The 114425-nt window shown below is 69.9% G+C and carries 103 protein-coding genes, 1 pseudogene and 1 riboswitch (2 of these 105 only partly in view); of the genes and pseudogenes, 62 read left to right on the top strand and 42 right to left on the bottom strand.

Annotated elements, in window-relative coordinates:
• Both ABXJ52_RS22280 and ABXJ52_RS22285 read left to right on the top strand, forming a co-directional pair.
• On the top strand, window positions 1-3060 hold the 3' portion of the coding sequence (locus ABXJ52_RS22280) for a type I restriction endonuclease (protein ID WP_367044382.1). 609 nt of this gene lie to the left of the window's left edge; only the last 3060 of its 3669 coding nucleotides appear in the window; the start codon falls outside the window, past its left edge; the stop codon is at window positions 3058-3060.
• A gap of 76 nt (window positions 3061-3136) precedes the next feature.
• On the top strand, window positions 3137-3871 hold the full coding sequence (locus ABXJ52_RS22285) for a SprT family zinc-dependent metalloprotease (protein ID WP_367044383.1): 735 nt from the start codon (window positions 3137-3139) through the stop codon (window positions 3869-3871).
• Window positions 3872-3886: 15 nt separating this feature from the next.
• On the opposite strand, the gene ABXJ52_RS22290 is transcribed toward ABXJ52_RS22285, so the two are convergent.
• Together ABXJ52_RS22290 and ABXJ52_RS22295 are read right to left on the bottom strand one after the other, a co-directional pair.
• Complete coding sequence (locus ABXJ52_RS22290) at window positions 3887-4525, bottom strand: hypothetical protein (RefSeq protein ID WP_367044384.1); 639 nt, start codon at window positions 4523-4525, stop codon at window positions 3887-3889.
• Between the two features lie 65 nt (window positions 4526-4590).
• Window positions 4591-5643, bottom strand: a complete 1053-nt coding sequence (locus tag ABXJ52_RS22295; RefSeq protein ID WP_367044385.1) for an NlpC/P60 family protein — start codon at window positions 5641-5643, stop codon at window positions 4591-4593.
• A 319-nt stretch (window positions 5644-5962) separates the two neighbouring features.
• On the opposite strand from ABXJ52_RS22295, the gene ABXJ52_RS22300 reads away from it, so the two are divergent.
• A complete protein-coding gene (locus tag ABXJ52_RS22300) occupies window positions 5963-6316 on the top strand; it encodes a hypothetical protein (RefSeq protein ID WP_367044386.1) in 354 nt (117 codons plus the stop codon).
• Window positions 6317-6409: 93 nt separating this feature from the next.
• Here the strand turns inward: ABXJ52_RS22300 and ABXJ52_RS22305 are convergent, their stop codons facing one another.
• Complete coding sequence (locus ABXJ52_RS22305) at window positions 6410-7624, bottom strand: NlpC/P60 family protein (protein WP_367044387.1); 1215 nt, start codon at window positions 7622-7624, stop codon at window positions 6410-6412.
• 7 nt (window positions 7625-7631) lie between these two features.
• A riboswitch (cyclic di-AMP (ydaO/yuaA leader) is annotated at window positions 7632-7789 on the bottom strand.
• A gap of 243 nt (window positions 7790-8032) precedes the next feature.
• On the opposite strand from ABXJ52_RS22305, the gene pcrA reads away from it, so the two are divergent.
• The gene (gene pcrA / locus ABXJ52_RS22310; protein ID WP_367044388.1) at window positions 8033-10543 is read left to right on the top strand and encodes a DNA helicase PcrA; all 2511 of its coding nucleotides are present in this window, start codon (window positions 8033-8035) and stop codon (window positions 10541-10543) included.
• A gap of 45 nt (window positions 10544-10588) precedes the next feature.
• On the opposite strand, the gene ABXJ52_RS22315 is transcribed toward pcrA, so the two are convergent.
• A complete protein-coding gene (locus tag ABXJ52_RS22315) occupies window positions 10589-12196 on the bottom strand; it encodes a peptidoglycan DD-metalloendopeptidase family protein (RefSeq protein ID WP_367044389.1) in 1608 nt (535 codons plus the stop codon).
• A 207-nt stretch (window positions 12197-12403) separates the two neighbouring features.
• On the bottom strand, window positions 12404-13258 hold the full coding sequence (locus ABXJ52_RS22320; RefSeq protein WP_367044390.1) for an alpha/beta fold hydrolase: 855 nt from the start codon (window positions 13256-13258) through the stop codon (window positions 12404-12406).
• Between the two features lie 402 nt (window positions 13259-13660).
• On the opposite strand from ABXJ52_RS22320, the gene ABXJ52_RS22325 reads away from it, so the two are divergent.
• Window positions 13661-14077 (top strand): cobalamin B12-binding domain-containing protein, encoded by a 417-nt coding sequence (locus tag ABXJ52_RS22325; RefSeq protein ID WP_160506729.1) that lies wholly within the window; start codon window positions 13661-13663, stop codon window positions 14075-14077.
• A gap of 301 nt (window positions 14078-14378) precedes the next feature.
• Here ABXJ52_RS22325 and ABXJ52_RS22330 read toward each other — a convergent pair whose 3' ends face one another.
• Both ABXJ52_RS22330 and ABXJ52_RS22335 read right to left on the bottom strand, forming a co-directional pair.
• The gene (locus tag ABXJ52_RS22330) at window positions 14379-16100 is read right to left on the bottom strand and encodes a DUF5691 domain-containing protein (RefSeq protein ID WP_367044391.1); all 1722 of its coding nucleotides are present in this window, start codon (window positions 16098-16100) and stop codon (window positions 14379-14381) included.
• Window positions 16101-16550: 450 nt separating this feature from the next.
• Window positions 16551-17933, bottom strand: a complete 1383-nt coding sequence (locus ABXJ52_RS22335) for an SWIM zinc finger family protein (protein WP_367044392.1) — start codon at window positions 17931-17933, stop codon at window positions 16551-16553.
• 155 nt (window positions 17934-18088) lie between these two features.
• On the opposite strand from ABXJ52_RS22335, the gene ABXJ52_RS22340 reads away from it, so the two are divergent.
• The 6 genes from ABXJ52_RS22340 (at window position 18089) to sucD (ending at window position 26179) form a co-directional block, all read left to right on the top strand.
• Window positions 18089-19264 carry an AAA family ATPase gene (locus ABXJ52_RS22340; protein WP_367044393.1) on the top strand — a complete coding sequence of 392 codons (1176 nt, stop codon included), beginning with the start codon at window positions 18089-18091 and terminating at the stop codon, window positions 19262-19264.
• A 96-nt stretch (window positions 19265-19360) separates the two neighbouring features.
• Window positions 19361-22120, top strand: a complete 2760-nt coding sequence (locus ABXJ52_RS22345) for a DUF5682 family protein (protein ID WP_367044394.1) — start codon at window positions 19361-19363, stop codon at window positions 22118-22120.
• 58 nt (window positions 22121-22178) lie between these two features.
• Entirely contained in the window at window positions 22179-23321 is a 1143-nt protein-coding gene (locus ABXJ52_RS22350; protein ID WP_367049183.1) for a VWA domain-containing protein, read from the top strand.
• A 212-nt stretch (window positions 23322-23533) separates the two neighbouring features.
• Window positions 23534-23758 (top strand): hypothetical protein, encoded by a 225-nt coding sequence (locus ABXJ52_RS22355; protein WP_367044395.1) that lies wholly within the window; start codon window positions 23534-23536, stop codon window positions 23756-23758.
• Window positions 23759-24093: 335 nt separating this feature from the next.
• Window positions 24094-25272 carry an ADP-forming succinate--CoA ligase subunit beta gene (sucC, locus tag ABXJ52_RS22360; RefSeq protein ID WP_367044396.1) on the top strand — a complete coding sequence of 393 codons (1179 nt, stop codon included), beginning with the start codon at window positions 24094-24096 and terminating at the stop codon, window positions 25270-25272.
• A gap of 22 nt (window positions 25273-25294) precedes the next feature.
• Window positions 25295-26179, top strand: a complete 885-nt coding sequence (gene sucD / locus ABXJ52_RS22365; RefSeq protein WP_367044397.1) for a succinate--CoA ligase subunit alpha — start codon at window positions 25295-25297, stop codon at window positions 26177-26179.
• 320 nt (window positions 26180-26499) lie between these two features.
• Here sucD and ABXJ52_RS22370 read toward each other — a convergent pair whose 3' ends face one another.
• A complete protein-coding gene (locus ABXJ52_RS22370; RefSeq protein WP_367044398.1) occupies window positions 26500-27852 on the bottom strand; it encodes a helix-turn-helix domain-containing protein in 1353 nt (450 codons plus the stop codon).
• Between the two features lie 150 nt (window positions 27853-28002).
• On the opposite strand from ABXJ52_RS22370, the gene ABXJ52_RS22375 reads away from it, so the two are divergent.
• The gene (locus tag ABXJ52_RS22375) at window positions 28003-29703 is read left to right on the top strand and encodes a DUF6350 family protein (protein ID WP_367044400.1); all 1701 of its coding nucleotides are present in this window, start codon (window positions 28003-28005) and stop codon (window positions 29701-29703) included.
• Window positions 29704-30227: 524 nt separating this feature from the next.
• Here the strand turns inward: ABXJ52_RS22375 and ABXJ52_RS22380 are convergent.
• The gene (locus tag ABXJ52_RS22380) at window positions 30228-31082 is read right to left on the bottom strand and encodes a hypothetical protein (protein WP_367044402.1); all 855 of its coding nucleotides are present in this window, start codon (window positions 31080-31082) and stop codon (window positions 30228-30230) included.
• Between the two features lie 320 nt (window positions 31083-31402).
• Between ABXJ52_RS22380 and purN the strand changes: the two genes are divergently transcribed.
• Together purN and purH are read left to right on the top strand one after the other, a co-directional pair.
• Window positions 31403-32032 carry a phosphoribosylglycinamide formyltransferase gene (gene purN / locus ABXJ52_RS22385; protein WP_367044403.1) on the top strand — a complete coding sequence of 210 codons (630 nt, stop codon included), beginning with the start codon at window positions 31403-31405 and terminating at the stop codon, window positions 32030-32032.
• Window positions 32029-33597 (top strand): bifunctional phosphoribosylaminoimidazolecarboxamide formyltransferase/IMP cyclohydrolase, encoded by a 1569-nt coding sequence (purH, locus tag ABXJ52_RS22390; RefSeq protein WP_367044405.1) that lies wholly within the window; start codon window positions 32029-32031, stop codon window positions 33595-33597. The genes purN and purH overlap by 4 nt, the downstream gene beginning before the upstream one ends.
• Window positions 33598-33669: 72 nt before the next feature.
• Here purH and ABXJ52_RS22395 read toward each other — a convergent pair whose 3' ends face one another.
• A complete protein-coding gene (locus ABXJ52_RS22395) occupies window positions 33670-34296 on the bottom strand; it encodes a hypothetical protein (protein ID WP_367044406.1) in 627 nt (208 codons plus the stop codon).
• A 266-nt stretch (window positions 34297-34562) separates the two neighbouring features.
• On the opposite strand from ABXJ52_RS22395, the gene ABXJ52_RS22400 reads away from it, so the two are divergent.
• From ABXJ52_RS22400 to ABXJ52_RS22425, 6 genes are all read left to right on the top strand, one after another.
• Window positions 34563-35429, top strand: a complete 867-nt coding sequence (locus tag ABXJ52_RS22400) for a bifunctional methylenetetrahydrofolate dehydrogenase/methenyltetrahydrofolate cyclohydrolase (RefSeq protein ID WP_367044407.1) — start codon at window positions 34563-34565, stop codon at window positions 35427-35429.
• A 19-nt stretch (window positions 35430-35448) separates the two neighbouring features.
• Entirely contained in the window at window positions 35449-35976 is a 528-nt protein-coding gene (locus ABXJ52_RS22405; protein WP_367044408.1) for a DUF3017 domain-containing protein, read from the top strand.
• A 445-nt stretch (window positions 35977-36421) separates the two neighbouring features.
• Entirely contained in the window at window positions 36422-37639 is a 1218-nt protein-coding gene (locus ABXJ52_RS22410; protein WP_367044409.1) for an XRE family transcriptional regulator, read from the top strand.
• A 488-nt stretch (window positions 37640-38127) separates the two neighbouring features.
• A complete protein-coding gene (locus ABXJ52_RS22415) occupies window positions 38128-39117 on the top strand; it encodes a malate dehydrogenase (RefSeq protein WP_367044410.1) in 990 nt (329 codons plus the stop codon).
• Window positions 39118-39269: 152 nt separating this feature from the next.
• Window positions 39270-39518 (top strand): helix-turn-helix transcriptional regulator, encoded by a 249-nt coding sequence (locus ABXJ52_RS22420; protein ID WP_367044411.1) that lies wholly within the window; start codon window positions 39270-39272, stop codon window positions 39516-39518.
• On the top strand, window positions 39515-40060 hold the full coding sequence (locus tag ABXJ52_RS22425) for a hypothetical protein (protein WP_367044412.1): 546 nt from the start codon (window positions 39515-39517) through the stop codon (window positions 40058-40060). Before ABXJ52_RS22420 ends, ABXJ52_RS22425 begins: the two co-directional genes overlap by 4 nt.
• A 51-nt stretch (window positions 40061-40111) precedes the next feature.
• Here ABXJ52_RS22425 and ABXJ52_RS22430 read toward each other — a convergent pair whose 3' ends face one another.
• The gene (locus tag ABXJ52_RS22430; RefSeq protein WP_367044413.1) at window positions 40112-40894 is read right to left on the bottom strand and encodes a hypothetical protein; all 783 of its coding nucleotides are present in this window, start codon (window positions 40892-40894) and stop codon (window positions 40112-40114) included.
• Between the two features lie 174 nt (window positions 40895-41068).
• Here ABXJ52_RS22430 and ABXJ52_RS22435 point away from each other — a divergent pair, with 174 nt between their 5' ends.
• The 5 genes from ABXJ52_RS22435 to ABXJ52_RS22455 all read left to right on the top strand — a co-directional run bounded on the left by ABXJ52_RS22435 (window position 41069) and on the right by ABXJ52_RS22455 (window position 48360).
• The gene (locus ABXJ52_RS22435; RefSeq protein ID WP_367049184.1) at window positions 41069-42589 is read left to right on the top strand and encodes an aldehyde dehydrogenase family protein; all 1521 of its coding nucleotides are present in this window, start codon (window positions 41069-41071) and stop codon (window positions 42587-42589) included.
• A 138-nt stretch (window positions 42590-42727) separates the two neighbouring features.
• Entirely contained in the window at window positions 42728-44272 is a 1545-nt protein-coding gene (locus ABXJ52_RS22440; RefSeq protein ID WP_367044414.1) for a GMC oxidoreductase, read from the top strand.
• Entirely contained in the window at window positions 44269-45402 is a 1134-nt protein-coding gene (locus ABXJ52_RS22445) for a glycine betaine/L-proline ABC transporter ATP-binding protein (protein WP_367044415.1), read from the top strand. Before ABXJ52_RS22440 ends, ABXJ52_RS22445 begins: the two co-directional genes overlap by 4 nt.
• Window positions 45402-47378: an ABC transporter permease subunit gene (locus ABXJ52_RS22450; protein ID WP_367044416.1), complete on the top strand. Its 1977-nt coding sequence runs from the start codon at window positions 45402-45404 to the stop codon at window positions 47376-47378. The genes ABXJ52_RS22445 and ABXJ52_RS22450 overlap by 1 nt, the downstream gene beginning before the upstream one ends.
• A 31-nt stretch (window positions 47379-47409) precedes the next feature.
• Window positions 47410-48360, top strand: coding sequence for an ABC transporter substrate-binding protein (locus ABXJ52_RS22455; protein ID WP_367044417.1), 951 nt, complete (start codon window positions 47410-47412; stop codon window positions 48358-48360).
• A 55-nt stretch (window positions 48361-48415) separates the two neighbouring features.
• Here the strand turns inward: ABXJ52_RS22455 and ABXJ52_RS22460 are convergent, their stop codons facing one another.
• The 5 genes from ABXJ52_RS22460 to ABXJ52_RS22480 all read right to left on the bottom strand — a co-directional run bounded on the left by ABXJ52_RS22460 (window position 48416) and on the right by ABXJ52_RS22480 (window position 50759).
• Window positions 48416-48733, bottom strand: a complete 318-nt coding sequence (locus tag ABXJ52_RS22460; RefSeq protein WP_367044418.1) for a type II toxin-antitoxin system PemK/MazF family toxin — start codon at window positions 48731-48733, stop codon at window positions 48416-48418.
• On the bottom strand, window positions 48730-48930 hold the full coding sequence (locus tag ABXJ52_RS22465; protein WP_367044420.1) for a RuvA C-terminal domain-containing protein: 201 nt from the start codon (window positions 48928-48930) through the stop codon (window positions 48730-48732). Before ABXJ52_RS22465 ends, ABXJ52_RS22460 begins: the two co-directional genes overlap by 4 nt.
• Before the next feature lie 106 nt (window positions 48931-49036).
• Window positions 49037-49786 carry an isocitrate lyase/phosphoenolpyruvate mutase family protein gene (locus tag ABXJ52_RS22470; protein WP_367044421.1) on the bottom strand — a complete coding sequence of 250 codons (750 nt, stop codon included), beginning with the start codon at window positions 49784-49786 and terminating at the stop codon, window positions 49037-49039.
• Entirely contained in the window at window positions 49783-50229 is a 447-nt protein-coding gene (locus ABXJ52_RS22475; protein ID WP_367044422.1) for a carboxymuconolactone decarboxylase family protein, read from the bottom strand. The genes ABXJ52_RS22470 and ABXJ52_RS22475 overlap by 4 nt, the downstream gene beginning before the upstream one ends.
• Window positions 50226-50759: a carboxymuconolactone decarboxylase family protein gene (locus tag ABXJ52_RS22480; protein ID WP_367044423.1), complete on the bottom strand. Its 534-nt coding sequence runs from the start codon at window positions 50757-50759 to the stop codon at window positions 50226-50228. The genes ABXJ52_RS22475 and ABXJ52_RS22480 overlap by 4 nt, the downstream gene beginning before the upstream one ends.
• A 47-nt stretch (window positions 50760-50806) precedes the next feature.
• On the opposite strand from ABXJ52_RS22480, the gene ABXJ52_RS22485 reads away from it, so the two are divergent.
• A complete protein-coding gene (locus ABXJ52_RS22485) occupies window positions 50807-52213 on the top strand; it encodes a PLP-dependent aminotransferase family protein (RefSeq protein ID WP_367044424.1) in 1407 nt (468 codons plus the stop codon).
• A gap of 480 nt (window positions 52214-52693) precedes the next feature.
• On the opposite strand, the gene ABXJ52_RS22490 is transcribed toward ABXJ52_RS22485, so the two are convergent.
• Complete coding sequence (locus ABXJ52_RS22490; protein ID WP_367049186.1) at window positions 52694-53614, bottom strand: hypothetical protein; 921 nt, start codon at window positions 53612-53614, stop codon at window positions 52694-52696.
• A gap of 142 nt (window positions 53615-53756) precedes the next feature.
• Here ABXJ52_RS22490 and ABXJ52_RS22495 point away from each other — a divergent pair, with 142 nt between their 5' ends.
• The 3 genes from ABXJ52_RS22495 (at window position 53757) to ABXJ52_RS22505 (ending at window position 56271) form a co-directional block, all read left to right on the top strand.
• Window positions 53757-54200, top strand: a complete 444-nt coding sequence (locus ABXJ52_RS22495) for a hypothetical protein (RefSeq protein WP_367044425.1) — start codon at window positions 53757-53759, stop codon at window positions 54198-54200.
• An 8-nt stretch (window positions 54201-54208) separates the two neighbouring features.
• On the top strand, window positions 54209-55396 hold the full coding sequence (locus tag ABXJ52_RS22500) for a glutathionylspermidine synthase family protein (protein ID WP_367044426.1): 1188 nt from the start codon (window positions 54209-54211) through the stop codon (window positions 55394-55396).
• 86 nt (window positions 55397-55482) lie between these two features.
• Complete coding sequence (locus ABXJ52_RS22505) at window positions 55483-56271, top strand: SAM-dependent methyltransferase (protein ID WP_367044427.1); 789 nt, start codon at window positions 55483-55485, stop codon at window positions 56269-56271.
• Between the two features lie 95 nt (window positions 56272-56366).
• On the opposite strand, the gene rocD is transcribed toward ABXJ52_RS22505, so the two are convergent.
• The 4 genes and pseudogenes from rocD to ABXJ52_RS22525 form a co-directional block, all read right to left on the bottom strand.
• Window positions 56367-57569: an ornithine--oxo-acid transaminase gene (rocD, locus tag ABXJ52_RS22510; protein ID WP_367044428.1), complete on the bottom strand. Its 1203-nt coding sequence runs from the start codon at window positions 57567-57569 to the stop codon at window positions 56367-56369.
• Window positions 57570-57793: 224 nt separating this feature from the next.
• Window positions 57794-58561, bottom strand: coding sequence for a hypothetical protein (locus ABXJ52_RS22515; RefSeq protein WP_367044429.1), 768 nt, complete (start codon window positions 58559-58561; stop codon window positions 57794-57796).
• 78 nt (window positions 58562-58639) lie between these two features.
• Window positions 58640-58924, bottom strand: a pseudogene (locus tag ABXJ52_RS22520) (hypothetical protein); the annotation flags it as partial.
• Window positions 58891-59388, bottom strand: a complete 498-nt coding sequence (locus tag ABXJ52_RS22525; RefSeq protein ID WP_367049188.1) for a sigma-70 family RNA polymerase sigma factor — start codon at window positions 59386-59388, stop codon at window positions 58891-58893. The pseudogene ABXJ52_RS22520 and the gene ABXJ52_RS22525, both read right to left, overlap by 34 nt.
• Window positions 59389-59612: 224 nt before the next feature.
• Between ABXJ52_RS22525 and trpS the strand changes: the two genes are divergently transcribed.
• On the top strand, window positions 59613-60626 hold the full coding sequence (gene trpS, locus ABXJ52_RS22530; protein WP_367044430.1) for a tryptophan--tRNA ligase: 1014 nt from the start codon (window positions 59613-59615) through the stop codon (window positions 60624-60626).
• 73 nt (window positions 60627-60699) lie between these two features.
• Window positions 60700-61287, top strand: a complete 588-nt coding sequence (locus ABXJ52_RS22535) for a 2'-5' RNA ligase family protein (RefSeq protein WP_367044431.1) — start codon at window positions 60700-60702, stop codon at window positions 61285-61287.
• An 87-nt stretch (window positions 61288-61374) separates the two neighbouring features.
• On the opposite strand, the gene ABXJ52_RS22540 is transcribed toward ABXJ52_RS22535, so the two are convergent.
• Together ABXJ52_RS22540 and ABXJ52_RS22545 are read right to left on the bottom strand one after the other, a co-directional pair.
• On the bottom strand, window positions 61375-62130 hold the full coding sequence (locus tag ABXJ52_RS22540; protein ID WP_367044432.1) for a decaprenylphospho-beta-D-erythro-pentofuranosid-2-ulose 2-reductase: 756 nt from the start codon (window positions 62128-62130) through the stop codon (window positions 61375-61377).
• Window positions 62131-62150: 20 nt separating this feature from the next.
• Window positions 62151-63536, bottom strand: coding sequence for an FAD-binding oxidoreductase (locus tag ABXJ52_RS22545; RefSeq protein WP_367044433.1), 1386 nt, complete (start codon window positions 63534-63536; stop codon window positions 62151-62153).
• 166 nt (window positions 63537-63702) lie between these two features.
• On the opposite strand from ABXJ52_RS22545, the gene ABXJ52_RS22550 reads away from it, so the two are divergent.
• From ABXJ52_RS22550 to ABXJ52_RS22565, 4 genes are read left to right on the top strand one after another with little or no spacing between them, the layout of a single operon-like run.
• Window positions 63703-64224 carry a phosphatase PAP2 family protein gene (locus ABXJ52_RS22550; protein WP_367044434.1) on the top strand — a complete coding sequence of 174 codons (522 nt, stop codon included), beginning with the start codon at window positions 63703-63705 and terminating at the stop codon, window positions 64222-64224.
• A complete protein-coding gene (locus tag ABXJ52_RS22555; protein WP_367044435.1) occupies window positions 64217-65167 on the top strand; it encodes a decaprenyl-phosphate phosphoribosyltransferase in 951 nt (316 codons plus the stop codon). Before ABXJ52_RS22550 ends, ABXJ52_RS22555 begins: the two co-directional genes overlap by 8 nt.
• A gap of 26 nt (window positions 65168-65193) precedes the next feature.
• Window positions 65194-65628, top strand: coding sequence for a GtrA family protein (locus tag ABXJ52_RS22560; protein WP_367044436.1), 435 nt, complete (start codon window positions 65194-65196; stop codon window positions 65626-65628).
• Window positions 65616-66560: a YihY/virulence factor BrkB family protein gene (locus ABXJ52_RS22565; RefSeq protein ID WP_367044437.1), complete on the top strand. Its 945-nt coding sequence runs from the start codon at window positions 65616-65618 to the stop codon at window positions 66558-66560. Before ABXJ52_RS22560 ends, ABXJ52_RS22565 begins: the two co-directional genes overlap by 13 nt.
• Here ABXJ52_RS22565 and ABXJ52_RS22570 read toward each other — a convergent pair.
• A complete protein-coding gene (locus tag ABXJ52_RS22570) occupies window positions 66511-67773 on the bottom strand; it encodes a D-alanyl-D-alanine carboxypeptidase (RefSeq protein ID WP_367044438.1) in 1263 nt (420 codons plus the stop codon). The two genes, ABXJ52_RS22565 and ABXJ52_RS22570, sit on opposite strands and share 50 nt — an antisense overlap.
• A gap of 118 nt (window positions 67774-67891) precedes the next feature.
• On the opposite strand from ABXJ52_RS22570, the gene ABXJ52_RS22575 reads away from it, so the two are divergent.
• The 3 genes from ABXJ52_RS22575 (at window position 67892) to ABXJ52_RS22585 (ending at window position 70016) form a co-directional block, all read left to right on the top strand.
• Window positions 67892-68134 carry a hypothetical protein gene (locus ABXJ52_RS22575; protein ID WP_367044439.1) on the top strand — a complete coding sequence of 81 codons (243 nt, stop codon included), beginning with the start codon at window positions 67892-67894 and terminating at the stop codon, window positions 68132-68134.
• Window positions 68135-68188: 54 nt separating this feature from the next.
• Entirely contained in the window at window positions 68189-69460 is a 1272-nt protein-coding gene (locus tag ABXJ52_RS22580; protein ID WP_367044441.1) for a metallophosphoesterase, read from the top strand.
• Between the two features lie 160 nt (window positions 69461-69620).
• Window positions 69621-70016: an ATP-binding protein gene (locus ABXJ52_RS22585; RefSeq protein WP_367044442.1), complete on the top strand. Its 396-nt coding sequence runs from the start codon at window positions 69621-69623 to the stop codon at window positions 70014-70016.
• Between the two features lie 78 nt (window positions 70017-70094).
• On the opposite strand, the gene ABXJ52_RS22590 is transcribed toward ABXJ52_RS22585, so the two are convergent.
• Both ABXJ52_RS22590 and ABXJ52_RS22595 read right to left on the bottom strand, forming a co-directional pair.
• Entirely contained in the window at window positions 70095-71528 is a 1434-nt protein-coding gene (locus ABXJ52_RS22590) for a HAMP domain-containing sensor histidine kinase (protein WP_367044443.1), read from the bottom strand.
• Window positions 71529-71545: 17 nt separating this feature from the next.
• Window positions 71546-72211 (bottom strand): response regulator transcription factor, encoded by a 666-nt coding sequence (locus ABXJ52_RS22595; protein WP_367049190.1) that lies wholly within the window; start codon window positions 72209-72211, stop codon window positions 71546-71548.
• A 261-nt stretch (window positions 72212-72472) separates the two neighbouring features.
• On the opposite strand from ABXJ52_RS22595, the gene ABXJ52_RS22600 reads away from it, so the two are divergent.
• Window positions 72473-74938 (top strand): MMPL family transporter, encoded by a 2466-nt coding sequence (locus tag ABXJ52_RS22600; RefSeq protein WP_367049192.1) that lies wholly within the window; start codon window positions 72473-72475, stop codon window positions 74936-74938.
• A 15-nt stretch (window positions 74939-74953) separates the two neighbouring features.
• Here the strand turns inward: ABXJ52_RS22600 and ABXJ52_RS22605 are convergent, their stop codons facing one another.
• A complete protein-coding gene (locus ABXJ52_RS22605) occupies window positions 74954-75877 on the bottom strand; it encodes an SMP-30/gluconolactonase/LRE family protein (RefSeq protein WP_367044444.1) in 924 nt (307 codons plus the stop codon).
• Window positions 75878-75997: 120 nt separating this feature from the next.
• Between ABXJ52_RS22605 and ABXJ52_RS22610 the strand changes: the two genes are divergently transcribed.
• On the top strand, window positions 75998-76441 hold the full coding sequence (locus ABXJ52_RS22610) for an Lrp/AsnC family transcriptional regulator (RefSeq protein WP_367044445.1): 444 nt from the start codon (window positions 75998-76000) through the stop codon (window positions 76439-76441).
• A 46-nt stretch (window positions 76442-76487) separates the two neighbouring features.
• Here ABXJ52_RS22610 and ABXJ52_RS22615 read toward each other — a convergent pair whose 3' ends face one another.
• The 6 genes from ABXJ52_RS22615 to ABXJ52_RS22640 form a co-directional block, all read right to left on the bottom strand.
• A complete protein-coding gene (locus tag ABXJ52_RS22615; protein WP_367044446.1) occupies window positions 76488-76937 on the bottom strand; it encodes a VOC family protein in 450 nt (149 codons plus the stop codon).
• Between the two features lie 392 nt (window positions 76938-77329).
• On the bottom strand, window positions 77330-78100 hold the full coding sequence (locus ABXJ52_RS22620) for a succinate dehydrogenase iron-sulfur subunit (RefSeq protein ID WP_367044447.1): 771 nt from the start codon (window positions 78098-78100) through the stop codon (window positions 77330-77332).
• Entirely contained in the window at window positions 78100-79854 is a 1755-nt protein-coding gene (gene sdhA / locus ABXJ52_RS22625; RefSeq protein WP_367044448.1) for a succinate dehydrogenase flavoprotein subunit, read from the bottom strand. Before sdhA ends, ABXJ52_RS22620 begins: the two co-directional genes overlap by 1 nt.
• A gap of 16 nt (window positions 79855-79870) precedes the next feature.
• Entirely contained in the window at window positions 79871-80362 is a 492-nt protein-coding gene (locus ABXJ52_RS22630; RefSeq protein WP_367044449.1) for a succinate dehydrogenase hydrophobic membrane anchor subunit, read from the bottom strand.
• A gap of 8 nt (window positions 80363-80370) precedes the next feature.
• A complete protein-coding gene (gene sdhC, locus ABXJ52_RS22635) occupies window positions 80371-80751 on the bottom strand; it encodes a succinate dehydrogenase, cytochrome b556 subunit (protein ID WP_367044451.1) in 381 nt (126 codons plus the stop codon).
• 149 nt (window positions 80752-80900) lie between these two features.
• Window positions 80901-81452 carry a 2-oxo-4-hydroxy-4-carboxy-5-ureidoimidazoline decarboxylase gene (locus tag ABXJ52_RS22640; protein ID WP_367044452.1) on the bottom strand — a complete coding sequence of 184 codons (552 nt, stop codon included), beginning with the start codon at window positions 81450-81452 and terminating at the stop codon, window positions 80901-80903.
• Between the two features lie 145 nt (window positions 81453-81597).
• Here ABXJ52_RS22640 and ABXJ52_RS22645 point away from each other — a divergent pair, with 145 nt between their 5' ends.
• From ABXJ52_RS22645 to ABXJ52_RS22655, 3 genes are all read left to right on the top strand, one after another.
• Window positions 81598-83178, top strand: a complete 1581-nt coding sequence (locus tag ABXJ52_RS22645; RefSeq protein ID WP_367044453.1) for a glycoside hydrolase family 20 protein — start codon at window positions 81598-81600, stop codon at window positions 83176-83178.
• 183 nt (window positions 83179-83361) lie between these two features.
• Window positions 83362-83868 carry a hypothetical protein gene (locus ABXJ52_RS22650; RefSeq protein WP_367044455.1) on the top strand — a complete coding sequence of 169 codons (507 nt, stop codon included), beginning with the start codon at window positions 83362-83364 and terminating at the stop codon, window positions 83866-83868.
• 102 nt (window positions 83869-83970) lie between these two features.
• Window positions 83971-84558 carry a hypothetical protein gene (locus ABXJ52_RS22655; RefSeq protein WP_367044456.1) on the top strand — a complete coding sequence of 196 codons (588 nt, stop codon included), beginning with the start codon at window positions 83971-83973 and terminating at the stop codon, window positions 84556-84558.
• A gap of 40 nt (window positions 84559-84598) precedes the next feature.
• Here the strand turns inward: ABXJ52_RS22655 and ABXJ52_RS22660 are convergent, their stop codons facing one another.
• On the bottom strand, window positions 84599-85177 hold the full coding sequence (locus ABXJ52_RS22660) for a hypothetical protein (RefSeq protein WP_367044457.1): 579 nt from the start codon (window positions 85175-85177) through the stop codon (window positions 84599-84601).
• Between the two features lie 323 nt (window positions 85178-85500).
• Between ABXJ52_RS22660 and ABXJ52_RS22665 the strand changes: the two genes are divergently transcribed.
• From ABXJ52_RS22665 to ABXJ52_RS22705, 9 genes are all read left to right on the top strand, one after another.
• On the top strand, window positions 85501-92331 hold the full coding sequence (locus ABXJ52_RS22665) for a DNRLRE domain-containing protein (RefSeq protein ID WP_367044458.1): 6831 nt from the start codon (window positions 85501-85503) through the stop codon (window positions 92329-92331).
• Between the two features lie 82 nt (window positions 92332-92413).
• Entirely contained in the window at window positions 92414-92857 is a 444-nt protein-coding gene (locus tag ABXJ52_RS22670) for a hypothetical protein (RefSeq protein WP_367044459.1), read from the top strand.
• 416 nt (window positions 92858-93273) lie between these two features.
• Window positions 93274-93549, top strand: coding sequence for a hypothetical protein (locus ABXJ52_RS22675; RefSeq protein WP_367044461.1), 276 nt, complete (start codon window positions 93274-93276; stop codon window positions 93547-93549).
• A 50-nt stretch (window positions 93550-93599) separates the two neighbouring features.
• Window positions 93600-93794: a hypothetical protein gene (locus tag ABXJ52_RS22680; protein ID WP_367044463.1), complete on the top strand. Its 195-nt coding sequence runs from the start codon at window positions 93600-93602 to the stop codon at window positions 93792-93794.
• Window positions 93795-94051: 257 nt separating this feature from the next.
• Complete coding sequence (locus tag ABXJ52_RS22685; protein WP_367044465.1) at window positions 94052-94570, top strand: SMI1/KNR4 family protein; 519 nt, start codon at window positions 94052-94054, stop codon at window positions 94568-94570.
• A 180-nt stretch (window positions 94571-94750) separates the two neighbouring features.
• Window positions 94751-95116: a hypothetical protein gene (locus ABXJ52_RS22690; RefSeq protein ID WP_367044466.1), complete on the top strand. Its 366-nt coding sequence runs from the start codon at window positions 94751-94753 to the stop codon at window positions 95114-95116.
• A gap of 260 nt (window positions 95117-95376) precedes the next feature.
• On the top strand, window positions 95377-95811 hold the full coding sequence (locus ABXJ52_RS22695; protein WP_367044468.1) for a hypothetical protein: 435 nt from the start codon (window positions 95377-95379) through the stop codon (window positions 95809-95811).
• 80 nt (window positions 95812-95891) lie between these two features.
• Window positions 95892-96548 (top strand): RNA polymerase sigma factor, encoded by a 657-nt coding sequence (locus ABXJ52_RS22700; RefSeq protein WP_367044469.1) that lies wholly within the window; start codon window positions 95892-95894, stop codon window positions 96546-96548.
• 128 nt (window positions 96549-96676) lie between these two features.
• A complete protein-coding gene (locus ABXJ52_RS22705) occupies window positions 96677-97171 on the top strand; it encodes a hypothetical protein (protein ID WP_367044470.1) in 495 nt (164 codons plus the stop codon).
• 73 nt (window positions 97172-97244) lie between these two features.
• Here ABXJ52_RS22705 and ABXJ52_RS22710 read toward each other — a convergent pair whose 3' ends face one another.
• From ABXJ52_RS22710 to ABXJ52_RS22720, 3 genes are all read right to left on the bottom strand, one after another.
• Window positions 97245-97835, bottom strand: coding sequence for a DUF4253 domain-containing protein (locus tag ABXJ52_RS22710; protein ID WP_367044472.1), 591 nt, complete (start codon window positions 97833-97835; stop codon window positions 97245-97247).
• Between the two features lie 236 nt (window positions 97836-98071).
• A complete protein-coding gene (locus ABXJ52_RS22715) occupies window positions 98072-98398 on the bottom strand; it encodes a DUF397 domain-containing protein (protein WP_367044473.1) in 327 nt (108 codons plus the stop codon).
• Window positions 98385-99209, bottom strand: coding sequence for a helix-turn-helix transcriptional regulator (locus ABXJ52_RS22720; RefSeq protein WP_367044474.1), 825 nt, complete (start codon window positions 99207-99209; stop codon window positions 98385-98387). The genes ABXJ52_RS22715 and ABXJ52_RS22720 overlap by 14 nt, the downstream gene beginning before the upstream one ends.
• A gap of 432 nt (window positions 99210-99641) precedes the next feature.
• Here ABXJ52_RS22720 and ABXJ52_RS22725 point away from each other — a divergent pair, with 432 nt between their 5' ends.
• Both ABXJ52_RS22725 and ABXJ52_RS22730 read left to right on the top strand, forming a co-directional pair.
• Entirely contained in the window at window positions 99642-100556 is a 915-nt protein-coding gene (locus ABXJ52_RS22725) for a hypothetical protein (RefSeq protein ID WP_367044475.1), read from the top strand.
• The gene (locus tag ABXJ52_RS22730; RefSeq protein WP_367044476.1) at window positions 100556-100768 is read left to right on the top strand and encodes a hypothetical protein; all 213 of its coding nucleotides are present in this window, start codon (window positions 100556-100558) and stop codon (window positions 100766-100768) included. The genes ABXJ52_RS22725 and ABXJ52_RS22730 overlap by 1 nt, the downstream gene beginning before the upstream one ends.
• Window positions 100769-100868: 100 nt before the next feature.
• Here the strand turns inward: ABXJ52_RS22730 and ABXJ52_RS22735 are convergent, their stop codons facing one another.
• On the bottom strand, window positions 100869-103640 hold the full coding sequence (locus ABXJ52_RS22735; RefSeq protein WP_367044477.1) for an FG-GAP-like repeat-containing protein: 2772 nt from the start codon (window positions 103638-103640) through the stop codon (window positions 100869-100871).
• A gap of 230 nt (window positions 103641-103870) precedes the next feature.
• Between ABXJ52_RS22735 and ABXJ52_RS22740 the strand changes: the two genes are divergently transcribed.
• From ABXJ52_RS22740 to ABXJ52_RS22755, 4 genes are all read left to right on the top strand, one after another.
• Window positions 103871-104728: a hypothetical protein gene (locus tag ABXJ52_RS22740; protein ID WP_367044478.1), complete on the top strand. Its 858-nt coding sequence runs from the start codon at window positions 103871-103873 to the stop codon at window positions 104726-104728.
• Between the two features lie 123 nt (window positions 104729-104851).
• Window positions 104852-105439 carry an RNA polymerase sigma factor gene (locus ABXJ52_RS22745; protein WP_367044479.1) on the top strand — a complete coding sequence of 196 codons (588 nt, stop codon included), beginning with the start codon at window positions 104852-104854 and terminating at the stop codon, window positions 105437-105439.
• A 574-nt stretch (window positions 105440-106013) separates the two neighbouring features.
• On the top strand, window positions 106014-106679 hold the full coding sequence (locus tag ABXJ52_RS22750; protein ID WP_367044480.1) for an RNA polymerase sigma factor: 666 nt from the start codon (window positions 106014-106016) through the stop codon (window positions 106677-106679).
• A complete protein-coding gene (locus ABXJ52_RS22755) occupies window positions 106679-107809 on the top strand; it encodes a hypothetical protein (RefSeq protein WP_367044481.1) in 1131 nt (376 codons plus the stop codon). The genes ABXJ52_RS22750 and ABXJ52_RS22755 overlap by 1 nt, the downstream gene beginning before the upstream one ends.
• Window positions 107810-108006: 197 nt before the next feature.
• On the opposite strand, the gene ABXJ52_RS22760 is transcribed toward ABXJ52_RS22755, so the two are convergent.
• A complete protein-coding gene (locus ABXJ52_RS22760; protein ID WP_367044482.1) occupies window positions 108007-108867 on the bottom strand; it encodes a L,D-transpeptidase family protein in 861 nt (286 codons plus the stop codon).
• A gap of 140 nt (window positions 108868-109007) precedes the next feature.
• Here ABXJ52_RS22760 and ABXJ52_RS22765 point away from each other — a divergent pair, with 140 nt between their 5' ends.
• Window positions 109008-110588, top strand: a complete 1581-nt coding sequence (locus ABXJ52_RS22765) for a methylmalonyl-CoA mutase family protein (protein ID WP_367044483.1) — start codon at window positions 109008-109010, stop codon at window positions 110586-110588.
• Window positions 110589-110666: 78 nt separating this feature from the next.
• Window positions 110667-111320 carry a leucine efflux protein LeuE gene (gene leuE / locus ABXJ52_RS22770; protein ID WP_367044484.1) on the top strand — a complete coding sequence of 218 codons (654 nt, stop codon included), beginning with the start codon at window positions 110667-110669 and terminating at the stop codon, window positions 111318-111320.
• Between the two features lie 16 nt (window positions 111321-111336).
• Here the strand turns inward: leuE and ABXJ52_RS22775 are convergent, their stop codons facing one another.
• Both ABXJ52_RS22775 and ABXJ52_RS22780 read right to left on the bottom strand, forming a co-directional pair.
• Entirely contained in the window at window positions 111337-111801 is a 465-nt protein-coding gene (locus ABXJ52_RS22775; protein WP_367044485.1) for a MarR family winged helix-turn-helix transcriptional regulator, read from the bottom strand.
• Between the two features lie 56 nt (window positions 111802-111857).
• Window positions 111858-113357 (bottom strand): FAD-dependent oxidoreductase, encoded by a 1500-nt coding sequence (locus ABXJ52_RS22780; protein ID WP_367044486.1) that lies wholly within the window; start codon window positions 113355-113357, stop codon window positions 111858-111860.
• A 38-nt stretch (window positions 113358-113395) separates the two neighbouring features.
• Here ABXJ52_RS22780 and ABXJ52_RS22785 point away from each other — a divergent pair, with 38 nt between their 5' ends.
• Together ABXJ52_RS22785 and ABXJ52_RS22790 are read left to right on the top strand one after the other, a co-directional pair.
• The gene (locus ABXJ52_RS22785) at window positions 113396-114043 is read left to right on the top strand and encodes a TetR/AcrR family transcriptional regulator C-terminal domain-containing protein (protein WP_367044487.1); all 648 of its coding nucleotides are present in this window, start codon (window positions 113396-113398) and stop codon (window positions 114041-114043) included.
• A 9-nt stretch (window positions 114044-114052) separates the two neighbouring features.
• On the top strand, window positions 114053-114238 hold the full coding sequence (locus tag ABXJ52_RS22790; protein WP_367044489.1) for a hypothetical protein: 186 nt from the start codon (window positions 114053-114055) through the stop codon (window positions 114236-114238).
• Here ABXJ52_RS22790 and ABXJ52_RS22795 read toward each other — a convergent pair.
• A protein-coding gene (locus ABXJ52_RS22795; RefSeq protein WP_367044490.1) for an acyltransferase crosses the window boundary here: on the bottom strand, window positions 114222-114425 show its 3' end. The gene runs 852 nt beyond the window's last position; the window shows 204 of its 1056 coding nt (coding positions 853-1056); its start codon lies beyond the right edge, outside the window — the gene reads right to left on this strand; its stop codon occupies window positions 114222-114224. The two genes, ABXJ52_RS22790 and ABXJ52_RS22795, sit on opposite strands and share 17 nt — an antisense overlap.

The raw sequence follows: 114425 nt of genomic DNA on the forward strand, positions 1-114425 counted from the left end.
TACGCCGGGGTCCCGCTCGACGACGACACCCGCGAGCCCGGTGAAGGGCCCGGCGGGGTGCCCGAGTTCTTCGCGCCCGTGCAGCTTCTCGTCGCCGCCAGCGGGGACGAAGCGGCGCTCGGGACCATCACGTCGACCGAGGAGCACTTCGCCGCCTGGCGCAGCGTGACTCCGGACTACGAGGACGACAAGGCGCTCGCCCGTGTACTCCAGGGTGTGAGGGGGGAGACGGGCCGGCGACTCATCGAGCCGGGGCAGGACGAAACGACCGATCAGCACAAGCTCGTCGCGATTGTCCTCAAGCCGCGCAATTTGCTGAACATCATCCGGCACTATGTCTTCGAGCTGCCGGTGAAGACGAAGGAGGGTGAGCCTCCGGTCACCGTGAAGGCGATCTGCCGGCATCAGCAGTACCGGGCCGTCGAGAAGATCGTGCTGAAGCTGCGGACCGGGCGGACCGTGGACGACCCGGCTGCCGAGGTCGACGAGCGCGGTGGTGTCATCTGGCATACACAGGGCTCCGGCAAGAGCCTGACCATGGCCTTTCTCGCCCGCAGGCTCCAGACCAGCCGTGACCCGGAGCTGAACCGCTTCACCGTCCTCGTCATCACCGACCGCAAGCAGCTGGAGCAGCAGTTGTCGGCGGCCGTGCGGGTCAGCGGGTGTGTCGTGCGGACCGCAAAGTCTCAGTCGGACGTGGAGGGCATGCTGCGGCGTGCGGGGAAGCCGGGTGGGCGTGCCGTCATCTTCGCCATGATCCAGAAGTACTTGGGGCGGATTCCCGGAGTGGTCGGGGAGACCGCGAGCAGTGACGATCGCGACCCCAGCGCCGAGTTCGCGGACGCGCAAGCCCGCATCGCGGAGGGGGTGGACGCCGAGGACGCCGCCGATCCCACGCCGGATGACGCGGCCATCGAGGCGGTCCGGCGTCGGTTCACCGAGTGCAGTACGTCGTCGCACGTCCTGGTGCTTGTGGACGAGGCGCACCGGTCGCACACCTCTGTCCTGCACGCGTGCCTGCGGGACGCGGTACCGAACGCCGCCCGGATCGGCTTCACCGGTACGCCGATCATGAAGGGCAAGCTCACCGACACGGGGCGGATCTTCGGGCTTGAGCCCGACGACAAGTTCCTCGACTCGTACCTGATGGACGAGGCCGAGCGGGACAAGGTCGTCGTGCCCGTCCGCTACGAAGGGCGTACCGGGTCGGCCGAGGTGCACGAGAAGGATGGGCTCAACCGCAAGTTCGAGGATCTGATCGCGCGGCTGAGGGAAGAGCAGAAGGATCGCGTCCGCAGCAAGCTGAAGCCCACGAGCCGTGCTGTCGCCGAGTCCGTACCGATGATCCGGGCCAAGGCCGTCGACATGCTGGAGCACTACGTCACCGGGCCTCTGACCGGCGGGTTCAAGGCGCAGGTTGCGGCTGTCAGCCGACGTGCGGTCGTGCTCTATCGGCACATGCTGAACGACGCTCGCGCCGAGCTCCTCGCCCGTGTCAGGGAATTCGACCCCGCGACACTTCGGCACAAGGATCTGAAGGACTACACGTGGGACGACCTGGTGCTGCTGCGTGCGTGGCAGTACCAGGAGGTGCTGCGGCGCATCGACTTCGTGCCGGTGATCTCCGCCGGTAGCGAGCAGAAGCAGGGGCTGTGGCGTGAATGGACTGATCCGCTGCGCCAGCAGGAGCACGTCGACCGCTTCCTGGAGCCGTTCCCGGAACTTCCGCCGGACAACCCCTGGGTGATCACGCATGAGCCGGAGCCCGACCCTGTGCCGGGCGGGTCGATCGCCTTGAACCCGTGGAGCACCGCGGTCGCGCCCGTCGTCGAGGAGAAGCGACCGATTGCCTTCCTGATCGTCAAGTCCATGCTTCTCACGGGGTTCGACGCCCCCATCGAGCAGGCCCTGTATCTGGACCGGCCCATTCAGGACGCCGAGTTGCTCCAGGCCATCGCCCGGGTGAACCGGCCCCGGCAGGGCAAGCACGAGGGTCGGGTCGTGGACTACTACGGCGTGTTGAGCGATCTCGCCGTCACGCTGCCCGCGTACAAGGGCGACGGTCCCACCCTGCGTACGGTGCGCAGCCTCGCCAGTGAGGTCCCGGACCTGAAGGCGGCCGCTGTGCAGATGGAGCTGTTCCTCGCCGGGATGGGAATCACCGGCCTCGACACGGTCGGCGGTATCTCGCGGGGCACGAAGGCGCTGGGCGACGAGTCCGCGCGATCCGACTTCGACGCGAACCTCGCGACGTTCCTGGGTGCTCTTGAGCGCGTACTGCCGCACGAGGGAGCGCTGGAACACGTTCCGAACGCCCGGCAGTGGGCGCTCCTGCAGAAGCGTGTGCGTACGCACTACCGAGACGCCGAGCGTGGCGACTTCTCCATGCGGGCGTACGGACGCAAGGTGCGGGCCATGGTCGCCGACCATCTCGTACTGCCTGAGATCACACAGATCATCGCGCCCGTGTCCATCCTGGCGCCGGACTTCGACGAGGTCGTGGACCGTATCCCCGACATGGAACTGGCGGCTGCTGAGCAGGTGCAGGCACTGCGCTATCACCTGGAGGAGCGGCGGGAGCGGGACGACCGGCCTGTCTACCGGGCTCTCGCGGAAGACCTGGAGTCGATTCTGGAGGAACTCGACGGGCGCTGGGACGAGATCAAGGTCCGGATGGGTCCCCTCCTCGACCGGGCGCGGAAGGCGGAGGAGGCCGACCCGGCCGTCGCCGATCTCACACCCGTCGAGCAGCAGCTGTACATGAAGCTTGCGGATCTGTTGACGGAGGCCCCGGCCTTCGACGTGTTGGACGTCGACCCCCTGCGGGTGTTGACGGTCGAGCTCGGCTCACTCATCGCAGGGCATGTCAGTAGCGCTTCGTGGTCGGGGAACGAATCCAGCGCGGATGAGCTGCAGGTCGCCATCTGGCATCTCCTGCGTCGGGCGGGCCTGAAGCCCAAGGAGCGCGACAGGCGGGCGCTCCGCGCCCTGTCCGCGTCGCTCACGGGGCATGCGCAGAGTCATGCCGCCGCCTTCCGCGCCAAGGGGAGGCGACAATAGAGGCGTGTCATCCGCTTCCCCACTCTCCGACCAGCTGCATCCGAGCCCATCCGCGTTGGCGGACGGGCAGACAGTCGTGATCGACGGCAGGAGGCTGGTGGTCGCGGTGAGCGGGCGGCGCAAGAGGCTCGGCCTGACCGTCGAGCGAGACGGTTCGGTCACTCTCCGTGTACCGCCTGAGTGTGAGGTCGACCGGGCGGAGAACTTCGTCAGACAGAGCGAAGGCTGGATCGGCGCCAAGCTCCGGCTGCGCGAGGAGCACCGTCCGGCTCACCCGGTGCGGGCCTTCAGAGACGGAGAGAGCTTCTTCTACCTGGGGCGCGAGTACCGGCTGCTCGTGGTGGAGAGGCAGGGGGGCGATGGGGGCGCGCCGGTGCGGCTTCTGAGGGGGCGGCTGGTCCTGGATGCCGCGGGGGCCGTGGATCGACGCCGGGCGCGACGCGATGTCATTGCCTGGTATCGGAAAGCTGGGCTCCGCTGGTCGCGGAGTCGCCTGCAGCCGTGGGGCGCTCGTATGGAGGTCCCGGAACCGGATGTGGTGGTCCGGGACGTGGGAAATCGCTGGGGAACGTACCGGCGAGGCGAGGGAGAGAAGGGGCAGGTGGCACTGCACTGGGCCGTCTTTCAGCTCCCCTCACATCTTGTCGACTACGTGATCGCTCATGAGCTGGCGCATGCCAGGGTCTCCGGCCATGGACCGGACTATTGGGCCCTGCTCAGGCGGGCGCTTCCTGATTGTGAGGAGCGGAAGCTTGAGTTGGATGACCTGGGGCGAAGGCTTTGGCTTGGGGAGACGTCGGGGCTTGGTTGACGCCCACGCCATACGTCACTGGTGCGGCGCGTCAGCGGCCGGGGACGACCTCAACTTCCGTATCGCCCAGCGGTAGTGGCCCGTCGCCTTGGTGATGCCGATGAGGCCCGTCAGCCACAGGATGAGGCCTGCGCCCATGCCGAGCGCGACGTCGCTGTAGGAGTCCCGGCCGGGCTCGGCGTAGGCCGGTGACGCGAAGGACGCCCACAGGCCGAGCGCGCTCACGAGGAGGGACGAGAGGAGCCAGCAGAGGCTGAGGCCGGGGGAGCGCAGCGCGGAGTCCGATGGCGGGTCGCTGTCGAGCGCCAGCCAACTGTCGGTGAGTTCGCGGGTCTTCCGGTCGTTGCGGATGCCGACGACGACGCCGATCACCGACGGTACGAGAGCGCCGAGGCCAAGGACCGCGCAGATCGGGCCCAGGACGAAGGCCATCACATCGTGGTCCTCGATCATTCCGAGGGGCACCGTCAGAAGCGCCCAGCCGATGACGCAGCCGAGCGCGAACAGCCACAGCAGCAGGAGGCGGTGCAGGCCCAGGCTCCGTGTGCGCAGGGCCTCCAGGGCCATGCCACGGTCGTACAGCAGCGCGTTCCGGTCCGGCCAGGTGCGCAGATGGACGGGCGGCGGAGGCGGCGGCAGCGTGCGGCGGGGCATGGCCCTGACAGTACCCGCAGGCCCGCAGCCCCCTCATGCCACCCGAGTTGCCCCCGCGACCCCCCTCATGCCACCCGCGTCGCCCCCGCGAACGGCATCTGGCTGATCGGTGCGAGGCGCACCGGCGCGCTCGGGTTCGGGGCGTGGATCATCTGGCCGTTGCCCACGTACAGACCCACATGGCTGATGCCCTGGTAGAAGAAGACCAGGTCGCCCGGCTGGAGTTGGGAGCGCGGGACGCGTTCGCCCGCGGCGATCTGTGCGTAGGTCGTGCGCGGCAGACCTACCCCCGCCGAGCGGTAGGCGGCCTGGGTGAGCCCCGAGCAGTCGAAGGCGTTGGGTCCGGTGGCTCCCCACACGTAGGGGCTGCCGAGGGCCTTGTAGGCGTACGATACGGCCGCTGAGGCACGGGAGTTGGGGGCCTTGGCCGGGGCGCCCGGAGTGCCCGCAGTGCCGTCACGGTCCGCGGTGCGCGATGCCCGGTCCCCGCCCGCGAACTCCGCCCGCTGGTCGTCGGTGAGCTGCGCCAGGAGCCGTTTGGCCTTGTCGAACTTTCCGTTGACCGTCTTCTTGTGCTTGCTCAGCTCCGCCTGGCGGGACTTGAGACGCGCGAGGGTGCCGTCGGCCTCGGTGCGCAGCTGGTCGATCTCCTGGAGCTGCTTCTGTACGTCGGCGACGGTCGCGGCCTGGCGGCTGTCGGCCCGGTCGGCGAGCGCGCTGCGTTCGAGGTACTGGTCGGGGTCGGAGGAGAGCGCGAGCTGGACGGCCGGGTCGATGCCGCCGCTGCGGTACTGCGCGGTGGCGATCGAACCGATCCCCTTCCGCGCCGAGTTGAGCTTCTCCGTCTTGCGGGCCGCCTCGTCACGCAGCTCGCCCAGGGACTTCTCGGCGTTCTCGGCCTTCTCCTTGGCGCCGTTGTACTTCTCGGTGGCGATCTCGGCCTCGCGGTAGAGCGCGTCGACCTTGGCTTTCACCTCGGCCGGGCCGAGCCGCGGGTCCGCGTGTCCCGTGCCGTCGAAGGCGGTGGCCGTGGCGGCCCCGGCGAGGGCGATGGTGGCGGCGGTGCGGGCCGTATGGCCACTGAGCGAGCGCTGTCTCGGCTTGCGGTGCGCTGCCACGAAAGAGGGCTCCTTACGGTTCCGGCGGCGGCCCGCACAGGAGAGCGGGCCGCCGCCGGATTCTCGGCGGTGGTGGCCGACTGCCGCCCCTGGTCCGGACGGCGGTGGGGAGCCGGTCACCTGACGAAGGACGCTAAACCTGACCGTCACGGGTTGGTGACGGATTGTGCGCAACTGACGGAAGTGCTCTGCCCAGTGGCCATGCGTGACCGCGCGGACCACCGGGCCGGCACCCTTCGCGTCGGCGTGTGACCGATGCGGTGCTCGGGACCCACCTGGCTACGAGGCGGTGGTAAGGCCCCGGCTAGGCTCCGCAACCATGGACGTTCTCACCCATCTCTTCGTCGGCCTGCACATCATCGGCATCGCCTCCCTCCTGGGCGGCTTCCTCACCCAGATGAAGCAGATGGGCCAAGGCACGGCCCGCTTCAGCCCCGCGATGCTGCACGGCGCGCTCACGATGCTCGTCACGGGCGTGATCCTGGTGGGCCTGAACCAGGCGGACGGCAACCCCGTCAACAACGTCAAGATCGGCATCAAGATGGCCGTCCTGATCGTGATCCTCGCGCTGGTCTACGTGAAGCGCGACGAGGAGAAGGTGGACAAGGGGATGTTCGGCGCCGTCGGGCTGCTGACCGTCGTGAACATCTTCATCGCGGTCCTGTGGACCTGACGCCACCCTCACGAGAAACGGCCCTCCACGCGCGCGTGGAGGGCCGTTTCTCGTGAGGGTGTGACGGTTACGCGGGGAGCGAGGGTGTGAGGGTTACGCGGGGCGGACCACGCTGTGGATCGGCATGTAGTAGATCGACTCGACGCGGACGTTCGCGCCCGGCTTCGGGGCGTGGATCATCTTGCCGTCGCCGATGTAGATCCCTACGTGGCTGATGTCGTCGTAGAAGAAGACCAGGTCGCCCGGCTTGGCGTCGGCGGTCTTCACGGTCGTGCCGACCTTCACCTGGTCCCACGTCGTACGCGGCAGGGAGATCCCCGCGGCCTTCCACGCGTCCTGGGTGAGCCCGGAGCAGTCGTAGGAGTCGGGGCCTGTGGCGCCCCACACGTACGGCTTGCCGATCTGGGCCTCGGCGAAGTTGATCACCTTCGCGGCCTTCGTCGCGTAACCGCTGTCCGTGTCGCCGGAGCCGGCACCGGCGCCGGAGCCCGATCCGGCGCCCGAGCCCGTGTCCGAACCGGAGCCCGAGTCGGGGGTCTCCTTGTTCTTCTCGCGCTCCTTGGCCGCGGCCTCTTCCGCCGCCTTGCGCTTGGCCTCCGCCTCGGCCTCCTGCTTGCGCGCGAGCTCGGCGGCCTTGCGCTTGGCCTCTTCTTCCTTCTTCTTCTCGATCGCCGCGAGCCGCGCCTTCTCCTCGGCCGTCAGCTCCGAGAGCAGCGTGCGCGCCTGGCCCAGCTTCTTCTGGACGGTCTTCTTGCTCGTCCTGAGCTCGTCCCGCGAGTCGCTCAGCGTTTCCAGGCTCTTGGTGGCCTTCGTGCGCTGCTTCGTCGCCGAGGCCTGCTGCGTCTGGTAGTCGTCGACCGCCTTCTTCTGGCGCGCGGTCAGCCGGTCCGACAGGTGGTTCTGGGCGAAGTAGTCCTGCGGGTCGTCGGCGAGCATCATCGTGGCGGTCTCGGAGACCCCGCCGGTGCGGTACTGGGCCGCGGCGAACGTGCCCAGCTCCTGGCGGGCCTCGTTCAGCTTGTCGGTGCGCTGGGCCACATCGTCGAGAAGGGTGTCGACCTTCTTGCGCTGCTTGTCGGTGCGCTCCTTGACCGAGTTGTACTTCTGGGTGGCCACGCCCGCCTGCTGGTAGAGGTCGTCGACCTTCTTCTGGACCTCTTCGAGACTGGGCTTCCCGGGCGCGGACGGTGCCGCCTGCGCGCTCTGCGACAGGAGGGCCACGGAGGTGAGGGCCGCCGTCGTTATGCCGAGGGCGGGGGCGGTGCGTAGGCCGGCAATGCGGGTCCGCGGCTTGCGGTGCGACGCCAAGGGAGGCGACTCCTTCCGTAGACCGCCTACCGGGTTAGCTGTCGGGTTCGGGCGGGTGGTTCCGGAAGGTTGCCCTACAGTCCCGTACTTCGTACGGGACCGATTCACCCCAAGTTCATCGTGGGTCCCCGGCTCCGAGGAGATCGAACTCGGCGGAGGCCGCCCGTTCCCGGCGGGGTTCGCCGGTGGGAGTACGAGCAGCCCGCGGAGCACGCTAGCCAACTCGTGTGGCCCGTGTGAAGGTTGATGTTCGATATGCCCGATACGTTTTCGTTACTTTACGAAGCTCTTGACGCGGGCACGTCGCGCCGAAGCGGAGAGTTACCGTCCGCGAGCGGGGCGTAAGCGGAGCGACGTGACCGGAACCCGGGGCGGGTTGTCAGTGGGGCCGCCTAGACTCGGGAGGCGATGAGCAGCCTCTTTGATGACAGCTTCCTGGCGGACCTCCAGCCCTCGCGGGCCTCGGAGGGGGAGCCCCCGCCGCCGCCCGAGGACAGTGCGCCGGAATCCGTTCCGCATGATCTGTTCGACGGGAAGTTCGACGCGCCCGTGCCCCGGGACGCGCACTACCGCGGCGGCGCCCCCCGCCCCGTGATCGACCCGGCTGCCCTGCTCGACGGGCTGAACGAGAACCAGCGCGCGGCCGTCGTGCACGCGGACTCCCCGCTGCTCATCGTCGCGGGCGCCGGCTCCGGCAAGACCCGGGTCCTGACGCACCGCATCGCGTATCTCCTGGCCGAGCGGCACGTGCACCCGGGGCAGATCCTGGCGATCACGTTCACGAACAAGGCCGCGGGCGAGATGAAGGAGCGCGTCGAGCAGCTCGTCGGGCCGCGGGCCAACGCGATGTGGGTGTCGACGTTCCACAGCGCGTGCGTCCGCATCCTGCGCCGCGAGTCGAAGAAGCTCGGCTTCACCTCGTCCTTCTCGATCTACGACGCCGCGGACTCCAAGCGGCTGATGGCGCTGGTCTGCCGCGACCTGGACATCGACCCGAAGAAGTTCCCGCCGAAGTCCTTCAGCGCCAAGATCTCGAACCTGAAGAACGAGCTGATCGACGAGGAGTCCTTCGCCGGCCAGGCCACCGACGGCTTCGAGAAGACGCTCGCCCAGGCGTACGCGATGTACCAGTCGCGGCTGCGCGAGGCCAACGCCCTCGACTTCGACGACCTGATCATGACGACGGTCCACATGTTCCGCGCGTTCCCGGACGTCGCCGAGCACTACCGCCGCCGCTTCCGCCACGTGATGGTCGACGAGTACCAGGACACCAACCACGCCCAGTACGCCCTGGTGCGCGAGCTGGTCGGCCCCTCCGGAGGCGAGGGAGACGACCCCGCCGAGCTGTGTGTCGTGGGTGACGCGGACCAGTCGATCTACGCCTTCCGCGGCGCGACGATCCGCAACATCCTCCAGTTCGAGGAGGACTACCCGAACGCGACGACGATCCTCCTGGAGCAGAACTACCGCTCCACACAGACGATCCTGACCGCGGCCAACGCCGTCATCGAGCGCAACGAAAGCCGCCGCCCCAAGAACCTGTGGACCAACGCGGGCGCGGGCGCGGGCATCACGGGCTACGTCGCCGACACCGAGCACGACGAGGCGCAGTTCGTCGCCGACGAGATCGACCGGCTCACCGACGCGGGCGACGCGAAGGCGGGCGACGTCGCGATCTTCTACCGGACGAACGCGCAGTCCCGTGTCTTCGAAGAGATCTTCATCCGCGTCGGCCTGCCCTACAAGGTCGTCGGCGGCGTGCGCTTCTACGAGCGCAAGGAGGTCCGGGACGTCCTCGCGTATCTGCGGGTGCTCGCCAACCCGGAGGACTCCGTCCCGCTGCGCCGCATTCTGAACGTGCCCAAGAGGGGCATCGGCGACCGCGCGGAGGCGATGATCGACGCGCTCTCGCAGCGCGAGAAGATCTCCTTCCCGCAGGCGCTGAAGCGCGTCGACGAGGCGTACGGGATGGCGGCCCGCTCGGCCAACGCCGTCAAGCGGTTCAACGTGCTGATGGAGGAGCTGCGGACCATCGTCGAGTCCGGCGCGGGCCCCGCCGTGGTCTTGGAGGCCGTGCTCGAACGCACCGGGTATCTCGCCGAGTTGCAGGCCTCGACCGACCCGCAGGACGAGACGCGCATCGAGAACCTCCAGGAACTGGCCGCCGTGGCGCTGGAGTTCGAGCAGGACAGCGGCGAAGCAACTGCAGGAGGCGAAGGCGAAGGGGAGGCCGAGGGCGAAGAGGCCGCGGCCACAGGCGTGTCGGGCACGCTCTCCGAGTTCCTGGAGCGGGTCGCGCTCGTCGCCGACTCGGACCAGATCCCGGACGAGGAGGACGACGGCTCCGGAGTCATCACGCTGATGACGCTGCACACCGCCAAGGGCCTCGAGTTCCCGGTGGTCTTCCTGACCGGCATGGAGGACGGCGTCTTCCCGCACATGCGTGCCCTCGGCCAGGTCAAGGAGCTGGAGGAGGAGCGCCGCCTCGCGTATGTGGGCATCACGCGCGCGCGTGAGCGGCTCTATCTGACGCGGTCCTCGATGCGCAGCGCCTGGGGACAGCCCTCGTACAACCCGCCCTCGCGCTTCCTGGAGGAGATCCCGGAGGTGCACCTGGACTGGAAGCGGAAGGGTTCCGTCGGCGCACCGGCGTCCTCCGGGCCCGCGGCCTCGATTGCCTCCTCCTTGTCGTCGTCGCGCTCGCGCACCGGGGGCGCGCAGGGCTTCGCCACGCGCCGTACCTCGGAGAAGCCGGTGGTCGCGCTGGCGGTGGGGGACCGGGTCACGCACGACCAGTTCGGCCTCGGGACCGTGGTCGGGGTGAAGGGGACGGGCGCCAACGCCGAGGCGACGGTGGACTTCGGAGATCCGAAGCCGAAGCGTCTGCTGCTGCGGTACGCACCGGTGGAGAAGCTGTGACGCCTGACGCGCTGTAACGCCCAACCTCGCGGGCGGCGGCCGGAGTTACGTCGGGTCGAGGCCGTGGCTGCGGAGCCACGGCAGCGGGTCGATCGCCGAGCCGCCGCCGGGGCGCACCTCGAAGTGCAGGTGCGGTCCCGTGGAGTTGCCGGAGTTGCCGGAGAAGGCGATGGGGTCGCCCGCCTTGACGGGGCCGCTGGAGACCTTGTGCGTGGAGAGGTGGCAGTACCACGTCTCCGTGCCGTCCTTGGCGGTCACGATCGCCATGTTGCCGTAGGCGCTGTTCCACTTCGTGGAGACCGTGCCGTCGGTGGCGGCGAGCACCTCGGTGCCGTACGACACCGGGAAGTCGATGCCGGAGTGCGCGGACATCCAGTTGATGCCCGCCTGGCCGTAGTACGCGCTCAGGCCGTGCTGCTTCACCGGCAGCGAGAACTTGGGACGCAGGCGCTCCTTGCGCGCGGCTTCCTCGGCGGCCTTCTTCTCGGCGGCCGCCTTCTCCGCCTTGAGGTCGATGCGCTCCTGCGTGCGGCTCGCGCGGTCGGCGAAGTCACCGGCGTCCGCGGAGAGGTTCGCCAGCTGCGTGTCGAGCTTGTTGTTGGCGGCCGAGGGCTGAACCGACGCGGGGTCGGGGGCCGATGCCGCCTGCGCCTCCTTCTCGTCACCGCCGCCGAAGTCGCCCACGGAAGCGGCGGCGATACCCGCGACGCCCATCACGCAGGCGGAGGGCACGGCGACGGTGAAGAGCGCGGAGCGCTTGGCGGGGGAGCGGCGGCGGGCCCGCGAGCGGGAGCCGTGCGGACGGTCCATGACCGGCGGCTCGCCGTCACCTGCGGCGCCCCGGCGGATCGGCTCGACCGGGCCGAGCGAATCGGCGGGCGCCTCGTCGGGGGTGAACTCGTGTTCGGCGGCGGCCGGTTGGGCGTAGGCCTCGGGGGAGTGAGACTCGGAGAGGTACGGATCGACCGCATAAGCCCCGGTGTCGTAGGGCGAAAGTTCGTACGGGTCGGCCTCGTACGGGTCGGCTGCTCCGGGCGTGTCCTGATCTTCGTACGTCCCGAGGGGATCGTTCGTCACGAGCGTCTCGTGCGTCCCTGTGGACCCGTACGTCATGTCCTGGCCGCTGGAGTTCCACGCGGTCGCGTCGTACGCGCCGGTGTCGAAGGCCTGGGTCTCCCACTGGCCGGTCTGCTGCGGCTGGTTCCAGGCGGTGGCGTCCCACTGGCTCGTGGCTTCGGGGCCGCCGGGCTGTGCGGGGATGTCGGCGGAGACGTGCTGATAACCGCCGGTCGTCCACATGGCACCGGTGTCGTAGCTGCCGGTCTCGTAACCACTGGTTTCGTACGCGGCTTGGTGCTGCGCGGCGTACGGGTCGTAGTTCAGCGTTTGCTGCGTCCCTGTGGTGGACCACTGGCCGGTGTCATACGAACTGCCGGGCATGTCACCGAAGAGGGGGTCGGACGCGAAGCTTCCGGTGTCCGGACCGGCCGTCGCGTAGCTGCCTGTGGAGTCCAGGCTTCCTGTGGCGTAGCCGTCGTACCCGGCGTAGGCGCCGTGCTCGGTGCTCTGCAGGTCATACGCCGCGTAGGGCGCATAGTCGGCAGGTGCCGAGGCCGGGGGTGTCGAGCTCCCCGACGGGTGACGGTCGTTCACCAACTTCTCTTTCGCCTCGGCAGCAGGGGCGGAGCAGTGCGGCGACTGTACCCGGCGGTATGCGGGCGCGACAATCTTCGGCAGGTTTCGCGCTCTCAGGAAAGGGGCATTCGGCCGTCTTTCGGCGGACTGCGGGCACAGCTTTGGCCCTGCGTTCGAGCTCCGTTCGACGAATTGGCTTCGCTGCGGGGTGCGAAAACCTGCTCCTCAGGCCACGGTCAGTCCGCTTTCAGCGCCCGTCGCGAGAGTCCCCGGAGCGGGCGGATCGAGGGCTTGGCGGATGCCGGAGGCGACCGCGGGGTGCACGGGCAGGGCGAGATGACCGATACCGGAGACACGTACGTTCTGTGCGTTCAGGTCGGGGTGGTTGACGCAGGCTGTCTCGAGTGGGGCCATCAGCTGGTCCAGATCGCTCCAGAAGCTCACGAAACGGGTCCGGCAGTCCGGAGCGGGTTCGCGCAGTTCCTCGATCAGGTCCGAGCCGGGGCGCATCTGGCGCACGATCGGATGCGCGTCGGCCAGCGGCACCACCCGCGTGCCCCCGTGCGGAGTGCCGAGCGTGACTAGCGTGCGGACGCGCTCGTCGCCGCCGAGGCGCTGCGCGTAGTAACGGGCTATCAGGCCGCCGAGGCTGTGCCCGACGATGTCCACCCGGTCGTGGCCCGTGCGCTCGCAGATCTCCTCTATGTGGCGGCCGAGCAGCTCGGCGGCGGTGCGGATGTCGCAGGTGAGAGGGGAGTAGTTGAGGGACTCCACGTGCTGGCCGCCGTGCTGCGCCAGGGAGCGGCGCAGGAGGACGAAGACCGAACGGTTGTCGATGAAGCCGTGCAGGAGTACGACCGGTGGCCTGCTCTCCGCGGGGAGGCGAGGGGCGTCGGGAGACGCCGGTTCGGCGATGAGCCGGCGTTCCTGGGCGATGCCCGAGGGGTAGAGGAGGAGGTGTCCGGCAAGGATCGCCACCTCGAGTGCGGTCGCCTTCAGCAGAGCCATGGAGAGCCCCGCCAGTCTGGCGGGCAGCTGGAGGCGGGGCGGGCGAAAGGGCAGGACCCTCGTGATGGTCATGGTCGACCTCCCGGTCGGCACGCGGGAGGACGGCTCTGTCCCCCGTGTGCCCGTAGCGGGGAGGCGTGCCGGAGGTCGTACGACGGTGCTCCGTCGGCGCCGGTGGCGTCCCGCATGCCGGCGCGATCGCCGATGCGCCGCGTCACCACGGCGTGCGGCTGACGGCGTGGCGGCACGGCGACCTCGTTGCGGCTCCCCTTGCGCCCTCCCGGAGCGGTCCAAATGCCGCCGAATACGGGAGCGGCGCGCAGCGAACGTGTCCCATCGTGTGATTTCCCCCTCGCTCTCCACCGTGAAACTGCCCGGTGCGAGATGCTGGAGATAACGTTCGTTCACTTCCTCGGCCGGTGCGGCACGGGGTGCCAGTGCTCGGACGATGGATATCGGTACATGGAGGCAGTGATGGGTGTGGCAGCCGGTCCGATCCGCGTGGTGGTGGCCAAGCCGGGTCTCGACGGTCATGATCGCGGAGCCAAGGTGATCGCGCGGGCACTGCGTGACGCGGGTATGGAGGTCATCTACACCGGCCTGCATCAGACGCCCGAGCAGGTGGTCGACACCGCGATCCAGGAGGACGCCGACGCGATCGGTCTGTCCATCCTCTCCGGCGCGCACAACACGCTCTTCGCGCGCGTGATCGAGCTCCTCAAGGAGCGTGACGCGGAGGACATCAAGGTCTTTGGCGGCGGCATCATCCCCGAGGCGGACATCGCGCCGCTCAAGGAGAAGGGTGTCGCGGAGATCTTCACCCCCGGTGCGACGACGGCCTCGATCGTGGACTGGGTCCGGGCAAACGTCCGCCAGCCGGCGGGCGCCTGACGGCTACCGGGCGGTGGTTAATGTCTGCCGGGCTGTGGGTGGCGTCCGCCGGGGCGTGGTTGCCGCACGCCGGGGTGTGGCTGACGCCGGCAGGGGTGTCGTTGCCGCGGGGCGTGGCTGGCGTCCGCCGGGTTGTTTGACGCCCTCGGTGCTGTGGTTGTCGTTCGGTGGGCCGTGGCTGGCGCGGGCTGTGCTGCGGCCGGTTCGTCCGGCTTTCCTCGCTTGAGGGTGGGGGCGGGTTGTCGGCTTTGCGTTGTGGTGGGGGTGGTGGCCGGCTGCCTTCGCGTCTTTCTCGGGGGCTCTAGGATGGCGGCGCCTCGGACTCTGGGAGCGCGCCAAGTTCCGCTCGCATTGCCGCGCGTAGACGCAACGTACTGACCAGGCGCTGGAAAGCCTCCGACCAGTAGCCGCCGGCTCCGGGGGACGCGTCCTCCGGCTCGTCCGGTATCGCCGTCAGTGCGTCCAGACGGACCGCTTCCGCCGGGTCCAGGCAGCGCTCCGCGAGGCCCATCACTCCGCTGAAGCTCCAGGGGTAACTCCCGGCGTCCCGTGCGATGTTCAACGCGTCCACCACCGCCCGGCCCAGCGGCTCCGACCAGGGCAGCTCGCACACGCCGAGCAGTTGGAACGCCTCCGAGAGGCCGTGCGTCGCGATGAACCCCGCGACCCAGTCGGCCCGCTCCCCGCCAGGCAGCGCTGCGAGGAGCTTCGCGCGCTCGGCGAGCGATGCCGCGCCGGGCCCCGCAGCGTCGGGGGACGAGGGGACGCCGAGCAGCGCCTGGGACCAGACCGCGTCGCGCTGCCGCACGGCCGCGCGGCACCACGCGGCGTGCAGCTCGCTCCGCCAGTCGTCGGCCACGGGAAGCGCCACGATCTCGGCGGGGTTACGGCCGCCGAGCCGCTCCGACCAGGTGCCGAGCGGAGCGGCCTCCACCAACTGGCCCAACCACCAGGAGCGTTCGCCTCGCCCCGTCGGCGGCTTCGGGGTGACGCCGTCGCGCTCCATGCCCGCGTCGCACTCGTGCGGCGCCTCGACGGTGAGCGTCGGCATGCTCTTCGTGCCCTGCGCGTGATCGATGGCCACGCAGGACGCTGCACGGTCCGCCATCCGCGCGGCCAGGGCGGACGAGGGGAGCGCGGAAAGGAGCTCGGCCGCCGTGGCGCGGACGTTACGGCTGCGGTCGGCGAGGGCCTGCTCCAGGAACGGCTCGTCGGCGTCACGCAGGTGGGTGCGCAGGGAGTCGAGGAACATCAGGCGGTCCTCCGCTCGCTCCGTACTCCAGGTGGAAGCGAGCAACTCCCGGGCTGCGTCCGGGTCATGGGACCGCACCGCGCCGAGCAGGGCGACGCGCTCGGCGAAGAGACCCTCCTCCCAGAGCTGCTGGACCTGTGCGGTCTCTTCCGGGGCCGGCAAAGCCGCCCCGCCGCCCGGAGCGGAGCGGAGAGCGAACTTCCAGTCCGGGTTGAGCCGGGCCAGCCACAGTGCCCGCGGGCCTGCGAAGGTGAGGGCCTGCGGCCTGAGATCCGTGCGCCCGCGGGCCGCGTTCAGGAGAGCGGGGAGCAGCTCCGGTGGCGCCGCGAAGCCGCGGTCGTTGGCCAACGCCAGCCACTGGGGCAGCAGTTCCATAAGGTCGGGCACCGCGCCCCGGCGGCCACCGCTGCCCGCTCCGGGGTGATCGGTGAGCAGCGTGGCGAGCCTGCGCCGTGCCGCAGGCGGCACCACGGGCCTGGGATCGTCCGCCGCTGGCTCAGGAGGTGCGGCCGCTTGCGCGGGGGACAGCCCGGCTCTGCGCCGCACGGTCTGCACCGCGGCCGCGTCCAGGAGGGCGGTCGGTGCGTTCTTGCCTTGGGTGCGTACGGGGGGAGTGCGGCGGTCGGTGCCGAGGAGCGCGGCGGTGACCAGGTCCTCCCAGGGGGTGTCCAGGTCCTCCCAGGGGGCGGCGGTCGCTTCGGCGCGAGCGGTCGCCTTGGCGGGTGTCGTGTGTGGTGTTGTGTGTGGTGTGGGTGTGGTGTTGCCGGTCATGTGGGCTCCTCTCCCGGACGGGTAGCTCCGGCGGATGGGTGGCTCCGGCGGATGGGCAGCTCCGGTTCTCTCCGGTTTCTCCCTGGCACTACGGCCTTGCTGGCTTTTCAGATCCCGCAGGTCTTGCAGATCCCGCAGGTCTTGCAGATCCCGCAGGTCTTGCAGAGCCCGTAGACACCTCAGGCCCTCAGGCAATGCAGGTCTCGCAGGAACCGTAGACACCTGAGGCACCTCAGACCACTGCGGCCCCTCGGGCACAGCTGCACCTCTGGTCGTGCAGAGCCCGTAGACACCTCAGGCCCCTCAAGCACTTCAGGCCCCTTAGGCCTCCTCAGAACCCTCAGCACCTCAGGCACCTCAACCCCCAACCCCCACGGGTCTTCCAGGCCCCACGGCCCCTCAGGTCTCGGCGACCCCTGGCGCCGCGCCGGCCGGCGCGCCCCGTGGTGGTCAGCACAGGGTCACCGCCTCTCCCGCGCCGCGCGGCCAGGCCGTAAGAGGGGTGAAGCCCTCGTGGCCGCATTCGCCGAAGACCGTCACCGGAGCGCCTCCGGAGAGTGCCACCAGCCGCCACAGGCCCGCCCGGGACGCGGCGGAGGGGGTGATGGGCAGCGCCATGTCGCCTTCCACGTCCACCAGTTGCCAGCTGTCGGATGAGGGCCCCGGGAGCGGAGTCGGTATGACTTCGCTCAGCGTCACCGGCCAGGCGTCCAGCCATGGGTCGTCCCGAAGCGCCTCTCCGTAGCGGTGCGCGGCCTGTTCCGTTCGTGCGCCCGGCGGCCGGATGGCTGTCGGCGCGGGAGCTCCGAATTGCTCGCCCAGGTCGGCCCGCAACTGCCCTGCTCCTGGGTACGAGGTCAGTTCGGCGTCCAGCGCGAGGCCCACCGGCAGTGCGAGTGACGGTGCGCGGCCCGCGGCTCCGTAGGAGAGGAGAAGGGCCGTCCGCCCGGACTCCGCGCCGTACAGCCAGATCCGGCGGGTGGTGAGCTTGCTGTCCGCCGAGTCGTACTGCGCGAGGACCAGCCAGCGGTCCCGCACCGACGGGCCCTCCGTCGGCGCGGGCAGGCCTATGCGGGAGCGGACCGTGGCGGCCAGGGCCTCCGGCAGTCGCTCGCGGTGCAGCCAGCCCTGGCCGAGAAGATGAAGGAGCGCGCACTCCTCCAGCATCCGCACGGGCCAGCCGGGCCCGGAGGAGGGAATGGCACCCAACTCCCGTACGCGCGAGGCGAGGCCGGGCGCCTGGGCGTCGACCATGCGGGCCGCTGTCTCCTCCCACAGCCCGTACCCCGTCTGCTCGGCGGCCGCTATGCCTCCTCGCAGTAGATCGGAGAGGCGCTGCTCAAGCTCCCTCACCCCAGCCGTGACCCGCTCGGCCCGCCGCTCCGCCCTGCGCCGCGCGGCCTCGGGATCAGCGACCGGCGAACCCGGCGCCGCGTCCGAAGTCCGCTTCGTCTCTGCTCTCTTACGGCGCCCCGCCAGCCATTCCTCCGCCCACCCCGGAGGTTGCGCGTCCGTCGCGACGGCGACCGTCCCGTCCTCGCCCGCCCAGAGCAGCAGCAGCCCGAGCGCGTGCTTGCACGGGAATTTGCGGCTCGGACAACTGCACTTGTACGCCGGACCCGCGGCGCCGGCGATGTCCGCGATGTCGACGACCGTCTGATACGGCCTGCTCCCGCTCCCCTTGCACAGTCCCCACACCGTCCCCTCGCCCGAACTGCCCGCCTCCGACCATGGGCCGGCGACGCCGAGTTTGCTTCCCGCCTTGCGTGATGGCGCGTCAGGAGCCAAGGCCAGCACCTGATCCGCCGTCCAGCGCACCCCCTGCTGAGTCATGTCATCGAAGGTAGATCCCGCCACTGACAATCGACCCCGGGCGCCATGTCTGTGCAGGTCAGCGGCGTGCGAGGGTCGATTGTCAGTGGCGTGGTGCACGGTTGGAATCACATCCGGGCCAGATGCGTCCGGACGAGTTGGAGGGGGATCGCTCCATGACCGTGTCCGTCGGCTCGACGAACTCAACGACCTCGACAACCTCATCGACCGAGAACCCGCTCGCGTCCGTGTCCACCGCGCCCGCGGGGGAGACGGAGGCGCTTCGGCCGCACGCCGAGCATGCCTTCGCCGCCGAGCTGGCCGCGCTCGTCGCACAGGACGACCGGCCCCGGCCTGCCCGCTGGCGGCTCTCGCCATGGGCGGTCGCGACGTATCTGCTCGGCGGCACGCTGCCCGACGGAACGGTGATCTCGCCGAAGTACGTGGGGCCGCGCCGCATCGTCGAGGTGGCCGTCACCACCCTCGCCACCGACCGTGCCCTGCTTCTGCTCGGCGTGCCCGGCACCGCGAAGACGTGGGTGTCCGAGCATCTGGCGGCCGCGGTCAGCGGCGACTCGACACTGCTCGTGCAGGGCACGGCCGGAACGCCGGAGGAGGCGATCCGGTACGGATGGAACTACGCGCAGCTGCTCGCGCACGGCCCCAGCCGCGACGCGCTCGTGCCGAGCCCCGTCATGCGGGCCATGTCCGAAGGCATGACGGCGCGGGTCGAGGAGCTGACCCGCATTCCCGCGGACGTACAGGACACGCTGATCACGATCCTGTCGGAAAAGACCCTTCCCATACCGGAGTTGGGCCAGGAAGTGCAGGCCGTACGCGGCTTCAACCTCATCGCCACGGCCAACAACCGCGACCGCGGGGTCAACGACCTGTCGAGCGCGCTGCGCCGCCGCTTCAACACAGTGATCCTTCCGCTGCCGGAGAGCGCCGACGCCGAGGTCGACATCGTCTCGCGGCGCGTGGACCAGATCGGGCGCTCGCTCGATCTGCCGTCCGGGCCCGAGGGGATCGACGAGATACGCCGCGTCGTCACCGTCTTCCGCGAGCTGCGGGACGGAGTCACGGCCGACGGGCGTACGAAGGTGAAGTCGCCGAGCGGCACGCTCTCGACGGCCGAGGCGATATCCGTCGTGACCAACGGGCTCGCGCTGGCCGCGCACTTCGGGGACGGCGTGCTGCGGCCGGGCGATGTCGCGGCGGGGATCCTCGGCGCGGTCGTACGCGACCCGGCGGCGGACCGGGTGATCTGGCAGGAGTACCTGGAGGCGGTGGTTCGGGAGCGTGACGGTTGGAAGGACTTCTACCGCGCGTGCCGTGAGGTGAGTGCGTGACGGGTGTGGGCGCGGGTGTGGGTGTGGGTGTGGGTGCGGTTGTAGGTGTGGGTGATGTGACGGTGGTTTGTTCGCGGGAGACGGGGAGGGGCGGGCATGAACGGCGAGGCGCGGGGGACGACTCGGGCTGGCGAGGGGCCTTTGCTGCTCGGGGTGAGGCATCACGGACCGGGGTCGGCGCGTGCGGTGCGAGCGGCGCTTGAGCGGGGCGCGCCGCGTGTGTTGCTGATCGAGGGGCCGCCGGAGGCCGACGCGTTGGTGGGGCTCGCGGCGGAGGAGGGGATGCGGCCGCCGGTCGCGCTGTTGGCGCACGTGGTGGATGAGCCCGGGCGATCGGCGTTCTGGCCGATGGCCGAGTTCTCGCCGGAGTGGGTCGCGATCAAGTGGGCCGCGGAGGCGGGGGTCCCGGTGCGTTTCGTGGATCTTCCGGCGGCGCATTCGCTGGCGCGGGCGGAGGTGCCCGAGGGGCCTGAGGACTCCGCGGAGGGGGCGCCGGGCGAGTCCGGAACTCCGGACGACGCGGGTGCGGACGCGGACGCGGATGCGAATGCGGGGGTGGACGCGGACGTGGATGCGGTGCGGATCGACCCGCTCGCGGTGCTTGCCGAGACCGCCGGGTACGACGATCCGGAGCGGTGGTGGGAGGACGTGGTCGAACACCGGGGGGCGAGCGGGGACGCCTTCGCGCCGTTCGACGCGCTGGGCGAGGCGATGGGGGCGCTGCGCGAGGAGTACGGGACGGGCGGGCACGACCGTGACCTGGTGCGTGAGGCGTACATGCGCGTCCAGGTGCGGGCGGCGCAACGGGAGTTCGGCGCGGACGACGTCGCTGTCGTGTGCGGGGCATGGCATGTGCCCGCGCTGCGGCAGAAGGTGACGGTCGCGGCCGACCGCGCGCTGCTCAAAGGGCTGCCGAAGGTGAAGGTCGACATGACCTGGGTGCCCTGGACGCACCGCCGCCTCTCGCGGGCCAGTGGGTACGGCGCGGGGATCGCGTCGCCCGGTTGGTACGGGCATCTGTTCAGCGCGCCCGACCGGCCCGTCGAGCGATGGCTGACCAAGGTCGCTCGACTCCTTCGGGACGAGGACAGGCTTGTGTCGTCCGCGCATGTCATCGAGGCGGTGCGCCTCGCGGACACGCTCGCCGCGATGCGGGGGCGTCCGCTGCCGGGGCTCACCGAGACGGCGGATGCGATCCGGGCGGTGATGTGCGAGGGCTCGGACGTGCCGCTCTCCCTCGTGCACGACAAGCTCGTCGTCGGGGATGTCCTCGGGGAGGTGCCTGACTCCGCACCGGCGGTGCCGTTGCAGCGCGATCTCACACGCCTCCAGCGGAAGCTACGGCTCAAACCGGAGGCTCTGGAGCGGGAGTTGGAGCTGGATCTGCGCAAGGACACGGATGCGGCGCGCAGCAGGCTGTTGCACCGCCTCCGGCTGCTCGGGATCGGCTGGGGCGAGCCGGTCGAGTCGCGGGGGAGTACGGGTACGTTCCGGGAGACCTGGCGGCTGCGGTGGGAGCCGGAGCTTTCCGTGCGGGTGGCCGAGGCGGGGGTGTGGGGGACGACCGTCCTGGCGGCGGCCACCGCTCGGGCGGAGTCCGCCGCCGTCGGGGCCGGGGCGCTGGCCGATGTCACCGCGCTGGCCGAGCGGTGTCTGCTGGCCGAACTGCCGGATGCGCTGCCTGTGGTGATGCGGGTCCTCGCGGACCGGGCGGCGCTGGACGCGGACGTCGGGCATCTGGCGCAGGCGCTGCCCGCGTTGGTGCGGTCGCTCCGGTACGGGGATGTGCGGGGCACGGACACGGCCGCGCTCGGCGAGGTGGCCGTGGGGCTGGCCGAGCGGGTGTTCGTCGGGCTGCCGCCCGCGTGCGCGGGGCTCGACCAGGACGCGGCGCTCGAGATGCGGGGTCATGTGGACGCGGTTCACCAGGCGGTGGGCCTGCTGGGGGAGTTGGGCGCTGGGCCGGCGGATGCGGCGGCGTCCGGTCCGCGGCCGTCTCCACCGGGGGCCGGCGTGCGGGGGCGGTGGTACCGCGTGCTGAGGGTGTTGGGGGGGCGGGACAGCGTCGCGGGGGTGGTGCGGGGGCGGTGCGTGCGGATCTTGATGGACGGCGGGGAGTTGGCCGATGGCGAGGCCGCCCGGTTCATGGGGCTCGCCCTGTCACGGGGGACAGAACCCGCTGAAGCCGCCGCCTGGATCGAGGGGTTCGTGGGCGGCGGGTCAGGGGGCGGCATGCTGCTCGTCCACGACGAGCGGCTGCTCGGCCTGGTCGACGACTGGCTGACCGGCGTCCCCGACCGCGCCTTCACCGACGTCCTGCCTCTCCTGCGGCGCACCTTCTCGGCATACGAACCAGGAGTGCGGCGCACACTGGGCGAGCTGGTACGGCGCGGCCCGACGAAGGGCGACGCGTCCCCGACCAAGGCCACCGGGATACCTGGCTTCGGACCGACCTTGAACACCGTGCGCGCAGACGCGGTCCTGCCGGTGCTGAGTCTGCTGCTGGGGGCTGGGGCGGATCCCGGGGCCGTGGATCCCCGGGATGTGTCCGGCGACGGGGTGGTGGCTGGGGCCGGGGTTGTGCGTGGTTCTGGGGCGGAGGCTGGACCAGAGGCTGCACGTGGCTGCGGGACTGGGCCCCGCCCAGGGGCGGAGGCGGGGCCGGGAGCAGTGCGTGGCTCGGGGGTGGCGCCTGGCGCGGGGGTAGGGCCCGATTTCGGGGTGGCGCCTGGCGCGGGGGTAGGGCCCGGTTTCGGGGCGGTGCCTAGCTCGGGGGTGGCGTATGGGGCGGGGTCGGAGATGGGGGCGGGGTTGTGGGGGTGGGTTGATGGCGCAGGGCGTGGCAGTGGGGGTTGATCGGGGCGTGGGTTCGGGAGAGGGGAGTGGGCTGGTGACGGATCCTGTGCAGGAGCGGATGCGGCGGTGGCGGCTTGTGTTGGGCGGGGGTTCCGCCGATGGGACCGGGTGTGAGCTCGGGGGGCGGGATGCGGCGATGGATGGGGCGCTTGGTGCGCTCTATGGGGGCGGGGGTGCGGGGGAGAAGGACCGGGGGCGGGACCGTTCGGCGGGGCTCGGGGCGTCCGCGCCGTCCGTGGCGCGCTGGCTCGGGGACATTCGGACGTACTTCCCCTCCTCCGTTGTTCAGGTCATGCAGCGTGACGCCATCGACCGGCTGGGGCTGTCCACGCTGCTCCTGGAGCCCGAGATGCTGGAGGCCGTGGAGGCCGACGTCCATCTGGTGGGGGCCCTTCTCTCCCTCAACAAGGCCATGCCGGAGACCACGAAGGAGACCGCGCGGGCCGTCGTACGCAAGGTCGTCGAGGACCTGGAGAAGCGGCTCGCCACGCGTACCCGCGCCACCCTCACCGGCGCGCTCGACCGCAGCGCCCGCGTCAGCCGGCCGCGCCACCACGACATCGACTGGAACCGCACCGTCGCGGCCAACCTCAAGAACTACCTGCCGGAGTACAAGACGATCGTGCCCGAGCGCCTCATCGGGTACGGGCGGGCTTCGCAGTCCGTGAAGAAAGAGGTCATCCTCTGCATCGACCAGTCGGGCTCGATGGCCGCGTCCGTCGTCTACGCCTCGGTGTTCGGTGCCGTGCTCGGTTCGATGCGGTCGCTCAACACGCGGCTCGTCGTCTTCGACACGAATGTCGTCGACCTGACCGATCAGCTCGACGATCCGGTGGACGTCCTGTTCGGCACGCAGTTGGGGGGCGGGACCGACATCAACCGGGCGCTCGCGTACTGCCAGTCGCAGATCACCCGTCCCGCCGACACCATCGTCGTCCTCATCAGCGACCTCTACGAAGGAGGTATTCGCAACGAGATGCTGAAGCGGGTCGCGGCGATGAAGGCGTCCGGTGTGCAGTTCGTGACGCTGCTCGCGCTCTCCGACGAGGGGACACCCGCGTACGACCGCGAACACGCGGCGGCGCTCTCGGCCCTGGACGCGCCCGCCTTCGCCTGCACCCCGGATCTCTTCCCGGAGGTGATGGCAGCGGCGATCGAGAAGCGCCCACTGCCCATACCGGACATGAATACGCATCGGTAACAGGGGGCTTGCGCGAAGGTGGGCGGCCCGTGCGAGGATCGGCGGGCTTTATCTCCCGCATACCTCGCGCAAACCTGCCGCTCGCCCCCGCATACCTCCCGCTCGCCTCCCGGAGATTCGCGTCGCGCCCGTATATCGGTCAGCGTGCCGCTCATCGCTCCGGTCCCGCCCGGCCGCTCGTGCAGACCGTCGCCGACCAGGTGCGACCCGTCGTGCAGGGCGTAGGAGGCAGCGCGGGCGAGCTCGCGTACGGAGTCACGGGCGACGTCCAGCCGTTCGCCGGTGGTGTCGTCGGCCAGGTCTCGCCCTTCGCGCAGGACCTGACGGGCACCGTCGCTCCCGACGCCCAGTCGCTCGCCGGGAACGCCGTCACGGGCGTCCACGGCGTGGCCGACTCGGTCACCCCGAGCTACCTGCCCACGGCGCACGCCCTCTAAGAACGGGAGCCGGAGGGGGAGCCGGAGCGGGAGCGGCATCCGCGCGGCGGCGCGGATGCTGCTCCCTTCTCCCGCACCCCCTCTGCTCCGCTCCCAGCCAGCCCCCCCCCGCTTCCGCGATCTGTGACAGTCATCACCGCCCAAATGTGATCTGCGATTTAGGGACCCAAGGCCCACGGCGATAACCTGCGAGACGGACATGCCGCGTACCGGACTCCGTCCTACGCCTCCCTTGTGACAGCGCAGTCACGTTGCCCTCCGCGGCACGCCCACGCAGACAGCTGACCACAAAGCAGCGAGATCGCAGCGAGATCACGGAAAAGGGACGGACGCGCGTGGACCTGTTCGAGTACCAGGCGAGGGACCTCTTCGCCAAGCACGGTGTACCGGTGCTGGCCGGTGAAGTCATCGACACGCCTGAGGCGGCGCGCGAGGCCACCGAGAAGCTGGGCGGCAAGTCGGTCGTCAAGGCACAGGTGAAGGTCGGTGGCCGCGGCAAGGCCGGCGGCGTGAAGCTGGCCGACACCCCGGACGAGGCCGTCGCTCGCGCGACGGACATTCTCGGGATGGACATCAAGGGCCACACGGTCCACAAGGTGATGATCGCCGAGCTGTCCCCGGAGATCGAGGCGGAGTACTACGTCTCGTACCTCCTCGACCGCACCAACCGCACCTTCCTCGCCATGGCGTCGGTGCAGGGCGGCATGGACATCGAGGAGGTCGCGGAGAAGACCCCCGAGGCCCTCGCGAAGGTCCCGGTCAACGCCGTCGAGGGCGTGAACATCGAGAAGGCCCGCGAGATCGTGGCCCAGGCGAAGTTCCCGGCCGAGGTGGCCGAGGGTGTCGCCGAGGCCATGGTGACCCTGTGGGACACCTTCGTCGCCGAGGACGCGCTCCTCGTCGAGGTCAACCCCCTCGTCAAGACCAAGGACGGCCGCATCCTGGCCCTGGACGGCAAGGTCTCGCTCGACGAGAACGCCGACTTCCGCCAGGCCGACCACGAGGCGCTCGAGGACAAGGACGCAGCCAACCCGCTCGAGGCTGCCGCCAAGGCCAAGAACCTCAACTACGTGAAGCTCGACGGCGAGGTCGGCATCATCGGCAACGGCGCGGGTCTCGTCATGAGCACCCTGGACGTCGTCGCGTACGCCGGTGAGGCGCACGACAACGTCAAGCCGGCCAACTTCCTCGACATCGGCGGCGGCGCTTCGGCCGAGGTCATGGCGAACGGCCTGGAGATCATCCTCGGCGACCCGGACGTCAAGTCCGTCTTCGTCAACGTCTTCGGTGGCATCACCGCCTGTGACGAGGTCGCCAACGGCATCGTCCAGGCGCTCGAGCTGCTCAAGTCCAAGGGCGAGGAAGTTACCAAGCCCCTGGTCGTGCGCCTCGACGGCAACAACGCGGAGCTGGGTCGCAAGATCCTGAGCGACGCCAACCACCCGCTCGTGCAGCGCGTGGACACCATGGACGGCGCGGCCGACAAGGCCGCCGAGCTCGCGGCCGCGAAGTAAGGGAAGAGGTTAAGACACCACCATGGCTATCTTCCTCAACAAGGACAGCAAGGTCATCGTCCAGGGCATGACCGGTGCCACGGGCATGAAGCACACCAAGCTCATGCTGGGTGACGGCACGAACATCGTCGGCGGCGTGAACCCGCGCAAGGCGGGCACGAAGGTCGACTTCGACGGCACCGAGGTACCGGTCTTCGGCTCGGTCAAGGAGGCCATGGAGGCCACGGGCGCCGACGTGTCCGTCCTCTTCGTGCCGCCGGCCTTCTCCAAGGCCGCCGTCGTCGAGGCGATCGACGCCGAGATCCCCCTCGCGGTCGTCATCACCGAGGGCATCGCCGTCCACGACTCCGCCGCCTTCTGGGCGTACGCGAAGTCGAAGGGCAACAAGACCCGCATCATCGGCCCGAACTGCCCCGGTCTCATCACCCCGGGCCAGTCGAACGCCGGCATCATCCCGGGCGACATCACGAAGCCGGGCCGCATCGGCCTGGTCTCGAAGTCCGGCACGCTGACGTACCAGATGATGTACGAGCTGCGTGACATCGGCTTCTCGTCGGCCGTCGGCATCGGTGGCGACCCGGTCATCGGTACGACGCACATCGACGCCCTCGAGGCGTTCGAGGCCGACCCCGACACCGACCTGATCGTCATGATCGGCGAGATCGGCGGCGACGCCGAGGAGCGTGCGGCGGACTACATCAAGGCCAACGTGACGAAGCCGGTCGTCGGCTACGTCGCCGGCTTCACCGCGCCCGAGGGCAAGACCATGGGCCACGCCGGTGCCATCGTCTCCGGCTCCTCCGGTACGGCTGCCGCCAAGAAGGAGGCCCTTGAGGCCGCGGGCGTCAAGGTCGGCAAGACGCCGACCGAGACGGCCAAGCTGGCGCGCGCGATTCTGGCCGGCTGAAGCTTGGCCTGAGCTTTGCAGGTGGGCCCGCATCTCACTCACGTGAGGTGCGGGCCCACCTTTTTTGTCTGCGGGCCGTCCGGGGCTGGTCGCGCAGTTCCCCGCGCCCCTAAAAGACTGCGCAGTTCCCCGCGCCCCTGAAGACTGCGCAGTTCCCCGCGCCCCTGAAGACTGCGCCGTTCCCCGCGCCCCTAAAAGACTGCGCAGTTCCCCGCGCCCCTAAAGACTGCGCCGTTCCCCGCGCCCCTTAAAGACTGCGCCGTTCCCCGTGCCCCTAAAGGCTGCGCAGTTCCCCGCGCCCTAGAGACTGCGTGAAAGCCCTACCTCGCCTGCGGTGTCAGTCTCTCCGGGCCGCTCGACAAGTCCTCGCGCAGCTTCTTGTGGAGGATCTGGTCCGCGTACGTCAGGTGGCCTGGGCCCATCCGGGGCGGTACTCCGCTGATGGCCTTGCCGGGGGTCTGCGGCGGCTCGTAGTGCGAGGGTGCCGACCTCAGGGTGAGGGCCGTCGCGCCGACGATCAGGGCGGTGAAGGCGATCGCCGCGCGGGTCCAGAACCGGGCGCGGTGCTCGCTTCCTGTGCGGACCCGGCCCGCGTTGGGGGGCGCCAGCTTCTCCGCGTTGCACAGTTTGCCGAGGCGCTGGTGCAGGGCGTCGGGCGTCGCGGCGAGTTCGGGGAGCTTCTCGGTGATCGTCTCGCGCGCGTTGAGGAGGCGGTTGGCCGCCGCGGGCGTGCTCGCCTCCGTCTCGGCCGCGGTCTCGGGCAGGTCGAGCCCGACGCCGTCGTAGAGCAGGAGGGTGCGGCGCTGCGCGGGCGGCAGGCTCATCAGCACCTTGAGGAACGCGCGGTCGGCCGCCTCGGCGGGCGGGGCGTCCGGTTGCCGGTGGGTGGGGCGCAGGCGGTGCCAGGGGGACATCGCGTACTCGTACGCCGCCGCGCGGACCCAGCCCGCCGGGTCGCGGTCGACGGCGACCTCGGGCCAGCGCTGCCAGGCGAGCTGGAAGGCGCGCTCCACGGATTCCTGGGCGAGGGTGCGGCGGCCGGTGAGGAGGTAGGTCTGGCGTACGAGGCCGGGGGCGCAGGTCCCACACAGCGTGTCGAAGGCTTCGGCGGGGGTCGCCACCGCGGCGGCCCTCGACGGCTGGGCCGTCGGATCGGACTTCGCCGAGGACGTCGGCGCGGAACTTGGTTCGGACCCCCGTGCGGGCACGGGCTCCGGCTTCCCCGCGGCCTGAGCGGCGGGCGTCGCACGCGCGACCGGCTCCGGCAGGGTGTGGCCGTTCATCGCCGCGCCGATCGGGATGCGCTCGGGGGCCTTGCCGCCCTTCGTGTCGACGGCCGAATCCGGGTCCTTGGCCCAGCTGGGGCGCTGCCGGGGGCTCTGCGCGGTGTGCTGTGCCGAGCGTTGTGCGGAGTGCTGCGCGGTGTGCTGTGCGGAGGCCGCCGGGCTGCGCTTGCCCGCGACGGCGTGCTCGTTCGCGATCTCGGCGAGCAGCTTCGTATAGATGTCTCGCTTACGGCCGCGTGGCGTCGATCGGCCCGCCTCCCAGGAGCGGACCGTTTCGCGGGTGACGCCGACCTTCGCGGCGATCTCGGCCTGGCTCAGGCGCTTCGCCTCGCGCAGACGCCGGCGTTCCTTCGGGGACGGCAACGGTGTGGCAGGGCTCTGGGTCATGTCGGACTCTCCGCGCCGTGGGCCGTGGGCCTCCGTGCGGCGGGCAGCAGGGCGCGGCCGGTCCGCCGTACGAAAAAGTACATAAACGTATATTGAGCGACACATCCGGTATTCGCCTGTTACGGGGAGAAAGCGCGTGTCGTTGGCAGCATGGCCGGTGTGACTCAAATCACCGACCGCAGCTCACTGTTGCCGCCCCTCAAGCAGCTGACCGAAAGGGTCCGCGATCGCTCACCCGGACTGGGGACATGCCTGTTCGGAGGCGCCGTCGCGGCCGGGCTCGGCCTGGGCGCGTGTGCCGTCCTGGTGATGGTCCTCTGGATCAGTTCCCCCTACCCGGACAGCGGTCCCGACGGGGCGCTGCATGTCGCCGCCGCGGTCTGGCTGCTCGCCCACGGCACGGAGCTGATCAGGACGGACACGCTCTCCGGGGCCCCGGCGCCGGTCGGCGTCTCGCCGTTGCTCCTCATGGCGCTGCCGGGCTGGCTCGCGCACCGGGCGGCGCGGGACGCGGCGGATCCGGAGGGGCACGGGATGGCTCCGCGGACCGCGTGGTGCGGGGTGGTCGGCGGCTATCTGCTGGTCGGCGCCGCCGCGACGCTCTACGCGGCCGGGGGCGCTCTGCGGCCGTCGTGGCCGAGCGCGGTCGTGCACCTGCCGGTGGTCGTGGCGGGCGCGGCGGCGGTGGGGGTGTGGACGGCGCTGGGGCGGCCCCGGAAGCCGCTGCCCGGCGTGGTGCGGGGTGGTCTGCACGCGCTGCCCACGGGGGTACGTCGTTTCCTCGTACGCCGACACGTCCGCGCCGTCACGCGGGCGGGGGCGGCCGGGGCGGTGGTGCTCGTCGGCGGGGGAGCGCTTCTGGTCGCGGCGTCCCTCGCGCTGCACGGTGGCCTGGCGAGGGCGTCGTTCGCGCAGGTCACGGACGTGTGGTCGGGGCGCGTCGCGGTGCTGTTGCTCGCCATGGCGCTGGTGCCGAACGCGGCGGTGTGGGGCGCGGCGTACGGCCTCGGGCCCGGCTTCGCGCTCGGCACAGGGGGTGTGGCGGGGCCGCTGGGGGTGAGCGCGGGGCCGATGCTGCCGGCGTTCCCGTTGCTCGCGGCGGTGCCGGCGGAGGGAGCCGGAACGCCGTTGACGTGGGCGGTGGGTGCGGTGCCGTTGGCGGCGGGGGTCGCGGTCGGGTGGTTCACGGCGCGGGCGGCTGTGCCGGTGCGCGGGGAGCGGGGCGAGGCGTGGTCGGCGGGGCGGACGGCGCTGGTCGCCGTGGCGGCGGCGGGGCTGTGCGGGGTGGCGCTTGCGGGGCTCGCGGAGCTGGCGGGAGGCCCGATGGGGGTGGCCGCCCTGGCCGACTTCGGTCCTGTGTGGTGGCAGGCGGGGGCGGCGGCGCTGGGGTGGGCGGCGGTGGTGGGGGTGCCGGTCGCTGTGACGGTGCGGGTATGGCGCTTGCGGACGCGGAAGGCTGCGCCGCGGGAGGCTTCGCCGCAGGAGGCTCCGCCGCGGGGGGTTCCGCCGCAGGAGGCTCCGCCGGAGGGGGCCGCATCGCGGTGGGCCGTGCTGCGGTGGGCCGTGCTGCGCTGGGCGGTGCCGCGCTGGACGTGGCCGCGGTTGCCGAAGCCTCGGCTCCCTCAGCTGCAACTGAGGGCTCCTCGTCTGCGGCTCCCTCGGATTCCGCGCCGCCGCCAGAAGCCGGAGCCGTCGGGTGCGGGGCCGACGCCGGAGCCTTTCGTGCCGTACGACTTCCTGCCGCAGGGGCCTGCGGCCGGCGTGACGGACTGGCACAGCGACGCGTCCCGCGAGGCCCGCTGGGCGGCCCTCCGAGACGCCACCACGGAGGAGCGGCCGCCGGGGGCGTAGGGGGCGTACCCGCGGTCCAGCGGAACCCCTGCGGGGTGAGCAGCCCCGGGCTACATGGGCGCCCGGCAGCTCCGGGCCCCGCCCCAAAGCCCGTCGCTCCGCGACGGATCTTCCCCACCCGCCCACCCGTTACCCCGCGGTGGCGGGTAAGCCGCCGCTTCGCGGCGAATGCTCCCACCCACCCACCCGATTGCCCTGCGGCGCCGTCCGGGGCGAGGGGTGGGACGGATCTCCGTGCAGTGGATTGGGTGGCGGGGGAGTCGACACCGCGGGGCATTCGGGTGGGTGGGCGGGGAGTATCCGCCGCGAAGCGGCGGCCTACGGCCCCCGGCGCCCTCGGCCGAGGGGAGAACAGCAGTGCCAGCCCCGGCCACATGATCCCCCGGGCCGCCCCGCGGCCAGGTGAGCCCATGAAGGCCCGGCCAAGGTCACATCAGGCCCTCAGCCCAGCCCGGCACCCCGCCAGGCGCCACCCCCCGGGGGGTGGCAGGGTCCTCGCCCAGCCCAAGGCCCCCCGGCCAGAATCAGTCGCGCTCCCCCAGCAGGGGGCGCAACTGCTCGGGCAGGAGGTCGTTGCACTCCTGCTTCGACTGGCTCGTGAGCGCATCGCTCACGCACGTGTAGTAGTCGCGGTACACCAGCTGCGCCGCGAACGTCGCCGCCACCATCGCCAGCGCCAGCGACGCCGTCACCAGCCCGCTGATCGCCGCCGTCCGCTGCGGCTTCATGACCGCGGGGTCGGCCGCCGACTGCTTGGCGGTCAGCGCCGTCGGAGCCGCCGGAGCTGTCGGAGCCGTCGGGTCCGGCGTCTTCGGCTTCGACCGCAGCGAGCTGATGCCCCAGTTCAGCGCGAGCGCGCCCAGGAGCAGAGCCACGTACCGCCAGCCGAAGAGTGCGAAGAAGAAGGCCCACATCCCGGACAGCAGGGCGTACCGAGCGCGGCGCTGGGCCGGGTCGGTCGGGTCCCAGCGCATGCCGGAGCCGGGGCCGGAGGAGCCGTCGGGCCCCTGGCCGCCGCCCTCCTTGCCGGGGCGCTCGCCGAAGCCGCCGCCCTGGGAGCGGCCGGGCTGCCGGTCGCTCCACTGGCTGCCCCAGGGGGAATGCCCCTGGCCGTCGGATTCCGGGCTGTCGCCGCCACTCCCCGGACGGGGCCGCCACGGCTGGTCCGGGGTTCCCTCCGGCGGCGGCGCGAAGGGATTGTCGTCCTTCGAGGACCCGGAGTCACCCGAGCCGCCCGCGGAATCGGACCCTCCGGAGCCCTGGGAACCCTGCGGCGGGGACGACGGGCGGCCGTCGCGCAGCAGCGTCGAGCCGCGCTCCCCTGCGTGCGTCGATCCGAACGCCGAGGACAGCGGGAGGCGGAGGCTACGGTCCGGCATCAGGTGTGCGTCTTCCCCTTGGTCGAGCGAGCTACTGGAACGAGATGGAACGAGCTACTGGAACGAGATGGAGCGAGCTGAGTGAAACGAGATGGAGCGAGCTACTGCAACGTGATGGAGCGGGCTTCAGGACGGTGTGACGTCATGTGACGTCTTGGTGCAGACGCTACCTTCCGGCCGCGCCCCCGTCCCGTGAGGGGCCGCACCGTGTGCCGGTATCGTTGCTGACGGTCGGCCGCTTCGTAGAGTTCCCCGTATCGCGGGGCGTGAAGCTTTTGTACGACCCTACAAAGACGCACCTCCCGAGAAAGGGCCCCGCTGTGGCCAAGAGCCCTGTGGCCAAGCGCCTGGTCGTGCTGGTCTCCGGATCAGGCACGAATCTGCAGGCTCTGCTCGACAAGATCGCGACGGACGGGACGGCCGGCTACGGCGCCGAGATCGTCGCGGTCGGCGCCGACCGCGACGGCATCGCGGGGCTCGAGCGCGCCGAGCAGGCCGGGATTCCCACCTTCGTATGCCGGGTGAAGGACCACGCGACCCGCGACGAGTGGGACGCGGCGCTCGCCGAGGCGACCGCCTCGTACGCGCCCGATCTTGTCGTGTCGGCCGGGTTCATGAAGATCGTGGGGAAGGAATTCCTCGCTCGGTTCGGCGGCCGGTTCGTCAACACGCACCCCGCCCTGCTGCCCAGTTTCCCGGGGGCCCACGGTGTGCGCGACGCGCTCGCGTACGGCGCGAAGGTCACGGGATGCACCGTCCACTTCGTCGACGACGGCGTCGACACCGGCCCGATCATCGCCCAGGGCGTGGTCCCGGTCGGGGATGAGGACGACGAGAGCGCTCTGCACGAGCGCATCAAGGAAGTCGAGCGAAGGCTGCTCGTCGATGTCGTGGGGCGTCTGGCCCGTAACGGCTACCGCATTGAGGGACGAAAGGTACTTATCCCGTGACCGCCGAAGGTACGCACGGTTCGCAGCGCCCCATCAAGCGCGCGCTCATCAGCGTCTATGACAAGACCGGGCTCGAGGAGCTCGCGCGCGGGCTGCACGAGGCCGGCGTCGAGCTCGTCTCGACCGGTTCGACCGCCGCGAAGATCGCCGCCACCGGGGTGCCCGTCACCAAGGTCGAGGAGCTCACCGGCTTCCCCGAGTGCCTGGACGGCCGGGTCAAGACGCTGCACCCGCGCGTGCACGCCGGGATCCTCGCCGACCTGCGCCTGGAGGACCACCAGCGCCAGCTCGCCGACCTCGGCGTCGAACCGTTCCAGCTGGTCGTCGTGAACCTCTACCCCTTCAAGGCGACCGTCGCCTCGGGCGCGACGCCCGACGAGTGCGTCGAGCAGATCGACATCGGCGGCCCCTCGATGGTCCGCGCCGCCGCCAAGAACCACCCCTCGGTGTCGGTCATCACGAGCCCCGGCCGGTACGCCGACGTGCTCGCCGCCGTCCGTGACGGCGGTTTCGACCTGACCGCGCGGGGGCGCCTCGCTGCCGAAGCGTTCCGCCACACCGCCGAGTACGACCTCGCGGTCGCCTCGTGGTTCGCGGACGACTACGCGAGCGACGGCACGGCGTTCCCCGAGTTCATCGGCAGCGCGTACGCCCGCAAGAACGTCCTGCGTTACGGCGAGAACCCGCACCAGGGCGCGGCCCTCTACGTCGACGGCAATGGCGGCCTCGCCGAGGCCGAGCAGCTGCACGGCAAGGAGATGTCGTACAACAACTACACGGACACGGACGCCGCGCGACGTGCCGCGTACGACCACGACGACCCCTGCGTCGCGATCATCAAGCACGCCAACCCCTGTGGCATCGCGATCGGTTCGAACGTCGCCGAGGCGCACCGCAAGGCGCACGCCTGCGACCCGCTCTCCGCGTTCGGCGGCGTGATCGCCGTCAACCGCCCGGTCTCCAAGGAGATGGCGGAGCAGGTCGCCGACATCTTCACCGAGGTCATCGTGGCGCCCGAGTACGAGGACGGTGCGCTCGAAGTCCTCACCAAGAAGAAGAACATCCGCGTCCTGCGCGCTCACCAGGCCCCGGCCAACACGGTGGAGGTCAAGCAGATCGACGGCGGCGCGCTGCTCCAGGTCACCGACCGCCTCCAGGCCGACGGCGACAACCCCGCCAACTGGACGCTCGCCACGGGCGATGCCCTGAACGCCGGCGAACTCGCCGAACTGGCCTTCGCCTGGAAGGCGTCGCGCGCGGTGAAGTCCAACGCGATCCTGCTCGCCAAGGACGGCGCCTCGGTCGGCGTCGGCATGGGTCAGGTCAACCGCGTCGACTCCGCGAAGCTCGCCGTGGAGCGGGCCGGCGAGGAGCGCGCACACGGTGCGTACGCCGCATCGGACGCGTTCTTCCCGTTCCCCGACGGCCTGGAGATCCTGACCGCCGCGGGCGTCAAGGCCGTGGTGCAGCCGGGCGGTTCGGTCCGTGACGAGCTGGTCGTGGAGGCCGCGAAGAAGGCGGGCGTGACGATGTACTTCACGGGTACGCGGCACTTCTTCCACTGAGCGGGTCTCGCAAACGACGGTGGCCGCACCCCTCCGTGGGGGTGCGGCCACCGTCGTGTGAACCCAACTCGCTCAGTAGCGCGGGCGGTTGAACCAGGCGGCGCCGGACGGAGCGATCATCGCAGCGGCCATGATTCCGCCGAACCCGACCCACAGCAGCGCCCAGACCAGCCCCACTGTCGAGTCGGCGCCGGCTGAACCGAGCAGGATGAGTACCCCGAACAGCGCGCCGAGGATGCCGTACACCATCGTGGTGATTCGGACGCCCTGTCCGCCCTTGGAAAACTTCACGCCGAGCGTGATCGACAGTGCAGCCAACCCGACGAAGAGCAAGGCGACGACCAGGATGATCCCGGCAGAGGTTTGCCCGAGGTCGGAGAACTCGTTGTCCCCGAAGGTGTCGGATGCGGCGTTGGACGCGTCGTTGACCGTAGCTGCACCGAAGATCGCGAAGATGCCGATGAGGATCTGCACCGCAGAGACGATGAACAGCAGCACGCGCGCCGTCATCATCAGCCCCGGCATCGACTGCGGCATCATGTTGCCGCCCGGGTAGCCGGGGTAGGCCGGCTGCTGCGGGTAGCCGTAGCCCTGCTGCGGCGGGACGCCGGGAGGGGCCTGGGGGTAGCCGTATCCGGGAGCGGCCGGGGGCTGCTGGGGCGGCTGCCCGTAAGGGTTGTTCGGGTCGCCGTAACTCATGGCGGTCTTCCTCCGTCGGGTAGTGCGGGGACGACGCGGCACATCACGGAGGAAAGTTCTACAGATGCGGTCCGTCCCCCCGACACTGCCCGCGGCACTGTGTCGCATATCGTTCTTTAGGCCAGGCTTATTTGTCCAGCCGCATTCGGTATGTGTTGTGCAAGTGCAACAGAGCTGGTCAGGTCTCGGGACACAGCTGGGACACAGCCGGCCCGCAGCGGCGACCTGATTGGTACCGGGCGGGTCTCATCCGGGAAGATGGAGTCATGACCGCCCAGATTCTCGATGGCAAGGCCACCGCAGCCGCGATCAAGTCCGAACTGACCGCCCGCGTGGCGGCCCTGAAGGAGAGGGGCTACACGCCCGGTCTCGGGACTGTCCTGGTCGGTGACGACCCGGGCAGCCAGAAGTACGTCGCCGGGAAGCACCGCGACTGCGCGCAGGTCGGTATCGCCTCCATCCAGCGCGAGTTGCCCGCCACCGCGACGCAGGAGGAGATCGAGGCCGTCGTCCGCGAGCTCAACGACGACCCGGCCTGCACCGGTTACATCGTGCAGCTCCCGCTGCCCAAGGGCATCGACGAGAACCGCGTCCTCGAACTGATGGACCCGGACAAGGACGCCGACGGCCTGCACCCGATGAACCTCGGCCGCCTCGTCCTGAACGAGCCCGCGCCGCTGCCCTGCACGCCCTACGGCATCATCCAGCTGCTCCGTCAGTACGGCGTGGAGATCAACGGCGCCGAGGTCGTGGTCGTCGGCCGCGGTGTCACCATCGGCCGCTCCATGCCGCTGCTGCTCACCCGCCGCTCGGAGAACGCGACGGTGACGCAGTGCCACACCGGTACGCGCGATCTGTCCTTCCACCTGAAGAAGGCCGACATCATCGTGGCCGCGGCGGGCGTGCCGCACCTGATCAAGCCCGAGGACGTGCAGCAGGGTGCCGCGGTCCTGGACGTCGGCGTCTCGCGCGACGAGACCGGCAAGATCGTCGGGGACGTGCACCCGGGCGTCCGCGAGGTGGCCGGGTGGATCTCGCCGAACCCCGGTGGTGTCGGCCCGATGACGCGCGCCCAGCTGCTCGTCAACGTGGTCGAGGCGGCCGAGCGCGCCGCGTCCGCCGCCGCGAGCTGAACCGGGAAAGGGTGAGCCCATGAGCGCCGAACCTGATCGAGGGGCATCGCCGGCGGACGTCACGGATGCGGACGTGGCGGACGTCACGGAGGCCGAGGCCGTGGAGGACACCGAGGCCAAGGGTGCCGTCAGCGCCCCCGGCCCCGACGGGCCGAAGAAGACCACGCGGCGCTTTCCGCTCCTGACCCGGGACACCGCGCGCCCCGAGGGCGGCGGCCGGGCCGCGCCCGGCGACGCCCCCGCGCCCGCCCGGCAGTGGCCGCTGCTCACCGTGCTCTCCACGGTGGGCCTCGGGCTGCTCCTGACGGCCTTCGACGTGTTCCGCGTCGGCACGATACTGATCGGCCTCGCGCTGATCGCGGGCGCCGTCATGCGGTGGGCGCTGCCCGGCGTCGGCATGCTGGCCGTCCGCTCACGCTTCACGGACATGGTCACGTACGGGGTGCTCGGCGTCGTCATCGTGCTGCTCGCGATGATGGCGCAGCCCAATCCGTGGCTGCAGCTCCCGTTCCTGGGCGACACGCTGCACCGGACGATCACCACCTAGCGATCACCGCCTGGCGGAGACGGCGCCCGTCCTCTCCCCCGTGGGAGGACGGGCGCCGCCGGTTTGTGGGGGGCCGTTCCAACGGGATCCAGAGTCATGCCCCCGCCAATTCCGTTCAAGGGATGCCTTGCCCCTGTGGCATGGAGGTGACCATTCCGCAGCGGTGTTTCCGGCCCGCAACAGGATGTCCCAAACCGCAACCCGGGGTTCCGCATCGTGGAGGGGGACAGCGATGGGACACTGGACGCCGGACCGCACGGAGTGCGACGGTGCACGCCGTGGGCCCGAATGCTCCCGTGCGCCCCCGGGCCGGGAACTGACATCCCGAGTTTTGGCATCCCTCTGGGTAGCCCACGACAGGAGCAGCGGGGGCTGCCTCATGGGCAGAACGGGGGGAACCACGCGCGGGGGCACGTTGGCACGTACGGGGGAATGAGGGGGAGTAATGCCTCGTTGGAAGGCACTACCGGATGAGCTGGATCCGCAGGTCAGGGAGTTCGCCAGTCAGCTGCGCAGACTCGTCGACCGCAGTGGTCTGAGCATCGCCGCGGTGTCGGACCGCACCGGGTACAGCAAGACGTCGTGGGAGCGCTATCTGAACGGGCGGCTGCTCGCTCCGAAGGGTGCGATCGTCGCGCTTGCCGAGGTGACGGGCACCAACCCCGTCCACCTCATCACCATGTGGGAACTCGCCGAGCGCGCGTGGAGCCGCTCCGAGATGCGGCACGACATGACCATGCAGGCGATCCGGATCTCCCAGGCGCGGGCCGCGCTCGGCGAACTGGGGACGACTCCGCCGAAGGGCAAGGCCAAGGGCAAGGGCCAGGGGAGCGGCGGCACGGCGCGCAACGGCGCCGCGGGCCCCCTGGCCGGTCCTGGTGTCGGTGGAGGTGCCGGTGCGGGGGTCGACTCCGCGGACCGCCCGGACTATCCGGACCGCCGGGACCGTTCCGACCGAGCCGACCGTCCCGGCCACCCCGGCGGGAGCGTCACCGGCGTCGCGGGCCCCGCGGGTGTCTCGCCCACGATGCCGCCGCGGACATCGTCGTACGGCCCCAGTGGCCCAAGTGGCCCCGGCGGCCCCGGTGGCAGTGGCGGTGGCGACCAGGGGGTAGTCCTCGGACCGCCCGGTACGTACGAGCCGGGACCCGGCGGTAACTCGCCCGACCGGCAGCGGCGGCGCAGGAAGCTCACGATGTTCCTGGCGGGCGTCGTCGGCGCGCTTGTCGTCATAGCCGCGGCCGTCTTCCTGACCGACTTCGGCAAGGACGACAAGGGCAACGAAAGCGCCAAGCCTCCGGCATCGCCCAGCACGAGCGAGAAGGACCTGCCCGCGGGCGTCGAGTGCAGCGGCAAGAGCTGCACCGGCAAGGACCCGGAGACCATGGGCTGCGGCGGCGAGTTGGCCGCCACGACGACGCGCGCGACGGTGGGCGAGGCCCTGGTCGAGGTCCGCTACAGCAAGACGTGCGGGGCGGCGTGGGCGCGCATCACCCAGGCGGCGCCGGGCGACAAGGTCACGATCTCGGGGGACGGCGCCAAGCAGAACGGCACCGTGAACGCGGACCTCGACGCCTACACGCCGATGGTGGCCGTCAAGGACGGTGCGTCGGCGGAGGCGTGCGCGACCCTCAAGGCGGGCCAGACCGGCTGCACGAAGTAAGAACAGAGAAGCAAGAACAGAGAAGCAAGAACAAAGGAGAGCACCCGGCCGGGGGGTGGCCGGGTGCAAGGGGGGAACCGACGGGAGTGGGCGGCCACCACCTCAGGGGGGGGAGCGTGGCGGCCGCCTGGGGGTGTGACCACTCCCGTGGGGGTACAGGTGCGTGTGCCCTCACTCGCCCAAGACATGCCTGTCGATTTCGCGGAAATTTCGCGAGCGCCGAACGGAGTCCGTGGCGGGCGCCCAACGCGGCCCGAGCGGGCGCCGAACCCGGCCCGAGAATCGCGGTCCTGCGGCACGCGTGGATCTTTGTGGGGTGGGCCACACCCTCCCGGGGTTCGGGGCTCGGCGGGGCGCGATAGCCTGAGCGGCGGATCTCTCTTGATGCCAAGAGATCGATCATCGAGGGCGTCGGTGGGGATCCAGCACAAGGGGACCCCGCACAAGGGGCTGGGACCCTCACCGCCAGCTGTCTTACGGAGATCGCCATGACCCGCACTCCCGTGAATGTCACCGTCACCGGCGCGGCCGGCCAGATCGGCTACGCGCTGCTCTTCCGTATCGCGTCCGGCCACCTGCTCGGCGCGGACGTGCCGGTCAATCTGCGACTGCTCGAGATCACGCCGGCCCTGAAGGCCGCCGAGGGCACCGCCATGGAGCTCGACGACTGCGCCTTCCCGCTGCTGAACTCGATCGAGATCAGCGACGACCCGAACGTCGCCTTCAACGGCACCAACGTCGCCCTCCTCGTCGGCGCCCGCCCGCGCACCAAGGGCATGGAGCGCGGTGACCTCCTGGAGGCCAACGGCGGCATCTTCAAGCCGCAGGGCAAGGCGATCAACGACAACGCCGCGGACGACATCAAGGTCCTCGTCGTGGGCAACCCGGCCAACACCAACGCGCTCATCGCGCAGGCCGCCGCCCCGGACGTACCGGCCGAGCGCTTCACCGCGATGACCCGCCTCGACCACAACCGCGCGCTGTCGCAGCTGGCGAAGAAGACCGGCTCGTCGGTCTCCGACATCAAGCGTCTGACCATCTGGGGCAACCACTCGGCCACCCAGTACCCCGACATCTTCCACGCGGAGATCGCCGGCAAGAACGCCGCGGACGTCGTGAGCGACCAGGCCTGGCTCGCCGACGAGTTCATCCCGACCGTCGCCAAGCGCGGCGCCGCGATCATCGAGGCCCGTGGCGCGTCCTCGGCCGCCTCCGCCGCCAACGCCGCCATCGACCACGTCCACACGTGGGTGAACGGCACGGCCGCCGGTGACTGGACCTCGATGGGCATCCCGTCGGACGGTTCGTACGGCGTTCCGGAGGGCCTCATCTCCTCCTTCCCCGTCACCACCAAGGACGGCAAGTACGAGATCGTCCAGGGCCTGGAGATCAACGAGTTCTCGCGCACGCGCATCGACGCGTCCGTGCAGGAGCTCACCGAGGAGCGCGAGGCGGTCCGCGGCCTCGGCCTCATCTAGTACGCCACGTACGACACGTACGACACCCCACGTCACCCCCGGCAGCCGCCTACCGGCAGCCGGGGGTGACGTGCGTCCGGCCACGCCGCCGGATGAACGTCTCCGGAAGACCTCTGTTGCGTACCTGCTCACCGATGTAGTACTTCTTATACATGAGCGAGCAAGTGCACAACAGGTTGGCGATGGTGCGCGCGGAGCGGAAAGTGTCGCGTCAGAGCCTGGCCGAGGCGGTGGGGGTTCACTACCAGACCATCGGCTACATCGAGCGCGGGCAGTACAACCCGAGCCTCGACCTGGCGCTGAAGATCGCGGTGTTCTTCGGGCTGCCGGTGGAGGCGCTGTTCTCCCTCGAGCCGTTCCGCCCGCTCACGAACGAGGTCTACGGGAGGAGTCAGGGATGACGGACCAGCAGATGGCACAGACGGGGGCGCGACCGATGACCGGGTACGACCGGCGGATGTTCGCGCTCATGAACCGGCGCGAGGGAGCGCCGATGTACGCGACCGCCGCGCGCAGGCGACTCGTGGTCGGCGCCCACATCGCGCTGACCGCGGCGGGTATCGCGACCTGGCTGCTCTCGGCCGTCGGCGACCAGCGCTGGGCGACGTGGACGATGCTCGGGCTCCTACTGCCCTGGTGTGTCGCCACCGGCGCCATCAACGCGTCCACGCGCGGCCTCCTCGAACTGCGCGAACGCGCACTCGACGAGCGGCAGCGCGCGGAGCGGGTCCGGGTGGCGGCCCGTGCCCGTCAGTTGATGCTGTGGCTGCTCCTCGCGGCCACCGTCGCCGCGGGGTTCGCGGCGCACAAGGGTTGGGACACCGAGGACCTGCTCTTCCCCGCCCTCTTCACCGTGTTCGTCGTGCACTGGCTGATGCCGCTGTGGGTCGCGGGCCTCGCGGTGCAGGACGAGCCCGCGGACTTCGACGAAGCCGGCGAGTAGCGCTCAGTACGTGTAGCCGGCAGTACGTGTAGCCCGCAGTACGTGTAGCGCTCAGTGCGCGGCCGGCCTGGCCGTCGCCTGGCCCCGCAGCTGGGACACGTCCACGGAGTCCTCCTCGGACGGCGTCTTCGTCGGGACCGGCTCGTCGTAGTCGCTGAGCTTCAGCGTCGAGTCGGTCCCTCCGCCTTTCTCCGTGGCCCTGACCAGGTACGGAGCGCCTTCCGTCGCCACATACAGCGTGGTCGTCCTGCCGTCCTCCCTGCCGGTGACGGGAATGACGGACGTGCCGTCGACCTTCGTCGTCCCGCCCTTCCTCAGGGCCGTGTTGTCGTCGGACTTGTTCTTCACCTCGTCCTGGAGTGCGTTCAGGTCGCAGACCCCGGCCATGTCCCTGAGCAGGGCGTCGTCGGTCGTGCCGTAGAGATAGCGGTCCCCGATCACCTCGGCCGCCGCCTCGCCCCGGCCGCCGGGGAGCTGGGCCTTCCAGAAGGCGAGGTCGGGCTTCATCCAGACCTTCTTGCCTTGTTTGATCAGCTCGAGGCCGCCGCCGTCGTCGGCCATGCGCAGCGAGCCGACGCAGTTGTCGTCCTGGTCCAGGGTGAGGTCCATGGAGACCGGTTCGTCGCCGTCCGTGTTCGCGCCCCTCTGCTCCAGCTCCAGGTGGACGGACTTCGCGTCGAGCAGTTCACGCTCCGCCTGGTCGGAGATCTCCTGGGCGCTCAGATCCTCCGTGTCGGCGAGGGCGACAGCCGGTGCGACCAGCAACGCGGCCGCCGTACAGGTGGCCGTGAAGGTCGCGGCGCTCCAGGCTTGCCGCTTGGATGTTCCACGCATTGCGCCACCTCCACGGGCAAAACCCACAAACCACCCTTCGAGCGTACGTTTCACCCCAGGTGCCTGCACGCGCAGTGACACAGCGCACTTTCAGTTATGTAATGCGCATGGTTTCTCCGCCTCGGGGCATGTGCACCCGGCTACCGCGCGTGACAGGCGGGGCGTATGACAGGAATGGAAGGCAAACGGGACGTGTCCGCACAACAGACCATCCACGTGGGCGGAGAGTGGCGCGACGCCCTCTCCGGCGCCACACGCGAGATCCTCGACCCGGCTGATGCCAAGCCGTTCGCACTGATCGCCGAGGGCGGCACCGACGACACCGACGCGGCCATCGCCGCCGCCCGCGAGGCCTTCGACAACGGACCGTGGCCGGCCACGCCCGTCGCCGAACGGGCCGCGCTGCTGCGCCGCGTGGCCGACCTCCTCGTACGCGACCGCGAGAAGATCGGGCTCCTGGAGAGCCGCGACGCGGGCAAGACCGTCGAGGAGGGCCGCGTCGACGTCGACTGCGTCGCCGACGCCTTCCGCTACTTCGCCGACCTGGTGATCGGCGAGGGCGCGGGCCGCGTGGTCGACGCCGGCTCCGACGACATCCACAGCGTCGTCGTGCACGAGCCCGTCGGTGTCTGCACGATGATCACCCCGTGGAACTACCCGCTCCTCCAGGCCAGCTGGAAGATCGCCCCCGCGCTCGCCGCGGGCAACACCTTCGTCATCAAGCCGAGTGAGGTCACTCCGCTGACGACGGTCGCGCTGATCGAGCTGCTCGTCGAGGCGGGCCTCCCGGCCGGCGTCGCCAACATCGTGACCGGGCCCGGCCACACCGTCGGCGCGCGCCTGTCCGACCACCCCGACGTCGACCTGGTCTCCTTCACCGGCGGCCTCGTCTCCGGCACCAAGGTCGCCCAGGCCGCCGCCCTCGGCGTCAAGAAGGTCGCCCTCGAACTCGGCGGCAAGAACCCGAACGTCGTCTTCGCCGACGCCTGCGCCACCGAAGAAGGCTTCGACACCGCCGTCGACCAGGCGCTGAACGCCGCCTTCATCCACAGCGGGCAGGTCTGCTCCGCCGGCGGCCGCCTCATCATCGAGGAGTCGGTGCGCGAGCGCTTCGTCGCCGAACTCGCCCGCCGCGCGAGCCGCATCAAGCTCGGCCGCGGCACCGAGGACGGCGTCGAGTGCGGCCCGCTCGTCTCGCAGCAGCAGCGCGAGAAGACCGAGTCGTACGTCGCCTCCGCACTGGAGGAAGGCGCGGTCCTGCGCACCGGCGGCAAGCGCCCCGAGCCCAGCGAAGTACGCCCCGCGACCGGCTACTTCTACGAGCCGACCGTCCTCGACCAGTGCCACCGCGAGATGCGCGTCGTGCGCGAAGAGGTCTTCGGCCCGGTCCTGACCGTCGAGACCTTCCGCACCGAGGACGAGGCCGTCGCGCTCGCCAACGACACCGAGTACGGCCTCGCGGGCGCCGTGTGGACCAACGACGCGGGCCTCGGCCGCCGCATGGCCCGGCGCCTGCGCCACGGGACGGTCTGGATCAACGACTTCCACCCCTACCTTCCGCAGGCGGAGTGGGGCGGCTTCGGCAAGAGCGGCGTCGGGCGCGAGCTCGGACCCGCCGGGCTCGCCGAGTACCGCGAGTCCAAGCACATCTACCAGAACCTCGCTCCGCGGCCGGTCCGCTGGTTCGCGGGCTGAGGCCCGAAGCACTCAGGCGTGCGCGGGGGCGGCAGTCCCGCCCCCGCGCACGTATCTGTATCCGCACGTCCGAGCACCCCCCGCTCTATACGCGCAAGCACCTTGGCACCACACCTCGCAGGAAGAGGAGCAGCACGCATGGCTGAGACCACTGAGTACGACTACGTCATCGTCGGTGGCGGAACCGCAGGGTCGGTGATCGCGTCCCGGCTCACCGAGGACCCGGGCGTCACCGTCGCCGTCATCGAGGGCGGCCCCAGCGACATCGACCGCGAGGACGTCCTCACGCTGCGCCGCTGGCTCGGCCTGCTCGGCGGCGACCTCGACTACGGCTACACGACCACCGAGCAGCCGCGCGGCAACTCGCACATCCTGCACAGCCGCGCCAAGGTCCTCGGCGGCTGCTCGTCGCACAACACCCTGATCTCCTTCAAGCCGCTGCCCTCCGACTGGGACGAGTGGGAAGAGGCCGGCGCGACCGGCTGGGGCGCCAAGGCGATGGACCCCTTCTTCGGCAAGCTGCGCAACAACATCGTGCGCGTCGCCAAGAAGGACCAGAACCAGATCGCCACCGACTGGGTCGAGGCGACGAAGAGCGCGCTCGGCGTCCCCGAGGTCGTCGGCTTCAACGACAAGCCCTTCGACGAGGGCGTCGGCTTCTTCGACCTGTCGTACCACCCGGAGAACAACAAGCGCTCCTCCGCGTCCGTCGCCTACCTCCACCCCCACATGGAGGCCGGCGACCGCCCGAACCTCCATCTGTTCCTGGAGACCTGGGCCACCAGGCTGGAGCTGGCGGGCAAGACCGCGCGCGGCGTCCACATCCGTACGAAGGACGGCGCCGAACAGCTGCTCACCGCCCGCCGCGAGGTCCTGGTCTGCGCGGGCGCCGTCGACACGCCCCGGCTGCTCATGCACTCCGGCATCGGCCCGGCGAAGGACCTCGAAGCCCTCGGCATCCCGGTCGTGCACGACCTGCCGGGCGTCGGCGAGAACCTCCTGGACCACCCCGAGTCGGTCATCGTCTGGGAGACCAACGGGCCGCTGCCCGGCAACTCCGCGATGGACTCCGACGCGGGCCTCTTCGTGAAGCGGGACCCGGAGCACAAGGGCCCCGACCTGATGTTCCACTTCTACCAGATTCCGTTCACGGACAACCCGGAGCGCCTGGGCTACGAACGCCCGGAGCACGGCGTGTCGATGACGCCGAACATCCCCAAGTCCCGTGCGCGCGGCCGCGTCTACCTGACGTCGGCCGACCCCGAGGTGAAGCCCGCCCTCGACTTCAAGTACTTCGAGTACGACGAGAACGGCGTCGACTACGACGGTCAGACCCTCGTCGACGGCATCAAGCTGGCCCGTAAGGTCGCGCAGGCCGAGCCCTTCGCCAAGTGGCTCAAGCGCGAGGTCTTCCCCGGTCCCGATGTCACCGACGACGCCGAGATCAGCGAACTCGTGCGCAAGGCCGCGCACACCGTCTACCACCCGGCGGGAACCTGCCGCATGGGTGCCACCACCGACGAACTCGCCGTGGTGGACCCGGAGTTGAAGATCCGGGGACTCGAAGGAATCCGTATCGCGGACGCATCCGTCTTCCCGACGATGCCCGCCGTGAACCCGATGATCGGAGTGCTCATGGTCGGGGAGAAGTGTGCCGAGATGCTGGGTGGTGACGGCCGATGAGCGAGGCCTTGGTGAAAACAACGGAAGACACGACACCGCAGTCCGCGGACGGACCCGTCTTCGCCGTCGAGAACCTCTGGAAGGTCTTCGGCCCGAAGGCGGACCGAATACCGGGCGACACGTCCGTCCATGACCTCACCCCCGCCGAACTGCGCGAGCAGACCGGCTGCACCGCCGCCGTGCGCGATGTGTCCTTCGAGGTCAAGAAGGGCGAGGTCTTCGTCGTCATGGGCCTCTCGGGCTCCGGCAAGTCGACGCTCGTACGCTGCCTCACCCGGCTCATCGAGCCGACGTCGGGGTCCATCGCGATCGACGGCGAGGACGTACTCGGCATGGACAAGGCGCGCCTTCGCGAACTGCGCAGGCACCGCGCCGCCATGGTCTTCCAGCACTTCGGCCTCCTCCCGCACCGCACCGTCCTCGACAACGTCGCGTACGGCCTGGAGATCCAGGGCGTCGGCAAGGCCGAGCGCCGCGCCAAGGCACTCGAAGTCGTCGCCAAGGTCGGCCTCGAAGGCCTTGAGCAGCGCAAGCCCGGACAGCTCTCCGGCGGCCAGCAGCAGCGCGTCGGCCTGGCCCGCGCCCTCGCCGTCGACCCCGAGGTCCTGCTCTTCGACGAGCCGTTCAGCGCCCTCGACCCGCTCATCCGCCGCGACATGCAGGAAGAAGTCATCCGCCTGCACCGCGAGGAGGGCCGCACGATGGTCTTCATCACCCACGACCTCAGCGAGGCCCTGCGCCTGGGCGACCGCATCGCGCTGATGCGCGACGGCCGCATCGTGCAGCTCGGCACGCCCGAGGAGATCGTCGGCTCCCCGGCCGACGACTACGTACGCGACTTCGTACGGGACGTGGCGCGCGCCGACGTGATGAGCGTGCGCACCGCCATGCGTCCCGCCGACGCCGACGAGCAGGACCGCGGCCCGGCGCTCGCGCCGGACGCCAAGGTCGCCGACGCCATCGAGGCCGTCGCCAAGTCCGGCTTCCCGGTGCGTGTGATGGACGGCCCGCGCTGCCTGGGCGTCGTCGACCACGAGGCGCTGCTCGGCGTCGTCGCGGGCGTGGCTCCCGTGACGCCGGCGCAGAAGCCCGACAAGGGGCGCTCCGATACCGGCGAGGTGGTCGCCTGATGGCCACCGCCACCGCTTCGACTCCCGTACGCGACTCGGGAATCGGCGCGCTCCTGCGCCACCGTGCCGTCGGCAAGCTGCTGTTGCTCGCGGTCGCCGCGGCGATCCTCATCCCCATCGTCAACGCCAAGTGGGCGTCCGGCGCCTGGCCCGGCGCGCTCACCGTCGACCTGACGGAGCCGCTCGGCAAGACCACTGACTGGATCATCGACAACCGCGACAGCCACCCGCTGTTCGTCTACGTCCTCGGCAACATCTCCAACGGCATCGTGCTCTCCATCCGCGGCGTCTACCTGGTGCTGCTCGCGGCCGGCTGGGCCGGAGTGACCGTGGGCGCAGCCCTCGTCGCCTGGCGGGTCGCGGGCGTGCGGCTCGCGGTCCTCGCCGCTGCCTCGTTCGGCCTGTGCGGACTGCTCGGCATGTGGGTGCCGACGATGCAGACGCTGTCCCTGATGATCGTGGCCGTACTCGTCTCCGTCGTCCTCGGCATGCTGCTCGGCCTCGCCGGCGGTCTCAACGACCGGGTCTTCCGCATCCTGCGGCCGGTCCTCGACACCATGCAGGTGCTCCCGGCCTTCTCGTATCTGCTGCCCGTCGCCCTGGTCTTCGGCATCGGCGTGCCCGCCGCGGTCATCGCGACCGTCGTGTACGCGGCTCCGCCGATGGCCCGGCTCACCGCGCTCGGCCTGCGCGGCGCCGACGGCGGCGTGATGGAGGCGGTGACGTCGCTCGGCACCACCGCACGTCAGCGTCTGCTCTCCGCGCGCCTCCCGCTGGCCCGCAAGGAACTCCTTCTCGGCCTCAACCAGACGATCATGATGGCGCTCGGCATGGCCGTCATCGCGTCGATGATCGGCGGCGCCGGTCTCGGTGACCGCGTCTACCAGGCCCTCGGCTCGGTGGACGTCGGAGCCGCGCTCGCGGCCGGCATCCCGATCGTGCTGCTTGCCGTGGTCCTGGACCGCGTGACGGGCGCCGCGGGGGAGCGGCTCGGCGCCAACGCCCAGGACGACTCGCCGCTGCGGGGCGGAGGCGGCTGGGCCGTGGCGGCGGCGGCCACCGTCGTGGCCGCGCTCGCCGCGCGCTTCGCGGACCGCCTGGAGTGGCCCGAGAGCTGGATCGTGAACATCGCCGAGCCGGTGAACACCGCCAAGGAGTGGATGGTCGACCACATCTACACCGGTGTGCCCGTCGTCGGCGGCACAGCCGACTGGGCCGCGCGCTTCACCACCTGGGTCCTCGACCCGATCCGTGACGGTCTGCAGGGCATGCCCTGGTGGTCGGTGCTCCTCGTCATCGCGGCTCTCGCCTGGCTGATCGGCACCTGGCAGACCGCGCTGACCGCGGTCCTCGCCATGGCGGCGACCGGCGTACTGGGCGTGTGGAAGCCTTCGTTGGACACGCTCGCGCAGGTCCTTGCGGCCGTCGCCGTCACCGTGGTCCTGGGCTTCGCGATCGGCGTCGCCGCGGCGCGCAGTCCACGGCTGGAGAAGATCCTGCGGCCCGTGCTCGACGTCTTCCAGACGATGCCGCAGTTCGTGTACCTGATCCCGGTCGTGGCCCTCTTCGGCATCGGCCGCGCCCCCGCGGTCGCCGCGGCCATCGTGTACGCGCTGCCCGCCGTCATCCGCATCACCACGCAGGGGCTGCGCCAGGTCGACGCCGCCGCCATGGAGTCGTCCCACTCCCTCGGCGCCACCAGCTGGCAGCAACTGCGCCAGGTCCAGCTCCCGCTGGCCCGCCCGGCGCTCCTGCTCGCCGTCAACCAGGCGGTCGTCCTGATCCTCGCCGTCGTCGTCATCGGCGGTCTGGTGGGCGGTGGCGCACTCGGTTACGAAGCGGTGTTCGGCCTCGCGCAGGGCGACCTGGCCACGGGCCTCGTGGCCGGAACGGCGATCGTGTGCCTCGGGCTCATGCTCGACCGGGTCACGCAGCCGACGACACGCCGGGAACGCGGCACGAAGAAGGGTGCGTGACATGCGAGTACGTACGCGTGTGATGCGTGTGATGCGTGTGACGAGTGCGGCGACGGCGGGCTGTGCCCTCCTCGCCCTCTCGGGCTGCGCCTCCGACATGACCAAGCAGGCGTCCCCGTACGCCAACGCCGAGGGCGCCAAGACCGTGACGCTGTCCGTCCAGTCCTGGGTCGGCGCGCAGGCGGACGTGGCCGTCGCCGAGTACCTGCTCAAGCACGAGCTCGGCTACCGGGTCGACAAGGTCCAGATCGACGAGGTCCCCGCCTGGGACGCGCTCAGCCAGGGCCGTGTCGACGCGATCATGGAGGACTGGGGCCACCCGGACCAGGAGCAGCGCTACATCAAGGACAAGAAGACGATCGTCCCCGGCGGCGATGTGGGGGTCACCGGGCACATCGGGTGGTACGTCCCGACGTACTTCGCGAAGAAGCACCCGGACGTCACCGACTGGAAGAACCTCAACAAGTACGCGAAGGACTTCCGCACCTCCGAGAGCGGCAGCAAGGGCCAGCTCATGGACGGCTCCCCGTCGTACGTCACGAACGACAAGGCCCTGGTGAAGAACCTCGGTCTGGACTACGAGGTCGTCTTCGCGGGTTCCGAGGCGGCGCAGATCACGCAGATCGAGCAGTTCGCCAAGCAGAAGAAGCCGTTCCTGTCGTACTGGTACAAGCCGCAGTGGCTGTTCGAGAAGGTGCCGATGACGGAGGTGAAGCTGCCCGAGTACAAGGAGGGCTGCGACGCCGACCCCGCCAAGATCAAGTGCGCCTACCCGCACACGCCCCTGCAGAAGTACTTCAACGCCGACTTCGCCAAGAAGGGCGGCGACGCGGCGGAGTTCCTGAAGAACTTCAAGTGGTCGGAGGAGGACCAGAACGAGGTCTCGCTGATGATCGCGGACAAGAAGATGGCGCCGGAGGACGCGGCGAAGGCTTGGGTCGCCGACCATGAGTCGAAGTGGCGGGGCTGGCTGCCCGAGTAACCACCAGGCACCGGTGCCGGGACCCCGTGTCTGCCGGGGGCCCGGCACCGGTGCGTCACATGCCGAGGTAGTGGCTGAGCGCGTGCTCGACCTCAGCCATCTCATGCCGGTCGAGGTAGTGCACGGGGTCGCCGTGGATGTACGTGACGTCGACAGAGCGGATCTGGTCGACAAGCAGTCGTGTCAGGGTGCCGGCGATCTCCAGTTCCGGACGGAAGACCGCAGCCTGTGCGCTGGTGGATGTCGGGATGACCGTCGCGACGTTCCACGGCATGGAAGTGGGGCTGAGCACGAGCCCGTACCGTCGCCCACGCTGCTCGTGCCCGCGCTTGGCATCGCCGAGGTCGACCCGGTAGACGGCTCCCCGGATCACCAGGCGTCAGGTTCCGTGGAGAGGTCCTCGTCCGCCAGGCGTTCCGCCGCCGCTCGTGCCTCGGTCATCCACTCCTCGCGTTCGAGGAGACGCAGGGCGCGGCGGATGACGTCGCTCGTGCTGTCGCCGCCTCGCATGGCGGCTTTGATGATGCGCTCGTCCGCCTCTGTGGGCCTGAACCCTATGGTGCTCGCCATGTAAGCCAGCGTAGCCCCGTGTCGAGCATCTGTGCAACGTTTGTTAAACGCGCGAGGGAGCGGACGCGCGGGCTCTCGGGCGGCGCATTCAACGGCGCCTCCACGGCTACCCCAGCGCCGCGGCGATGGTCCGCAACGCCTTCGTCGCCCGGATCTGCAGGCCGGGGCCGAACGTGATCCGCGTGGCGCCGAGCTCGCCCAGCTCCCGGAGGGAGGGGCCGCCGGGCTTGGCCACCGCGTTGACCGGGCCCTCGACGCCCGCCCGCAGCGCCGGCAGCGCCTCCGGGGGCGCCATGATCGGGTAGACGCAGTCCGCGCCCGCCTCGACGTACAGCCGAGCCCGATCCACCGCCTGCCCGGGATCGACGGCGCCCCGGATGAACGTGTCCACGCGCGCGTTGAGGAACAGCCCCGGGCCCGCGACAGCACGTACTTCCGCCAAGAAGTCCGCCTGCTCGCGCGGGTCCTTGAGGGCGCCGCCCGCAGAATCCTCCAGGTTGCAGCCCACCGCGCCCGTCTCCAGGATCCGCTCCACCAGCTCCTTCGGCGGCAGCCCGTAGCCGTCCTCGATGTCCGCGGACACCGGCACGGCCCCGGCGACCGACCGCACGATCCGGGCCACCGCCGCGAACATCTCGTCCGGCGGCACCTCCCCGTCCGCGTACCCGAGCGACGCCGCGATCCCCGCGCTCGGCGTCGCGAGCGCCGGGAATCCGGCGTCCACGAAGACCCCCGCGCTGGCCGCGTCCCACGGCCCGGGCAGGACCAGCGGGTCGCCGGGCGCCCGCCCGAGATGCAGCGCGCGGAATTCGTCCGCGAGGCCAACGGCGGGTACCTGCACGGCTCGTGCCGTCACGGCGCGTACCCTCCCGGCTCGATCCGGCGGCTGACCATCACCCGGTTCCAGCTGTTGATGACGGTGATCACCCCGATGAGATGGGCGAGTTCGGCCTCGTCGAAGTGTTTCGCCGCCGCCTCGTACGCCGCGTCGGGGACGAACCCGTCCGTGAGGACCGTGACCGCGTCGGTCAGCGCGAGCGCGGCCCGCTCCCGCTCGCTGTAGAGCTCACCCGCCTCCGCCCAGGCGTTGAGGAGAGCGATCCGCTTCGCCGTCTCGCCGTTCTGCACGGCGATGTCCACATGCATGTCCAGACAGAACGCGCACGCGTTGATCTGCGAGGCCCGCACCATCACGAGCTCGGCGAGCACAGGGTCGCCGAGCCCCTTCTTCGCCGCGGCGCTCAGCGCGGACAGCGCGCTGGTGACGCCCTTGTCGAGGTAGGTGGTCCGAGGGCTCACTTGTGGCCTCCGGCCTTGGCTTCGGCCTTGTAGTGGCCCGGCACCTGACGCGTCGAGACGCCGAAGCGGTTCCACGCGTTGATCACCGTGATCGCGGCGATCAGCTGCGTCAGTTCCTGCTCGTCGAAGAGGGCCGCCGCCCTGTCGTACACCTCGTCCGGCACGAAGCCGTCCGTCAGGACGGTGATCGCCTCGGCCAGTTCGATCGCGGCGACCTCCTTGGCCGTGTAGAAGTGCTGCGACTCCTCCCACGCGCTGAGCTGGATGATCCGCTCCACGCTCTCGCCCGCGGCGAGCGCGTCCTTGCTGTGCATGTCGACGCAGAGCGCGCAGTGGTTGAGCTGCGAGGCGCGGATCTTCACGAGCTCCAGGATCACCGGGTCGACGCCCTTACGGGCCGCCGCGTCGAGCCGGATCATCGCCTTGAACACCTCGGGGGCCTGGGTGTGCCAGTCGAGGCGGGGCGTGTGCTCGTGGACGTACTCCTTGGTCTGCTGCGGCTGTCCGTGGGTGTTGTCGATCGTCGTCATGACGTCGACCGTACGGTCGCAGTAGCCCACGGGTATGGTCCATTCCCATGGAAGATTCCTGGGCCACTTTGGGCGTCGACCTCCACCTGGAGACCGGGGGCGACGCGACGCACTCCGGCGTGCGCAAGGGCCTCACGGACGCCCTGCGCGAAGCGGTGCGCGGCGGCAGACTCGCCCCCGGCACCCGCCTCCCCTCGTCCCGCTCCCTCGCCGTGGACCTGGGCGTCGCCCGCAACACCGTCGCCGACGCGTACGCCGACCTCGTCGCCGAGGGCTGGCTCACCGCGCGCCAGGGTTCGGGCACCCGCGTCGCCGAACGCGCCGTGCCGCGCCCCGCCGAACCCGCCCCCCACCGCAGGGCCGCGGGCAGCCCGACGTACGACCTGATGCCGGGCACCCCCGACCTCTCCTCGTTCCCGCGCGCCGCCTGGCTCAAGGCCGCGCGCCGGGCCATGGCGACTGCCCCGAACGACGCCCTCGGTTACGGCGATCCACGCGGCCGCGTCGAGCTGCGCACGGCCCTTGCCGGGTACCTCTCCCGGGCGCGCGGCGTGCACACGGATCCGGACCGCGTCGTCATCTGCGCAGGGTTCGCGCAGGGGCTGCGCGTGCTGGGCGGCGTGCTGCGGGCGCGCGGTCTGCGGGAGGTGACGGTCGAGTCGTACGGCCTCGACGTGCACTGGAATCTCCTGCACCGGGCGGGGCTGCGGACGAGGCCGCTGCCCTACGACGAACTGGGCACGTCCACTGCGGAGTTGGGGGCCGGATCGGCGAAGGTCGCCCTCCTGACGCCCGCCCACCAGTTCCCCACCGGGGTCCCGCTGCATCCCGACCGCCGCGCGGCGGCCGTCGACTGGGCTCGGCGTGAGGGGGGCCTGATCCTGGAGGACGACTACGACGGTGAGTTCCGTTACGACCGGCAGCCGGTGGGCGCGCTCCAGGGCCTGGACCCCGACCGCGTGGTCTATCTCGGCACGGCGAGCAAGTCCCTGGCCCCGGGCCTCAGGCTCGGCTGGATGGTCCTTCCGGCGCCGATCGCCGCCGAGGTCGTCGAGGCGAAGGGGGGCTCGGAATGGGCGTGCGGGGCGCTGGACCAGCTGACGCTCGCGGAGTTCATCACGTCGGGCGCGTACGACCGCCATGTGCGGGGTGCGCGCCTGCGCTATCGGCGCCGACGGGACCAGCTGGTCGCCGCCCTCGCCGCGCGGGCGCCGGAGGTGCGGGCCACGGGGATCGCCGCGGGGCTGCACGCGGTGCTCGAACTCCCGCCGGGCACGGAGCGCTCGGTGGTACAGGCGGCGAGCTGGCAACGGCTCGCGGTGCAGGGCCTGGCGAGCTTCCGCCATCCCGCCGCGAGCCTCCCTGAGCGGGACGCGCTGGTGGTGGGCTACGGAACCCCGGCGGACCATGGCTGGTCGGCAGCGCTGGATGCCCTGTGCAGGGCGTTGCCGTAGGCCTGAACCGAGCCCTCCGCGGCGGTTTCCCCCCGGGGGTAGATACCGCCCCCCGCAGCCGTGCGCTCGGAGATCACCGCTCGGGCAGCCGTGCTGCACCGGACTCACCGCCCCGCAGCCGTGCGCACCGATACGCCGGCTCCGTAGCCGTGCGCCGAGGTCATCGCTCGGGCAGCCGTGCGCACCGCAATCACCGCCCCCGCAGCCGTGCGCACCGGTACACCGCCCCCGCAGCCGTGCGCACCGGTACACCGCCCCCGCAGCCGTGCGCACCGCAATCACCGGCTCCGCCGAGTTCGTCCTCAAACGCCGGACGGGCTGATCAACCTGACCCCGTCGCCGCGATTCGCGCCAGGGGCAACGCCAAAGCCTTGCCGCCGAGTCCGAGTGTTCTCAGTTGCCCGACGGGCTGGTTGACCCGACCCCAACGCCTCGCGAGCCGCAGCAGGGGCAACCCCACAGCCCCGCCACCAAGTGTCCTCAGCCGCCGGACGGGCCGGACGGGCCGGACGGGCCGGACGGACCCGACGGACCCGACGGGCCGGACGGGCCGGGCGAACCGATCGGGTCCAGGCCCTCCGCAGGAGTCGGCGCCTCGCCGAAGCGGGCCAGCGTCAGTGCTCCCGCCACCGCCACCGCGAAGCCAAGCACCGCCACCCATTCCATGCCGTCCCGCGTCCGATCCCCGAGCCACACCACCCCCACCACCGCGGGCCCGATCGTCTCCCCGATCACCATCCCCGCGGTAGCGGTCGTCACCGAGCCCCGCTGCAACGCCGACGTGAGGAGCAGGAACGCCGCCCCTCCACCCACCAGGAGGGCGTAAGCAGCGGGGTTGGCCAGCAGTGCACCCGGCGACGCGTCGTCGATCAGCCGGACCGACACCTCCACCACCCCGAAACCGAACCCCGCCCCGAGCCCCAGCGCCAACGCCCGCCCCCGCCCCGGCAGCCGCCCGGCCGCCGCCCCCAGTACCAACACCCCCACCGCCACGCCCAGCATCACGTACCGCAGCGTCCTCGAACCGGCGTCATCGCCCTCGTCCCCGGACGCGAGCCCCAGCATCGCGAGCCCTGCGCACACCACCCCCACGGCCGCCCATTCCACCCCGCTGAGCCGCACCCGCAGCAACCGCGATGCCACCACCGCGGTGACGGCGAGGCTCGCGGCGAGCGCCGCGCCGACCGCGTAGATCGGGATGGAACGCAGGGCCACGATCTGGAGCAGGAATCCGAGCCCGTCGAGCCCGAGCCCCACGATGTACCGCCACTGCTTCACCGCGCGCAGCAGCAGTGCGGGGTCGACCCCGGACCCCGTCCCCGGCGCGGTGGCGCGGGCCGCGATGGCCTGGAAGACGGAGGCCGTGCCGAAGCAGACCGCTGAACCGAGTGCGCAAATCATCCCAAGAGACACGAAGTGACTGTAGAGGAAGGGGATTCGGCTGCGCCGGTTGGCGTGGCGCGGTGCCCCTTACCTACGCTGATCGCCGATCAAGTGATCACGTACGACAACGCACGTACGACAACGGGGGAACGGAAAGCAGATGGCAGAGCAGAAGGCCCCGCGGCGCAGGCTGCGGTCCAGCACGGTGATACTCGGCGGAATGGGCGTCCTCGCGGCGGCCCTGACCTCGTGCGGTTCGGAACCGGACAAGCGGTGCGTGGACCGCGACAGTTACGACTATCTCACCGGCTACAAAATCGTCGCCGACAAGAACTGCACGAGCAGTTCGTCCTCCGGCTCGTCCTCCGGCTCGTCCTCCGGCTCGTCGTCCTCGTACGGCAAGGGGCGCCAGAGCGGCGGCAGTTCGTACGGGACGAGCGCGGGCACCGGCACCGGTACAGGTACCGGCAGGACCGGCCGTATGGACGCCGACTGGTACTACGACGCCGACATCGACGGACGCCACGCCGACAACGGCACCTTCAGCCGCAGCGAGGCAGTCGACCGCGACGGCTTCGGCTGCTCGGGCAGCGGCGGCGGCTGAGCCGGACCATGGAGCGTCGCACCACCACCCCCCGCCCCGGCTGGCAGCAGACGGTCGAGGACCAGGGGCTCATCTACCCCCTCACCCGCTACCCCGACGACTCGCTGCGCCCGTACTGGGACGAGTCCGCCTACTACGTGTTCACGCTCCCCGAGGTGGAAGCCCTCGAAGAGGTCGTCGAGGAGCTGCACACGATGTGCCTCGCCGCGGCCGAGCACATCGTGACGCACGGCCGCCTCGCCGACCTCGGCATCACGGACCCCCGAGTCGCCGACGCGGTCACCGAGGCCTGGCACCGCCGAGCCGAACTCCCCTCCCTCTACGGACGGTTCGACCTCCACTACGACGGCACGAGTGGCCCGGCCAAGATGCTGGAGTACAACGCCGACACTCCGACCTCCCTGGTCGAGGCCGCGAGCCCGCAGTGGTTCTGGATGGAGGAGCGCTTCCCCGGCGCCGACCAGTGGAACTCCCTCCACGAACGCCTCGTCGACGCCTGGAAGAAGCAGGCACCGCTGCTCCCGCCCGGCGGCCCCCTGTACTTCGCGCACTCCGCGGGCGACGAGCTGGGCGAGGACCTGATGACGGTCGCGTATCTGCGCGAGACCGCGCAGCAGGCCGGGCTCGCCACCGAGGCGATCTCCATGGAGGACATCGGCTGGGACCGGCTCTCGCGGCGCTTCGTCGACAAGAAGCTCGGCTTCATCCGCAGCTGCTTCAAGCTCTACCCGTGGGAGTGGCTGACCACCGACCGCTTCGCCCCGCACGTCCTGGAGACCCTCGACAACGGCGGCGGCACCGGCTCCACCCTCTGGATCGAACCCGCCTGGAAGATGCTCCTCTCCAACAAGGCGCTGCTGGCGATCCTTTGGGAGCTGTACCCCGGCCACCCCAACCTCCTCCCCGCCTACCTGGACGGCCCCCGCGAGCTCGCCTCCGAGCGGGGTTATGTCGCCAAACCCCTCCTCGGCCGCGAAGGCGCCGGCGTCACGGTCCACCCACCGGACGCCGCACCCGTCGTACGCGAGGACGCCTGCTGCTACCAGGAGTTGGCGCCCCTGCCCGACTTCGACGGCAACCGTGTGGTGCTCGGCGCGTGGGTCGTCGAGAACGAGGCGGCGGGGCTAGGCATCCGGGAGTCGGCCGGTCTGATCACGGACGAGTACGCGAGATTCCTGCCGCACGTGATCCTCTGAGGCCGGTCAGGGCTGAGCGGCCGTCTCTCAAGTCACCCGAGTACGCTGCCGGTTGTTCGACCACGGACTCGGAGGCGACCGCGCACATGACCGACAGCAGGATCAACACCACGCAGCCTCACACGGCCCGGATCTGGAACTACTGGCTCGGCGGCAAGGACAACTACCCCGTCGACCAGGCCGCCGGGGACCAGATCCGCGCGCTGCACCCCGGCATCGGCGCGTACGCGTTGGCCGACCGGCAGTTCCTCGGGCGCGCCGTGAGCCACCTCGTGACCGAGTGCGGCATCCGGCAGTTCCTCGACATCGGCACCGGACTGCCGACCGCCGACAACACCCACGAGGTCGCCCAGCGGCTCGCACCCGAGTCGCGTGTCGTCTACGTGGACAACGACCCGCTGGTCCTCACCCACGCGCGCGCCCTGCTCACCAGCGCCCCCGAGGGCAGGACCGACTACCTCGACGAGGACCTGCGCAACGTCGAGAAGATCCTCGAACACGCGGCCAAGACACTGGACTTCGACCAGCCGGTCGGCCTCATCCTGCTCGGAGTCGTCATCTTCATCGACGACGACTCCGAGGCGTACGGCATCGTGCGCCGCCTGCTCGACGCGCTTCCGGCCGGCAGCCATCTGGTCCTCTCGCACACGATCACCAGCCCGGAGATGCCCGACGTGGACGAGGCGGTCGCGTTCTGGAACGAGAACGGCACGCCCAAGCTGACGCAACGCACCCCCGAGCAGGTCGCCGGTTTCTTCGAGGGACTGGAGCTGCTCGCTCCCGGGGTGGTGTCGTGCAACCGCTGGCGAGCGGAAGGCTCGGCAGCCGACGCCGAGGACGTGGCCATGTTCGGCGGAGTCGGCGCCAAACACTGAGCCCTGGGACCCCGCCCCGGCCCGACCCACCTCCTCCTCCCTCCTCCTCCCTCCCCACGGGGCCGAGCCCGAGCTGGGCGGGCCGGCCCAGTGATCTAAGCCAGCACAGCCCGAATCTGATCAAGGCCCCAGTCCAGGTCCTCCTTGCTGATCACCAGAGGCGGAGCGAGCCGGATCGTCGACCCGTGGGTGTCCTTGACCAGCACACCCCGCTCCATCAGCTTCTCGGAGATCTCGCGGCCGCTGCCGTGTGTGGGCTCGATGTCGACGCCCGCCCACAGCCCGCGCCCCCGCACCTGCGTCACCGCGCCCGTACCGGTAAGGAGCCCCAGCTCGGCGTGCAGATGCTCGCCCAGCTCGGTGGCCCGCTGCTGGAACTCACCCGAGCTCAGCATCGCGATCACCTCCAGCGCCACCGCGCACGCCAGCGGATTGCCGCCGAACGTCGACCCGTGCTCGCCCGGCTTGAACACCCCCAGCACATCCGCGTCCGCCACCACAGCGGACACCGGCACGATGCCCCCGCCGAGCGCCTTGCCCAGGATGTACACGTCCGGGACCACACCTTCGTGCTCGCACGCGAACGTCCTGCCCGTCCTGCCGAGCCCCGACTGGATCTCGTCCGCCATGAGGAGGACGTTCCGCTCCCGCGTCAACTCCCGCACGCCCGCCAGATATCCGGCCGGCGGCACCAGGACACCGGCCTCTCCCTGGATCGGCTCGAGGAGTACGGCCACGGTGTTCTCCGTGACCGCCGCCCGCAGCGCCGTCAGATCGCCGTACTGCACGATCTCGAAGCCCGGCGTGTACGGACCGAAGTCCGCCCGCGCCTCGTGGTCCGTCGAGAAGCTGACGATGGTCGTGGTCCGCCCGTGGAAGTTGTCGCGTGCCACGACGATCTTCGCCCGTCCGTCAGGCACGCCCTTGACCTGGTACCCCCACTTCCTGGCGGTCTTGACGGCCGTCTCCACCGCCTCCGCCCCGGTGTTCATCGGCAGCACCATCTCCTTGCCGCACAGCTCGGCGAGCCGCGTACAGAACTCGGCGAAACGGTCGTGGTGGAAGGCCCGCGAGGTGAGCGTCACCCGCTCCAGCTGAGCCTTGGCCGCGTCGATCAGGCGGCGGTTGCCGTGCCCGAAATTCAGCGCCGAGTACCCGGCCAGCATGTCGAGGTAGCGGCGCCCCTCGACATCGGTCATCCAGGCCCCCTCGGCGGACGCGACCACGAGGGGCAGCGGGTGGTAGTTGTGCGCGCTGTGCGCTTCGGCCGAGGTGATGAACTCTTCGGTAGTCGACACGGGGTCTCCGTTCGTCCTGCGGCGTGGGGCGGGTGTGGCGCCCAAGTTCTATCGTCGCTCGGATCGTGGACGAAGAAACCTGCCGTCCCGGCGTGCCCGGCAGGCTGGTTTCTGCAGCACGGCGACTGGCGCACGGGAAAAACCCTGAGGGAGGCATGTGAGGCGCGGAACCTTCGAGGTGCCGACCTCTCCAAGCTCTCAGCGGCGGGAGTCGGCCGCAGCCGTCACACATCCCTCAACTCCTGCCGCGGGCCGTCCTCATGAGCCCGCCGTCCGCGAGGCGAGGCAAGGAGGGAACGGCGCTCGGCGAGCGGCCCCCGCAGCAGCAGCACTCCCGCGGCCCCCGCCGCGCCGCCCGGTATCGCCCACCACCAGTCCGTGCCGTCGTCGCCCGGCGCGGCGTGGGTCCGGTCGCTCGCAGCCTGACCGGTCCCGGCCCGGGGCCCCGATGCGGCGGAGGACTCCGGCGGCGGGGTCGATTCCGGACTCGGTGGTATCGCGTGCCGTCCCTTGTCCGTGACTGCCCCCATGACACCGAGTTTCTCGAACAGCGCCGTCAGACGAGCCGGGTCCTTCGCCTTGTGCCAGGTGCCCGTCATGGACTCGACGTCCGTCGTCGTGTGGATCCAGACGGCTGCGGAGTCCTTACCCTCCTTGCCGGGTGCCACCGGATACGCCCGGTCCACCCGCCACGGCCGCACGTCGTGAAGCATCCACGTCACATTGATCTGACGGGTCGCGTCGTCCATGGAAAGCCCCGGCGGCTCCTCGCTCCGGCCCTCACCTATGTCGCCTATGACGCCGAGGCCGCGCTCAAGATCGCCGTACTCCTCGTCGCTCATATAGAGCGCCGTGCTCTGGCCGCTCTCGGGCGAGACCACGAGGACGCTCGTCGATCCGCCCGCCGCTGCCTGCGGCGCCCCCATGACCACCCACGCAAGGGCGGCCACGGCCCCCGCCGCCGATCCCCACATCGCCCGTGTCGTCCGCATCCGCATATCCGACCCCCCAGCCGCTCTCCGGCACGATCCGTCCGCACCGCGTCACTTTTGGTACACCGCCCGAGCCGTTCAGGTTCCCGATCCGCCCCGGCCGATCGGAACCGACTTCCCGATCTCCAGCGCCCGCTCCTTCGACGCCACGCCTTCGAGCCGCAGCGTGAGCTTCGGCCCGTGCGTCCACAGGAGCGTCGGCCCCGCCGTCCGCTCGGAGCGCGTCCACCGGCCGCCGTCGCTCTCCACCATCCAGAACGTGAGCCGATGCGGGCGCGGGAACCACAGCCCCGCCTCCCGGCCGACCGCCACCCAGTCGGGACGCTCCGTCACCGTCTTGCTGAAGCTCTGGTCGAGCCGGGCCGCGGCCAGCCGAGCGCCTCGGCCGTCTCCGTCTCGTCCATCTCCAGGAGATAGCGGTACGTGACGACCAGGCGGTGTTCCTCGCTCAGCCGGTCGAGCGCGGCGAGCAGAGCCGTGCGGCGCTCGTCACGCAGCGCCGCCACCGCCGGGTCCGCCGATTCCGGTATCAGCGGCTCCGCCTCCGCGAGCGCTGCCTCGCGTCCGACGAGTGACCGCTGCCGGACAGCCGAACGCACTGTGTTCCTCGTCTCATTGGCGACGATCGACAGCAGCCACGGCTTGAACGCCGAACCGTCCCTGAACCGCCCCAAGGAGCAGTACGCCTTGAAGAAGGCCTGCTGCACCACGTCTTCCGCGTCCGCTCCCGCCCCGAGTGCCACGGCCGCCCTGAGCGCGAGCCCGGTGAAGGCGCGCACCAACTCCGCGTACGCCTCCGCCTCCCCGGCGCGCACACGCGCGATCACCGCACCCTCGTCGACGACGCGGCCCCCCTCCAGGACCTCCCCCTGTGCCCTCACACTCTTGATACACCGGCCGACCGCGATCGGTTCCGTATTCGCGACGACCGGAGGCGACCGGATCGGAGCGGGGGAGAAGCGGGAGCAGCGGGGGGGGGCGGGACAAGATCGCGGCATACCCGTCACACGTCTGTTTCCGAGCAATGAGAGACACCTGAGAGAATGGCCCCATGGCCCTTGATCGTCCTCGCGTGCTCTCCGGAATCCAGCCCACCGCAGGCTCGTTCCACCTCGGCAACTACCTTGGCGCGGTCCGCCAGTGGGTGGCGCTGCAGGAGTCCCACGACGCGTTCTACATGGTGGTGGACCTGCACGCGATCACGGTGCCGCAGGACCCGGCCGAGCTCCGTGCCAACACCCGGCTCGCCGCCGCCCAGCTCCTCGCCGCCGGGCTCGACCCGGAGCGCTGCACGCTCTTCGTCCAGAGCCACGTCCCCGAGCACGCCCAGCTCGGCTGGATCATGAACTGCCTCACGGGGTTCGGCGAGGCGTCGCGCATGACGCAGTTCAAGGACAAGGCGGCCAAGCAGGGTGCGGACCGCGCCTCCGTGGGCCTCTTCACGTACCCGGTGCTCCAGGTCGCGGACATCCTGCTTTACCAGGCCAACCAGGTCCCGGTCGGTGAGGACCAGCGCCAGCACATCGAGCTGACCCGCGACCTCGCGGAGCGTTTCAACGGCCGGTTCGGCGAGACGTTCACCGTCCCGGCGGCGTACATCCTCAAGGAGACAGCGAAGATCTTCGACCTTCAGGACCCGTCGATCAAGATGAGCAAGTCGGCGTCCACCCCCAAGGGCCTGATCAACCTCCTCGACGAGCCCAAGGCCACCGCCAAGAAGGTCAAGAGCGCGGTCACCGACACCGACACCGTCGTGCGCTACGACACCGCGGAGAAGCCGGGTGTCAGCAACCTCCTCAGCATCTACTCGACGCTCACCGGCGCCGGTATCGCGGAACTGGAGCAGAAGTACGCCGGCAAGGGCTACGGTGCGCTGAAGACTGACCTCGCCGAGGTCATGGTCGACTTCGTGACCCCCTTCCGGGACCGCACCCAGGCCTATCTGGACGACCCGGAGACGCTCGACTCGATCCTGGCCAAGGGCGCGGAGAAGGCACGCGCCGTCGCCGCGGAGACCCTCGCCCAGGCGTACGACAAGGTGGGCCTCCTGCCCGCCAAGCACTGAGCCACACAGCCCCCTGCACCACGCCAGGTACAGCAGCGCCCTCTGCCCGCCACCCGACCGACAGGAGTACGACGTGGGGACCGTAACGATCGGTGTGTCGATCGCGGTCCCGGAGCCTCACGGCAGCCTGCTCCAGGAGCGGCGTGCGGGCTTCGGGGACCCCGCGGCGCACGGCATCCCCACGCACGTCACGCTGCTGCCGCCGACCGAGGTGGACGCCTCGGCGCTGCCCGCGGTCGAGGCGCACCTGGGGGCCGTCGCGGCCGCCGGGCGCCCCTTCCCGATGCGGCTCTCCGGTACGGGCACGTTCCGCCCGCTGTCACCGGTGGTCTTCGTCCAGGTGGTGTCGGGCGGCGCAGCTTGTGGCTGGCTGCAGGAGCGGGTGCGGGACGCCTCCGGGCCCATGGCGCGCGAGCTGCAGTTCCCGTACCACCCGCACGTCACCGTGGCGCACGGCATCTCCGAAGAGGCCATGGACCGGGCGTACGCGGAGCTCTCGGAGTACGAGGCCGAGTGGCCCTGCACCGGCTTCGCGCTCTATGAGCAGGGCGCCGACGGAGTGTGGCGCAAACTGCGCGAGTTCGCCTTCGGTGGCGGCGGCCCGCTCGTGCCACCGCAGGCCACCGCCCCGGCCGCGCACGGCACGCTGCCCGCGCGCTGATCGCCGCCCCGGAGAGCCCACACCGGAGAGCCCACACCGGAGAGCTCACTCCGTAGGGCTCACAGCAGCGGGCTCACACCAGCGGGATCACACCGGAAGCCGCCGGAACACCGCCCTGGGGGCGTGCCGCAGCGCCGACATGACCACCCGCAGCGCCCCGGGCACCCACACCGTCTCCGAGCGCCGCCGCAGGCCCGTCTCGATGGCCGCAGCGACCGCGTCCGGAGTGGTCGCCATGGGGGCCTCCTCCAGGCCGGCCGTCATCTTGGAGCGTACGAAGCCGGGGCGGACGACCATCACGTGCACCCCCGTGCCGTGCAGCGCGTCACCCAGGCCCTGGGCGAAGGCGTCGAGGCCCGCCTTGCTGGACCCGTAGATGAAGTTCGACCGGCGGGCACGCTCGCCCGCGACCGACGAGAGCACCACCAGGGAGCCGTGGCCCTGGGCCTGCAGAGACCGCGCGCACACCAGGCCGGCCGATACGGCGCCGGTGTAGTTCGTCTGCGCGACGCGCACCGCGGCCAGCGGCTCGTCCTCGTCGCGTGCCTGGTCGCCGAGGATGCCGAAGGCGAGAAGCACCATGTCGATGTCGCCCTCGGCGAAGATCTTGCCGAGCGTCGCCTCGTGGGACTCGGAGTCGAGCGCGTCGAAGGCGACGGTGCGGACGTCCGCACCCATGTCGCGCAGGCCCGCGGCGGCCTTCTCCAGGCCCGGGGACGGACGCCCGGCCAGCCATACGGTGCGGGTGCGCCGCGCGACCAGACGGCGGGCCGTGGCGAGGCCGATCTCGGAGGTGCCGCCGAGTACGAGCAGGGACTGGGGGGTGCCGAAGGCGTCCTTCATGGGGCCAACTCCTGGAGGTGCTAGAGGGCGAGGCGTCGCGAGAGGTCCGAGCGGAACAGGCCGCGTGGGTCGAGGTCGGCCCGCAGCGCGCGGAAGTCGTCGAGCCGCGGATACATCGCGGCGAGCATCTCCGGCCGCAGACGGGAGTCCTTGGCCAGGTAGACGCGGCCGTCGGCGGCGGCGACCTCCTCGTCGAGTTCGTCGAGGAAGGCGCCGAGACCGGGCAGGTTCGCCGGGATGTCCAGGGCGAGGGTCCAGCCGGGCATCGGGAAGGAGAGCCAGCCCGGATCGCCCTCTCCGAAGCGCTTCAGTACGGCGAGGAAGGACGGGCAGCCGCGCTCGGAGATGCGCCGCACGATGCGCCGCAGGGCTTCCTCCTTGCCGTATCCGACGACGAATTGGTACTGCACGAAGCCACCGCGGCCGTACACGCGGTTCCAGTGCGGGACGCCGTCCAGGGGGTGGAAGAACGTCGACATCTTCTGGAGTTCGCCCACCCGGCTGCGGGGTGCCTTGCGGTACCAGAGCTCATTGAAGAGGCCCACCGACCTGCGGCCGAGCAGCCCTTCGGGCAGGAAGCGCGGGGCGGGCGGCAGTTGGCCGGGGCGGAACGTCAACGGGGCTCTACGCGCGCGTGCCGGGAGGGCGTCCAGGGGAGCGTGGTCGCCGCGTGTGAGTACCGAGCGGCCCATCGACGCCCCGCGCGCGAGGAGGTCGATCCAGGCCACGGAGTAGCGATAGCGGTGGTCGGTGGCGGTGAGGCGGGCCATCAGGTCGTCCAGGTCGGTGGCGCGTTCCGTGTCCACCGTCATCAACGACGTCTCCACCGGCTGCAGTTGCAGCGTCGCGGCCAGGATCAGACCGGTCAGGCCCATGCCGCCCGCGGTCGCGTCGAACAGGGCGCTGCCGCGCTCCACCGCCTGCACCGAGCCGTCGGCGGTGAGCAGTTCCACGGCCATCACATGGCGCGAGAAGGATCCGGACCCGTGGTGGTTCTTGCCGTGGATGTCCGCGCCGATCGCGCCGCCGACGGTCACGAAGCGGGTCCCCGGGGTGACCGGCACGAACCAGCCGAGCGGGAGCAGGACTTCCATCAGGCGGTGCAGGGAGACCCCGGCGTCGCACAGGACGGTGCCCGCGTCGGCGTCGATGGCGTGCACGCGGTCCATGCCGGTCATGTCGATGACGGCGCCGCCCGCGTTCTGCGCGGCGTCCCCGTAGGCCCGCCCGAGGCCCCTGGCGATGCCGCCGCGCTCCCCGCATGCCTCGAGGGCCGCGACGGCCTCCTCGGGCGAACGGGGGCGGATCAGGCGGGCCGTGGAGGGCGCGGTGCGCCCCCAGCCCGACACGGACACGGTCGGCGCGATCGCGGAGTCGGCGGGCGGCGGAGCGGAGTCGGCAGGCATAGGCGTGACCGTATCGTCCGAGCAAGGACAGTTTGCCCATATTCATCCAAGCTCTCACCGAAATGGGTGATTGATGGAGTGTCGTCGTATATTGCCGTAAATATTGAGAGGTTGCCTAGAAGAGTCGTGAGGCCAGGTACTTGACGTCCCCGGAGAGGGAGGCCACATGCACGACATGGACCACCGGCTGCTGTCGGCCCTGCGCGACTGCGGCTCCGACGCGCGCGTGGCCGCCGCCGCGCGGGCCCTGTCCTGGACCGGCGAGCACGGCGCCCTGTGGATCGCCGCGGGGCTCGCGGGCGCCGCGGTCGACCGCGAGCGGCGCGGCACGTGGCTGCGCGCCACGGCACTGACCGCCGGGGCGCACCTGGCGAGCATGGGCCTCAAGCGCGTCGTACGACGCCCACGCCCCGACGGAGACACCGGCGCGCAGCCCCTCGTCAGGACGGCGGGGCGGCACTCCTTCCCCAGCTCGCACGCCACTTCGGCCGCCGCGGCCACCGTCGCGTACGGCGCGCTGAGTCCCGTCGGAGCGCGCGTCGTGCCGCCGCTCGCCGCCGCGATGTGCGTCTCGCGGATGATCGTCGGCGTCCACTACCCGAGCGACGTGGCCGCCGGAGCCGCCCTCGGGGCCCTCACCGCGCGTATGGGCTCCGCCTGGATGAACGGGGGCCGCGCGCATGGCTGACCGCACCGCCGCCCTGCTCGAACGCCCCCAGCCGCCCCGGCCGCCCGGCACGGGCTCCCTCACGGCCCTGCCGCTCGGCCTCCTGAAGACCGCGCGCCCCCGCCAGTGGGTGAAGAACGTCCTGGTCGTCGCGGCCCCGGCCGCCGCGGGCGAGCTCTTCTCGCGCCACTCGCTGATGCAACTCGTCGTGGTGTTCGCCCTGTTCACGGCCGCCGCGTCCGCCGTCTACCTCATCAACGACGCACGCGACGCCGAGGCCGACCGCGCCCACCCGACCAAGTGCCGCAGGCCGGTCGCCGCCGGTCAGGTGCCGGTGACGCTCGCGTACGCGGTCGGCGGGCTGCTCGCCGTGCTCGCGCCGGTCGCCGCCGCCGCGTTCTGCACGCCCCTGACCGCGGGCCTGCTCGCCGCCTACGTAGTGATGCAACTGGCCTACTGCGTCAGTCTCAAGCACATCCTCGTCGTCGATCTCGCCGTCGTCACCACGGGATTCCTGATGCGGGCGATGATCGGGGGACTGGCCCTCGACATCCCGCTCTCGCGCTGGTTCCTGATCACCACGGGCTTCGGCGCGCTCTTCATGGTCTCCGCCAAGCGCTACTCCGAAGCCGTGCAGATGTCCGGAAAAGCGGGCGCCACGCGCGCGTTGCTCACCGAATACACCACCGGCTACCTCCGCTTCGTGTGGCAGCTGGCCGCCGGTGTCGCCGTCCTCGCGTACTGCCTGTGGGCCATGGAGAGCGGCGGCACCGCCAACGGCAGCCTGCTGCCCTGGCGGCAGCTGTCGATGGCCGCCTTCGTCCTCGCCGTCCTGCGGTACGCCGTCTTCGCCGACCGGGGCACGGCCGGCGAGCCCGAGGACGTCGTCCTGCGTGACCGCGCCCTCGCCGTCATCGGTCTGGTGTGGATCGCCATGTACGGCCTAGCGGTCGCCGACTGGTGAGCGCCCTCAGGGAGCGGCTACGGACCATGGGCCCCGAACTGCTCGGCTTCGCCACCGTCGGGATCTGCGCGTACGCCGTCGACCTCGGCCTCTTCGTCTGGCTGCGCGGGCCCGTCGGTCTCGACCCGCTGACCGCCAAGGCGCTGTCCTTCGTGGCCGGTTGCACGGTCGCGTACGCGGGCAACGCGCTCGGCACCTACCGGCGGCGCGCGGGAGCCGCAGTGGCGCGAGCCTCACGCCTTCGCCAGTACGGCATCTTCTTCGCCGTCAACATCGCCGGTGCCCTTGTGCAGTTGCTCTGCATCGCGGTGTCCCACTACGGCCTCGGTCTCACCTCACAGCGCGCGGACACCATCTCCGGGGCGGGCGTCGGCATGGCACTCGCCACCGTCCTGCGTTTCTGGGGTACGCGGACCTTGGTCTTCCGCACAACGGGCAGGGAGGCATCATGGACTGGCTGAAGAAACTCCCCGGCATCGGGCCCCTGGTGGAGCGCCTGATGCGCACGCACGCGTGGAGCGCGTACGAGCGGCTCGACAGCGTGCACTGGACCCGTCTCGCGGCCGCGATGACGTTCATCAGCTTCCTGGCGCTCTTCCCGCTGATCACCGTCGCCGCCGCGGTGGCCGCCGCGACCCTCTCCAAGAGCCAGCAGAACAAGCTCGAGGAGAACATCTCGAAGCAGGTCCCCGGCATCTCCGATCAGCTGAACCTGGACGCCCTGGTCGCCAACGCGGGCACCGTCGGGCTCATCGCGGGCGCCCTGCTGCTCTTCACCGGCATCGGGTGGGTCGGGTCGATGAGGGAGTGCCTGCGGGTCGTCTGGGAGCTGGAGGACACCGACGAGAACCCCGTCATGCGCAAGGTCAAGGACGCCGGGGTGCTCATCGGGCTCGGCGGCGCGGGGCTCGCGTCCGTGGCCGCGTCGACCCTCGCCTCGCTCGCCGTCGGCTGGAGCGCCGACCTCATCGGGATCTCCGAGGACGGCTGGGGCGGTGTGCTGCTCCAGGCGATCGCGTTCGCCATCGCCGTCCTCGCGGACTTCCTGCTCCTGCTCTACGTGCTGACCCTGCTGCCGGGCGTGCAGCCGCCGCGCCGCCACCTGATCACCGCCGGTCTGATCGGCGCGGCCGGGTTCGAGCTGCTCAAGCTGCTGCTCGGCGGCTACATGAAGGGTGTCGCCGCGAAGAGCATGTACGGCGCCTTCGGGGTGCCCGTCGCACTGCTCCTGTGGATCAACTTCACCGCGAAACTCCTGCTGTTCTGCGCCGCCTGGACGGCGACGCGGAAGCAGGCACGTACAGAGGCAAGTACAGAAGCACGTACAGAGGAAGAATCCGACGTCAGCGGCGGTCCTTCCGGCGCGACAGGTCCAGCGGCAGCCGGCGGTTGAGCACGAACCATCCGGCGGCGATGAGCGCGAGAACGCCGCCCGCGACCCCGAGTGCGATGCCGACGCCGCTGCCCGAGCCCTTGGCGGAGGCGTGCGCCACGTTCTTGGACGCGTCCGACCCGCCCTTGCCCGCCGCGCCGGGAGCGCCCTTGCCGCTGCCCGTACCGGCACCCTTCGGAGCGACCAGTTCACCCACGGGCTCGACCTTGCCGGACGCCTTGAAGCCCCAGTCAAGGAGACGCTCGGTCTCCTTGTAGACGGCGAACTGCTCGCCCGAGTCGGGGTTCATCACCGTCACGAGCAGCACCTTGCCGTTGCGCTCGGCGACACCGGTGAAGGTGTTGCCCGCGTTCGTGGTGCTGCCGTTCTTGACGCCCGCGATGCCCTTGTAGGGGGCGATACCGACGTCCCCCGTAAGGAGTCGGTTGGTGTTCTGGATCTCGAAGGACTCGCGCTTCTTCTTGCCCTTGTCCTTGCCCTTCGTGACCTTCTTGGTCTCACCGGGGAACTTGGCGGTGGCCGTCGAGCAGTACTCGCGGAAGTCCTTCTTCTGCAGCCCCGAGCGGGCGAACAGCGTCAGGTCGTACGCCGAGGAGACCTGCCCCTTCTCGTCATAGCCGTCCGGACTGACCACGTGCGTGTCCAGGGCCTGCAGCTCGTCGGCGTGCGACTGCATGTCCTTGACGGTCTGCGGGACACCGCCGTTCATCGCCGACAGGACGTGCACCGCGTCGTTGCCCGACTTCAGGAAGACGCCGAGCCACAGGTCGTGGACCGTGTAGGTCTCGTTCTCCTTGATGCCGACCATGCTGCTGCCCGCGCCGATGCCCGCCATGTCGGAGAGCTCGACCTTGTGCTTCTGGGTCTTGGGGAACTTCGGCAGGACCGTGTCCGCGAAGAGCATCTTCAGTGTGCTCGCGGGGGCGAGCCGCCAGTGCGAGTTGTGCGAGGCGAGCACCTCGCCCGTCTCGGCGTCCGACACCATCCAGGAGCGCGCCGACAGGTCCTTGGGGAGGACGGGAGCGCCGTCCTTGAGGCTCACCTGGGTGCCCGGCTCGCCGAGCTTGACACCGCCCACCGTCGACATCGAAGACGGGGGCTTGGGCTTCTTGTCGCCCCCCGGTTTGTCGTCCGCCCACGCGGGAGCCGTGGTCGACATGGTCAGCAATGCGGCGGAAGTGACCAACAAGGCGGTCTTTTTTACGGCAGGCACGGACGAGAACGTACAGGGCGCCGCTGTGTACGTCGCCGTCGAGGTCGGCTGTGTCCCGGCGGGCCCGGACTCCCCACCCCGGCGGCGATACGGAAGGGAGGCTCGCGATACTGAACGTATGAAGCTCAGCCGCCCGGTCTCCTGGTTCCTGCTCGCCTTCGGCGTGTGGAGCTGGTTCATCTGGATCACTTTCGTCAAAAACCTATGGAAGGACGGCAGCGGGCTCGCCTTCGATGACGGGGGCGACCCGACCGCGTACTTCTGGGTGCACCTGACGCTCGCCGTCGCCTCCTTTGTCTTGGGGACGGTGGTAGGGGCCATCGGGTTGCGCGGAGTGCGTGCTCTGCGCCGTACGTCATAGCTGATACGTCGTAGCTGATCGGTCACTTCGGGCACTGCTGAGGGGCGCGCAACCGTGGTCATCCTGTTCGTGCTGGCCGGTATCGCCGCGCTCGCGGCCCTGGTCGCCATGCAGTGGTACGCGTGGCGGCGCCTGGTGCGGGACACCACGTCCCGGTCCGGGGCCGCCCGGCGCGCGGGCGCCGTGGTCTTCGTGACGGGGCCGCTGCTGATGTTCGCCGCGTTCGCCAGTGAGCGGGCGGGGGCGCCGTTCTGGCTGCAGAAGGTGCTGGCCTGGCCGGGCTTCATGTGGATGGCGCTGTCGATCTATCTCGTGCTCGCGCTTCTTGTCGGTGAGCTCGTACGGCCCTTCTTCTTGCGGCGTGGTGCGAAAGCCGCCCCTACGGAGGACGCCGTCAAGGCGGAGACCGCGGCTCCGGTCGCTCAGCCGGAGAACCCGGCGCCAGCGGAACGGCCGGAGGGGAACCCCGGCCCCGAGCGCGCGCGGCGCGAACCGGCCTCCCCCTCACGCCGTCTCTTCGTCTCCCGCATCGTCGGCGGGACCGCCGCGGCCGTCGCCGTCGGGACGGTCGGCCACGGAACGTACGGCGTCCTGCGCGGCCCCCGCGTGAAGCGCGTCACCGTGCCGCTCGCCAAGCTGCCGCGCGGGGCGCACGGCTTCCGGATCGCGGTGGTCAGCGACGTCCACCTGGGGCCGATTCTCGGCCGCGGCTTCACCCAGCGCGTGGTCGACACGATCAACGGCACCCAGCCCGACCTCATCGCGGTCGTCGGCGACCTGGTCGACGGCAGCGTCGAGGACCTCGGGCCGGCCGCCGCGCCGCTCGCGCAGCTCCGGGCGCGGCACGGGACGTACTTCGTGACCGGCAACCACGAGTACTTCTCCGGAGCCGAGCAGTGGGTCGATCACGTACGCGAACTCGGCCTGCGCCCCCTGGAGAACGCCCGCACCGAACTGCCGGGCTTCGACCTCGCGGGGGTGGACGACGTGGCGGGCGAGCGCGAGGGGCACGGGCCCGACTTCGCCAAGGCGCTCGGCGACCGGGACCGCTCGCGGGCGTCCGTGCTCCTGGCCCACCAGCCGGTCGTCATCCATGACGCCGTCAAGCACGGCGTCGACCTCCAGCTCTCCGGCCACACTCATGGCGGACAGCTGTGGCCAGGCAATTTCATCGCCGATCTGGCGAACCCGACGCTCGCGGGTCTTGAGCGGTACGGCGACACGCAGCTGTACGTGACGCGTGGCGCGGGCGCGTGGGGGCCGCCGGTGCGGGTAGGGGCGCCGTCCGACGTCACGGTCGTCGAACTGGCCTCCCGCCAGGCGTAGTCGTGCGTCGGTTCGATGCGATGGGCCCTGGCCGGATACAGCCGGGCCTTAAGGTGACGGTGTGACACCGGCCATGACCACTGCGCAGCATTAAGTGTCGGAAGTGTGTGCGCTTGCTGGCGCTTTGGTGTGTCACTGTGGGGTGGCATAGGGGGGAACGTTGTTGCGACGTCAGGCTTTCCGGCTGCCACCACATCCGGCTTCCGTCTCGCTCGCGCGACTCCACGTCCATGATCATCTCGCGGCGTGGGGGCACAAGGAGGAGAGTGCGGCGCTGCACGACGCCGTGCTCCTGGTGTCGGAGCTGGTGACGAACGCGGTGTCCCACGGGCCCGCCTTCGACCGGGAGTTCGAGGTGGCCATCACGGTTCTGGCGGACGGCGACTGCTTCATAGAGGTCTCCGACGAGAGCCCCACGAGCCCGGAGCTGCGGGAAGCGGGGCCCTTGGAGGAGAGCGGCCGCGGCCTGCGGCTGCTCGACGCGCTGGCCGAGGCGTGGGGCGTCTGGCAGCGCGGGCGGCACGGGAAGACGGTGTGGGCGCTGGTACGGGCCTGAGACGCGCCCTGAGCCCCCTCACGACCCTCGCCTCCGCTCTCCCCTCGTCTCTGTACCACCCGGGGCCCCTCGTCCCCCTCAACCAGCCTCACGAGCCGCTCGCGCAGGCAGGGTGACCGTCACCGCAAGTCCCGCCCCCGGCGCCGTCTCCACCCCCACCTCACCGCCGTGCGCCGCGACGACCCCCTGCACGATCGCCATCCCGAGCCCGCTGCCCGCGCCCCCGCCCGCACGGAAGAACCGGTCGAACACGCGCGCCGCGTCCTCCTCCGCGAGACCGGGCCCTCGGTCGGCCACGCGCAGCCGCACCACCCCGTCCTGGCGCTCCACGCCCAGCGTGACCGGCGCGTCGGCGGGCGTGTGGACGCGTACGTTGCCCAGCAGATTGCCGAGCACCTGACGTATCCCCGACTCGTCCGCGCAGATCAGTACCGGCCCTTCGGCGAACACCGTGAGCGGCCGCTCCGGCTCCTGCACCCGCAGATCGTCGGCGGCCTCCCGTACGAGGCGGCCCAAGTCGACGTCCCTGAAGCGCAGTTCCGGCTGCTGGTCCAGGCGGGCCAGGGTCAGCAGCTCGTCGACGAGGTGTCCCATCCGGTCGGTCTCGGCGATGACGCGGCTCCACGCGCGCGTGCGTTCCGCCGGATCGCGGAGCATCCCCTTGTCGTACAGCTGGAGGTAGCCGCGGATCGCCGACAAGGGCGTACGCAGTTCGTGCGAGGCATCAGCGACGAAGCGGCGCAGCTGTGCCGAGCTGCGCTCGCGGGTCTCGAACGCCGACTCGACCTGGTGGAGCATGGAGTTGAGGGCGAGGCGCAGTTGCTCGGTCTCCGTCGCCGGAGCGCGACTCGAAGGCACCCGCCGGGTGAGGTCGCCGTCGGCGATGGCGGATGCGGTCTCGACCATGTCCTCCAGGGGTCGGAGCCGGTGGTGCGCGGAGATCATCGTCAGGACCGCGAGCAGCGCCAACAGGACCACTCCGAAGGCCGCGTCGAGCCTGAGCGCCTTGTTGATACCCGACTCCACGTCTTCGGTGTCGGCGGCCATCAGGACCGTCGTGCCGTCGGCGAGCTCCGCGCCCACCACGCGGTGCGCGTCGCCGTCCAGGGGGATGTCCTGCGGCCCGGGGCTGCCGGCGACCGCCCCGGGGTCGTCGACGGCCGCGGCCAGGGCGCGCTGGCGCGGGGTCGGGGCGAGTGCGCCGATGGCGACGGGTTCGCCGCGCTCGTTCACCGCCACGAACACCGTGTTCCCGCCCGGCAGGGCGCTCGCGTGCTCCTTGCCGCCGGGCGAGAGCTTGTCGAGCGCGATGCCCAGTTCGCTGAGCCGCTCGACGTCCTTCATGGTGAGGCCGGTGTTCAGCAGCGAGTCGCGCGACCGCGTCAGTTCGGCGTCCACGTTCGCCAGCAGGTAGTGGCGCATCCCCATGACGCTCACGCCGGTCGCGACGACGACACCGAGGGCGAGCAGGGCCACGTTCACCCACGTGAGCTTGGCCCGCAGTGAGCTCATGCCGCGGTGCGCACGCCTCATGCGAGGCCGTATCCGACACCCCGCCGGGTCGTGATCACCGGTGGGCCCAGCGCGTCGAGCTTGCGCCGCAGATAGCTGATGTAGGTCTCCACGACGGTCGACTCCGCCGCGTGCTCGTACTGCCAGACGTGGCGCAGGAGTTGCTCCTTGGGCACCACACGGCCGCCGTTGCGGACCAGGAAGCGCAGCAGGGCGTACTCGGTGGGCGTGAGCTGCGCCGTGCGGCCCGCGCGGCGCACCACGTACGTCGTCTCGTCCAGCTCCAGGTCGCCGTGGCGCAGCGGCGGGCGCTGGGGGAGCACATCGCCCGCCCTGGTGCGGCGCAGGACCGCCCCGATGCGGGCGATCACCTCGTCGATGTTGAACGGCTTGGTGATGTAGTCGTCGCCGAGGCCGAGCGCGCCCACGACCTCCGCGGGCGCGTCCCGCGCGGTCACGAAGAGCAGGGCAGCGTCGGGCCACCGGGCGCGTAGTTCACCGGCCAGGGCGCGGCCGTCGCCGTCCGGCAGCATCACGTCGAGGAGCGCCACGTCGGGCCGGGTGCGCCCGGCGAGGGCGAGTGCCTCGCGCACGGTGCCCGCCACCATCACGTCGAAGCGGTGGTAGCGCAGGGCGATGGCGAGCACGTCGGCGATGCTCGGCTCGTCCTCGACGACGAGCACGGTGGCACCAGCGCCCGGGCCGTCGACCCCGGCACCCGGGCCGTTCCGCACTCCGACATCTGTTCCCTGCTGGCCTTCGGCGTGGCTCATGACCTCAGTATCGGCGCGGGCGTTGTACGAAGGCCCGGTCCGTGCCTTGGAGTTACTTGAGAATCATGGCCGCTTCGCGCCGTCGGCGCGCGGTGCCGCCGAAGCTGAGGCACCTGAGAGCACGGACCCGGGGGACCTGACGACGCGGAGGAGGAATGGATCGTGGCGGCATTGGCGCGGTGGTGCCATCGGCACCGTCTGGTGGTCCTTGTGCTGTGGGTGGGGGCCCTGTTCGGCCTGGGGGCCGCGGGGACATCCGCGGGTACCGACTATTCGAATGTGTTCTCCCTGCCGGACACGGATTCCAAGCGCGCGTACGAGCTGATGACGAAGGCCTTCCCGGAGAGCTCCGGGGACACCGACACGGTCGTCTGGCGCGTCGACGAGGGTGCTTCGGCCCGTGACGAGGACGTACGTTCCCGTATCGAGCCCGCGCTCAGGGAGATCGCCGGCATGCAGGGCGTCGGCGATGTCGCCGGCCCCTACGCGTCCAAGGGGGCGGGGGCGGCGCAGATCAGCGAGGACGGGCGCATCGCCTACGCCCAGGTGACCTTCGCCGAGGAGGCGAACTCGGTCCCCAAGGACCTCGTCCAGGACGTCGTGGACACGGCTCAGAACGCCGAACGGCCCGGTCTCCAGGTCGAACTGGGCGGCCAGGCGATCACCCGCATCCAGGAGCCTCCCACGGGCATCGCCGAAATGGTCGGCATCGGGGCCGCCGCGGTCGTCCTCTTCCTGGCCTTCGGATCGCTCTTCGCGATGGTCCTGCCGATCGTCGTCGCCGTCTTCGGAGTGGGCCTCGGCATGCTCTCGACGATGCTGCTCAGCCACGTCACGGACATCCCCGAAGTGGCGCCGCTGCTCGGTTCGTTGATCGGCCTGGGCGTCGGCATCGACTACGCGCTCTTCATCGTCACCCGGCACCGGCGCGGCATCCTGCGCGGCATGGAGCCCGAGGAGTCCGCGGTGCAGGCCCTGAACACCTCGGGCCGCGCGGTGCTGTTCGCGGGCGGCACGGTGTGCATCGCGCTCGCCGGGATGCTGGTGATGAACATGCGTTTCCTGGACGGCGTGGTCATCGCCGCCTCCCTCACGGTGGTCCTGAGCGTCCTCGCGGCCATCACGCTGCTGCCTGCGCTCCTCGGGCTGCTCGGCCCCCGGGTGCTCAGCCGCAGGCAGCGACGCCGTCTCGCCGCCACGGGGCCGGAGCCCGCCGAGGCGAGCGGACTCGCGGCGCGCTGGTCCTCGTACGTCCAGAAGCGGCCGCGTTCGATCGCGGCGCTCGCCTTCGTGGTGATGGCCTTCCTCGCCCTGCCGCTGCTCTCCTTGCGGCTCGGCGCGACCGATCAGGGCAACCACCAGGAGTCGACGACGACCCGGCAGGCGTACGACATGCTGGCCGAGGGCTTCGGTCCGGGATTCAACGGTCCACTGCAAGTAGTGGCCGAGGAAACCGACACGGGGAACCTGGTGGCGACCATCCGCGCTACGGAGGGCGTCGCGAGGGTGGCGGCCGCCCCGCCGTCGGAGGGCATCTCGGTCATCAATGTCGTGCCGGCCACCTCCCCTCAGTCGGAGGAGACGGACCGGCTTATCGACCGTCTACGGGGAGACGTGATTCCGGAGGCCGGAGTCGACGCCCATGTAGGCGGCGTCACCGCCGTCTTCAAGGACTTCGCCGCGGTGACCGGCGACCGACTGCCCTACTTCGTAGGAGCGATCATCGCGCTCGGCTTCCTCTTGCTGCTGATCGCGTTCCGGTCCCTCGTGGTGCCGCTGACGGCGGCCCTGATGAACCTCATCGCGGCGGCGGCGTCCTTCGGCGTACTGGTGGCGGTCTTCCAGTGGGGCTGGGGCACGGAGGTCCTCGGTATCGGCAAGGAGGGCCCCATCACCGCCTTCCTGCCCGTCATCATGCTGTCGCTGCTCTTCGGCCTCTCGATGGACTACCAGGTGTTCCTGGTGAGCCGCATGCACGAGGAATGGGTGCACACGAAGGACAACGCGCGAGCGGTTCGCGTCGGCCTCGCAGAGACGAGCAGGGTCATCAACTGCGCGGCCCTGATCATGATCTGCGTCTTCTCCGCGTTCGTCCTCAGCGGTGACATGGAGGGCGCGATGGCGGGCATCGGCCTGGCCGCGGCGGTGGCCCTCGACGCGTTCATCCTGCGCACGGCCCTGGTCCCGGCCGCCATGCATCTGCTCGGCCGCTCCAACTGGTGGCTTCCCGCGGGCCTGGAGAAGCGCCTGCCGCACTTGGCGGTGGAACCGCGGGAGGAGCCCGAGGCGCTGCCGGGAGAGCAGGCGGAGGTGGCGCCCGTGCCCCACGCGCGCGTGGGGGAGTCGTACGGCTCGCGCGGCGGCGCTTCCGTGGTGCACGGTTTCATCCGCACCGCGGAGGGCGATCCGGTGGACGGCGCGGTCCTGACCCTCCTCTCCAAGGGCGGCCGCCAGCTGGACCGGGTCACGTCCCTGGCGGACGGTTCCTACATCGTCGCGGCTCCGTCCTCCGGCGCGTACCTGCTGGCCGTCACGGCTCCCGGCCACGCGGCCCGCGCGCGGCACATCGTGGTGACGGACGAACCGCTCGTGTACGACGTGGAGCTGGCGCAGGGCGATGTGGACGCGGTCAACTAGTCCAGCTGCCGAGAGTCAGGCCGCCCGGACCCTCGGCAGCCCGGTCACCGACATCACCAGGGAGTAGAGCGAGGTCGTCGCCGTAATGAAGAGCCGGTTGTTCTTCGGCCCGCCGAAGGCGATGTTGGATACGGCCTCGGGGACGGTGAGCCGCCCGATGAGGGTGCCGTCGGGGTCGTAGCAGTGCACCCCGTCGTGGAAGGCGGCTGCCCACAGCCGGCCTTCGTCGTCGAAGCGGATGTTGTCGAAGCCGGCGTCCTTGGCCTCGGCGAAGACGGCGCCGTCCGAGAGGGTCCCGTCATCACGCACGTCGAAGACGCGGATCGCGGCGGCGCGGGTGTCCGAGACGTACAACTGCCGTTCGTCCGGCGAGAAGACGAGCCCGTTCGGCCCCTCGAAGCCGTCGGCGACGCGCCGCACGCCACCGGTCACGGGGTCGATCCGATAGACGTTGCACGCACCGATCTCGGGGGCCGCGCGGAACCCTTCGTAGTCACTGGTGATCCCGAAGTCGGGGTCGGAGAACCAGACCGACCCGTCCGAACGGACCACAGCGTCGTTCGGGCTGTTGAATCGCTTGCCTTCGAAGCGGTCGGCAAGGACGGTGACGCGGCCGTCGTGCTCGGTGCGGGTCACGCGCCGGTTGCCCTGCTCGCAGCAGATCAACCGGCCGTCGCGGTCGAGGGTGTTGCCGTTCACGTACCCGGCGGACGACCGGAAGACCCCGACGGCGCCGGTGGCCTCGTCCCAGCGCAGCAGCCGGTCGTTGGGGATGTCGCTCCAGAGGAGCTGCCGCCAGGCGGGCAGGTAGAGCGGCCCTTCGGCCCACCGGCAGTCGTCGTAGAGCACCTCCAGCTTGCTGTCCCCGTTGGCGCACCGTCCCGTGCGGAAACGCTCGTCCAGAACCTCGTACGACGTCGGGACTTTCTGGGAAGACATGACGACCCCTGACTCAGACATAGGCTGAACAACATTCGGCATCGTGACGATATTGCAGTACAAGGTATGGTGCCCGTCAAGACCTCAAGAGTTGCTGAACGGACGGCGGGATCACAGCTGATGGACGACACCGACCGCGAACTGCTGGCGCTGTTGCAGGAGGACGCCGCCCAGCCGTACGCGACCCTGGGCAAGGCGGTGGGCCTTTCGGCGGGCGCGACGCATGAACGGGTACGGAAGCTGCGCGAGCGAGGGGTGATCCGCCGCACGACGGTCGAGGTGGACCCGGCGGCCGTGGGCCGCGGAGTGCTGGCCTTCGTCATGGTCGACTCGACGGCGTGGATGGGGGACAGGGCGGCGGACTTCGCCGCGATCCCGGAGATCCAGGAGGCGCACGTCATCGCGGGCGCGGCAAGCGTCCTGGTGAAGGTGCGCACGGGGACGACGGAGCAACTCCAGGACGTGCTGCGGCGGTTGTACGCGATCGACGGGGTGAGCGGGACGCAGGCGACGGTGTCCCTGGAGACGTTCTTCGAGCGGCCGGTGTCGCCGGGCCCGGCCTGAGGCCCCGCCTTCCCCCGGCGCCCCACGCCCCCCCCAACCCCCCTAACTAACTCCGCGCCAGCTCAGGCCGCTTGCGGTAGTCGGTGAACCCCACGACGTTCCCCCACGGATCGGCGATCTCCACGGTCCACCCCGTGGCCACGGAGAAGGGCGGTGCGAGCGCCTCGACTCCGCCGGCCTCCAGCGCCCGCCCGGTGGCCCGCGCATCCCGCACCTCCAGCCACACCCTGGGCGTGGCCCACGCGGAGGGCCGGTGCTCGACCCCTTCCTCCACCCGCAGCAAGATCCCGGGCGTCTCCTTGCCCACCTTCAGGATCGCGAGCCCGATCTCGTCGATCCGGTGGGTCACGGGGAACCCGGCACGCTCGTAGAAGTCGACGGCCTCGTCGAGACGGCCGACCGGAAACACGATGTTGTCGAAGCCGAGCAGTTCGGACGAGTGCTCGTCCGCCGAAGGCTGGTCAGCTGACAGGCCGACCGACTGGTTGTCTGACATTCCGTCAGGGTAAGTCGATCAGCCCGAAATCAGCCGTAATGTCGCTGTTCAACCGCCACATGGCCGGATGCGTCACCCGGCCGGGGTGCTCAGCGGTTGATCGCCTGGATCTCCTGGACCTCGAGGTCCATGCCGGGCAGTTCGGCGCGGACCCTGACGTCTTGCCCCCTCCCGACCCACACGCGGTCAACAGCAGGGCCGCGGACGCGGTGAGTGCGGCCGTCAGGAGCCGGATGGGGCGGCGGTTCACTTAGGACTCTCCCGTGGGGTGGTGAGGGCGTAACACAAGCGAACACACGCTATCCGTGGGGCTCCTGGGAACGCACATGGGCCCCGCCCCCCGGTGCGGAACCGGGAGCGGGGCCCACGTCAACGTGCGGCCGGCGGCGTGATCAGAACCGCCGAGTGATCAACGCCCGCTTCACTTCCTGGATCGCCTTCGTGACCTCGATGCCACGCGGGCACGCGTCCGTGCAGTTGAACGTCGTGCGGCAGCGCCACACGCCGTCCTTGTCGTTCAGGATCTCCAGGCGCTGCTCGCCCGCCTCGTCACGGCTGTCGAAGATGAAGCGGTGCGCGTTCACGATCGCTGCCGGGCCGAAGTACTGGCCGTCGTTCCAGAAGACCGGGCACGACGACGTGCACGCCGCGCACAGGATGCACTTCGTGGTGTCGTCGAAGCGCTCGCGGTCCTCCGCCGACTGCAGACGCTCACGCGTCGGCTCGTTGCCGGTCGTGACCAGGAACGGCATGACGTCGCGGTACGCCTGGAAGAACGGGTCCATGTCGACGACCAGGTCCTTCAGGACCGTCAGACCCTTGATGGCCTCGACCGTGATCGGCTTGGACGGGTTGATGTCCTTGATCAGGGTCTTGCAGGCCAGGCGGTTGCGGCCGTTGATGCGCATGGCATCCGAGCCGCAGATGCCGTGGGCGCAGGAGCGGCGGAAGGTCAGCGACCCGTCGAGCTCCCACTTGATCTTGTGGAGGGCGTCGAGGACACGCTCCTTGGGGTCGATCTCCACCTGGAAGTCTTCCCAGGTCGCGTCCGCCGAGATCTCCGGGTTGTAGCGGCGGATACGGAAGGTCGCCGTGATGTACGGGGAGTCGGCGAAGCCGGCCTCGGGCTTGGCGTCTTCCTTGTCGAGGGTCGGAGTTGCCATCAGTACTTACGCTCCATCGGCTGGTAGCGGGTCTGCACGACCGGCTTGTAGTCGAGCCGGATCGACTCGGCGCCGTCGTCGCCTACCTCGCGGTACGCCATGGTGTGGCGCATGAAGTTGACGTCGTCGCGGTTCGGGAAGTCCTCGCGGTAGTGACCGCCGCGCGACTCCTTGCGGGCCAGGGCCGACTGCGCCATGACCTCGGCCAGGTCGAGCAGGTTGCCCAGCTCGATGGCCTCCAGGAGGTCGGTGTTGAAGCGCCGGCCCTTGTCCTGGATCGAGACGTTGAGGTAGCGCTCGCGGAGCTCCGCGATCTTCTCCACCGCCGTCTTGATCGTCTGCTCCGTACGGAACACCATGACGTTGGCGTCCATGGTCTCCTGCAGCTCCTTGCGGAGCTCGGCGACCCGCTCGTTGCCCGTGGCGTCGCGCAGGCGCTCGACCTGGGAGACGACGAGCTCCTCGGCGTTCTCGGGGAGTTCGACGAAGTCGTGCTTCGCCGAGTACTCCGCCGCCGCGATGCCCGCACGACGTCCGAAGACGTTGATGTCCAGGAGCGAGTTGGTGCCCAGGCGGTTGGCGCCGTGCACGGAGACACAGGCGACCTCGCCCGCCGCGTACAGGCCCGGGACGACCGTGGTGTTGTCCGCCAGGACCTCACCCTCGACGTTCGTCGGGATGCCGCCCATGGCGTAGTGCGCGGTCGGCTGGATCGGGATCGGGTCCGTGTAGGGCTCGATGCCGAGGTACGTACGCGCGAACTCCGTGATGTCGGGAAGCTTCGCGTCCAGCTGCTCCGGCGGGAGGTGCGTCAGGTCGAGGTACACGTGGTCGCCCTCGGGACCGCAGCCGCGGCCCTCTCGGATCTCCGTGTAGATCGAGCGCGAGACGACGTCTCGGGACGCGAGGTCCTTCATCACCGGCGCGTACTTCTCCATGAAGCGCTCGCCGTCCTTGTTACGGAGGATGCCGCCCTCACCACGGGCGCCTTCCGTAAGAAGGATGCCCATGCGCCAGATGCCGGTCGGGTGGAACTGGAAGAACTCCATGTCCTCCAGCGGCAGACCGCGGCGGTAGCAGGCCGCCTGGCCGTCGCCCGTCAGGGTGTGCGCGTTCGACGTCACCTTGAAGAACTTGCCGGTGCCGCCCGACGCGTAGACCACGGACTTCGCCTGGAAGATGTGGATCTCGCCGGTGGCCAGCTCGTAGGCGACCACGCCCGCGCTCTTCTTGACGCCGTCGACCTCCACCAGAAGCTGGTCGAGGACGTAGAACTCGTTGAAGAACTCCACGCCCTCCTTGATGCAGTTCTGGTACAGCGTCTGGAGGATCATGTGGCCGGTGCGGTCCCCCGAGTAGCAGGCACGGCGGACCGGGGCCTCGCCGTGGTTGCGGGAGTGACCGCCGAAACGGCGCTGGTCGATCTCACCCTTGGGCGTACGGCCGAAGGGCAGACCCATCTTCTCCAGGTCGAGGACCGCGTCGATGGCCTCCTTCGCCAGGATCTCGGCGGCGTCCTGGTCGACCAGGTAGTCGCCGCCCTTGATCGTGTCGAAGGTGTGCCACTCCCAGTTGTCCTCCTCCACGTTGGCGAGCGCGGCGGCCATGCCGCCCTGCGCCGCGCCCGTGTGGGAGCGGGTCGGGTAGAGCTTCGTCAGGACCGCGGTCCGGCTGCGCTTCGTCGCCTCGATGGCCGCGCGCATGCCCGCGCCGCCGGCGCCGACGATGACAGTGTCGTACTTGTGAATCTTCACTGGGTTCGCCTCGGCTTTAGCGGATGTTCGGGTCGAAGGTGAAGATCACCAGCGTGCCCAGAAGGATGGTGAACACCGTGGCGGTGTACAGCAGGCCCTTGAGCCACAGGCGCGTGTTGGCGCGCTCCGCGTAGTCGTTGATGACCGTGCGCAGGCCGTTGGCCCCGTGCAGCATCGCGAGCCACAGCATCAGCAGATCCCAGACCTGCCAGAACGGCGAGGCCCAGCGACCGGCGACGAACGCGAAGCCGATCTTGCTGACGCCACCGTCGAGCACCAGCTGGATCAGCAGGTGGCCGATGACCAGGACGACGAGGACGACGCCGGACAGGCGCATGAAGAGCCATGCGGCCATCTCGAAGTTGCCGCGGGTCGAGCGCGGGGTCTTGGCGGTGCGCTTGCGCGGTGCCTCGATGAGGGGGGCCGGGTTGTCGGCGTCGTAGAGCGAAGCGCCTTCGACGGGACCCACTCCGGACCCGCCGGACTTCTCGAGCGTGGTGTCGGACATGTCTGGCGTCAGCTCCCGAAGACTTCGCGGACGGCGTGGCCGAGGACCGGGTAGAGCGCCCCCACCATCAGGACGATCCAGATACCCATGACGGTCCAGAGCATCTGCTTCTGGAAGCGCGCGCCCTTCGACCAGAAGTCGACGGCGATGACACGCAGGCCGTTCAGCGCGTGGAAGAGGATGGCGGCGACCAGGCCGTACTCGAGGAGTGCGACGAGGGGCGTCTTGTAGGTGCTGACGACATCGTCGTACGCCTCCGGGGAGACGCGGACGAGAGCGGTGTCCAGCACATGCACGAACAGGAAGAAGAAGATGAGGACGCCGGTGACTCGGTGAGCCACCCAGGACCACATTCCTTCCCGGCCGCGGTACAGCGTTCCAGCCGGCACGGCAGAACCCTCCGGGAGCGGGGATTGGGGCCAGCCGGCTTGGGTGGTCGGACGGGCCCGGCCGGGTACGGTCCACCGGCCGCTCGTCATCGTATCGACGAGTTGTCGGTTCGCTCGCGCGGGGTAGCCAGGTGTGATCAAACAGGCAATCAAACAGGCACGTACGGGCTATTCAGGTCGTGCACGAGCCGGGTGAGTCGCCCGCGGGCGAGTTTGCGCATCTCCTCGGCCGCCAGGACCCGCTCCTCCTCCGGGTCGCCCGCGAGGCGCGCGCGGATTCCGGCGAGCAGATGGTCGAGGGCCTGGGTCGGCGGGACGTCGTCCAGGCAGATCACGAAGGCGTGGCCGAACCGGCTCTCGTACGCGGCGTGCGCGGCCCGCAGAGCGGTGTCCGCGGCGCTGTACGTGCCCTGGCGCGGGACGGCCGGACCCAGAGGTTCGCAGGCCAGGGCCTCGGAGAGGGCCGCGGGCGGCAGGTCGTACGCCGCTTCGTCGGCTGCGGCGAGCAGGGCTTCCAGGTCGGGGTAGGGCCGGTGGGCGACGAGCCGGGCGGCCCAGAGCCGGCTGCCGCAGCAGGTGAGGAAGGCGGCCTCGGCCACGCCGGGCTCGGCGGAGTTCAGTTGCTCCGGGGTGCGTGTCGGCTCTGCCGGGGGACTCGGTGAACTGTGCGCGGACAGCGGGGGCTCCAGGGCAGGGGACATCGACTGGGGGCTGTGGGGGTTTTGTCGTCACGCTAGCGAGGTGTGGTGAAGCATGCCGGACGGATGCGTGAAATATCACCTGGATGGGCGAGTTTCACTTCATCTGGTGGACGCATGATCGCGGGCCCCGTTCTAGCGTGGCGGAATGCAGCGTTTCGCTCTCGCCGCCACGGTCCTCATCGCCGGAGCCGTCGCCATCGCCGTGGTCGTCTGGCCCGGCGGCGGCACCGGTGGCGGCCCCGCGGCGTCCCCCGCCACCTCCGCCTCCGCGACCCCGACCCCCACGCCCACGAAGTCGTACCCCCTCTCCAAGGCCCCCGCCACCATCCCCGCCGTACGCGAGCACAGTGCGGCCCGCGGGCCGGGATGGAAGCCGGAGGGCGGCGGGCGCGTGGTCGTCGGTGACGACGCTCTCGCGGACGAGGGCAAGCTGCTCGCCGGTGAGCTGAAGCTCGACTACGCCGGCGACGCCGAGCCCCGTGCGGGCGATGTGGAGCTGGCGCTCACCGACGACGACTCCGATGAGCGCGACGAGTCCTACACCCTCTCCGTGAAGGGGCAGCGGGTGAAGATCACCGCCCCCGAGGAAGCGGGCGTCTTCTACGGGACCCGCACCCTGAAGCAGGAGGTGCGCGGCGGCCGGACCGCGCCCGAAGGCGTCGTACGCGACAAGCCCGCCAAGCCGCAGCGCGGCTTCATGATGGACATCGCGCGCAAGCACTTCGACGCGGCCTGGATCGAGGACCGCATCCGGGAGCTCGGCGACCTCAAGTACAACCAGCTCGGTCTGCACTTCTCCGACGACCAGGCCTTCCGCATCGAGTCGGAGTCGCACCCGGAGATCGTCTCGCGCGACCACCTCACCAAGGCGCAGGTCCGCCGCATCCTCAAGCTCGCGGCCAGCCGCCACATCACGGTCGTGCCGGAGATCGACTCACCGGGCCACCTCGGCACGGTCATCGCCGCGCACCCCTCCCTCCAGCTCCGCGACACCCGTGGCGTCGCCACGCGCGGCGCCGTCGACATCTCCAAGCCGCAGGCCGCGGAGATCGTCGACGACCTCCTGGAGGAGTACGCGGACCTCTTCCCTGGGCGCTACTGGCATCTCGGCGCCGACGAGTACCAGGCCCTCACGGTCAGCAACCCCGAGGCCAGCTTCCCGCAACTGGCGTCCGCGGCCCGCGAGAAGTACGGGCCGGACGCCCGGGTCCAGGACCTCGCGACCGGCTGGCTCAACGACCGGGCCGAGACCATGCGCCCCTACGAGCGCGGGCTCAGGGCGTGGAACGACGGGTTCTTCCGCGGCGGCGTGGAGAAGGCCGACGAGGACATCGACGTCGCGTACTGGACGGGCAAGGAGATCGGGTCGAGGGAGCCTGTCGAGTATCTGAAGGAGGGCCGGAAGGTCATCAACTACAACGACGAGTACCTCTACTACGTCCTCGGCCAGCCCAACGACTTCCGCTACCCCACCGGGCAGCGGATCTACGAGCAGTGGACCCCGCTGGTGATCCGCGGGACGAAGCCGGTGGACGAGAAGTACGACGACCAGATCCTCGGCGGTTCCTTCGCGGTCTGGTGCGACCTGGCGAACTCCCAGACGCAGGAGCAGGTGGCGCAGGGGATCCGGATGCCGCTGCGGGCGACGGTCCAGAAGCTGTGGGACGCGCGCAAGCCGTCGATGCCGTGGGCGGAATTCGTCACGCTGGCCGGCCAGGTGGGGTAGGCGGCCGGGGAACTCAGGGGAGGGAGCGGGGCGGGGGCGGCGGCTAGATCCGTTTTCGGCTTTTTGGTGGCGAACTTGCTTACATCTGTGGTGTATTCGGCCCAAAGCCGATCGCCATCGCAGCCGTCGAGCGCCGTCGAGCGCAGTTGAGCAGCAGAGTCGAGTACACGGGGGGACGCGAGCATGGGCTACTGGGGTTATTACGTCGTGGGCAGGAGCGAGCGGCCACTCGTGGAGCTCTCGGCGGTGGCGGGGGTGCGGGACGAGCTGAGCCTCCTCGTGCAGCGGGACGACGGCTGGCAGGTGTGGGAGGTGCCGGGCGGCGACGGCACGCGCGACGTCGGCAACATGAACACCCTGGCCCTGGAGACGGGTTCGCCCGCCCTCTTCGGCTACGTCATGGACAGCGACTGCGTGGTCGTCGAGGCCGCGGCCCCCGAGAGCGGCGTATGGACGACGTGCCTGGCCCGCGAGGCGATGGCCGGGTACATCGGTGACGACGGCCTGAGCCTCGACGACTACTTCCTGGAGCCCCGCGACGCCGCGGACCGCGCGGTCACCTGGGCGGCCGAATCGGGCAGGACGGTGGCGCCGGCGCCGCTGCTCGACGTACTGAAGGCCGCCGCGGAACCCTCGGCCGAGGAGCTCTTCTTCCGCTTCCTGGACCGGCTCGGCGTCGTCCCGCAGTGACGTTCCGGGGGGCCCGCACGCAGTAGGGGACGTGTGCTGTCCGCGAGGGGACGTGCACGGACCTGCATGGACGTGCACGGTCCGCGACGGGAGGCGTACGACATGAGCGGCGCGAGTCTGGTCGAGCTGATCGCCGAGGCCGACGAGAGAGGTCTGGCGGCGAGCGGGCTGGCGTGCCTCGACCGGTGTGTGCCGCTCCTCGGCGGCGGTGACGAGGTGCTGCGCCCGCTGTGGGGGAGCCTCGCGGAGGGCGTGGCCTGGGACGCGGAACTCGCGGATGCGCGGGTGACGCTGGGCGGCGCCGAGGTCCTGGAGGATCCCTCGGCGGACGAGGCGAGCACCCTCGCCTACCGCATGCTCGGAGCCGTGCCCTCGCGGCGGTCCGCCGCCGAGCTCCGGGAGTGGGCCGACGCCTGCTCCGTCGCCGCGTTGCAGATCCACCGGCTGCTCGACACCGCGCCGGACGGAGGGCCGAGGACGTCCGCCCTGACCGCGCGGCGCGCGGCCCGCGCGGACGGCATGACTCCGCTGGTCGCCGCCGAACTGAGGCGCCAGATACGCATCCTCGAACTTCTCGCCCGTCAGGACACGGGTGCCGGGGGCCTGCGCCAGGCGCTGGACGTGTCGACGGAGGGCCGCCGGGTGCTGCGGGCGGTGGTGTCGCGGCGGGAACGGGGGAGCAGGGTCTGACGCGGGTCCGACCCGGGGCCGGGGCCTGCCGGAAGCCGACTCACCGGGATTCGGCTTCGGACCGTTCGGCTTCGGATCGCTCGGCTTCGGGCCGTTCGCGCGTCGGCAGTTCGGCGGTGCAGGTGGCCCGTCCGTAGGAGCCGAACGCGGTGGCGCGCTGCCTGTGTTCACCCCGGACCGCCACCGCACAGCTCGCCTCGCCGCCCTTCCTGCCGAGCTGGATGCTGACGGCCGGGTCCTTGCCGAGCGGTACGCGCACCGTCTTCTTCCACGGGAGTTCGACACCTGCCTCGACGGTGGCGCTACCCTCCGAGCTGCGGGCCAGATACGAGACGTCGGCGTTGCCCGTGCCGGTGATGCGGTAGGTCACCGAAGCCGTCGGCACGGGTCTCTCCTCCGGCTCGTCGCCGCCGAGGAAGCCATACGTGACGCCGGCGGCGCAGATGCCGAACAGCGCCGCGCCCACGGCGACCACGCGCCGGTTCGAGATCTCGCCGACCACCTTCGCGTCGGCCATCGGCGGATACGCAATCTCCGCGTCCGTCATCTCCAGGTCCGTCATCTCATCCGCGATCTGCACATCCGCCCTCTGCGCGTCCACCATCTTTTCGGTCGTCATTTCCCCACCCCATGAGTGATTCGCGTAAGCGAGCGCCATTCGAAATCCGGCCGGTTATACAACACGTACGCGAAGGTCCACCAGGGGAAGAAGATTTCGGACCTATCACCAAGTGACCGTTATGTGCGGCGGGTTGACGCGCTGGAGAACGACTGCGTAGAACTCTCGGCTGCTGATTGATCCATGTTTTCTGAGCCGCTCCAGGAATTCCTTGAGCGGTACTCGATCCTGCCCTCTTTCTGTTCTCGTTCTCTTCGCTTTCTGCTCGTGCGAGCGAACTGCGCGAATTTCCGAAAGAAGGCTCCGGAAGGGCAGTAGACACGGTGAGAAACGGATATCGAAGGCTGCTGGTCGGCCTTCTCGCGTCGGCGGTGGTGGGCACGGTGCTGCCCCAGGCCGCCCACGCGGAGACCGAGGAGAGACCGGCGCCTGTGCGGGCGCCGGCAGCGGACGAGGATGACGGCCCCCAGAAGGGCCCCAAGGTTCCGAGAACCCCGCCACGGAAGTACCCCAGCAACACCCCCGACCCCAAGGTCACCTACGGCGCTGGCGGGATCACCCTCGACGCCCCCGCCGTGGTGCACGGCACCGGCCCCGAACTGTCCTGGCCGAAGCCGAAGTTCACCTCCGGGAAGGGGAGGGGTGAGGCGCTCGGGGGTAAGGCTGTCGTCGGCTACCAGCTCCACCGCTCGACCCGCCCCGACTTCAAGGCGACCGCCGCCACCCTCGTGTCCCCGCTGGGCAAGGGCGCCACCTCGTACAGGGATACGACAGCCGAGCCGACCCGCGCGAACAGCGCCACGGAGACCGCGCGCCACTACTCGTACCGCCTCCTGGCCGAGACCAGGGACGGGCGGCTGCTCGCCTCACCGGTGCGCCGCGTGGGTGTGCCCAAGGCCGGGCACACGCTACGGGTCCTGCGGGCCGGCCAGTCGGACACCACGCTCTCCTCCTCCGAGCCGCGTACGAACCTGGACGAGAAGTGGCTGAGCGCCGGAACCGGCGACGGCACGTACGGCACCACGCGCGCGGCCCTGAAGTTCCCGACCGCCGGCATCCCCAAGAAGGCAGCCGTCCTCCAGGCCGAGCTGCGCCTGCGAACGGCGGCAGGGCAGCAGAAGGCCGGAAACAGGGCCCGGGGCCGGCTCGTCGAACTCAGCCCCCTCAAGCGCGAGTTCACCGAGAAGTCCGCCACCTGGGAGAAGGCGGGAGCCAAGGCTCAGTGGAGCGCGGACGGCGGTGACGTGTCGGCGCCCGTCGCCGACACCGTCGGCCGCAGCGGCGCGTACACCTGGGACGTCACCTCGCTGGCCCGGCAGTGGGCGAAGCGCCCGAGCACCAACAAGGGTGTGCTTCTGAGCGCCGCCGACCAGGAGCCCACGCGCTTCCGGTCGAGCGAGGCACCGGAGGCGACGCAGCGACCCCAGCTCCGGGTCGTCACCGCGGAACCCACGCCCTGGGACACGTACTACGCACCGGACACGCCCACCCGCATGTCCGAGAACAACACGTACCCCGTGGATGTCACGGTCACCAACACCACGACGACCGCCTGGCCGGAGGGCGAGCGCGCGCTGTCGTACAAGTGGGCCCTGCCGGACGGCACGGACGCCACGACCGCCGACAACCAGCTGAAGGCGGACATCCCGGCCCTCGCGCCCGGTGCCACCGTGACCGTCAGCGCGACGGTCAAGTCGCCGTACACGGCCGACGGCAACCGGCGCTCCGGATACGCCCTCATCTGGGACATCCTCAACAAGGCCGACGGCAGCTGGCTCTCGCAGAAGCCGGGCATCGGCGGTCTGGAGCAGGCCACAGCCGTCGAGGACCCCACCGCGGACCGCGTCGGCATGGAGAAGCACCACGCGTACACGGGCAAGAACACCGGCGCGGGCTCGACCCTGATGAACAACCTCGGCTCGGGCAACGCGGCGTGGTCGTACAACGCCTTCACGAACCCCGGCCGCGGCATCAACACCTTCGCGCGCTTCACGTACAACGCGCAGGACACCTCGGACAGCCAGCTCGGCCACGGCTGGTCGGCGCAGGCCGCGGGGCCCCTGCGGCTCGGCTCGATGCTCGACTTCCACCCGGACGCCGAACCCGGCGAGGCGTACGTCATCGACGGTGACGGCACGCAGCATCTGTTCCGCAAGCAGGGCGACGGGAGTTGGAAGCCGTCGGCGGGCTACCGCTACCGCCTCACCGCCAAACCGGACGTCGTGAAGGTGTGCCAGACGGGCAGCAGCCCGGAGGTCCCGGATGCCTGGACGCTGACCCGTCCGGACGGCACACGCTTCGTGATCGGCTGCGACGGCTACCTCACCTCGGTCGTCGACAAGAACGGCAACATCCAGAGCTACGTCTACGAGCTGCGCGACTCCGGCAACCGCTGGGTCAAGTTCCTCAGGGAGATCAAGGACCCGGCGGGCCGCAGCTCCCTGAAGCTCGACTACTTCGGGGCGGGCGACGCCACGTACGGCTACATCGACGCCAAGGGCGAGAAGGCCTCGGGCACCGACCTGTGGAACCCGAGGATCTACGACCACGTGAAGTCCATGACGGACGTCTCGGGCCGCAAGATCTCCTTCCTCTACACGGAGAAGGGCCAGCTCGGCCGCCTCACGGACGGGGATGGCGCGGCGCAGCCGAAGGTCTTCAACTTCGGGTACGACGCGGCGCAGGGGAACAAGAACACCAAGCTGACCAAGGTCACGGACCCGCGCGGAAAGTCGACCGGCGTCGAGTACGCCGAAGGCCCCGACTCCATGGCGTCGACCAAGACGATCACGGACAGGCTGCGCGCGACGACCGGATTCACGTACAAGCCGGCGGCGGGCAACGGCACCGAGACCAGCGCCACCGACGCCGAGAAGCACGCGACGACGTACACCACGGATGCCCAGGACCGCCCGGTCAAGGTCACCAACGCCAAGTCGGAGACCACCAGGACGACATGGGACGACGACCACAACGTCACGCTCCTGGAGGAGAACAACGGCGCGAAGACGGCGTACTGCTACGACGCGAGGACCGGCTACCCGCTCTGGGAGCGCTCGGCGGAGGAGAACAAGGGCGGTGTCCCCTCGGAGGCGGACTGCGCACCGGGCAAGGCTCCGGCGCACTCGACCCGCTACGAGTACAAGACCCGCGGGGACGGCTACTCGGCCGACCTGGTCAAGAAGACCTCGGCGGAGGGCCGCGTCTGGCAGTTCGGCCATGACGCCAAGGGCAACCTGAAGACGGTCACGGACCCGAAGGGCGTCGCCTCGCCGGAGGAGGGCGACTACACGACGGCGTACGAGTACGACGCCTACGGCCAGTTGACGCGGGCGACGGACGCGAACGGCAATCCGACGGCGTACAAGGACTTCGTCGCGGCGGGCTACCCGCGCACCACGACGGACGCACTGGCGAAGGTCACGACGACGGAGTACGACGCGCGCGGCCAGGTGACGGAGGTCGTCGACGCGCTCGGCAAGAAGACGACTCAGACGTACGACGGCTTCGGACGCCCGCTGGTGTCGAAGACGCCGAAGGACCAGGCAGCGGGCGTGTTCATCACGACCCCGGCGCCGGAGTACGACGCGAACGACAACGTGACGAAGTCGACGGCGCCGAACGGGGCCGTTTCGACGGCGAGTTATGACGACGCGGACCAGGTCGTGTCGGCCACCGCGCCCAAGGACTCGGACACGTCCGGGGAGCGGAGGACGGCGTACACGTACGACAGCGTAGGCAACCTCAAGACGACGACGGAGCCGAAGGGCACGGCGACGCCTTCGATCCCCGACGACTACGTCACGACGAACTCCTACGACGAGATCTACCAGCTCACGTCCGTGGTGAACGCCAAGAAGGACAAGGTCAGTTACGTCTACGACGGGGTCGGTAACCCGGTCCGCGTCATCGACCCCAAGAAGAACGCGACCCCTTCGCCCGACGACTACACGACGAAGACCGACTACGACATGAACCACCGTGTCGTTGCGGTCGGCGACGCCGCGGGCCGCACGGTCAAGCAGGCGTACGACAAGGACTCCCTGACCGTCTCCACGACGGACGCGGAGGAGAACACGACCAGGCACCACTACGACGAGCGCGGAAAGCTCGCGGTGGTGGAGACCCCGCACGAGGGCACGACGGTCCGTACGACGAAGTTCGGCTACGACGAGGTCGGCAACCAGATCAAGGTCTTCACGCCGAGGGGCGTGGCGACGGAGGGTGAGCCGGACGACTTCGTCGCGGAGACGACGTACGACCCCTTGAACCGCCCTTCCCGCCAGATCCAGCCGTACGACCCGAAGGACCCCCGCTACAACAGGAAGGTCTGGTCGGAGACGACGTACGACGCGGTGGGCCGGGTGCAGAAGACGTCGATGCCGCCATCCGAGGGCGAGACGACGCGCAACGACACCACGTACGGCTACTACGACAACGGCTGGGTGAAGACGTCGCAGGACGTGTGGGACATCCGCACGACGTACGACTACAACGCCCTCGGCCAGCAGACGGCCCGCCAGCTGACGTCGGCCGGCGGCTCGACGAGCCGGACCATGCGCTGGGGCCACTACCCCGACGGCAAGCTCAAGTCGCGTGACGACGACGGCATTCCGGTCGGGGCGAGTGAGCTGGTGGCGTACGAGTCCCAGGCTCGCGCGGGCAAGGGAACGGAGTCGTCCCCGCACACCTGGAAGCTGCCGATCGCGAAGGCGGGCACGTACACGGCGTACGCGGAGACCGGGAGGTCTGGGAAGTCCGGGAAGTCCGGGAAGTGGACGAAGCTCGGCACGGCCACCTACAAGAAGGGCGAGAACGCCGACCTGAAGGCGCCCGCGGACACCGTGAAGCTGGTCCGCGACAACGCGGCGGAGAAGGCGGCGGACACGGAGCGCAAGCGCTTCGCGTACGCGTACGACACCAACGGCAACCTGACGTCGATCGACGACACCTCGACGGGTACGAAGGTCGACGCGTACACGATGTCGTACACGGGCCTGAACCAGGTCGAGAAGGTCGCGGAGGCGCTGGCGGGCCAGGAGAAGAAGACCACCTCCTACACGTACGACGCGAACGGCCAGCCGGAGACGCTCAAGCACCCGGACCAGTACGCGAAGTACACGTACGACCTGCGCGAGTTGGTGAAGACGGCGACGGTGGGCAAGTCGGCGTCGGACGCCTCACCGAAGGTCACGTCGTACGACTACACGTACCGGGGCGAGCGGAAGACGGAGACCAAGGCCAACAAGAACAAGGTCGACTACTCCTACTACCTGGACGGTGCGCTCAAGTCCCAGACGGAGAAGAAGCCGGACGGCACGACGCTCGTCTCCTCGCACACCTACGCCTATGACGCGAACGGCAACAAGGCGCAGGACGTGGCGAAGAAGATGAACGCCGACGACCACGCGAAGTACATGTCGTCGACGACGTCCTACACCTACGACCCGGCGGACCGCCTGGCCAAGTCCGTCCGTACCGGGGACGGCGCGGGCACGGAGACCTACGTCCACGACGACAACGCGAACGTCATCTCGCAGACGGTCAAGGGAAAGACGACGACGTTCGGCTACGACCGCAACCGTCTGCTGAAGACGACGACGGGCGGCGCGTCGGCCTCGCACACGTACGACGCCTTCGGCCGCCAGGAGTCGGTGACGTCGGGCGGCAAGGTCATCGAGCGCAACGCGTACGACGGCTTCGACCGCGTGAAGCAGCACGAGAAGGCGGACGCGTCGAGCGGCGCCCTGAAGACGACGAAGTACGCGTACGACCCGCTGGACCGCACGTCGTCACGGACGGACGCGGGAGGCAAGTCGACGGACTACACGTACCTCGGCATGTCGGGCGAGGTCCTGGGCGAGGAGGTCGCCGGCAAGCTGACGAAGTCGTACCAGTACGGCCCGTGGGGAGACCGCCTCTCGCAGATCAAGCACGGTGCCGCCGACGGCGGGGCGGAGGAGTCGTCCTACTACGGCTACAACAGCCACACGGACGTCGAGACGCTGACCGACAAGGACGGCAACACGAAGGCGACGTACGGCTATTCGGCGTACGGGTCTGACGATGCCGCCGACTTCACGGGCATCGACAAGCCGGACGCGGGCAACCCCACGAAGGACGCGTACAACCCGTACCGCTTCAACTCGAAGCGCTGGGACGCGGCTTCGGCGACGTATGACATGGGGTTCCGGGATTACAGTCCGGGGCTCAATCGGTTCACTACTCGGGATATGTACAACGGGGCTGCCGCCGACATGCGGTTGGGGGCCGATCCTTACACCAGCAACCGGTACGCGTTCACGGGAGGCAATCCGACCAGTCTCGTAGAGATGGACGGGCACGTGCCGTGCGCAGACGGGATCAAGGGCGCGTGCGGTGGCGGAGCGTCCAGTGCCGGAGCCTGGTGCATGGTCTGCGTGGCCAACCTCAATCCGGGCATGAACAAGCCGCGTGCCCATGCGCCCAAGGTGGCCAACGAGGATCTTCGGAATATCATCGGAGAGCTCTACGCTCGTAAGCAAGTTCCTGACAGCAGTGTTACGGGCGACGGTCGTACGGCTACCGCACTGATCGCTGAATACAATACGGGCAAGCCTGTCGGAAAGTGGCACGTGGAGAAGGCTTCCAACAAGCTGGCCGGATTGGCGGATCTCTTGGAGAAGGACAGAAAGGCAAGACTCAATGGTGGCAACGGTCTGCTCTCCAATGCCGATCTCAAGGTCGCCGGGGCCGAGGCTGATGGCCTGTGGAAGGCACTCAATTCGCGAGATGTGACCGGTGCCGTGACCGCTCATGTGCAATCCAGTCCGAACACTCTCGGGGCCGTGCGGAAGAACAGGAAGTCCATCGTCGGCTCGGCAGCGATGTCGGAGATCACAGGGCAGGGCTTCGAGCAGCACCACCCGAAGGCCGCGCCCCGTCCTGTGGGGCAACCGACCAAGCTCGGTGGCGGGTACAAGGCCTTTGGTCTGGCCGGCGCCGGAGCCGGCGTCGTGGCACAAGCCCCCAGCTACATCCGGCAATTCGGAGTCGTAGGGGGAGCCTGGGAGATCGTGAAGGACTCCATAGATCCGTTCGGTTTCCATGAGGCGGTGGAGCCGCCGAGCGGCTCGGGCGGGATCTGTGATCCTTCTTCCGGGAACTGTGCGTAGCGGGAAAACTCACCATTCGTAAAGAGCCTGCCGGGTGTACGTCACGTATGCCCGGCAGGCCTCCAGATGCGTTGGAATCGACATGGAACCCATTCCTTTCTCTGAAATTGTCGGCGAATTCCTTCGGCTTGTGCCCAAAGGGTCTGAAGTGCTGCGGGAGTTGCCCGACGAGGTGAGAAGCGAATTTGAGCAGTGGTCCACGGGGGTGGACCTGTACGATTTCCTGTCCCGCGCGTTCATGCGTCCCGTCCTGTTGCCGGAACTCTTCGCGGATCATCCTGATGACGAGTTGCTTAAAGGGAGTTTTGCCTTTATCGAAGGGCTTGCCCTGAGTGAGGACGAATATGTGCAGGGAGCGCTTAATTTCGAGGTCTATGATCAGTTCCTTAGAGGGAAGAGAATTCTGGGTCGAGCCGATTCCCTGTTGCGTCCCGTGGCACGGGAAGGCCTCAATTCCCTCCTGGCGAACACTTACGGTGTATGGGGTGGCGTCGATGAAGCGCTGGCGACGTTCAACTGGGACTGACGTGTACGCGCTGGTGGCCACGCCTGAGTCGGGTCGATGGTTGTACGGGACGTAAGCCTTGTTCCTGTGAGAAGAGGCACGGCTCGGAGCCGTCACGGTAGAGAGATGACTTCCGCTTCGTAGGGGGAAGATGTGTCGCGCGCCCCCTGTACCGCTGAGTCGAAGGGGTGGGAGCCATGGACGGTGAAGCTCCGGGGCGTGGCAAGTGGACATGAGCAACATCGGAATTTATCTACCGCGTCCTGACGGACCCGGATTTCGAGCCGTTCTCGATCGCCTGGATGTTCACCGGGGACCACCTGGCTATACCGAAACCGGGGCAAGGAAGAGACGCTCGTCGCCCGCTGGTGACGCCAGACAGCGGCCACCACATGAAGATCACGATCTACAGCTGGAGTACTAGAAGGGGAATATAGTTGGCGACGCTTTCAGAGATAGCAGCCCTGCTGGGTGAACCACGGTTCAACTGGTCCGATCCGACTCTTTGGGTCGAACTGGAGCGGGAAATCGGAATCGAATTCCCAGTGGATTTCCGTAGGATCGTGGACGCCTACGGTTCTATCGCAATCAACCGGCAATTGTATCTGAAGCACCCGGCCAGCCATCTTCTGCACAGTCTGAGCGAGAACATCCGGGAGGACCTTGAATTCTGGCGCGAGGAGGACATGGCGGAGTACCTGCCTAGCGAGTAGGAGGCAGACCGGGGGAGTTGTTGCCGGTGCTTTCGGCTACGACGGGGGAAATGGTCTTCCTGCGTGTACCGGACGAGCCCTCGTCGCCCTGGCGCGTCTTGGTCCAGGAGTTCGATAGCCCGGCCTGGGTGCTGCTTGAGATGAAGTTCAGCGATTGGCTGCTCGCCTACCTCAGAGGTGATGACGTGACAGTCTGCTCCCGCAACCTCGCGCCCGACCATCCGTTTTACGAACCTCTGCCTTGAGGCACTCGTGAAGCTCCCCCGTACCCTGGTGGCAGGGGAGCATTCGACGATGAGTGGGGTCAGGGTCGACTCGGGAGCATGTCCGAATAGCTGTTCTCCAGGCGTCCAAAGGCGAGCGAGGCAAGGGGATGCACGGCCGCTGATCTCCCCCGTGGTTTTCGGTGACTTGCTGGAGTTTTGAGTGTGGGTGAATATCGTCCCCGATATTCACCCACACTCTTTCTATCTGAGAGGCTTATGATATGTGGGTCCAGCGAGTGGTCGAGTTGACTGGATGGGAACCGCTGGAAATATCTGTCGACTGGGAGGTGATCGAAGGAGAGCTGCAGTTTCCGCTACCAGTGGACTACAAAGAGCTCTTCGAGACTTTTGGTGGCGGGGTCTTCAGCGATTCTGTCTACTTTCTCGGAAGTGACGAAGGTCTCGCCTTTGACTTTCTGACGCAATGGCGAGTTGCTCTTTCAGTCGACCAGGAAGCTAGAGCCGTCGGGGTTTCCGTCGTTGAGCCTTACGGGATTTATGACCCGGGGGGCAAGGGGCTTGTTCCCTGGGGCTCCACCGAGTGGGCTGATGAATACTTCTGGCTGGTCGATGCTGACAAACCTGCCGAGTACCCCATCCTCGCGCGAGCCGAAGATGGAGAATGGCACAGGCATGACATGTCGACATCGGAGTTTCTGTACAGGGTCCTTGCTGATGCCGACTTCCAACCGTTCGGGGTTGCGCAGTACGCCCTAGGCCCAACGTTCGAGCCAGGCTACGAGAACGACAACTGACACATGTGGGTTGAGCGTCTCATCTCGGCTGTGAACTGGGATCCTTTGAATATCGCCATCCCATGGTGCGACTTCCCGAGGCCCGGTGAGCCTAGTGTGCCAGGCTCCCGCTTAGTTTACTTTCGCCCCTCTCGGCGACTAACCACGGATTGAATGATGGATATTTCGGACAGTAGATTTGTGCGACAGAGTGTCTGGGAAAATGTACCGGAGGCGCATCCGTCCGTCGTTAAGCTCGAAGAGGAAGAATTGGAGCTGACGGACGGTGAGTGTTCTGCTCCCGGCATGTATTCCGTACTGAGCTACGGGTTCGTGCATCCGGTTTTTCGGCCCGCGCTGGAAAATTTTGCGGAGGACACGATCGTTCGCGCTGCTCGCCTCATAGAGGTGCTGCTGGGTTCGGGGCGCCCGCAGGTGGTGGAACTCGTCAGCATTCGCGTCACGGATCAACTCCTGGGATACCCCGAGCTCTGGGAGCGGTTCTCGAGTTACGCGGGTCCGCATATGCGATTCGAGGTGGACCTGCGGCGTGAGCACTATCGCTGAGGGTCGTCAGCCGCGAACCCCTGTCACGGTGTTCATTCTGCTGGCCGCATAGACGTGCGTGCTCAGAGTCTTGAAGATCGCTTTGCGCGCCTCGCGGTGTCGCGACGCCTGAGGCTGGTCAATGGTTGCACGCGGTAGGCGAGTTGACTCTGTGAGAAGGGGCACGTCCAGAGCCGTCACGCGAGAGCGGTGGCTTTCGCTTGGTAGAGGGAGGGTGCGCTGCGCGCCCTCCCTGTTGCCGAGTTGAAGGGGTGGGAGTCATGGACGGTGAGGGAAGACGGGTGCCGAGAGCCGAGGAGATGCGGGGGCAGGCCCGGGAGTTCGTTGCGCGTGTGACCGTGCGGAATCGGCTGCCGCTCGACTACTCCGTCGCCAGCCTGCGTGTCGTCGACTTTCTCATCGAGGGTCTTCGTAAGGGCGGGCGTGGACGCGATGAGGTGGCCGGGGCACTCTTCGGTCTCGGCGCCTACGTCGGGGAGGTGTTGGTGCGCCGTGCCGGTGCCGTCTGGGTCGAATTCGACGAGAGCCAGCGTCTCTACTTTGGACAATCTGTGGGTGTACGGATGCCGGACGGGAGGGTGTGGAATCCCTTGGGGAAGGTCGTCAATTGCTTTGACGCTGCCGCTGATTCCGCGGAGCAGTCCTTGCAGACCTTCTACCTCACCCTTCCGGGGCGCTCTCGGCGCGTGGCGTAGTCCGCGGGCCGCGTTCGCGCGGGAGGTTTTGCTGGGGGCACGGGCACGGTGAGCAGTGTCAACGGGGTTAAGAGGAGAGCGTGGGGCAGGGTGGGGAACGACATCGCCGTGCGTCGGCCAGCGATGAGGAGCTGACGCGGGCGCTGGGGGGTGCCAGAGGCGGGGACGAAGCGGCTTTCGCTGTCGTCTATCGGTGCGTCCAGCCTGGGCTTCTCGGGTATTTGCGTGGGCTCGTCCGTGATGACGCCGAGGACGTGGCTTCCGAGGCGTGGTTGCAGATCGTGCGAGACCTGGGGCGGTTTCGCGGGGGCGGGGCCGACTTCCGCCGCTGGACAGCAACTGTCGCCCGCCATCGCGCCATTGACCATCTGCGACGCCAGAAGAGCAGGCCGCGGGCCTCCCTGCTGGAGTGGGACGCGTTCGCTCTGCCGGCTGCTGATGACACCGCGGGTGAGGTCCTTGAGTCGCTCACCACCGATCGCGTCCTGGGACTCGTGGCTGAACTGCCCCCGGACCAGGGGGAGGCGGTGCTCTTGCGGGTTGTGGTGGGGCTCGATGGCCCGGCAGCCGCGCAAGTCCTCGGTAAGCGGCCTGGGGCCGTACGCGCGGCTACCTACCGTGGACTGCGGGAATTGGCCCGGCAGTTGGCCTGTGAGACGGAGCTCGCCTGTCCTCCTCGGAGGCGTCCCGTCGGGAGCGGATATGCCGTGCGGCGGAAGAGACGGGCGGTGTGTTGAGGTCTTCTCCGGGGCTGGCCCTTGATCACGCACGCCGTCCTGGAGTGGAGCATCGGGCCCATGTCATCGGGCAACGCACAAGGGTCTTTGGGGGTTTGTGCATGTGGGTTGAGCGACTTGTATCGGCCGTGAACTGGCATCCCCTGAACATCAACCTCCCATGGGGAGAGGTCGAAGAAGGGCTCGGAAAGCCGCTCCCTGAGGATTACAAGAGGGTCGCGGAAGTGTTTGGGAAGGGCGAGTTCTCGGAATTTCTGCAGGTTCCGTCTGTCGATGACGTGGGCCATCTCGACCTGGCCCGCACCTGGCGGAAGTATCTGGACGGCAGCCCTCAGGACGGCCCGGATCTCATGCTTGAGCCGTATGAGATCTATCGGCCCGGCCGACGCGGTCTCATCCCCTGGGGATACGGTGAACGTAGGTGCGGATACTTCTGGCTCGCGTCTGCGGAAGACGACCCGGCGAGCTGGCCTGTTGTTACGCGGGGTGAACTCTATCCCTGGCACCAAGTGGACATGCGCACTTCGGAGTTCATCTACCGCATCCTGACTGACCCGGATTTCGAACCGCTCTCGATTGCCCGGCTGTTCCCGGAGCCGGACTTCTTCCCGACGATTCAGTGATGTGAGAGCGTGCGGATCTGCATTCCCTGCGGAGCCGGAAGCCGGAGGCGGAGGCGGCCTTCGGAGCTGGGCGTCAGTCCCACCAGAAGGACCAGAGTGCGTTGTCGATCAGCGATTCCGCGTACTCGGGATATGGCGTCGGCGGGTCCTTGATGACGTTGTCCGCTGTGGTCAGGACATGCTCCAGGGCGATGTGCAGCGCCTGTTCTTGAGTGTGAGGCGGACAGGCGACCGAGACGTACGCCGTGCTGCCGAGGATGGCGAAGAGCAGGGCCCCGAATCTCGCCTCCCAGCTTCTGAGCAGGGCGCACAGGAGTGGGAGGGGGGCCTCCGCCTGCCATCCGATGGCGGCGGGGACGTCAGCGCTGTGGGCCGCCGAGACCAGGGCGAGGTGGCAGTCGGAGACTGAGTCGGGGCTCTCCGCCGCCAGGCGCGCCAGCACCCTTCGTGCCACGTCATCCGGGTCGGCGTCGTCGGCCGGTTCCAGCGCGGGGGCCAGTCCCGGCCAGCGGTCGAACGGTGCACCCGGGTCGTCCTCGAACGGCTCGATGAACTCAGCGACGTCCGGTGGCAGCGGCACCGGAGGCGAGGGGTTCGCGAGCCGTTGAACCTGTTGTTGCCTATAGCTCCGCCAGTCGCGCTCAAGCACATGCTCCAGGTCCACTGCCGCGATGTACTCCGGTGCGAGAGGCTGGGCCTCAGCATGCGGAGAGCAGAGGATCGGCCTTAGGCCCGTGGCAGCCTGTTGCCGCTGGTAATACATCCACAAGCGTGCGGGATCCGCGACGGGGTCATCGGAGATCCACATGACTGGGGATGTACTCGGGACGATCGACCCCCGGGGAAGCCCATCGGGAAGTGGCGGCATCATGCGGCGGAGCTTAGATCCCGTGTCCCGTCCTACGCCGTGAGTGAAGGGACAGCGGTGCCTGTGCCGACCGCCCTGACGAACGCCGTCCAGGCGCGCGCCCCGAAGACGATCGCCGGGCCTTGGGGGTTCTTGCTGTCGCGGACCGGGATGTGGGCGTGTGTCTGGCAGGCGGCGTCGTTCACTTCTAGGCAGTCGCCGCTGGAGCCGCCGCTGTACGTGGACTTGCGCCAGGCCGCGTAAGCGGTGGGGGAGGTGACCTCTAGGCAGTCGCCGCTGGTCCCGCCGCTGTAGCTGGACTTGCGCCATGTCGGTACGACCGAGGAGTCGGGGATGCTCATGTGCCTACTGCTGCGCATGCTCGTAATCCTTTGCGACGGACCTGATCAGGGCCAGGGATGCGCGGTGCGAGAGTGCGTCTCCCAGGGCGTGATCGTATGCCGCCTGGCACTCGCGCACCACGGACGGGACTTCGAGCACCCGCCCTGTCTTCAAGCCTTCCACATAGGCGGCTGGCGGCAGGTCCTCGAACCACATGAGCGTGACGATGCCTTCCAATAGCGCGTGGAAGCCCGCTGAGAAGGGAATCACATGCACTCGGATTCGGCGGCTCTCGCCCAACTCCACGATGTGACGGAGCTGTTCGCACATGATCGACGGGGTGCCGATGGGGCGCCGCAGTACCGCCTCGTCGAGCAGGGACCAGAACACCGGTGAGTGAAACTCAGCAAGGATATGGGCGCGTTCGAGGCGTGTGACGAGCAGCTTGTCACGTTCCCCGACGGTCTTGGAGGGGAAGCCTGAGCCGAGAACCTCGCTCGCGTATGCCTCGGTCTGCAGTACGCCCGGTACCAGCTTGGCGGCATAGTCCCTGATCACCGTGGCCTGTCGCTCCAGGTTCAGGGCCTCGTTGAAGTGCGCGGCGACATGGCCCTCGCCCAGCGTGGGCAGGAACTCCTCGAAGAATCCGCCTGTGTTCAACACCTGGTCAAGGCGTCGCGCGTCCTCCAAGTCGGGTCTGCGGCGGCCCCCTTCGATGTGCGCGATATGCGTACGCGACATGATCGCGCGCTGGCTCAGCTCCTCCTGGGTGAGCTCGGCTTCCTCGCGGCGCCGCTTGAGCTCCTTGCCGTACTTCTCGCGAGACTGCGGGTTGTCCTCAATCGCCACGTCCAACACCCCCATGTGCAGGTTCTGTTGTCACGCTGAGCTATCTACCCAGCGTACGGCGCCCGCCTCACTCTGTGATCGGAACAGCACACAGAGCGAGAGGTGGCGCGGCGATGGAGTCGAAGGCGCACGAGGCCGGAGGTGCCGGCATCACGCTGAGGGTGTCGCGGGACGGCGGGCGAACCTGGGGGACACGGGTGACGTACTACCCGGCGCGGGATGCGGCTCCGTTGCAGTCCGGTGGGCGGTTTCCGCCTTGCGCGTGTCCGAGGTGCACGCGCGTGAAGTGACCCTGCGTGTCTGCGAGTTCATGTAGCGTGACCTCGATCGCTTCCTCGCGTGCGTACGTCTACGGCACACGAGGCGGCCCTCGTCCCCGGCGGGAACCGGTGGCGAGGGCCTTCACCCCGAGTGCTTAGAGGAGCACCCGAAATGCTGCGTCATGTTATCGCGCCTGCCCGATTCTTCTCCCAGGTGCCGAACGAAATCATCCGCCACCCCCGGCTATCCTCCGACGCCGTCCGGCTGTTGACCTGGCAGCTCTCCCTCCCCGTCGATGCCGCCGATTCCTTGTCGAAGACCGCCCAGAGCGCCGGCATCGGTAAGGTCGCCTTCCTGCGCACCAAGCGGCAGTTGAAGGACGAGGGGTACGTCCATGAGTGGCGCGAGCAGGTCGAGCGCGGGCGGTGGCGGACCCGGCAGCTCGTGTCGAACGTGCCGCTCGGTCGCGACGAGGCGGCGCGGGTCAGCGGGGGATCGCCGCAGGTCGCGCCGGTGGACGTGGTACCGGCCGTCGGTGCCCCGACCGGTCGGGACGTCGGCCGTCTTCCAGATCAAACCCCCGTAGGGAACACCCTCCAACCGTCCCCGGAAGCCCGTCGTGCGGTCGACTCCCTGCACCGGCTCGACCCCCGGCTCCGCGTCCCGCGCGGCATACTGCCCGAGCTGGCGGCCCTCGCCGAGGTGTGGCTGGACGCCGGGTACACCGTGGAAGGCGTACAGGAAGAGGTTCGGCGGCAACTGCCGAGCCTTGGGGCGCCTGTTCACCGGCCCGGCGGGCTCGTCCGGTACGTGTTGCGAGAGGTCCCGCCTCTCGTCGTACCGCCCGATCCGGGTGCGGGTGTCGCGGGGATGGTGGAGTGCGCGGGGGCGGTGCATGTCCAGCCGCTTCTCTTCCGGCCCCTCGCCGGTGAGGCGCTCTGCGCCGACTGTCGGCAGGCGCGGGCGGAGGCTGCTGACGACGGGGTCGTGGTTGCCGTGCGGGGTGCGGATGCGGTCCGCGCTGCCTTGCGGAGTGGCGGGCTGCGGGGCGTCGAGCCCTGCGGAGATGGAGCAGGTGGCTCGTAGTGGGGCGCGACGACGTGGTCTGGCCCGGCAGGTCGGTGGAGCCGTTCGCCGAGATCGACGCGGCCATCGCGCAGGCCGAGGCCGAGGCCGATGAGCTGGATTGGCCCCCGCCGGGTCAGGTCAGTCCGGAGGAAGTGGCCGTCGTCCAGGCTGAGATCGAGGCCGCTCGTGCCGCGTCCAAAGCAGCTGCCCGGCGCGGACAGCGCGGCTGATCCCCTGCGCACGGCGCGCCGCAACGCCCGGCGCCGTGCCACCCCCAAAAAGTCTGGGGAGCAGCACGGCGCCTAGGTACCGCTCAGGAACCGCCCGCCGCTACGGCGTCAGCACCTGGCCCAAATGCGCCCCCGCCGGAGTCCCCAACTGCGTACGCCCGTAGTAGGCGCCGCTCGATGTCGAGACGCCGGACGCGCCCGTGTCCAGTTGGAGGATCGTGCCGTTGCCCTCGTCCTCTCCGTCCACGCCGATCGCCAGATCCGCGCGGCCGTAGCCCGACAGGTCGGCGAGGATGACCGAGGAGCCGAGGCGGTCCGCCGACTCCGTGGTGCCCGTGATGCCCTCCGTGTCCTGGGAGAACGCCTGCGCGCCCGTGCCCGTCAGGCCCGCTGACGTGCCCTTCAGGAGCAGCGAGGTGCCCGCGTCCTTCTTCGCCGCACCGGACCTGGTGATGTCCTCGTTCGGCGCGCCCGCCAGGACGTCCGCGTAACCGTCCAGGTTGAAGTCGCCCGCCGAGACCGACCAGCCCATCGCGTCGCCCGACTCCGCCGCTCCGGGGACTCCGGACGTGCCCTGGTGGACGGTTTTCAGGCCCGTGGTCGTGAAGCCCGTCGACGTGCCCGGGACCACCGTCACCTGGCCGCCCGCGTGCGCGCCCGACTCGGCCGTGTACGGCTGGCCGATGACCAGGTCGTCGTACCCGTTGCCGTTCACGTCACCGACGGCCAGCGAGCGGCCGCCCTTCACCGAGAGGGAACCGACCCTGCTCAGGCCGGACTTCGTGCCCTTGAACCACTGCACCTTGCCGATTCCGGCCTGGTCGCGGTAGTTGAGGGCCACGTCCGCGTAGCCGTCGCGGTTGAAGTCGCCGGACGCGGCATCCGCGTACGAGATGGCCGTGTCGCCCGACGTCAGCGTGCCGCCCACCTCGGTGCCCGCCTTGAAGCGTGCCGCCCATGTGCCGCCCGTGCCGGTGGACGCCGAAAAGACGTCCGCCTTGCCGTCCGCGTTGAAGTCGCCGACCGCCACGGCCGAGCCGAACCTGGCGCCCGGATAGTGGAAGTCGTCCGCCAGCTGCATGTCCGTGCCGCTGGTGAAGTCCGGGCCGTAGAGCATCGTCACCGCGCCGCGGTCCTTGTTCGTGGCGTCGTCCTCGCCGGGGGCGCCGATCGCGAGGTCCGCGTGGCCGTCGCCGTTGATGTCGCCCCACGCCGTGGCCGAGGCCCAGTTGTCGCCCGCCTCGGAGGCGCCGGGGACGCCGGGGCTCGACTGGGTGAGGGTCTTCTTGGATCCGGCCACCGGGCCGTCGAGGCCGCCGGGGACGATCGTCAGCGTGCCCACGCCGCCGGACGCCTTGGGTGTGCCCGCCACCAGGTCCGTGATGCCGTCACCGTTGAAGTCGGAGGTGGGGATGGCCGAGTTGCGCGCCGCGCTCGTCGCGTAGCGGCGGATCTCGCCGAGCTTGGGGTAGAGGTTCTTGCCGGGGCAGGCGGTCGCGAAGCCGTCCCGGTGGCCCGAGATCGTGTTGAGGGACGGGGTGTCGCCCTTCTTCCATACGCCCGTGTCATCGGCCGCCGTCAGCGTGACCTTGCCGGCGGGGTTGCCCCCGTACTGGCCGAGCTTCCAGGCCGCGACGCGGGAGGCGGACTCCAGCGCGGCACGGGTCGGCTTGCCCGCCTTCTTGTACGTCTCACCGGGCTTCGGGTTCTCGTTGCCCTCGAAGTCGCCGATGATCGCGATGCCCGCCGAATCGCCGTTGAAGCCGTACGTGTGCGCGCCGCGCACCGGCAGATCGGTGCCGCCGCCGCGGCCCTCGAAGATCTGACCGCACTTGTCCACAAGGAAGTTGTAGCCGAGGTCGTTCCAGCCCTCGGTCTCCACGTGGTACGCCATGAGGCCACGGACCAGGGACGGCGACTGGGCGCAGCTGTAGTCATTCGTGCCGGTCGTGTGGTGGACGAAGACCGCCTTGACCTTCTCTATGTACTCCGGCGGATCCTTGACCTGCGACTCGTCCGCGCCCCAGGCCGCCCTGCCGATCATCGGCGGCTTGGTGACGGTGGACGGCGGGGCCGGCGGCACCGTGGGCTCGGGCTCCGGGTCGGGGGATGCCGAGCCCGAGGGGGTCGGTGACGCGGGCGGCTCGGTGCCCGGATCCGATGCGGTCGGGGCCGGTGAGGTCGGGGCCTCCGTCGGTTCGGGCGAACCCGAACCGCCGCCCGTGCCCGGGTCGGGCGGCACCGTCGTCTCGTCGGCCACGGGCGCCGCGAACGCCACCGGCGCCATCGCCGAACCGTCGAGCGCCGGGTTCTTCGCCTCCTTGGAGGTCACACCGGGGTCCACGAGGTTGACCTCAAGGCCTTGGGGCAGCGCGGCGGTTGTGGTGCCGTCGGCCGCCACCACGCGGACCTCGACGCCGTCCGACGGGCCGACCCACAGCGGCTCGGAGGCGGCGCGCATGCCCGCCTCGGCCTTCTCGGGCAGGTGCAGCTCCAGGTCCAGGTGCTGCCAGCCGCTCCACTCGGCGCTCTCGATGGAGCGGGTGCGGACCTGGGCCGTGCCCTCCAACTCCTTCGTCACGCCGGTCCACGAGACGCCGAGCAGCGAGAACTGCTTCGTCGACGTACGCGGCAGCTCTCTCTCCTTGGCTCCGTCGGCCTTGAGCGCGATGTCGTGCACGCTCACCGGGCGCTTGTCGCGTGAGACGTCGCCCGGCTGGTCCCCGTTCGAGGGGTCCGCCATCGCGTACGTGACGGCCCCCGCGCCGCCAAGGACGACGGCTCCGATCGTCAGCCACGCCCTGCGCTTGAGACTCAGTGGTCTGTACGCGTGCGTGCTGCGCGCTGCTTCGCGCGGTTTGCGCGGGCTCAAATGCCCCACCCCTTAGTGGAATCGCGGCTTGATCCGGTTGACCAAAGCGAGTGCGTACGACCGTCCGAGGGGCCAAACGGTTGTACGGCGGTGGGTGAAATGTGACGTGACGTATGCCGCACTCCAGGGGTGTGACAGGTGGACGGGGGATTGCGCTGGGTCCTCTGACAGCTGTGCACGCGAAGTGGGGGAGTGCGAGAGAAGTGTGGGTGGGGGACATGGTTTCAGTGGTGGTCAAGAGACGCCGGTGGGGGCGGGCAGTCGTGTGCTGTCTCGTGATGGGGGCGCTCGCGTCGTGCGGCGGTGCGGAGGGGAAGGTCTACGAGGGTCTCGTCGAGCGGACGCCGACGGCACCGGCGAAGCCCGCCGACGAGGTGCGGGGCGAGCGGCTCTCGGGGGAGTCCATGGAACTGCTCCGGAACGCCGAATCCCTGCGTATCGGCTTGGAGATGACCACCGCCGCCAGGGGGCGCGAGGACATCTCCGTGCATCTGGACCGGCGCGGCAACTGCACGGCGACCTTCGACTCGGGGCCCGCGCGCAAGGGCGACATGATCGTCGTCGGTGGCGGGGCGGTGTACTTCCGGTTCTCGAACGAGACGTTGGACGCGGTCGGCGACGAGGCGTCGGCGGGCGCACCGGAGTTGAGGCAGCGGGCCAGGGAACGGATCGCGCTCGCGCGCGGCAAGTACGTGAAGGTGCCGAAGAAGGGCGGAAGTTCGCAGGGTCAGGCGTCGGGGGCGCTGACGAAACTGTGCGACCTGCGGAGCATGCTCGACCAGGTGGCCGGAGCCGGCGGGACGGACACCGACGGCGGTGTGCGGGCCCTGCCGGACAAGGAGTGGCACGGGCGGCAGGTCACTCCGCTCGTCCCGACGGAGGGCGAGGGCGGGATGACCGCCTATCTGGCGACGGGCGACGAGCCGTACATCGTCGGGGCGACGCAGACCACGGACGACGAGCAGGTGGAGATGCGGATGTCCGACTACGACAAGCCGGTGGCCGCGCGCGCCCCCGACCCTTCCCTGGTCATCGACATGGAGGCGCTGGGGATGGGCGCCGGCGGTGGCACGCTGTTCGAGGTCTGAGGCTCCGGGGCACCGGGGCACCGGGGTCGGCCCGTACCTGTGACATTTCTGTGAGCCCTGGCGCAGCTCAGCGTGGGGGCACGGACACGGTGAGCTGTGTCGCGTCGGTACGGATGGGAAAGCGTGGGCCGAGGAGGGGAACCCCGTCGCGCACGGGTGAGCGACGAGGAGCTGGGCGCGGCGGTCGCGCGGGCGCAGGAGGGTGACGAGGCGGCCTTCGCGGTCGCGTACCGCCTGGTCCAGCCGGGGCTCGTCGGCTACCTGCGGGGCCTTGTCGGCCACGACGGCGAGACCGCGGAGGACATCGCGGCCGAGGCCTGGCTGGAGATCGCCCGTGATCTGGGGCGGTTTCGCGGTGACGGCGCGGGTTTTCGCGGCTGGACGGCGACGATCGCGCGGCACCGGGCCCTTGATTTTCTGCGGCGCCAGAAGGTCCGGCCGCGTCCGTCCGCCCTCGACCAGGACGTGCTCGATCTCCCCAGCCCGCACAGCACCTCCGGGCAGGCGCTGGAGTCGATCTCCACGGGTGAGGCGCTCGCGCTGATCGCCGGGCTGCCGCGGGACCAGGCGGAGGCGGTGCTGCTGCGGGTCGTGGTCGGCCTTGACGCGGGGGCGGCGGCGCGGGTGCTGGGCAAGCGGCCCGGGGCGGTACGGACTGCCGCGTATCGGGGGCTCCGGCGGCTTGCCCAGCAGCTGGGGGGCTCGCGGTGAGGGGGCCTGCGGCGGCTGCGGGGGAGGGGGCTCGCGTGGCCTTCACCCTGCACGTGCGTGGGGGCTTGTCGCGCAGTTCCCCGCGCCCCTGAAGTGCCATGCGCCCGCCGTTTTTGTCTGCACGTGCGTGGGGGCTGATCGCGCAGTTCCCCGCGCCCCTATCGGGCGCCCCCGTTGGTCTTTGTCTGCACGTGTGTGGGGGTTGCCCGCGCAGTTCCCCGCGCCCCTTTAAGGGGCGCGGGGAACTGCGCGACGTTCAGCAAGAAGGGGGTCGGGGATCAAAGCCCCGGGGTGGCGGAGCTGCCGAGTCAAATCCGTCGGGCCCCTGCCAAGGTGAGCGGCCGGGGTCGCCACCCCCCACAGGAGAGACCCCGGCCGTCACGCGGACGGACCGCACGCGGTCCGTACTCCCTTCAGCGCCGTGGGTGCGTTTTCTGTCACACCGCGTACTGTCACGCGCTAGTTGCGCGTTGTACCAAACATGGACGTGACCCCACTTCAGCCCGTAGCGTGCTGCTTCGCGCCAGGCTGCGGGGGCAGGACCGCAACCGGTGTAGGCGCATAGGGAGAAGTTGTGCTGGGGGACGACGCGGAACTGACCGCCGCGGTGCTTGCGGCGCAGGACGGGGACGAGACCGCGTTCCGTACTGTGTACCGCTCCGTGCACCCGCGGCTGCTCGGCTACGTACGGACACTCGTCGGGGATCCGGACGCCGAGGACGTCGCGTCCGAGGCCTGGCTGCAGATAGCCCGTGACATCGACCGGTTCAGCGGCGACGCGGACCGGTTCCGCGGCTGGGCCGCACGCATAGCGCGCAACCGCGCCCTCGACCACATACGCATGCGGGGCCGCCGCCCGGCGATAGGCGGCGACGAGACCGAGCTCACCGGAAAGCCGGCCGACGCGGACACCGCCGACGAGGCGATGGAGTCCCTGGCCACCGGCGACGCCCTCGCCCTGATAGCCCAACTCCCGCAGGACCAGGCCGAAGCAGTCGTGCTCCGGGTGGTCGTCGGCCTCGACGCGAAGAGCGCCGCTCAGACCCTCGGCAAGCGCCCCGGCGCGGTCCGCACCGCCGCGCATCGGGGCCTGAAGCGGCTCGCGGAACTCCTGGGCGCGGACGGCCCGCCGAGCGAGGGCGCGCTGGACGCCGTACCGCCCCAGAGGGAGCGGCGTGGGCGGGCGGTGACGCCCGCCGGTGTGACGCATTCTCGTTCGCGGGCGCAGAAGGACATGTGATGGCCGACGAGGATTACAGGTGGCTGGACCGCGACGCGGCGGAGCGTTTGCTGAGCGGTGAGTCCATCGACGGCACCGACCATCACGCACGGGAACAGGCCGCACAGCTGGCCAAGGCCCTGGCCGCACTGGCGGCGGACGACCGCGCGGGATCCGTCGTACCCGCCGACGTCTCCGCCGAACTCCCTGGTGAGGCCGCCGCCCTGGCGGCGTTCCGGGAGGCCCGAGGCCCGAAGGCCCGGACAGCTTCTACGCGCGTGGGAGCGGGCGAAACCACACGAGCAGGCGAAACCACACGAGCAGGCGAAACCGCACGAGCGGGCGAAACCGTACGTATCGGGCGCACCGCCGAGCCTTCCCGCCCCGCGCCCTGGGCCCGCCCCCTGCGCTACGGCCTCGCCGCCGTGCTCGCCGGCTGCATGGTCGGCGGCGTCGCCGTCGCGGCCGGTACGGGCGTGCTGCCCTCGCCCTTCGGCGACCGGGAGCAGCCGGGCCCCGCGGCCTCCGCGTCGTCCGTCGCGTCCCCCGAGCCGCTCGGCTCCCCCTCGGAGGGCGCGAGCGAGACCCCGGACGTGGAGCCCGACGATGTGACGACCACCCCGCAGGACCCCTCGCGCGCGCCCGGCAGCAGCGCGCCCCCACGGCAGTCCGAAACCCCCGACGGCGCCTCCCAGGACACCGCGGGCACCGCGCGGCCCGGCTCCGGCGACCCGCAGCGCGAGGACGAGGCGAAGGGGTGGTACCGCAAGGTCGTCTCCGCCTGCCGCGACTACCGCAGCGGAGAACTCCAGGGCGAGAAGCGGCGCCGCCTGGAGGAGGCCGCCAAGGGCTCCCGGCGGGTGACCGAGTTCTGCGGCCGTGTCCTGGACGGATCGGGCAGCGACCGCGAGTACGACGGCGGCGGAACGTCCGGCGGCAACGGAACCGGCAACGACAGCGGCGATGACGACGACGGCGACAAGGGCGACGGCGACGGATCGTCCGGCGGCAACGACCACTGGGGCAACGGCGGCAGGAACCCCGTCCCGCCCGTCGTCGCACCCTCGCTCCCACGACCGGCGCCCGCCCCCACGCCCGCCCCCACGGTCTCCGCCTCCTACAGCGCGCAGCCCGCACTACCGGGCTCCTGAGCTGCTGAAAAGCCCCGCACGCCGTGGGTGTGACGTTTTTTGAAGCAGTGACGCAGTAAGAAGTGAGCCGACTGGTCATCGGCCCGCGCACGAGCCAGGGGTTCCCCCCGTACCTTTGGCTCAGTGCCACCAGCGTGGGCGGGAGACGTTCCCCCGATCCCGCCCACGCTGATTAATCCCGCGCCCGTCCCGCGGCCTCACTTGTAGACGACGACCTTGTCGCCCTTCCTGACCTGCGCGAACAGGTTCGCGATCTTCTTCTCGTCCCGTACGTTCACACAGCCGTGCGAGGCGCCGTTGTAGCCCGTCGCCGCGAAGTCCGACGAGTAGTGCACGGCCTGGCCGCCGCTGAAGAACATCGCGTACGGCATGGCGGTGTCGTAGAGCGTCGAGACGTGGTGCCGTGACTTCCAGTAGACGGTGAACGCGCCGTCGCGGGTGGGCGTGTACTGCGAGCCGAAGCGCACGTCCATCGTCGAGACGACCTTGCCGTCGATCATCCAGGTCAGCGTGCGGCTGGCCTTGCTGATGCACAGCGCGCGGCCGGTCAGGCAGCGCTTGTCGGGCTTCGACGCCGGGATGCCGCCCCCGGAGTAGAGCTCGTACTTCGTGGGGGTGCGGGTCATGCCGACCAGCTTCTGCCAGGTGACGGTGTCCGTCGTGCCCGTGCGGGGCAGCCCGCGCTTGCCCTGGAACCCCTTGACCGCGGTGGTCGTGGCGGAGCCGTACGTACCCGACGGGTCGTCGAAGAACCAGGCGATCTGCCGGAGCCGGGCCTGCAGCTCACGCACCTGGTCGCCGCGCTGTCCCGGGGCGAGCAGGGTCTTCGGAGCGGGCTTCGGGGCGGGCTTCGTCGGGGCCGTCTGCGGGGTCGCGGTCCGCCCTGGCGTGGCGGACGGCGCGTCCGGGCCGTCCGATGCCGTCTTCGTGGGGGATATCCGGACCGGCTGCGCCTTCCCGTCGGAGTTGACGGCCTGCGCCTTGCACCCGCCCACCAGGGCGACCGTGACCACGGCCCCCACGGCTATCGCACCTCTGCGCACAATGACCCCCGTCATCGCTCGACGCTCGACAGACTCGCCGGGAGTCTCCCCACGAGTGACCACGCCTGAACGTTGCCCCATGCTGGAGGCGGACCGCTATACCGGAGAGGTAACGGAGAAGGATCTCCGGGATCTCTGGCAGGAGGCACAGAGCGATGGCGCGTGAGTCGGAGTCCGGACTGCCGTTCGAGTCCGTGTACGGGCCTGAGGCCCTCGACGGGTGGGATCCCGCGACGAGGCTGGGCGCGCCGGGCGCCTATCCCTTCACACGCGGCGTGTATCCCTCCATGTACACGGGGCGCCCCTGGACGATGCGCCAGTACGCGGGCTTCGGCACGGCGGTCGAGTCCAACGCCCGCTACAAGCAGCTGATCGCCGACGGCACCGCGGGTCTCTCGGTCGCCTTCGACCTGCCCACGCAGATGGGCCACGACTCGGACGCCCCGATCGCGTCCGGCGAGGTCGGCAAGGTGGGTGTCGCGATCGACTCCGTCGACGACATGCGCATCCTGTTCGGCGGCATCCCGCTGGACCAGGTGTCGACGTCGATGACGATCAACGCACCCGCGGCCCTGCTGCTCCTCATGTACCAGCTGGTCGCCGAGGAACAGGGCGTCGACGCGGGCGAGTTGACGGGCACGATCCAGAACGACGTCCTGAAGGAGTACATCGCGCGCGGCACGTACATCTTCCCGCCCAAGCCGTCGCTGCGCCTGATCGCGGACATCTTCAAGTACTGCCGCTCCGAGATCCCGAAGTGGAACACCATCTCCATCTCCGGCTACCACATGGCCGAGGCGGGTGCGACGCCCGCGCAGGAGATCGCCTTCACCCTCGCCGACGGCATCGAGTACGTCCGCACGGCGGTCGCCGCGGGCATGGACGTGGACGACTTCGCGCCCCGCCTCTCCTTCTTTTTCGTGGCACGTACGACGCTCCTGGAGGAGGTCGCCAAGTTCCGTGCCGCACGCAGGATCTGGGCCCGCGTGATGTGCGAGGAATTCGGAGCGAGGAACCCGAAATCCCTGATGCTGCGCTTCCACACGCAGACAGCCGGGGTCCAGCTCACCGCGCAGCAGCCCGAGGTGAACCTCGTCCGGGTCGCCGTCCAGGGCCTCGGCGCGGTGCTGGGCGGCACCCAGTCGCTGCACACGAACTCCTTCGACGAGGCGATCGCGCTGCCGACCGACAAGAGCGCGCGCCTGGCGCTGCGCACGCAGCAGGTTCTCGCCTACGAGACGGATGTGACCGCCACGGTCGACCCGTTCGCCGGGTCCTACGTCGTCGAGAAGATGACCGACGACATCGAGGACGCGATCCTCGGGCTCATGCGGCGTGTCGAGGACATGGGCGGCGCGGTGGCCGCCATCGAGAACGGCTTCCAGAAGAACGAGATCGAACGCAGCGCCTATCGCATCGCCCAGGAGACCGACTCCGGCGAGCGGGTCGTGGTCGGTGTCAACCGCTTCCAGCTGGACGAGGAGGAGCCCTACGAACCCCTGCGCGTGGACCCCGCCATCGAGGCCCAGCAGGCGGCCCGCCTCGCGAAGCTGCGGGCGGAGCGCGACCAGCGGGCGGTGGACGCGGCGCTCTCCGCGCTCCAGTACGCGGCGAAGGGGGCGGCCAACGTCCTCTACCCGATGAAGGACGCGCTGCGGGCGCGGGCGACGGTGGGCGAGGTCTGCGACGCGCTGCGGGAGGTCTGGGGCGCGTACGAGCCGACGGACGCCTTCTGACGCACGACGAGAAGTCGCGGTGTCCGATGTACGGACACCTGATCCCTCATGCCGTACGCGCGTGCGACACTCCGCCCCATGCTGGGTGTCACCGATCTTCCGACCTATCTCGCGGGCCTCGCCCTGATCATTCTGCTGCCGGGGCCGAACTCGCTGTACGTGCTCTCCGTCGCCGCGCGCCGCGGCGTACGCACCGGTTATACCGCCGCCGCGGGCGTCTGGTGCGGTGACACCGTCCTGATGACGCTCTCGGCGGCCGGTGTCGCCTCGCTCCTGCAGGCCAATGCCCTGCTGTTCGGGATCGTGAAGTACGCCGGTGCCGGCTATCTGACCTGGCTCGCGGTCGGGATGCTGCGGGCCGCGTGGGGGATGTGGCGCGCGCGGCGCGAGCAGGTCGCCGAGCGGCAGGAGAGCGGGACGGACGAGGCGGGGGAGCGGCCCTTCCGCAGGGCCCTGGTGATCAGCCTGCTCAATCCGAAGGCCATCCTCTTCTTCATCGCCTTCTTCGTGCAGTTCGTCGATCCCGGGTACGCCTATCCCGCGCTCTCCTTCCTGGTGCTCGGGGCCTTCGCCCAGTTGGCGAGCTTCCTGTACCTCACCGCTCTGATCTTCAGCGGCACGAAGCTGTCGGCCGCCTTCCGCCGCCGCAAGCGGCTCTCGGCGGGAGCCACTTCGGCGGCGGGCGCGCTGTTCCTCGGGTTCGCGGCGAAGCTGTCGCTCGCCAGTGGGTGAGTGACGGCAGAGGGGCTCAGTGGTGCCAGGCCGTTCCGCCCACGTTGTGGATCATGCGCTGAAGCACCTTGAGGGTGCGGACGTACTCCTCGTCCGCGATGCCCTCGTGGATCTCCGCGCGGGTCTTCTGCTGACGTGCGGCGGCGTCCTCGCGGAGGCTGCGCCCCTCGTCGGTGAGGCGGAGGCGGCCCCCGGCGTCCTCGGTGAGCAGGCCGCGGTCGTGCAGGGCTTCGATGTCGTGGTGCAGGGCCCCGTCGCCCACGTTCAGGTAACCGCGCAGGGTATTCACCACGGCGGCCTTGTCGCGGCCGTCATCGGCGACGATCTGGTTCAGGATCCACCACTCGGGCTGGGTGAGCCCGAACTCGGCGAGCATGGTGCGGATGTGGTGCACGACGGCATCGCCCGCCGCCGACGCCCAGTATCCGATGGGCTGGTTGACGAGGTCTTCGTCGCTGTGGGAGTACGTGAAAGTGTCCATGCCCAGAACGTAGAACCTCAAGTTTGATTGAGGTCAACCGTCCTGTTTGATTGAGGTCAATCGTCCTGGTGGATCAGCCTGAAATAGTCGGTGAGGCCCCTCGCGTCCTCGCCCGCCCAGCCGACGTACCCGTCGGGGCGCACCAGGAAGAGGCCCTTGCCGTACGGCGCGTAGGCGTCGATGCGGTGTACGTGGGTCAAGTCCCCGCCCAGTGACGGCAGTTCCGCATCGGTGCCGACCGCGAGGAGCGTCCAGTGCGGGCCCCTGAACGCGTCGAACAGCCTTCCCCCGGCGCAGGGCCCGTCCGGCGCGCGGTCGCCGGCCCGCAGCGCGTCGTCCGCGAGGCCCGTACGGGTCTCCACCGCCAGGGAGCTGTCCCGGTAGCCGAGGCCCAGTTGGCGGGTCGCGTCCCCGCGTCGCTCCTCTCCCCGGTGGATACGGGTGGAGAGGCCGAGCATCTGCGCGGCCACGGGCAGGCGCTCCTCCTCGTACGTGGCGAGGAGGGCGGCGGGCGCGCCGCCCCGCAGCACCGCGCCGAGCTTCCAGCCCAGGTTGTAGGCATCCTGCACGCTGGTGTTCAGGCCCTGCCCGCCCGCCGGTGAGTGCACGTGCGCCGCGTCTCCGGCGAGGAACACGCGGCCCTCGCGGAACCGGTCCGCCATCGCGGCGCGCGGCCGGAAGTCCGAGGCCCAGCGCACCTCGGTCACCTCGTCCGCGGTGAGGTGCGTACGGGCGGCGACGACCTCGCGTACGCCTTCGAGCGAGGGGTCGGGATCGGTCCCGTCCGTGAACTGGGCCGTCAGCTGGAAGTCCGGGATGCCCGGCAGCGGGCAGACCGCCAGGAAGCCGGCGCCCTCGGCGGTGGGCGGGAACATGTGCCAGTTGTCGCGGTCCAGGGAGGGGATGCGGACGTCGGCCACCAGGACCGGGTTCGGGTCAACCTTCCCCAAGCTCTCAGCTTCGTTCGAGCAGGGGAGACCCCAATCGCCCGTCATGCCGATGCCGAGCGCCGCGCGCACGGTGGAGCGGCCGCCGTCCGCCGCCACGGCGTACGCGGCGCGGACGGTCCGGCCGTCCGCGAGGCGTGCGGTGACGCCGTCGTCGTCCTGCGCGATGCTGGTCAGTGCGGCGCCGAACGCGATCTCCTCGCCGCCGAGTTCCAGCAGGCGGGCGTACAGGATCTCCTGGGTGCGCCACTGGGGGAGCATCAACGGCCGGTCGTACGGGGCGTCCTCTGTCGGCTCCCGCTCGTCGAACATCCGGTGCTCGCCCTGCCGCTCGCCGTTCTGCCAGATCATGCCGACCGGGTAGGTGCCGCCCGCCGCCTCGGCCGCTCCGAGGATGCCGAGGTCGTCGAAGACTTCCTGGGTGCGCGGCTGGATGCCCTTGCCGCGGGAGCCCGGGAACAGGGCGTCGGCCTGCTCGACCACCAGGGCGCGCACGCCGCGCCGCGCGAGATCGCAGGCCAGCGTCAGGCCGGTCGGGCCTGCGCCCACGATGAGTACCTCCGTCACGACAGCCGTCACGGCCGCGTCCTTAACGCTGTTAAGTTCCATGCTCCAGAGCCTGCGCTTAACGGTGTTAAATTGTCAAGGTGGCTACGACACCGCTGGACCGCGCCCGCGTCGCGCGCACCGCCCTGAAGCTCCTGAACGAGACGGGCCTCGACGGGCTCTCGCTGCGCGCCATCGCCAAGGAACTGGACGTCAAGGCGCCCGCGCTGTACTGGCACTTCAAGGACAAGCAGGCGCTGCTCGACGAGATGGCGACCGAGATGCTGCGCCGCATGAACGAGGAGCTCCTGGCGGGCGCGGAGCCGGACGCCGACTGGCGGACCGCCCTCACCGCCGCGATGCGCGGCCTGCGCCGTCACCTGCTGATGTACCGCGACGGCGCGAAGGTCTACAGCGGCACGCACTTCACCGACCTGTCCTACGCCGCCCCCATGGAGGCCCACCTGCGCACGCTCACCGGCGGCGGCTTCACACCGGGCGGAGCCGCCCGCGCCTGGCTCACGGCGTACAGCTACACGATCGGTCACGTCATCGAGGAGCAGTCCATGGGCCCGGACCCCGCGAGGGCGGAGGGCGGCTACGACCTGGCGGCGCGCGCCGAACGCCTGGCCGCGTACCCGCTCGCGGCGGCGGCCGGCCACGAGATGTTCCGTGACTACGACGCGGGGTTCGAGAAGGGCCTGGCCGCGGTGGTGGCCGGGATCGGGGCGACGATGCTGGAAACGTAGTCTGGCCCCATGAGTGAAGCCGAGACGCTGGAGAGGCTGGTCCAGGAGTTGGCGGACGCCCTGGGCGAGGCCGAGGCCGCCATGGGCGAGGCGCTGGACGTGGCCCGCGCGGTGGCGGCGGACGACGCCGACGCCGTCGCCACCGCCGACACGACCGCCGACACCACCGCGGACGGAGTCACTTCCGCGTCATGAGCCCGCGGCGGATCAGCGGTGTCAGACGCTCCTCCACGAAACGGTTCAGGAGCCACGCCAGCAGCAGCATCGCCGCGATCGTCAGGCCGAGGGTCGCGTAGGACGGAAGCCCGAGGCCCCGGTGCAGCGCGCCCACGGTCACCCAGCCCAGGTGTTCGTGCACCAGGTAGAAGGGGTACGTCAGGGC

It is taken from the genome of Streptomyces sp. Je 1-332 (assembly GCF_040730185.1).
Classification (GTDB): Bacteria; Actinomycetota; Actinomycetes; order Streptomycetales; family Streptomycetaceae; genus Streptomyces.

Coding starts and splice junctions, on each gene's coding strand:
- ABXJ52_RS22350 (WP_367049183.1), top strand. CDS start 22,179: ATGCGGCGGTGGCGGCTTGTGTTGGGCGGGGGTTCCGCCGATGGGACC.
- ABXJ52_RS22420 (WP_367044411.1), top strand. CDS start 39,270: ATGAGCGAGCAAGTGCACAACAGGTTGGCGATGGTGCGCGCGGAGCGG.
- ABXJ52_RS22715 (WP_367044473.1), bottom strand. CDS start 98,398: ATGCGCAGCAGTAGGCACATGAGCATCCCCGACTCCTCGGTCGTACCG.
- ABXJ52_RS22605 (WP_367044444.1), bottom strand. CDS start 75,877: ATGTCTTCCCAGAAAGTCCCGACGTCGTACGAGGTTCTGGACGAGCGT.
- ABXJ52_RS22725 (WP_367044475.1), top strand. CDS start 99,642: ATGCTGCGTCATGTTATCGCGCCTGCCCGATTCTTCTCCCAGGTGCCG.
- ABXJ52_RS22780 (WP_367044486.1), bottom strand. CDS start 113,357: ATGGAACTTAACAGCGTTAAGGACGCGGCCGTGACGGCTGTCGTGACG.
- ABXJ52_RS22640 (WP_367044452.1), bottom strand. CDS start 81,452: ATGTCCCCTGCCCTGGAGCCCCCGCTGTCCGCGCACAGTTCACCGAGT.
- ABXJ52_RS22630 (WP_367044449.1), bottom strand. CDS start 80,362: ATGTCCGACACCACGCTCGAGAAGTCCGGCGGGTCCGGAGTGGGTCCC.
- ABXJ52_RS22415 (WP_367044410.1), top strand. CDS start 38,128: ATGACCCGCACTCCCGTGAATGTCACCGTCACCGGCGCGGCCGGCCAG.
- ABXJ52_RS22290 (WP_367044384.1), bottom strand. CDS start 4,525: ATGCCCCGCCGCACGCTGCCGCCGCCTCCGCCGCCCGTCCATCTGCGC.
- ABXJ52_RS22300 (WP_367044386.1), top strand. CDS start 5,963: ATGGACGTTCTCACCCATCTCTTCGTCGGCCTGCACATCATCGGCATC.
- ABXJ52_RS22325 (WP_160506729.1), top strand. CDS start 13,661: ATGGGTGTGGCAGCCGGTCCGATCCGCGTGGTGGTGGCCAAGCCGGGT.
- ABXJ52_RS22465 (WP_367044420.1), bottom strand. CDS start 48,930: ATGGCGAGCACCATAGGGTTCAGGCCCACAGAGGCGGACGAGCGCATC.
- ABXJ52_RS22435 (WP_367049184.1), top strand. CDS start 41,069: ATGGAAGGCAAACGGGACGTGTCCGCACAACAGACCATCCACGTGGGC.
- ABXJ52_RS22405 (WP_367044408.1), top strand. CDS start 35,449: ATGAGCGCCGAACCTGATCGAGGGGCATCGCCGGCGGACGTCACGGAT.
- ABXJ52_RS22400 (WP_367044407.1), top strand. CDS start 34,563: ATGACCGCCCAGATTCTCGATGGCAAGGCCACCGCAGCCGCGATCAAG.
- leuE (WP_367044484.1), top strand. CDS start 110,667: ATGCTGGGTGTCACCGATCTTCCGACCTATCTCGCGGGCCTCGCCCTG.
- ABXJ52_RS22440 (WP_367044414.1), top strand. CDS start 42,728: ATGGCTGAGACCACTGAGTACGACTACGTCATCGTCGGTGGCGGAACC.
- ABXJ52_RS22775 (WP_367044485.1), bottom strand. CDS start 111,801: ATGGACACTTTCACGTACTCCCACAGCGACGAAGACCTCGTCAACCAG.
- ABXJ52_RS22590 (WP_367044443.1), bottom strand. CDS start 71,528: ATGAGCTCACTGCGGGCCAAGCTCACGTGGGTGAACGTGGCCCTGCTC.
- ABXJ52_RS22320 (WP_367044390.1), bottom strand. CDS start 13,258: ATGACCATCACGAGGGTCCTGCCCTTTCGCCCGCCCCGCCTCCAGCTG.
- ABXJ52_RS22645 (WP_367044453.1), top strand. CDS start 81,598: ATGCAGCGTTTCGCTCTCGCCGCCACGGTCCTCATCGCCGGAGCCGTC.
- ABXJ52_RS22480 (WP_367044423.1), bottom strand. CDS start 50,759: ATGACGACGATCGACAACACCCACGGACAGCCGCAGCAGACCAAGGAG.
- ABXJ52_RS22560 (WP_367044436.1), top strand. CDS start 65,194: ATGGGCCCCGAACTGCTCGGCTTCGCCACCGTCGGGATCTGCGCGTAC.
- ABXJ52_RS22345 (WP_367044394.1), top strand. CDS start 19,361: ATGAACGGCGAGGCGCGGGGGACGACTCGGGCTGGCGAGGGGCCTTTG.
- ABXJ52_RS22765 (WP_367044483.1), top strand. CDS start 109,008: ATGGCGCGTGAGTCGGAGTCCGGACTGCCGTTCGAGTCCGTGTACGGG.
- ABXJ52_RS22540 (WP_367044432.1), bottom strand. CDS start 62,130: ATGAAGGACGCCTTCGGCACCCCCCAGTCCCTGCTCGTACTCGGCGGC.
- ABXJ52_RS22370 (WP_367044398.1), bottom strand. CDS start 27,852: ATGACCCAGAGCCCTGCCACACCGTTGCCGTCCCCGAAGGAACGCCGG.
- ABXJ52_RS22340 (WP_367044393.1), top strand. CDS start 18,089: ATGACCGTGTCCGTCGGCTCGACGAACTCAACGACCTCGACAACCTCA.
- ABXJ52_RS22395 (WP_367044406.1), bottom strand. CDS start 34,296: ATGAGTTACGGCGACCCGAACAACCCTTACGGGCAGCCGCCCCAGCAG.
- ABXJ52_RS22615 (WP_367044446.1), bottom strand. CDS start 76,937: ATGTCAGACAACCAGTCGGTCGGCCTGTCAGCTGACCAGCCTTCGGCG.
- ABXJ52_RS22495 (WP_367044425.1), top strand. CDS start 53,757: ATGGCAGAGCAGAAGGCCCCGCGGCGCAGGCTGCGGTCCAGCACGGTG.
- ABXJ52_RS22790 (WP_367044489.1), top strand. CDS start 114,053: ATGAGTGAAGCCGAGACGCTGGAGAGGCTGGTCCAGGAGTTGGCGGAC.
- ABXJ52_RS22620 (WP_367044447.1), bottom strand. CDS start 78,100: ATGGCAACTCCGACCCTCGACAAGGAAGACGCCAAGCCCGAGGCCGGC.
- ABXJ52_RS22545 (WP_367044433.1), bottom strand. CDS start 63,536: ATGCCTGCCGACTCCGCTCCGCCGCCCGCCGACTCCGCGATCGCGCCG.
- trpS (WP_367044430.1), top strand. CDS start 59,613: ATGGCCCTTGATCGTCCTCGCGTGCTCTCCGGAATCCAGCCCACCGCA.
- ABXJ52_RS22610 (WP_367044445.1), top strand. CDS start 75,998: ATGGACGACACCGACCGCGAACTGCTGGCGCTGTTGCAGGAGGACGCC.
- ABXJ52_RS22565 (WP_367044437.1), top strand. CDS start 65,616: ATGGACTGGCTGAAGAAACTCCCCGGCATCGGGCCCCTGGTGGAGCGC.
- ABXJ52_RS22375 (WP_367044400.1), top strand. CDS start 28,003: ATGGCCGGTGTGACTCAAATCACCGACCGCAGCTCACTGTTGCCGCCC.
- ABXJ52_RS22485 (WP_367044424.1), top strand. CDS start 50,807: ATGGAAGATTCCTGGGCCACTTTGGGCGTCGACCTCCACCTGGAGACC.
- ABXJ52_RS22430 (WP_367044413.1), bottom strand. CDS start 40,894: ATGCGTGGAACATCCAAGCGGCAAGCCTGGAGCGCCGCGACCTTCACG.
- ABXJ52_RS22555 (WP_367044435.1), top strand. CDS start 64,217: ATGGCTGACCGCACCGCCGCCCTGCTCGAACGCCCCCAGCCGCCCCGG.
- ABXJ52_RS22680 (WP_367044463.1), top strand. CDS start 93,600: ATGGTCTTCCTGCGTGTACCGGACGAGCCCTCGTCGCCCTGGCGCGTC.
- ABXJ52_RS22755 (WP_367044481.1), top strand. CDS start 106,679: ATGGCCGACGAGGATTACAGGTGGCTGGACCGCGACGCGGCGGAGCGT.
- ABXJ52_RS22500 (WP_367044426.1), top strand. CDS start 54,209: ATGGAGCGTCGCACCACCACCCCCCGCCCCGGCTGGCAGCAGACGGTC.
- ABXJ52_RS22655 (WP_367044456.1), top strand. CDS start 83,971: ATGAGCGGCGCGAGTCTGGTCGAGCTGATCGCCGAGGCCGACGAGAGA.
- ABXJ52_RS22660 (WP_367044457.1), bottom strand. CDS start 85,177: ATGACGACCGAAAAGATGGTGGACGCGCAGAGGGCGGATGTGCAGATC.
- ABXJ52_RS22505 (WP_367044427.1), top strand. CDS start 55,483: ATGACCGACAGCAGGATCAACACCACGCAGCCTCACACGGCCCGGATC.
- pcrA (WP_367044388.1), top strand. CDS start 8,033: ATGAGCAGCCTCTTTGATGACAGCTTCCTGGCGGACCTCCAGCCCTCG.
- ABXJ52_RS22515 (WP_367044429.1), bottom strand. CDS start 58,561: ATGCGGACGACACGGGCGATGTGGGGATCGGCGGCGGGGGCCGTGGCC.
- sucD (WP_367044397.1), top strand. CDS start 25,295: ATGGCTATCTTCCTCAACAAGGACAGCAAGGTCATCGTCCAGGGCATG.
- ABXJ52_RS22335 (WP_367044392.1), bottom strand. CDS start 17,933: ATGACTCAGCAGGGGGTGCGCTGGACGGCGGATCAGGTGCTGGCCTTG.
- ABXJ52_RS22455 (WP_367044417.1), top strand. CDS start 47,410: ATGCGTGTGACGAGTGCGGCGACGGCGGGCTGTGCCCTCCTCGCCCTC.
- ABXJ52_RS22330 (WP_367044391.1), bottom strand. CDS start 16,100: ATGACCGGCAACACCACACCCACACCACACACAACACCACACACGACA.
- ABXJ52_RS22575 (WP_367044439.1), top strand. CDS start 67,892: ATGAAGCTCAGCCGCCCGGTCTCCTGGTTCCTGCTCGCCTTCGGCGTG.
- ABXJ52_RS22490 (WP_367049186.1), bottom strand. CDS start 53,614: ATGATTTGCGCACTCGGTTCAGCGGTCTGCTTCGGCACGGCCTCCGTC.
- ABXJ52_RS22670 (WP_367044459.1), top strand. CDS start 92,414: ATGGAACCCATTCCTTTCTCTGAAATTGTCGGCGAATTCCTTCGGCTT.
- ABXJ52_RS22760 (WP_367044482.1), bottom strand. CDS start 108,867: ATGACGGGGGTCATTGTGCGCAGAGGTGCGATAGCCGTGGGGGCCGTG.
- ABXJ52_RS22650 (WP_367044455.1), top strand. CDS start 83,362: ATGGGCTACTGGGGTTATTACGTCGTGGGCAGGAGCGAGCGGCCACTC.
- ABXJ52_RS22450 (WP_367044416.1), top strand. CDS start 45,402: ATGGCCACCGCCACCGCTTCGACTCCCGTACGCGACTCGGGAATCGGC.
- ABXJ52_RS22445 (WP_367044415.1), top strand. CDS start 44,269: ATGAGCGAGGCCTTGGTGAAAACAACGGAAGACACGACACCGCAGTCC.
- ABXJ52_RS22550 (WP_367044434.1), top strand. CDS start 63,703: ATGCACGACATGGACCACCGGCTGCTGTCGGCCCTGCGCGACTGCGGC.
- ABXJ52_RS22410 (WP_367044409.1), top strand. CDS start 36,422: ATGCCTCGTTGGAAGGCACTACCGGATGAGCTGGATCCGCAGGTCAGG.
- ABXJ52_RS22380 (WP_367044402.1), bottom strand. CDS start 31,082: ATGCCGGACCGTAGCCTCCGCCTCCCGCTGTCCTCGGCGTTCGGATCG.
- ABXJ52_RS22425 (WP_367044412.1), top strand. CDS start 39,515: ATGACGGACCAGCAGATGGCACAGACGGGGGCGCGACCGATGACCGGG.
- ABXJ52_RS22695 (WP_367044468.1), top strand. CDS start 95,377: ATGGACGGTGAGGGAAGACGGGTGCCGAGAGCCGAGGAGATGCGGGGG.